This is a genomic window from Myroides sp. NP-2, assembly GCF_014145665.1.
Taxonomy (GTDB): domain Bacteria; phylum Bacteroidota; class Bacteroidia; order Flavobacteriales; family Flavobacteriaceae; genus Flavobacterium.
The window spans coordinates 57672-139035 of the sequence record NZ_JACHTD010000011.1 but is presented as its reverse complement, the minus strand read 5'-3'; the positions used below and the strand labels follow the sequence as shown (position 1 = coordinate 139035).

Sequence of the window (81364 nt, the reverse complement as noted above, 5' to 3'; positions counted from 1 at the left end):
TTGATACTATCATATAGTATTTTAAGGTATTTAATCGACTTAATAAAAACATAACTACCAATAAATCAAAATAATAGTATTTTATCACACTCTATTTATATATGGGTTATATTCCCTCTTTCTCCGCAAAGAAAACCGATAACGAGAGTTATCGGTTTTTTTATTTTTAGCCCATACCGAAAGTTTTACTTTCGAGCATGAGCTAAAAATAAAAAAAACACAAGACCGAGTGTAGCGAGGTATTGGTTTTCTTTGTGTCTATATACCCCCAAATGGGATCTATAATCCCTCACTTTAATGGAGAGTTTTACTCTCAGCACAACTTGCTGAAAATAAAAAAAGCACAATGCCGAATGCAATGAGGTATTGGTTTTCTTTGTGTTTATATACCCCTCTTGGGATCTATAATCCCTCTTTCTTTTTTCCAAAGCTCGCTTTGTGGGTACTTTTGGAAATAAAAAAAGCACAATGCCGAATGCAATGAGGTATTGGTTTTCTTTGTGTCTATATACCCCCTCTTGGGATCTATAATCCCTCTTTCTTTTTTCCAAAGCTCGCTTTGTGGGTACTTTTTGAAAATAAAAAAAGCACAATGCCGAATGCAATGAGGTATTGGTTTTCTTTGTGTTTATATACCCCTCTTGGGATCTATAATCCCTCTTTCTTTTTTCCAAAGCTCGCTTTGTGGGTACTTTTGGAAATAAAAAAAGCACAATGCCGAATGCAATGAGGTATTGGTTTTCTTTGTGTCTATATACCCCCTCTTGGGATCTATAATCCCTCTTTCTTTTTTCCAAAGCTCGCTTTGTGGGTACTTTTTGGAAATAAAAAAAACACAAGACCGAGTGTAGCGACGAGGTATTGGTTTTCTTTGTGTCTATATACCCCTAAATGGGATCTATAATCCCTCTTTCTTTTTTCCAAAGCTCGCTTTGTGGGTACTTTTTGGAAATAAAAAAAACACAAGACCGAGTGTAGCGAGGTATTGGTTTTCTTTGTGTCTATATACCCCCTCTTGGGATCTGTAATCCCTCTTTCTTTTTTTCCAAAGCTCGCTTTGTGGGTACTTTTTGGAAATAAAAAAAAGCACAAGACCGAGTGTAGCGAGGTATTGGTTTTCTTTGTGTCTATATACCCCTCTTGGGATATCTAATCCCTCACTTTAATGGAGAGTTTTTCATAGATTTATAATCAGAATGTCCTGTCCATTTCATTACTACTTGTACAGGTATTCCCAAAGATAAAGCAGTACATATAAAGGTTCTTCTTCCTACGTGAGTACTAAGATGCTCGTGTTTAGGTTTTACTTCATCAATTCGCTTATTTCCCTGATAATATGTTTCTCTAATAGGTTCATCTATTCCAGCTTCTTGACCAAGTGTCTTAACATAGTCATTCATCTTCTGATTAGAAATAACAGGCAACGCTTTATCATCTTCAAAAGGTACATCTTTATATTTATCTAAAATAGTTCGACTGTGTTTATTTAGTTCCACTCGTAGAAGATCGTTTGTTTTTTTGGTTACAAACTCAATGACAACATTGTTGATGTCTTGTTTGGTAAGATTATAAGCATCTGAATATCTAAGCCCTGTGTAACAACAAAAGAGAAGTACATCATAAACTCCCTTTAGATGATGGTGGCACAAATGATTTTAGTAATTTAGTATTAATCAAAAATGACCCTTATCATCAGGCATTAACAAATTATCAAAACAAAGTGACAAAAGGAATGAAAGCAGGTGACAGTAAATCTGTTACATGGTATACAATGGAAGGAAACATCTACCCATAAAAACTTGGACTATGAGAAGTATAATAGAAAAATCAAAAAGTATAATAAAGCTAAATCATGAGATTGGCTATAAGATAAATCAACCAATAACCATTGAATTATTAGGACGTTTAGAAAAATATATGGTTGAAAAATTTTCAATATCAGTACCTAACTCCTTAAAGGAAATATTACAAATATCGAATGGTTTAAACTATGATGGGGTATTCTTATATGGTTTATCAGAAAAAGCTAATTTAAATCTAATTGAGGTAAATTTAAATTGGCACACTAATGAAGATTTTGCAAAGTTTATCTTTTATGCGGATAGTGACCTTTACTTATTCGTACAAGAAATAGAGACAAAAGTATTTAGCTTTCGACCAAGAGATAACTTTGATGAAGTGTTATTAGAAACAACAGATGACGAGTTATTCTTTCAGATAATTTTAGAATGTGCTTTAGAAGGAGGAATAGAAGAGAAATATTGTGAGTAATAAAAGAAAGAGACTTAGTTTATAACTGAGTCTCTTTTTGCTTTAAACTGTTCAAATGTGTTCGTATTCTGAACAGTTAGTTGTTGATTACAAAGAATGGTTATTGATTTGTAATACAGTAAAGTAAGTATCATTATTAAGTAATTAGCAAATAAGTATGATGCTAAAATAGCTAATAGTGAAATAATATTGAAAGAAGTGACAGATCCTAGATTAGCAGCACACTCAGAATTAAGGGCTTATGATAAAGCATTAAAAGAAAGAAGACAATTAGGAATAACTGTTAATGAGAACTCAATAAAAGAAATGAATCTACACAATCGTGATTTAATGAGTAATGCGATTAAAAAAAATAATGGTGTTCCTCCTGTAAAAATTAGGTGTCCTCATTGTAGTTTTCTAACAGATGGTATAACTTGCATTGGACATACATAAAAACGATAGATGAAAAAAAGAATTGAAAATATTGATGAAATATTATATACAGAGGATGATTTAAATGGTTATCCTATTTATTATTTAGACCTAGAATTAACTAAACTCTTTACAGGGATAATATATAGCAAATTTAAGGGAAAAATAGAAAACGAAGCAGAATATATTGAGGGATTAAAAAATGGATTAGAATACATTTATAATGAAGATGAAGAGGTAATACAGATTAATGAATGTAGAGGTAATGTAATTTTTGGAGTAGTTAAAGAATATGAAAAAGAAAGCTTGAAATCAGTAAGTATAGTTTATAATAATAGTTTTTTAAAAATACTTAATGTTAATTTAGATGATTTTAATGTATTAAGACATTATGATAATCAGTATGGCAATGAATTACCTCACTATTTAAAATCTCTATTACAGTTATCAAATAAGCAATTAATAGAATATGAGTTTAAAAAAGATAATCCTTATTTAAGACCTCCTTATAATATTTGAAGTCGTTGTAAGATTAAAAAATCTAAATATGATATTAGCAGTAGATGTCTACTACTACGAGGCTGGAGCAAAGGTAGTAGGTGTTTTGTTTGAATCTTTTGATTCAAAAGCTCCTATAGATATTATAGAAAAGTTGTTACCTCCACAGAAAGAGTATGAGCCAGGAGCTTTCTATAAAAGAGAGCTACCATGTATTTTAGAATTGGTAAATATGCTTAATCGAGAGTACATTGAATTGATTATAGTAGATGGTTATGTTTATTTAGATGACCATAAAAAAAAGGGATTGGGTAGTTATGTATTTGAAGCTTTAGGCGCTTCTAAAGGAATTTCTCTTTCTTGTACATGTTTTAAATCTTCAATGGCAAGTTTAATCTTGTCATCAAAAAAATGTGATATATAAACCTTGTGATATAGCTTATATAAATCTAAGCTTTGTATTTGAGTTTTATACTCTTCAAACAATAAATTAAGCTTGTCTATAATTGAAATGATGTTGTATAAAGCTTCTTTTGAGAAGTTGTTGTTTCTAAGCTCAATGAGCAAAACTTCAAAATCGATTGAATCAAGTTCTTTATAAACGATAGCATAAGATTCTTGCTTATAACATTGCCAAATATCATTAGCGAATTTATCTGTTTTTAGCTCATTTAAAAGCCTATCTAATAATTTAGAGTACTGACTTAGCTTAATAGAAGTTGTATCGCTCATATCGTATCAAATTTAGTCATTGCGTTAGCTTTGATTGTATCGGCTACATCAATATACGGTTTCATAGATTTATAATCAGAATGTCCTGTCCATTTCATTACTACTTGTACAGGTATTCCCAAAGATAAAGCAGTACATATAAAGGTTCTTCTTCCAACGTGCGTACTAAGATGCTCATGTTTAGGTTTTACTTCATCAATTCGCTTATTTCCTTGATAATATGTTTCTCTAATAGGTTCATCAATACCAGCTTCTTGACCAAGTGTCTTAACATAGTCGTTCATCTTTTGATTAGAGATAACAGGTAGTGCTTTATCGTCTTCAAAAGGTACATCTTTATATTTATCTAAAATAGCTCGACTGTGTTTATTTAGTTCCACTCGTAGAAGATCGTTTGTTTTTTTGGTTACAAACTCAATGACATCATTGTTGATGTCTTGTTTGGTAAGATTATAAGCATCTGAATATCTAAGCCCTGTGTAACAACAAAAGAGAAGTACATCATAAACTCCCTTTAGATGATGGAGGAACTAACGATTTTAGTAATTTAGTATTAATCAAAAACGATCCATATCATCAGGCATTAACAAACTATCAAAAAAAAGTGACAAAAGGAATGTCGGCAGGTGAAAGTAAAACAGTCACTTGGTATACAATGGAAGGAAATATCTATCCTTAAAATAAAATAGTATGAAAAAAATTAATGAACTAATTAATGATCTTGTAAAGGTTAAAAATAAATATAATGAAGTTATTCAACCATCTGTATCTAATAAACAGCTAGGTGAATTAGATAAACTGTTTACCGAACAATTTAGTGTTAATTTATCCGAAATCTACAAGAATATTTTACAAATAACCAATGGGTTTAATGAAAATGGGGTATTCTTGTATGGCTCAGAAACAGCTCTAATAATTGGATATGATGATGTTTTTTTAAGCGGAATCATAGATTCCAACTTAAATTGGCACACTAATGAAGATTTTGCAAAGTTTATCTTTTATGCGGATAGTGACCTTTACTTATTCGTACAAGAAATAGAGACAAAAGTATTTAGCTTTCGACCAAGAGATAACTTTGATGAAGTGTTATTAGAAACAACAGACGATGAGTTATTCTTTCAGATAATTTTAGAATGTGCTTTAGAAGGAGGAATAGAAGAGAAATATTGTGAATAATAAAAAAAGAGATTCAGATTATAACTGAGTCTCTTTTTGCTTTAAACTGTTCAAATGTGTTCGTATTCTGAACAGTTAGTTGTTGATTACAAAGAATGGTTATTGGACTTGCTAACTTCATCTGGACAAAGAGTTAAGCATAAAAACTTATCTTTGACGTATGAAAAGAATTAGAAAGACTTGAGATGCAGCTTTTAAGAAGCAAGCCGTTGAACTAGCTAAGGAAAGAACAAACAAATAAGAATTAGCTCGTGAACTTGGAATTCGAGCCACCTTGTTATATAAATGGTGTAAAGAGGCTCAAGAGTTTGGAGATGCTAGTTTTCCAGGCAATGGTAAACAAAAGCTTACACCAGAACAAGAAAGAATAAAAGAGTTAGAAAAGAAGTTAGCAGCTGTTGAATTAGAACATGAAATATTACAAAGCAAAGGCTATTTCAGAAATGCCTGCTATGAAAAATACGCTAACATAGGATGAATTATTTATTGTAATAATACAGTGTATAAGTTTTTAGATAAACTAAATATAAAACACATAATAATCGAAACATATAGTCTTATAATCAATGATTGAAACATAAAATTAAAACTGGATGAATAACTCAAATTTTAACGATTCCTCTAATTGGAAATGGGGTATATTTTATTTCAATAAAAAAGACAAACGCCTACTAGTACCTAAGCGACTTGCTGTTTTAGGCATAACAATTAATTTTGCTAATCCTTGGTCTATTTTGCTTGTTTTGGTTTTGATTTTATTAATCATATCAATTGAAATGTATATATAGAATGACCTTATAAACAAACTTTCCTGCTCTTGTTGATGGAAATTCATTAAGTAGAAAAGGCTCTTGGTATGTAGTAATTGCTACTTCTTTCTTTGGTTTCTTCTCTTTGAACTTTGTTGTTTTTTCTTGGATTTGAGGTTCTCCTTTTTCTTCTACTGTAGGCTTAGCTTGTTCTACAGACTTAACTTCTATATCACCACTCATGATATTCATTAGATAGTCTTCATCGAGTAACTCATTTTGACTGTCTTTTTTTGATGGTTGTTTTACTTTTTCCATATTGTATTTTTTTAAAGGTTTACATTTTACATTATGGATAGTTGTAAGCTTTAGCTTGTTGGAAACATTATACTAATACGTTTTTACACCAAGATCATTTTAAAACAGCTTTAAAGCGCTAATTGAAAGACAATTGCAAAACTTACTTAACTATCTTACAGCAAAGAAAGTATATATACAATTTGAAAACTTTAAATGGAATTTTAAGGTTGCACTTGGCACTTTAGTGTCAAATAGTAAGTGATTTACTACTATGAAATCACTGTAGATTTTACTTTGTAAAATTGGTGGGTTTACTCATCGAAAGATCACAGCAACCTAAGTTTTGAGGCACTCGAAATTGAGTTCGAGCTTTCAAAACGACTTGCTCTTGCAGCCGGCTGAAAACTACTCCAAAGTCGTTAGTTTTTTGTTGAAATAGTAGATAGACTCAAAATATTGAGGGGTTTACGGATTTCCGTAATATAATTAGAGAAAGTTTTTATATGTTTGAATATCAAATTACATTTATAGAGAGAGTTTATAATAAATAAATAAATTATTCAACATTTTATTTGTAAGTTAATTATATAAGTTTTTTTAACTTTAAGCTAGATATTTAGTTCCTATTTAATATATTTGATAACTTTTTAAAATAACAAATGAGACAAAATACTTTGAGATACCAAATATCTTTATTTGGTAGTTTTGATGAAATCATTGCTAGTAATGAGAATATCAAGTTTTTTATTGATAACTTTTCTGACAGAGGCTTCATACCTAATCAATTTATAGAAGTTAGTGTTGAAATAAAATCAGAAAATAATAAATCAGAAACAACAAATAGAAACGAGGTATCTAGACTAAGGCTCAATGATAAAGATAAAAAATGGGATATTAGATTTGCCTCTGATAGAATAGATTTCTTTTTTGTAAACTCTAATATTGGTCAGATTGAAATGATAGACAAGAATATTTTTAAAGATGATGTCTATGAATTTATTAAAAGGATTAATAACAAGTTCAATATTAAAGCAAAGCGCTTAGGTTTTGTTACCCAATATTTATATGATCAACTAGATCTAAGTAATATTGCAAAATCTTTTCAAAATAATATATCGTTTTTTGAAACCAAACAAATTACAGATTGGAATATGAAAATGTCGTCTAGACAAAAATCTATTAATGATGAGATAATAAATTCTAGTATGGACTTAAAGCATTTAAATAGATTAATGAAAATAAATAATGATATTACTGAATTTAATGGGATATTGTTAAACATAGATATTAATACACTGTCTGATAACGAAATGTATAGGTTCAATGTTGAGAACATAAAAGAATTTATAGATGATTTTTTACAAATTGAAAATAATATATACACAGAAATTAATTCAAAATTTGTTTAGTTATGCGTAATACTTCTGATGAATCAAATGTTTTCTTTGATGAAGAATTAGATTTATTTAGTGGAATAGATGATGTTTCAATTTCTTCTATTAGTAATAACCAGATAAATTTATTTACTAATATAAACGATACAAACTACGTAGTTTCAGAAAATGAAATTAACGAAAGTCGAATGTTGTATTTAAAAGAAAATGTAACCCCTCTATTTATTTCATTATTAAAATACGAAGATTTTGAATTTGGTCATAAAAGTGAAAGCATAAAATTAATTCAAAATGAATTAAGAATTAATAGAATTGTAACTATAAATTGGCTAAATGATATATTTTTAAAAGCATTTACAGATGATGACAAAGTACTTATTGGTCTTTTAAGAGTTTTAGAATATTTTGATGAAGATACTTTTTATCCAACTTCTCAGGTCATTGCTTTAGCAGCATTGTCACATCAAAATGATGAAGTTAAAGAATTAGCTGTTCGAGCTTTTGAAAATTGGGGATCTATAAAAAGTTATGAAATCTTAAAGAAAGTACATTCAGACACATCTTGGTTAAAAGCATATATAAATGAAGTGTTAAAAGATATTGAATTAGAATTATGCCTATCTTAGTAAGACGTATAAATAGAGCAAAGTGGGGGCAAAATTGTAATGAAAATGATTTAGAAGATTCTTCAGCAGATGCAATTACAAATTGTTTAAAAACTAACAATAATGATTTGTCTGTATGGAGAATAGAAAGTATTGATCAATTAGAGAATGCTCTTTTAGCTTTAATTACAAGTAAACAACAAAGTAAATTAAGTACTCTACACTATGTCTTAATAGATGAAGAACTTTTAAAAGCTAATGATTTAAATTTATCTGAAACGCCTGGAGATACTGTTATTGAATCTCTAAAGGATAGTCATAGAGATATAAACAATTTAACATATAGTAGGTTAGGTAAAATGAAAAATATTATACTTAATTGTTTAAACGAAGATGATAAGTATAACTTTATAACTAAATCAAAATTAAAGGCTTTTTTGAAAAAAGCTATTGCTGATGGTAAAATACAAAGAGATATTTTAAACTCAGATTTAATTGAAAATGAAAGATTATAATCTTCCTAATCATAGTTTAAAACTTTCCAAATAAGGTGCTCACCCCAATCAAAAAAAGTGAATATCCCTATTTATAAAACATAAGGCATAAAAGAGGCTAACCCTCTTTCTCCCCAAAGAAAACCGATAACTTTCGTTATCGGTTTTTTTTATCTCCCCTACTTGGAAATTGAAATCCCTAAACTACTTTGGCAAAGAAAAACTTCCTAATGAGGTTTCCCCATAAGGTCTTACCCCCGCTACGACAAATAGGAAATAATATTTTATTATTAATTTTTAATATGTAAATTTAGGGTTAAATAATTGATTTTTTTATTGATTTGGATGCATTTAAATCCTAATTCATATCTTCTATGATATAATCGAAACGATCCTTAAAACTAGCTACACTATGCGTAAACAATTCGTTATTTTTTCGACCTTACTTTTGATTGCACTGCTTCTACTCGCTGTATTTTTAAATAAAAACTGGAGTATTTTCTTCGTCATTACACTCTTTTTTGTAGGTATGGGGTATCAAGACATGTATCAAAAGAAGCATACACTGAGACGGATATACCCTCTTTTTGGTCGACTTCGCTATGTAATGGAAGAGCTTCGTCCCAAAATGTATCAATACTTTATTGAATCAGACACGGACGGTAAGCCGATCAGCCGTATTGACCGCGCCACTATATATCAACGCGCAAAAAAAGAATTGGAAACGATTCCCTTTGGCACCCAATTAGACGTTTATGCTGAAGGATATGAATGGATGTGTCATTCGATCGCCCCCAAAGCATTTGATACCTTAGACCACAATCCTCGGGTACTCTTTGGCAACAAAGATTGTAAACAGCCCTATTCTGCTAGCATCCTCAATATTTCAGCCATGAGTTTTGGTTCCTTAAGTGCACAGGCGGTGGAAGCTATGAATGGCGGTGCAAAATTGGGGAATTTTGCCCATAATACAGGAGAAGGGGGAATAAGCCCCTATCACTTGAAAAATGGAGGGGATTTAATTTGGCAAATCGGTACGGGATACTTTGGTTGTAGAGATGAACATGGCGCTTTTGACCCTCAATTATTTGCGGAGAAAGCGAAATTGCCAAGCATTAAGATGATTGAATTGAAAATTTCACAAGGCGCCAAACCTGGGCATGGTGGAATACTTCCTGCCTCAAAAAACACCGTGGAAATCGCTCAAATCAGACACGTAAAACCACATACGATTGTTGCTTCTCCTCCATATCACTCTGCTTTTAATTCACCGTTGGAATTAGTCGAGTTTATTGGAAAATTAAGAGCGCTTTCGGAAGGTAAACCTATAGGATTTAAACTGTGTATCGGCCATAAAGCTGAATTTATATCCATTTGTAAGGCAATGGTTCACTTGGATACGTATCCCGATTTTATTACCGTAGATGGTGGTGAAGGCGGAACAGGTGCTGCTCCTCAGGAGTTTTCTAACTATATGGGTGCTCCTATGTTAGATGGGTTGGCCTTTGTGCACAATATATTAACTGGAATGGGAATTCGTCAACACATCAAACTAATCGCCTCTGGAAAAGTAACCTCTTCTTTTCATATTGCCCGAGCCATGGCTTTGGGTGCTGATACTTGTAATGCCGCTCGAGCGATGATGATTGCCGTGGGTTGTATTCAAGCGCTTCTGTGTAATACCAACCGATGCCCTACGGGTATCGCAACCCAAGATCCTAAGCTTACTATAGGCTTGGATATTGCAGACAAAAAAATACGAATGGCTAATTACCATAAAGGAACAATTGAGAGCTTTGTGGAACTATTAGGTGCCTCCGGATTAGATGATATGAAAAACATTACGCGCAGCCATATTTATAGACGGGTGGCATTGAACGATATGTTGACCTATGAAGAGATTTTTCCTTCTGTAGAGATTGGTGCTTTGCTGCTAGGAAAAATTCCCGATCGATACAAACAAGACTTTGATCGCGCCAATATGAATCAATGGGGGATTACTCATGCAAAGCAAGCGTAATTTATTAATAGAACTACTTGAATTGGGGAGTTATCTATACCTCCCCATTCGCAACTTTATCCACTTGGAGTAGGCAACAGAACTAGTATTCGTACATGGGATTGGAGCGTATCAACTCTATCCTCTACTCTTAACTTGTTGTCTACTGCATCATCCAATACACTTCATCGTCTATAGATGAAAGCAGGGGGCTACTTTTTACAGGGGCTACCCTTGTCAATCGACAGGATTATTGTTTATTTTTTTTAAAAAAAACAAGCTGTTTTATTCCTTTTTATTTATATTTGACCCAACAGTTTTAAGAAAAATACAACGTATCTCGATTTTTCTACAAAACCTTGTTGTATAGAGGCAAACCTTGTTTGATATCCCCTTTGGGGTGACTATTTAAAATCAACGGCACGCCCTTACAAAGTCTCCAAAACAAAAATAATACCGTCTCCCTTAGCAGTTTTCTATACCAGAGAAGTCAAACTCATTTGGCTTTGGTCATAAGCAATTGTAGTAGATGTCTCTCCTACTAAAATGTTGGTGTATATGCAGCCTGCGCCTTTTCCGTTGACTGTTTTATTGCAATCAGCGCGATCTTATTGATCCATATACAACCTGATCGTGGTTGTATTGTATATTTTAATTTTTGTCTCCCCAACATAAAGCTAAAAAATACAACCAAATGAAAAACAATATTCAATTTATTACCTTGCTCTTTGCAAGCTTCTTTTCTTTCCTATCGTTTAGTCCGCTTAGTTATGGACAAGAAAACTTAGTCCTCAATCCGAGTTTTGAGGATGTAATTTTAGACAGTTTATCCTGTACCTTATATTCCTCGAGTGAGCGTTTTAATGCGGCTATAAAGCATTGGAGAAACCCGACAAACTCTACATCAGACATCCACCACATGAGTTTAAATCACAACTGTTCCATGTATCCGCTTGAGTCTTTTAACCCTGCGCAATTCCTACCGAGAACTGGAGATGCAATGGTGGGACTCGTTTTATACACCGAGGAAATGCCTGATAGAGACCCTCCCCTAGAATACAAAGAGTACGTGCAGGGTGAACTAAAGGAACCTATGATTCAAGGGGCCACCTATCTCGTTCAGTTTTATGCCGCAGTGGGTAATAGATGTAAATACTTCTCAAACAATATAGGAATTGCCTTTTTAGAACAACCCTATTATCAAGCTACACAAAGCAAGGTCAACCTATCTCCAGACTTCAACTTTAACGAAGTCTTGAGGGTTAATGAAGAGGAAAAGTGGACGCTATTGGAATTTGAATATACAGCTCCAACTTCTGGTATCAAATATTTTATTCTGGGTAACTTTTTTGGCACAAAGGATACCACCTACGAAACTCGAGATATTTCAACGCTTCATACTGATGCTTACTACGTCTTCGACGATTTCTCCATCATAAACTTAACGCCCTCTTTTGATCCCCTAGGTCCTTATTGTAGCAATACCGATTTCACACTACCCGACACCTCCAAAGAAGGATACACTGGTACGTGGTCTCCCCAAGTCAACAATCAACAAACAACGACCTATACTTTTACACCTCAAGATCCTAGATTTAAACCAACAACAATGACAGTTGAAATTATCCCTCCTACCGTAGAACTTCAATTTGATATGGAAACCTCTGTTTGCAAAGGATCTGACTTTTCTTTACCATCCATGTCCACAGACGGAGTGGAAGGCACGTGGACACCTGCGATCAATACACAAGAAACAACGACCTATACGTTTCATCCAACGATAGAAAACCCTTGTTTAAAGCCTTATTCGGTAGAAATAAAGGTGCTTCCATTAGTGGATATTGCCTTAGACTACTACTGTAAGGATAACCAATTGGTCATAGAGGCGTTTTCATTTTCTGAAGACCAACAGCTGACATACACCTGGTACATCAACGACCAGCTCATAGATGATAGCGCTGCTACCCTTGGACTTTCCTCCTATGCTAATTTACTGCATCCGAAGACTACGCATATTGAAGTGGTTGCATTAGATGAAAATGGTTGTTATTCGACCGCCAGTATTGAATTCGAAGATATTCAAGACTTTTGTTTTATTCCCAAGGGGATTTCTCCTAACGGTGATGGGAAAAATGACTTTTTTGATATTCACACCTTTGGTGAGGTTGACATTCAGATTTATAATCGACATGGGCGAAAAGTATACGAGAATAACCACTATACCAATCAGTGGGCGGGACAGTCAAATAGTGGAACTATACTGCCTTCGGCAACGTATTTTTATCAATTTATCACCTCACATGGGGAACACTATAGCGGATGGGTGGAGTTGACGCACTAAGCGCGCGTTTCACTCCTTCTTTTCAGCGGAGTTAACAGCGTTTTGGTTATTCCTTTTAGCATACATATTACCACCAAAAATTGTGGCATTTGTATCTCTAGTTAGGAATAGTCATTTCCATCTATATAAGGAATATATTCATCCGAAAGACAAAGGGGAAAGGCAAGTGATACGCTTTCCATGTATTGCTTATCTCCTATCCCCTCTCTTTTTTTATGTTCAACTAGGAGGCTATCCTTATTTATTCCTAATTTTGTAGTTCTATACTTCTAAATTCACCCCTAATGAGTAGAAATACCCCAGCGAATCGCAAAATAGTCAAAGATAAAATTGCCAAAAAGAAGCAAAAAGAACAAGAGGCAGTAGCCAAACGCAAGGCGCTTCTCAAGGAAATTAAACAGCAATTTGACGCTAAGAAAGCCTAGTCTTTCATCTCTCCCTGTTCGCAAGCCTCACCAACCACTAAAGGTTTTGGTCCGAACAACAACGCCATTTCCATTAATTGCGCTGATACCTCCCCCTAAGGGTAACCAACAACATACAGCGGGAATATTTAGTTCCTTTTTTTGACTGTTTTCCTACATAACTCCTTGTAAACATGCACATACCTAACAGTTTGATGCGGAATTACATTCAATTTACCTCCCTTTATCCTTAACCTATTGATAACATTAGAGTAACCTTTACATTAAAATAAACGATGTTTTTTGTGCCAATGAAACAGCTATACATTCAGACACAAAAAAGTCTACTTATACTAACGACTTTCCTGCTATTTTCTTGTGGTGATCAAAACCATTCCATCAAGATGAAAGGGTCCGATACAGAGGTAAACCTCGCGGTAAACTTAGCAGAAAAATACACCGATGTAGATGCTAATTTTAGTATTGCTATATCAGGTGGAGGATCTGGAATTGGGATTACCTCCTTATTAAACGGTCAAGCGGATATTGCCAACTCATCTCGTCCTTTATCGGAAAAGGAGATTGAGCAATTCGAACAACACAACATCAAAGTGAGAACGGTAATCTTTGCTGAAGATGCAACGGCATTTGTGGTACACAAAGACCTTCCTATAGACACGATTGATTTGGAAACCCTTGCCAAAATAATGGAAGGAGAAATCACCAACTGGAATCAGCTTACTTCGGTTGACTTACCAATTAATATTTATGGGCGTCAGAGTAGTTCGGGAACACATTCCTTCATCAAGAAGAAACTCAAAATTGAATTTTCAAACGCGGCAAAAGAAATGACGGGAAATGCCCAAATATTAGAGGGGATAAAAACCGACAAATCAGGAATTGGCTACGTTGGTGCGGGTTATATCTCCCATGAAACAGCAACCAATCCCACGGTAAAAATCCTGAGTATCAAAGAAACCCCTACTTCTCAGGCGTATTCTCCTATAGATGCACACGCGATCAACAACAGCTTATACTATTTTCAACGTCCGCTTTATCAGTTTATCCTAGAAGATTCGTGGGAGAAAGTAAAACCGTTTATTGATTTTGAAAATAGTGAGACGGGCAAACAGCTAATTAAAGAGCACGGGTATTACATCATAGAACAACCATAAAATGAAATATAAAGTTAGAATTAGTTTAGATATTGCTTTTAAATATATCTTCAAAGCGACGGGTCTATTGGTCCTTTGTTTATTGGGTGGAATTTTAGCCTTGTTAATTTACAATTCATTTTCCTTTTTCATGGATGTGAAACCCCTTGATTTCATCACGGGTATGGAGTGGAATCCGACAGCTAAAACCCCATTATACGGGATGTTACCTTTAATTTTAAGTACAACACTTGTGACCTTTGGAGCCATGCTGATAGCCATTCCGTTGGGTATAGGCACAGCGGCTTTTATCTCTGAATATGCGGGCACGCGATTAAAAAACATCCTCAAACCCGCCATTGAAATGCTAGCGGCAGTTCCGTCTGTGGTGATTGGTTTTTTGGGAATTGTAGTGGTTAGCCCTGGTTTAGCTGATATGGCAGGTTTACCCAATGGTTTAAATGCACTGAATGGGGCTATTTTATTGGCTATTATGGCCTTGCCAACCATTATTACCATTGCAGAAGACGCCATACATGCCGTGCCAAAAACATACAAAGAAGCTAGCTATGGCGTAGGTGCTACCAAATGGCAAACCTTGCGCAAAGTTATCCTTCCCGCCGCTGCTCCTGGTATTATATCCGCTATTATGCTTGGTGTCGGCCGAGCCATCGGTGAAACCATGACCGTATTAATGGCCACAGGAAATGCAGCGCTAATTCCTAAAGGCTTCTTCGACTCTGTAAAAACCATGACGGCAACAATTGCCATTGAAATGGGAGAAGTTCCCTATCAAACCACACACTACTACGGATTATACGCACTAGCCACTGTGTTATTCTTTATGACCCTAATTGCCAACCTAGTAGGTGAATATTTTATCAACCGATTAAGAAAATACCATGCAGCTTAATAAATTGAAATTATCCTCCCTTGTTGAATGGGGTACGCTAGTAGGAACTACACTGATTGTGTGCTTTTTCCTTATCGTTATCATCCTAGAGATCGTAACTAAAGGAGCCGGAAGTCTGTCGTGGGAGTTTATTTCGAGCGTTCCTAGTGAAGGGATGACCAAAGGCGGAATTCTAACCCCCATTATTGGAACCGTATTAATTACGCTTATCACTGCCTTATTCAGTATTCCCTTTGGCGTATGTTGTGCGATTTACTTAAATGAATACGCAGAAAACAACTGGCTAACCCGTACAATTCGCGCGGCAATTCGAAATTTATCAGGTGTTCCCTCGATTATCTATGGATTATTCGGTTTGGCTTTATTCGTACAAACCCTTCAATTAGGGACATCTTTATTAGCCGCCGGTTTAACTCTAGGTTTACTCTCTTTGCCCTATATCATTACAACTACAGAAGAAGCATTAATGCAAATTCCCAATAGTACGAGAGAAGCCGCTTTAGCTGTTGGCGCAACAAAATTTGAAACCATCAAAGACGTTGTGATTCCTTCTGCTGTTCCGGGAATTCTGACAGGTGTTGTACTAACCTTATCCAGAGCTGCAGGAGAAACTGCTCCTATCCTATTTACAGGAGCTGCCTTTTACATCAGTGATACCAATGGATACATCAACCAAGAGTTTATGGCACTCCCCTATCACTTATACATGTTATCCACACAACATCAATCCATTGATGAAGTAAGACCCATCGCCTATGGAACGGCTTTAGTACTTATCATGGTGGTGTTTGTCTTAAACTTAAGCGCCTTTTATATCCGTTATAAATTCAGAAAAAATGAAAACTAAATTAGCTGCTGACAACCTAAATATTAGCTTTGGAAGCAAACAGGTTTTAAAAAATGTAAGTGTACAATTTGAAGAAAATAAAATTACAGCCTTAATCGGCCCCTCGGGTTGTGGAAAAAGTACGTTGTTGCGAAGCTTTAACCGCATGCACGACTTGGTTCCCTATGCCAAAATTCAAGGTTCTATCAAATTAGAAGATCAAGATATCTATGCCAAAAATATTCCCGTAACCGAAATTAGAAAGCGCATTGGTATGGTTTTTCAAAAGGCAAATCCCTTTCCAAAAAGCATTTACGATAATATTGCTTATGGGTTAAAAATAAACAACCTACCCCATGACAAAAGCGTCATTGAAAAAGCGTTAACGGAAGCCTTCTTGTGGGATGAGGTGAAAGATGACTTGAAAATGCCTGCACACCGCTTATCTGGAGGACAACAACAACGCCTTTGTATCGCTAGAGCGGTTGCCCTTCGTCCAGAAGTGATCCTCATGGATGAACCTTGTTCTGCTTTGGATCCTGTCAGTACCATTAAAATTGAGGAACTAATCCTGCATTTAAAAGAAAAATACACCATTGCCATTGTAACACACAATATGCAACAAGCCCAACGTATTGCTGATCACACCTACTTTATGTATTTGGGAGAAGTAAAAGAAAGTGGCTTGACACAGGATATCTTTGAAAACCCTAAACACGAAATGACTAAGAATTACATCAACGGCGTGTTTGGATAAGATTTAATTCAAAAATAAACATATAAAAAAAAGCTTCTCTTCGGGTTGTAAGAGAAGCTTTTTGTTCTTATTTCTTAATAAAGCGCTTAATTACTTTTTGATTGTTCTGGTTGAGTTCGAGCAAGTACATTCCCTTGCGCAAATGATTGACCTCAATTCGTTGATCTGTCAATGTCCCCGTTTGTATTTGTTGTCCAAAGAAATCAAAAATACGATAGGAAATAGGAAGATCTGAACTAGACGTAACATTCAACACATCAGTTGTTGGATTTGGATAAAGTATAAAAGATACTCGATCGCTATCCCCTGCTCCAACATCAGGTATAAAAATGGCTTTAATCTTAAAATTAGCATGTGGAGTTACGATCAGTTTTTGTTGCGTTGACCATCGATCACCTACCCAATGTAAAAACCTATAACCTGGTAAAGCAATGGCTTCTAATGTAATGGGAACTCCTTTAAAATACTGTCCTTTCCAACTTTCGTACTCTTCGCTAATACCGACAGTACTATTGTTGATTTCAATCGTATTTACTTTGACAAATCCTCTATTCTTATCGTTTGTTTGAGCCGTAAGTTGATAATTCCCACTCAAATTAAATTGGGTGCGTAATTGTTGATACTGAAACGCAGGACGCAATTGAGCGAATTCTTTCAATTGATTAAGGCGATTATCCCATTCATTCATGGACTGTAGTAAATGCCAACGCTCAATATAGCGCGGCATTTCTTCCCGTATATTTTCTTGCATCTCATCAATCAGATCAACCATATGTTGTGTTTTATAGGACGTATTCATTAAATCTGCAAATCGATTTAAAAAATAATGCTTGTAGGTCGTATTGGCTAAAAGTCCATTCAATATCTGATCGTCACTGGCAATCGCTGATGCCAGCGTATTGTGGTTATATGAATTAGCAATCCATTCATCAATACCATTGAACCCCGCATCTAAATCTTTCAACACCCAACGGAATCTTCCATCATGTCCATAGGGTGCTTGAGGCGTATAATTGACTCTTTTTCTGAAATACACATTGTTATTATGAGGCCAATCAAAATTAGCAGCAAATATCTCAGCGATCTGATAATCCGTAAAATTCACCTCATCAATATAGGTCAGTGCTTCCTTGTATTTCGTGCTATTACTTAAATCTTCTGTTTTAAAAAATGATACAACAGCCTTATATTTCACATCATCACCTACTTCTACAACAGCATCATTTTCTAAAAAATCAAGGTCACTCTCTTTGATGTTGTACACGCGTTCAAAATACTTTTCATCATAGCGCTCTCTAAGATTCATCAAGCCGTAGTATTCCCCATTTACGAAGGTAATGACAGGCTGGTACTTTTGTGTATTGACATGCAAATGCTCATTGAGTTTTTGAATAAAGGCATCGCGAAACATCGTTCGATAGGTATCATTGCCCGAATTTCTAACGATAATTCGCTTAAAAGAATCATAGGGGTAGTTTTGAAAGAAGGAATGCGCCATTTGTTTTTCTCCATAAGCATTCTTGGCATATAAACGATACGAGCGATTTTTAAAAAAACGCGATCCATTACCGTGGTTGCGTATTCCCACAGTTTGATTAATTTTTTCTATTCCACCTTCTAAATAAATAAAATTAACGGGCACTTCTGACTCAGATCCTTTGGCCCAATAATTCGCAGGCACTGTTGTTTCATAATCATCAACCGTAGGATGCGCTAAACGCCATTCATCAAATGTCTTTCCCGCTACCCATAATCCATTTTGATAGCCAAATAGCAAATCGTCATCCACATTGATATTGACCACAGGAAATGAATACTGCTTATCAACAAAATAAACCTTAGTAACCGTTTCAGAATAGTGATCTGCATCTAAATATGCCTTTGCCCGAACCACAAAACTCTTGTCTAGTCGTGTAGTTGGAAAATACTGATCATATTCATACGTAGTTGAAATATTGGCAATTCGATTAGAATCAATCGTTCGATCGTAAATCGAGATTGGCGATTGATAGACATAGGAATACAACGTATCCTGATGCAGTTCAAAAGGCAATTGACCGCCATACTGTGGATATCTTGTTTTATAATCATACACTTTACCTTGTATATTATCTATGGACGGTTCAGAGCCATCCAAGGTATAAACCATCGTGACATTGGGATTTTCATGATGGAGTTGCAAGGAAAATCCTTGGTCATAAAAGCCACTACCGTTTGAAAACGTAGGCGGTTTTACTTGTTGTCCATATAACACAGACACCAAGCAAAAAACAAAAAACAGATACAGTTTCTTCATTTTAAATAAGGGGTTTAAAAGTTAAACTAACTTATTAAAGTTATAAATTTAACTTAAAATAAACAATATATTCAATATACCTGATTTAAAACGAATGAAAGAAACCTTTACTTATCAAATAGTAAAATAATGCTATCTTTTTAAAACAGCGTACTTTAATCTCGAAAATAAAAGAAACACAATAGAAGTAAGGCGCTTAATTACAACGTGTTAAACTCAAATTAACCAACATAAAAGAGCTATTGTCATTCCACAATAGCTCTTTTATATTTTAGTGTTGATGTTAGATAAAAGCATCCGCTATCTTTTTTAAATCATCATCTGCTTTAAACTGATGATTTTGAATCTCATTCTTATAAAATTTTTCAATAAATAGTTAAATGATATACATTACTTTCTATCGATTCTCATTCTGGAGGAGTAGTTCTTGAACCAAGCAATTGCTCAATTTCAATTTTTGATGCTGATATTGATTGATCATTACAGTTGATGATGAATTGCGATGTAATTCAATCATGTGATCTACTTTATCGATTTCCTCAATAAGATCTAAGATACTATAGAATCTAACCTCATCCATATTGTCAAATTTAATACCTGACTTCTAAAAAACCTTTAGCTAATCTATTTCCCTGAATACGTCTTGTTTTTGTGAATCGATCAATCCAGTATGCTTCATCACTTAAATACCTAAATCGAGACTAATGTCCACATCTAAAAACGTCACTAAATCAAAATCTCCTGGATTTTCTTTTTTAGGGACATAAGACCCATCCATCCACTGATGCAATTCCTTTAATTTACAAACTTTTTTAAAGTCTTCATTATATTTAACAAACGAATGAAACAAAGCTCTTCTTTTTACGGTTGAGATATTTGAAACAAATTCCTGTTCAAATTCTTGTATTGTTGAAACAATAATATGGTCAGGCACCAATAATCCTGAAGGATTGAAAATTAACATAGGCGTACTGATTATATGATATAGTACAATTTAAAAAATATCCTGAGCGCTTTTTTCACAGCGTCCTCAAAATCATTTATTTCTTCATGCATTTCCTACTCAATATGTCAATCATTACATCATTTTTACCACTCTTGTGCTTCTTTCTTCTGTTTTTTTCGTTTATTCCAATAAAAACCACCACCAAGGAACAAAAACAGCAGAACAAAACTAGCGATAGTGATTCTACTACCTATTTGAATCACTTGAGGTTCAAACTTAAATTCAACTCTATGTTTTCCTGGGGGAATTGGCAATCCGCGCAACAAATAATTCACTTCATAATGGGGAACGAGTTGATTGTCAATATAAGCATTCCACCCCTTGTTGTAAAACACCTCTGAAAACACGGCAAATCCATCTTGATTATTTTGTGTGGTATACTCTAAGTAATTAGGTTGATAGTTCTCTAGTACAATCGTTGCCATAGCATCTACGGCAAAAGAAGATTTTGCTGCTAATTCTGGGAATTTAACCGCGTTGACTATAGCTTCTTTTTTCGCTTGCAAAGAAGCCAACGCTTTCATTTCTTCATTTGGGGAATGAACCATTTGCATTGACTCCACAAACCAAGCAGGTCCGTTCGCACTGGTATTTAAAAGGGGAATATCCTGATTATCTTGGGTTTGAAGTAAAAGGTATTTGACGTTCAACATATCCAATACGGACAGACTTTTTTCTAAGGTCATTGCTGTTTGGTTGATGTGGTCGATTAATGTATTGAGCTGAGGTTCTACCTGATAAATAAAAACTTCATCTGCTTTTTGTGGTCGAACCGCACTGTATCCTCCTACAGACTTGTGAAAATAATTGGTTTTGGCTTGTAAACGTCCTTGTGGATGATACACGCGATAATGGCTCTTATCTTGTAGGATATACTCATCTGCAGGACTTTTTTGAAAAGGCACCTCCATCATATAAGCCGCAACAAAATTATCGTTGTTGACGTACCTCTTATCAATCAGCACTAGATCTGCAACCATGAGTCCACCAACGAGTACTGTAGCCATAATGGTCGACACATACTTTTTATGCGCTAAAAACAACGCGCCAATTACGAGTCCTACAAATAGAGAAGAACGCAGTAAATCTGCAGTATACACCTCTTGTCTTTGCTTGATCAATACGCTCAAAAAGACACGTCCTTGGTCTGTTTGGGCATAAAATTGATCGCGATAAGACGTAAAACTGAAGGCATCTTTCCCCAACCAAAGTAAACCAACCATACCAAAAAAGAGAAGGCCTGTTTGCAACAGGTATTTCTTTTGATCATTTGCTTCCAATTTAAAAAACGTTTGCAGTCCCATAATCGCCAAAATTGGCATGCACAGCTCTACAATCACTTGTATGGAGGATACCGCTCTAAATTTATCGTATAAAGGGATGTAGTGGATAAAGAAGCTCGTTAATCCAGTCAAATTTTTACCCCAAGATAACAACAACGTTAAAACTATACCCGCCAAAAAAACATACTTTATCTTTCGACGATCCGCAAAGAGGCAAAAAACGGCCAAGAAAAATACAATAGCACCGAGGTAAGCAGGAGCTTCAACAATGGGTTGATCTCCCCAATATAACGGTACATTAGATGCAAATTTCTGAGCTTCTTCCGTAGAGGCTCCTTGGTTAATTACATATTGATATACAGGAGAATCGATTCCTACATCCTCAGACATTCCTCCGCCAAACAAACGCGGAAAAATAAGATTTAAACTTTCGGCAATCCCGTAGCTATATTCTGTAATATAGTCGTAATCCATTGCCGAAGTTGTTTGCTTTGCTGATCCATCAGGTTGCATGGTTAACTCACTTTTATGGCGAATACTAAAGGTTGAAAATTCCGCAGTTGCTAGTAAACTCGTTGCATTGACCCCCAGCGCTACTATTGCAGATCCCAAGAGAATTCCCCAAGACAAGAACAAGTGGTTGTACGTTTTTGCACGTATCGCTTTTATGGAGTAATAGACCCCAAAAAAAGCAAGCAAAAACAAGAGGTAATACGTCATTTGAAAGTGGTTGGCTTGTATTTCCAAAGCCACTGCTAATGTGGTTACTAACGCCCCTATGACATAGCGCTTTCGAAACACCAAGAGCACTCCAGCCACAACCAAAGGCATATAGGCAATCGCATGGGCTTTTGCATTGTGTCCTGCGCCAAAAATAATAATCAAATACGTAGAGAATCCAAAGGCCAAAGCACCAAAAAAGGCTTTTAATGGATGAATTCTCAACGTGATCAACAAAATGTAAAAAGAGAGAAAATACAAAAATAAATAATCTGCTGGTCGCGGTAAAAAGCGTATCGCCTGATCTAACTTTTTGATGTAATTATACGGATAATGAGCGCCCAACTGATAGGTTGGCATTCCCAAAAAAGCATGATCCGTCCAGTATAGCTCCTCACCTGTTTCAGCTTTAAAATCCGTTTGAGCTTTTGCCATTCCCATATATTGGACAATGTCCGATTGATACAATTTCTTTCCTTGTAGCACTGGAGAAAAATACAGTAGGGCAATCAGAATAAAACCGAGAAATGCCAAAATATGAGGGTAATACTGGTATACTTTTTTCATAATTTTATATAAAGTAAACGTCAAATATAAAACAATCAACACGATTCCCTTTCAAGCCCTTAGATTTATTATTTTCTACTCCTATCAAACTTTTCCCTATATTTATCCTAGTGTTTTTTCGGCCGTAACACGAAAGTACATAGATCCAAACAAATAGTTGAATCGAGGATGAAGACCAACGCAGCATTTAATCGAGAAGAAAAAAGAGTAAAAGCGAAGGAGATACAGGCTTCTACTGCCAAAAAACAGATGCAACCGATGAAAAAAACGAAAACAACCTTAGTTAACCCTTATAGGCTATGACAAAATACGACGACGCTTCTTGGCATTACGAAGGTGATTTCCCAGCGGATTTACCTCCAGAACATGGGGCTACCCATATGGGTATGCTCCTCACTTGGTGTATTCAAAACGACTTTCTAGCACAAGAATTAAGCGAAGAGTTAGCAGATGAAGTACAAGCAGTAAAGAACCGTTCCTTAACTGGGACATCTTTTTTATTGACTCATTGTGATGGAAAATTAATGGAAGAAGACCTTAACGAAAAAGGCAATGCTTTTATTCGCGATTATTACGATGACGAGACTGTGTTTGCTACAAAATTCCAAGATTATTTTAGCGATTATGCACAAGTATTCGATATTAGTATAAACGAGGAATACTTAGATCACAACCAACTGTATCGCGTAGAAAACACTTGGTCTAATTACGATTTGCTTTTTCCCATTATACAAGAGCGTTTCGCCCAATGGCAATCCCTATACTCACAAGAGTAATACTACTTTTACATTGTCGCCTACCCTAAATTGTGTCTTTCATAGGAATGGGTATAAATTTCGATCATATTGCCAAAGGGATCTTTGACATACACCATCTTATACGGTTTATTTCCTGGATCTAATTCAATAATACTACACATGCGTTGCCCGCCATGGGCTTCTATGCGTTCTACTAAATCCTCTATATTAGGATCTTGTACACAAAAGTGAAAAATGCCCGTGCGAAACGGTGTATTGACCGATTGTGAATCGGTATTGTTTGCAAACTCAAAAAGCTCACAACCAATGCCATCGGCAGAGCTCAAATGGGCGAATCGAAATTCTTTCCATCCTTCGCCATACAACAATTTTCCGATTTCTGTTAGCCTACTGTGTCCGTCTTCTTTCACTACAATAGGACCTGATACGTGATACCATCCCATGACTTCCAGATAAAAAACTAGTGCTTTTTCCAAATTAGGTACGGTAATCCCCACATGCGAAAAATTGACAGGATACTGTGGTTGTTTTATTCTTTCCATTATTCCATCGTATTAACAATTAAGCCCACATGGGTAAAATAATTCAATGCTCCAAACAGCAACCAAACCCAGCCCACGAGTACAAAAAGAAAATAACCGAATTTAACCATGCTCGTTTTGTATTTTCCCTGTATTAGATGTTCTAAAATAGTTGGGGTAAGAATAGCTGCTACCCCAATACCCGCATAAACTAGGGAAACGCAAACCGCTTCAAACATAGGATAATCAGCAAACATACCCGAGATTGGTTCTTCTTTTGGTGCTGCAAACAACTGGTAAATAACCCCTGCAAATGCAATTCCAATCATCCCCAATCCAATTCCAATCATCAAGTATTTAAAATGCCTGAAATTGGCGGCAATCAATTGTACACGGTGGTCACTTTCAATAATATCTTTTTCATTTTGCCACAGGTAAAAAGCAATAGGCAATAACATGGCACCCAGTACTAAGCACGGTTCGCCAAATATAATATTGTCAAAGGGGAAATACTTTGCCAGTGGCCAAGTAACGGTCATGTGTAAACCTGTGGTAAGTAAGATCAATGCCAAGGCGAATAAATTCATCGCCCAACCTTTGGGGTTTACGGTAGTATTGTGAAGTAAACTCTTTCCCATCGCAGCTAAAGACAGCAAAGCAGCACCTGTTGCAACTGCCATAACGGTATTATAGGTCGGCATTTGTTGCCAATCAATAAGTAATCCTTCCATAATAACTCTATTTTATTTTTATTAAATTTAATAAAAAACAATCATTATGTCATACAATTAATTGACTTTAACCTGCATTTTCCTAAAAAAAACCTATACTATTCTTTTTCCATTTGTTTATCTACAATTTTATCAAAACGACTATCCATACAGACGCTGATATCGGTTGTGATAAATTTCCCTTTGTAATACAAGCTAAAAATTGTAGCAGGGCAAGGGGCTTGTTGTGCTTGTTCTCTACTTTCTAATTTGATTATTTCCAAGGGAATATTTCGCTTTCGAGTGGTTTCAATTAATGAATGTCGAACATGAAATTCAGAAAAAGGGCATCGGTTGGAATAGTATACAGTTATTCCCGTTTTATTCCCCTCGGGGACGTGGTGAACACTTGCATTAAACTGAGGTAATTCCCCTTGATCATTCCAGGTCAACGCAAGTAAACTAAACCCATCTTTGGTTTGCTCTACCTCTTTAAATCCTTGTTTAAGCAACCATTTCGAATCACTCATAAAGTGAAACTTCTTTGTTCCAACAATAGTAACCAATCCCTGCCGATGGTCTTTTTTTGCATCGTCAATCGCCAGTTGGAGTAACTGTTTACCATAGCCCTTTCCCTTGTACTGACCCGAAACCCAAAAACAATTAATTAACAAATAGTTAGGCGCTACGATGGGCGCCCAGCCATATTCAGCAGGTCCATATTCAATAAACACTTTTGCTCTGGCGTCTATCCTGCGAAATACATAACCATTGTCCATCTCTCGTCTCAGCCAATCTTTTTTCAATTCATATCCTTCCGCACATTTCTTATCTGAAATTGCACAACAAATATGTTCATGCGCTAGATTTTCTTGATCTAAAAGGATGAAATTTTCCATAGTCCTAAATTTATGAGAGACGATACATAGGTGTAATAACTACCTAAAGTACGTCAATTTAAGTGTTTTATCCAAGTATTTAATCCCAGATTCAAAAAAAAGCGCAGTGATATTCACTGCGCTTTTACCATGATTTATATACTTAAATACTCTTTACTATCTTTTTCGCAAAGACTTTTCCTGTTTTTGCAAATCCTTCAGCAATTCGCAATTCATTGTTATAATTTGATCCAAACTGATTACCTGGCATATTTTCAAATGATTCTTGTGCTAGAACTACGGTTGGATTATCTCTGTGAACTAGTCGCAAGGTTGAAGTTACCTTAGCCCCTTGTTTCATGATTCCAGCATCCCATCCTGGGTATATCCACAGTACATCAACAAACAAAATGTAGATTGAGCTTGGTGCTTTGTCCTTAAACTTAACCTTTTTATCCGTGTACTTATTAGCTAATTGTATAAACTTAGGATTCCAAAGGTCTTCTTTGCTTCTATTCCATGATCTAACCCACACTGCTGATGATCCTTCATCTTTTTTTTCTAAATTTTGGCTGTGATTTACTACATACTGTTCTTCAGTCAAGTTGTCCTTCATCATGCGAAGATTCTCGTAATTAAACACAACCTCTACTTCTGTTTGCCCTTTTAGCAATTTAAAATCTTTGATTGTTTGAGCAAATGATGGTAAACTCCCTAGTAGGACAAGAACCAAAAGCGCTATTCCTTTCTTCATTTTATTAAAATTTCGCACAAATTTAAGATACTATTTCAGCATAGCAAATCTTTTTTACCTCAACTTTTTAATAAAAAAGTAAGAAGAAAATAAAAACAGCTCAACCTAGTCAAATACTGCTATCACCCAGAACAAAAGCTTTTATAGTTGAAACAAAACTACTACATCCTACCGTTAATTTGCGGATGAGAAATGGAGCAAAAAACAGCCATGAAAATAAAAAAGAGGACGGTCCAAGGTCCTCTTTTTGTCAACAAACAGTCAAACTATACAAAGTACCTGCATAGTCATTGGTAATTAAGTAATAATATGATCGATGTACTTCCGTTCAAACCTTTGATTTTTCCTGTAAACCGAAGGAGAGAGACCTACTATCTTTTTAAATTGTTTACTCATATGGCTCACCTCTTTGTAGTGAAGTTGTTGGGCGATTTGCTCAAGGGATAACTCTCCATATGAAATCAGCTCTTTTACTTTTTCGATACGATATAAGATATAATACTTTTCAATAGTGAGTTGGGTGTGCTTGGTGAATAACCTAGCCATACGCGCATACCCTAAGGTAGTTGCTGAACTTACATAATCCGATAGATTCATCGCTTGCGCATCCTTCGCCTCTACATATTCAATAATTTTTCGCTTGATTTGCTCCACCATAATACCAGAGGCATCGTCGAGCAACTCAAATCCTAACTCCAAGAATCGTACCTTTATTTGGTTTATTTCCACATCTAACAAAGGAGTAAACAACGTCACCTCACCTAGACGCACGTCTTTAACAGCTATCCCAAAATTATCCAACTCCTTTCGAATCAAATCAATACAACGAGGACAAACCATATTTTTTATATGCAAAATACACAACTGATTCATACCTAAAAAAATAGAGGGAAGTAGGTAGCTACTTCCCTACTTCTACATTAATTAATTGGTGCTTCGGCTACAAACTGTTGGTAATTTTCCTCATTTTTAAAATAAGCGACCTCACCATTGTTTCCTATAATTACAATATAAGCTTCGGCTTTATCCACCTGTTCTAAAGAAAAGGGATCTAAAGCAACGCGTACGCTTTCGTCTTCAGGAATGCGCGATTGACACATGGCACAACAGCCATAATACATTTTACCTTGGTGCATAACCTCCAATTGCTGCTTGCCCATATAGGCATCGTTTACCATACAAACCAATTCTTTGGGTACTGCATCTCCTTTTTTGTGCTGTTGTGTTGAAGCAGTAGCAGATGCCCCTGTAGCCATATGCTGTAGTTCTTGTTGCGTCTGCTCTAATGCTTCTTTAGCCTGTGTATCTGAAGTTGTCTTCTTTTCTCCACATGCGATGGCTAGTACACTTAAAGCAAGTACGCCCATTGTTTTCATCCCTTTTGTTCTCATTTTATTTTTTTATTTTTTGTTCATGCATTATTTCTTCTGTGGCCATTTTCAAGAGGGTTGATCCCACGGTTAATTCTCCAAAAACTTCCACCATCATCGGCATTACTCTTCCTTTTGCAACTGGGATATGATACGCCACTCCATCTTTTATCTCGATAACATAAACGCCTAAATTACTTTCTACTACGGCCGTTTTGGGCACGAAGAAACTCGGTTCATTGCGCTGTAATCGCAGGGTGGCATCAGCAATCATATTGGGTTTTAATTGCTGATTTTTATTGTTAATATCCGCCTGAAGCTGTTCGGTACGCAGCTTTAAATCTAAACTACCCGACTGACGGCTAATCACGCCAGAAAAAACGTGTTGAGGGATGGTTTTCACCTTAAAGGTCACCGTATCTCCTACTTGTACATAAGGCGTATGCGCTTCGGCAACAGCGATGTTTAACCTCAACCGATGAATATCTTCCACAACCAACAAAGGCAATTTATTCATCGGTCCAACATAAGCGCCTTTATCCACTTGTCTATCGGTAACTACTCCGTCAAAAGGGGCTCTAATCACCAGGTATTGGTCGATGTTCTTCATTTCTTGGTAAGCAGATAATGCGGCGTTCACCTGTGCTTTATCAGCTAACATCTTTGCGGTAACTTGTTCCAGGTAATCAGGTGCAATGGCGCCAACCGTTTCGTTTGCTTTTAGGGTGCGGTCATAGGTTGCTTTTGTTGCAACATACAGTGCTTCTTGTGCTTTCCACTTGGCCTGAGCACTTGCAACCTGAGCTTGTATTTCAGGGGCATCCAAAACTAACAACACTTGTCCTTTCTTAACTATATCGCCAATATCTACGCGTAAATCGGTGACATAACTATTGACTTTTGCTACCAATTCAGTGCGCTGATCCGCTCTCAGTTCAGCAGGTAGTTGAAGGGAAACAACCGGATTGGTCTTTTCAAGTACAAAAGTTTCCATCTTGTTCATCATTCCTGCCATTGCTGGTTTTTCAGGAGTAGTTTCGGCTGTTTTCTTATCTGTACATGCGGTTAGTACTGCTAAACTAACCAAGGCTATATATATTCTTTTCATTGTTTTATTTATTTTCAGTCGGTAAATAGTGAATGCTCGCTGTATCTTCTGGATCTAGAGAGGGGGATTGACTGCTTACTTTGTCCATAACCCAAGCAAAGACCATCGGTAAAACAAATAGTACAGAGACAGTTGAAGCAAGTAATCCTCCAATTACGGCTCTTCCTAGTGGTGCTACTTGTTCACTACCTTCTCCATGTCCTATAGCCATAGGAAGCATTCCCGCAATCATAGCTAGGGTAGTCATGGCAATTGGTCGGATGCGGAGCTTTGTGGCTTCAATAGCAGCAGCTGTAGCGGTCCACCCTGTTTTTCGCAAAGTTTCTGCGTTGTTGATTAAGAGCACCGCATTGGCAATCGACACCCCCACAGACATAATAATCCCCATATAGGATTGTAAGTTAACCGTTGATCCCGTGATCTTTAACAGCACTAACGCACCTAACATAACAAAGGGCACAGTTGTCAAAATAACAAACGACACTTTAAACGATTGGAAGTTAGCTGTTAACATCAAAAATATTACAACAATAGCCACAACTAGTCCGCCTGCTAAACTCTTCATCGTTTCATCGAGTACGGGTGCCATTCCCTTTAGTTCAACATTCACTCCTTTTGGCAATTCGCCCAAAGAGGCAATGGCTTTTTCTACATCGACTTTCGCTCGATTCAAATCCGTTTGATGCACATTGGCAACCACCGTTACATATCCCATAGTTCCTTCGTTATAGCTCTCTGCTAGTGCTTTAGATTCTACAATCGTAGCGACATCACTTAGCACAGGGCGATCTGCATTCTTACTCAGCGGAATACTCTCGAGCTCTTCTTTGCTCGTCAGTTGATTTTGTGGCATTTGAACCTGAACATCATAGGCAATGCCCATCATACCTCCTACCCACATATTGCGGTTTGTATAGCGAGAAGAAGCTGTAGTTGCCACTAAGGATTTTGCAATATCCATCGCATCTAATCCCAATTGTGCTGCGCGTACGCGGTCAATGTTAATTTCATAAGCCGGATAATTCATTGAAATTGGCATGCTTTGATCGCGCATATAGTCGATCTCGTTCAATTTTGCCAGTAATTTAGTTGCCGTCATCATGTTCATCTTGCGCATCATCCCTGAAATGCGAATTTCAATCGGCGTATTGGTCCCCTGACTCAAGATTTTCTCGGTTAATTCAATTGGTTCAAAGGTCACTTTCAACTCAGGTAATTTTTGTTGTATGCGCTGGCGTATTTGATCCTTTAGCTCATCGGTATTGCCGCTAAAATCGCGGAAAGCAACCTGCATAGAGGCTTCGTGAGGCCCTGCATTATACAAGTAAATCGGACTCACTGCAAAGGAGGATGGATGTTGCCCAACAAAAGCAGAAGAAATGGCGATTTTCTCTTTGCCAAAGAGATCCTCTAGCTCTGCGAGTACCTGTTTTATCTTTCTTTCGGTATGTTCAATACGCGTGCCCTCTGGTGCAGTAATACGCATTTGTACTTGGCTAGAATTTACCACAGGCAATACGTCTTTTCCAATATTTTGATACATAAATGCTACAGCTAGCATTGCCAAAGTAATGGATCCAACAACTAAAATTTTCTTGATCGGCATGATCTTTTCAATTCCTACAACCACGCGATTTTTAAACCTGTCAAACCCTTTTGCTTCAGTCGGCATAGCGTGTTTTTCAGGGTTGTATTTCATCAACCAGTTCGCCATAATCGGCACAAAGGTTTGAGAGAGCAAAAAAGAAACAGTCATTGCAAATCCAATCGCCATAGCCAACGGCATAAACAAAGCCCCTGGAATCCCCGTCATCATAAAAGCGGGTGCAAATACTGCTAAAATGCTAAAAAGAATCAATAATTTGGGGAATGCAATCTCTTTACACGCATCCCAAATGGCTTGCACCTTGCTCTTACCTAACGCAAAATGCTGGTGTATATTTTCAATGGTTACCGTACTCTCATCAACCAAAATACCTATAGCTAACGCCAGTCCAGACAACGTCATAATGTTAATGGTCTGACCGAATAACTTGAGGAATAGCACAGCCGAAATAATGGCTATGGGAATGGTTGTAATTACAATTAATGCTCCTCTTGGATCGCGCAAAAACAACAACACCATCAATCCCGTTAACAAAGCCCCTAATACTCCTTCCAACAACAAACTCTTTACTGCGTTAATCACATTGACTGATTGGTCAAATTCATAGGATATTTTTACATCATCAGGTAGGTTGTTCTGGATGTGAGGAATTGATTTTTTCAGCTGTTGCACCACATCATAAGTCGATGCTTTTCCCGATTTGGCAATGTTGATATAAACGGAACGCTTTCCATCTACAAGGGCGTAGCCTGTGGTGATATCTGCTCCGTCTTTTACCGTGGCAACATCGCGTAAATACACGTTGTCCACTTGTCCTTTAAACAAGGGAATATCGCCAAATTCCTCTACGGTTTTTAGGGTGTTATTCGTTGGAGTTAAGTAGTTTTTCTCTCCGACATACACATTTCCTGAAGGCATAGTAACGTTTTGTCTGCTAATCACTTCCACAATTTGCTCTGGACTCATTTGATGGGCACGGAGCTTGTTGGGATCAATGTTGATTTCGATTGTACGTGGTGAACCTCCAAAAGGCGGTGCCGTAGTCATACCTGGTATCTTAATCAAAAAGGGACGTGCCACAAAATTGGCAATATCTTGTAATTCGTTATTGGTCTTCGTCTCAGATCGGAACACCAATTGTCCAACAGGTTGAGAAGAAGCATCAAATCGAATAATAAACGGAGGTGGTGCACCAGGGGGTAAAAAGATTACCGAGCGATTCGACAAAGCCGAAATGGAAGCAATTGCCTCGCCCATATCTGTCCCTTCGTAAAACTCCACCTTCATCAAGGTTAGGCCTTGGGTATTTTTGGTATCAATACTCTTAATGCCATTGGCAAAAAGCATCATATTGACATACATTTTCGTAAAGTACCCTTCCATTTGTTGGGGGGTATAGCCATTGAATGAATGGGCGATATACACCACGGGTAAATTCATTTCAGGTAAAATATCGACCTGAATTTCTTTGGATGACTTCACACCAAAGAACAGTAATCCTATCACCAATACCATAATAGATATCGGCTTGCGCAAGGCAAATCGAATTAAATTCATACTCTATTATTTTTGGGGAATGGCGTTGATTAAAATTTGAATATCTCCTTGTGCAGCGGCTTGCATTAACAGGGCCTGCCAGATGTTGTTCTGAGCCACTTCAAAAGAAATTTCCGCTCGTTGCAAGGTGTATAGTGCTTGAGTAAAAGCAACTAAATCACTTAGTCCATTTTCATACAAGGCTTTTTGTTGATCAAAAGCTACAGTAGCGGCTTGCACTTCAATCGCGCTTTGATTCCAAATATCCGTTGCGTGTTGATACTGCGCTTTGGTCAGTTCTACTTGATTGGACAATTCGCGATCCATAGCTGCGTAATCTGCTTGCAAGCTAGTAGAGTGTTGTTCTTGTTCTTTTACTTTAGACCCAGATCTGAAAAAGTGAGAAATATTCCACGTCAATTGTAAACCAACCAAATAATTGGTGCGATCAACCCCTACTCCTTTGCTGTAATTACGGCTAAAAGCCGAGTTGTCCTGCACGTAGTTCCAATCAAAACCTGATCCGCGCCCCTGTATAACACCAAAGGCATTGAGTTGAGGTAAACGACTGCGTTGTACCACTTTTTCCATCGTCTCACTTTGTGTTATTTTTTGGGCTTGTACTTGCAAAAAAGGATGGTTTTCCCTTGGGTATTCACCATCAAAAAGCAGGGGTTTTGTCGTTACAAATACAGGATCTAACGCATAGGATTGCGTGGGTTGATCCAATACATCAGACAATTGTTTTTCCCATTCCAATACTTTGTCTTGGGCTTTGATATAGGTTGTTTGAGCAAAAGCTACCTCTGCTTGTGCTAAGCGTTCATCTACCTGAGCGATTAACCCACTTGATGCTTTGGCCTCTGTAAGCGCATAAAAAACTTGAGCGCGGTCTACATTTCGCTGTTGAACCTCAACAATGCGCTGGGCCGCTAAAGTATTTAGATAAATAGCAGTTGCTTTTACTTGTTGTTTAAATATCTCTTGAGCTACATCATGCTGTTGCACTGCTTGCTGCGCTTTTGCCATCGCTACACTTTGACGCGTTTTACCAAAGGAAAACACATTCCAATTGACATTGGCAAAATAGAGAGATCCAAAGGCAGCATTCCAATTTTGTTCTGCTAATGGCATGGAAGTAGCTGCTGATCCCAAGCCACCATACGCATACAACGGACCATTTTGTGCATTAATCGTACCATAGCTCTGTTGAGCGCCAAAAGTTAAATCTGGGAAATAATGTCCCTTCTGATTTTGGGTATTATACATCGAAGCTTGTAGTTTAGCTTCTTTACTTTTTATAAGGGGATAGCGTTGAGTAACCTGTTCTATAGCTTGTGCTAAAGTAAGCGTTTGAGCCGATACAGCACTGGCTGTACTCCATAGAACAACGAACGCTATTGCATTGAATTTCATTTCAAATCACGCGTTTAATTATACAATAACTTTGCATTATCCACCCATGAGGAGGATATATTCAACGTTGTGTACTAATCAAATTCGGTATACGCAATGTTTGATGTACAAAGGAATCTCCTTTGTCTGATCAAGATAATATAGGTAGGGAATTAAAATCTCTTTTGGTGCAGCGACAAACTCGTATACTGCACCAAAATAGCGGTGTAAGATAACGTCAACAAAAAATGAAACCTTTAAAACCTTAAAGCTAGATTGCTGTACTTCAGACTTTACTTTTACAACTTCAACTTTGTCTTGACAGCAATTCTTTTTCGGTTCATTTACCGTATTTCCTGTTTTGCTACAAAAAGAACAGCTATCTTCCGCAAGTTGAGCATAAGCCACACTCGTTTGCTGCACCAATCCTTTACAGAGGTGCTGGTATGTACTGAAGCCTGAGGCTAAAAACAAGTACAAAAAGCTAAAAAGTATGACTAATATTCTCTTCATATGTAGGGCGAAGGTATCAACTCTCCCTTAAAAGAATATTATATAACTTTTGGAATATATTGTATAATTTTACTCCAAACACCCAAGTCTACTAGTGATTGGAAGGAAAGGGTTCTCCTTCTTTTACTTCAGCTAAATTGCCTACTAAAACGCGGTTCCACGTTGCATTACCCTTGTGTACAAAGACTTTTCCTCCTTCTTTTTTCACCGGAACAACCGGAGTAGCTACGACGGTATTTGTCTCGTTTAGCGTCCAGATATAGGTGGTAGTATCCCGCATGAAAATAGCTTTTTCATCGAGTACTTTTACGGGAATATTGGGAATGCGCAACGTCAATTGACGGATTGCTTCTCTATTGGCTATGGAAGAGGCATTTAATGTCATGATTATTTTTCCTTCTTCACTGATGGACTTTTGAGTCAAAGTAGTCAAAACAGTATGGGGTAGCTCATAGGTAGATTGATCTTGAAACACTAGCGTCGCTTTAGTTTGCGCTAAGTGATCGCGCACCAATAAATAATCTTCACTTGTCGCTTCGATTTGAATCAATTGTGATTGTCCATTCAGGATGCTTAACAACGGTTGATTGTTTTCAATCTTGCGTCCTGCACCAACTAACACTTGTCTGACTACACCGGCTTCAGTTGCCTTAATAGCCGTTTCAACATAGGTTACATGGGAAGATGAAGTAAGTTTTGCTACCTGTCCTTCGCAATGGGCTAAGGCATTTTTTGCCTCCGTATAGTGTGCATATTGCACTTCGTACTTTTCTTTTGCCTCTGTGCCATCTTCTCCACGATCAATGGCCAAGAGGAGATCAAGTTGTTGTTTGACGTGAATTTTTGCATCTTTTACTTTTCGCATGGCTTTACCTAATCCGAGGGTGTCTCCTTGGGCAACGCGCAACATAGCAATTTCTTGCCCGACTTCAATTCGATCATTAACATCCACTTTTAACAAGATTAACTCGCCGCTTTGGTTTGATCGAAGCAAGCGTAATGGCGTTGGAGCTAAAGCCGTAGTATAGGTTTGATTTACTTCGATAGTTTTTTCTACAATTTCTTGTATACGAACTTCGTCCTCAGCTGGAGGCAACGGTTTGGTCGTTGTTTCTTCCTTTATGATCATGCCTTGACGCTCATTCATCCCGCGAAATCCAACCCATACCAAGAAACCAATACAACCAACGGTCATAATAATCTGTTGCGCTCTAACTTTTTTATTCTTCATAACCTCGTACTAATTCGTACAAATATAACGAACAATCACGCCATTTTAAAGTTCTTTTGTATAGGAATCAAATTTTATTTCCAATCGATTAGCCATGACCTATAAACAAAAAACTGACGCCCTTGAACCAAGAGCGTCAGCTATTATTAACTTCACACAACACCTATTTAATGTCCGCCTAAAGCGCGATACAAGTCGATTTTCGAAACCAAATAATCGCGTTTTAACGTTGCATAATTCAAATTCCCTTGCAACGCAAGTGCTTGTGCATTAACCACTTCCAAATAGGAGGCTTTATCCCATTCAAACATCAGTTGCGTGCTTTCTAAGGAGGTGTTTAAAAGCTCAACTCTTTGTTGTACCACGCGTTCGCGTTCTTGTGTTTTATCGATTTTCACCAAGGCATCATGAACATCTGCATAACCGACAATTACAGCATTTTTAAAGCTAATAGCTGCTTTTTCGCGTTCGATTACCGCAACGTCATAAGCCGCTTTTAATCTTTTCTTTTGGAAGATGGGTTGTACCAATCCGCCTACTACAGTTCCAAATAGGGATGCAGGGGTTTGAAACCACTGTGAGGTTTCCATTGCGTTCAATCCTCCTTGAGCCGAAATGGTCAAGCTAGGATAGAGTTCACCTTGTGCAGCACCTACTTTGGCATTGGCCTTTCTCAACTCTAATTCAGCTATTTGAATATCTGGACGCTGACTCAGAAATGTTGCAGGCACTCCAGCCTGTAATGCAGTGGAAAACTGCAATGCGCTAATCGTAGAGGTGCGTTGGATTTTTTGTGGAAAGTGATTCAACAAAATTCCCATTGCACTTTCTTGTAATGCGATTTCCTGTTCGATTTGAGGCAGTAGTTCTTGGGCTTCTAACCACTGTGCTTCTGCTTGTTGAACAGCTACAATGGACTCATTGCCTATTTCATACATTTTTTGGGTCAACGCAAATGTTTTCTCGCGCAAGATCAACCCTTCATCTGCGATGCGCAATTGCTCGTCTAACATTAACAAGTTGACGTATGCGGTAGCTACTTCAGCAACGAGTCGATTCTCAACCGCACGTTTTACTTCTTGTGTTTGTAAATACGCAGCTAAAGAGGCTTCTTTTTCTCGTCTAATTTTACCCCAAATATCCAACTCCCAAGATAAGTCTAAACGCGCGTTATAGTCTTCACTGCTACGCGGCGCTCCACTGAGTACGGTCTGACTATTTTTAGATAAATCGGTATGTGAGCCGGTTAACTCAAGGGTTAAACTAGGCAACAAACCCATCTTGGACTGCTTGTACAAAACGTTGGCCTGGTCGATATTCTTAATCGCCAATTGCAAATCTGTATTTTGTTCCAATGCAATTTGTATATACGATGCCAATTCACCATGTGCAAAAAAATCTTGCCATGACACTTCTGCTAGCGTATTTACAGTAGAATCTACCTGCATACCCGAATAAAACTGACTTGGGTTTTCTAAGGCTGGACGCTCGTAGTCTTTGCCAACTTTACAACTGGCAAAAGCCAAAGCAAGCGGTAGTATATATAAATATCTTTTCATTTCTAATATAGTTTAAACTTCTGCAGTAGGTTCTTCAGCCTGAGGAGCTCCTGAAATTTTTTCTTGTAGGTATTGGAAAAACACATACAACACTGGAATAACAAATACCCCTAATACAACTCCAAAGAACATTCCTCCTGCCGTACCAATACTAATAGAGTGGTTTCCTTGTGCTGATGAACCTTGAACGAACATTAGCGGAATTAACCCTGCCACAAAGGCAAAGGACGTCATCAAGATAGGACGCAAGCGCAAGCGCGAAGCTTCTAAAGCGGCGTCGACTATAGACAATCCTGCAGTTCTGCGCTGTACTGCAAATTCTACAATTAAAATAGCATTCTTCGCCAAGAGTCCGACCAGCATGATGAGCCCCACCTGAACGTAAATATTATTGGCGATTCCAACGGCACCAATGGCTACAAACACACCAATAATCCCTACTGGCAGAGAGAACAACACCACTAAGGGCAAGATGTAACTTTCGTATTGTGCAGCCAAAATGAAGTAAACAAACAAGATGGACAAACCGAAAATAAATATCATTTGATTCCCCGATTGTTTTTCCTCTTTACTTAATCCCAACCATTCAATTCCGTAGCCTGTAGGTAATTTTTCTGCGGCAATTTGCTCAACTTTGGCCATGGCATCTCCCGTACTCACTCCTGGGCTTATGATTCCGTTTACGGTAATAGCGTTGAATAAGTTATGGCGACTAATCGCTTGTGGGCCATACACCTTTTCCAATTTAGCAAGCGAACTGATCGGAATCATCTCTCCTGTTTGGGTGTGAACGTAAAGGGTTTTAAATGAATCTTCATTGGCTCTAAATGGCGCATCTCCTTGTACAAACACCTTGAATTGTTTTCCAAATCGATTGAAGTCATTCACCTGTGCACTTCCGTAAAACAATTGAACAGCAGCCATCATATCACTCACTTCTACCCCGTGCATTTTTGCTTTTACGGGATCAACGATAATCTTGTACATCGGGAAGTCAGATTTAAACATTGTAAAGGCTTGTACCACTTCATCTGAAGCACTTAAATCTGCATTGAATTGAGTGACCACCTCGGCAAACTCATTAATTGTTCCCCCTTTTCGGTCTTGAACGACCATTTCCAATCCGTCAAAATCACCAAATCCTGGTACAGTTGGGTTGGCAAATACGAAGAAATCTCCCTCTTTAATGGTGGACAATTGACCGTTGATATCGGTTAAAATATCGTTGATATCTGATACTTCACCGCGTTCTGTTCGATCTTTAAAGGCAATGAATCCCATTCCGTAAGCTGGGCTGGCAGCATTTCCTAAAATATTAAATCCAGAAATCGTTGTTACGGATTTGATTGCTGGATGGTTGCGCATAATCTCATCCCCTTCTTTTAACACCTTCGTTGTACGGTCAATTGACGAACCCGGAGGCAAAGACAAAGCAAACATGGCAAAGCCTTGATCTTCATTTGGAATAAATCCTTTCGGCGTGCTATTCATCAGTAAAATCATAACAACAAAAGACCCTAAAATAAGAGAAGCTCCTATAATTTTGCGCTTCAACAAAAATCGAATTCCCCCAACATAGCGGTTGGTCAACGCGTTAAATCCGCTGTTAAAGCTAGAGAAAAAGCGCGCCAAAAATCCTTTTTTACTCGTTTCTCCGTGTTCATCAGTATAGTGATTTTTTAATAACAAGGCACATAAAGCTGGACTCAAAGTCAAGGCGTTTACGGCAGAAATTAAGATCGCAATAGCTAAGGTAAAGGCAAACTGTTGGTAAAATACCCCCACAGGTCCCGTCATGAATCCGACAGGTAAAAATACGGCAGACATCACTAAGGTAATGGAGATAATCGCCCCAGTAATTTCGCTCATTGCTTTACTCGTTGCTTCTTTGGCATTTAAACCATCAATCATCATGGTAGCGTGAACCGCTTCCACTACGACAATGGCGTCATCCACCACAATTCCAATAGCGAGAACTAAAGCAAAGAGTGTCAACATATTAATAGAGAATCCCAGCATATTGAGGAAAAAGAAGGTTCCAATTAGAGAAACCGGTACCGCAATGGCGGGGATTAACGTAGATCTAAAATCCTGCAAGAACAAATAAACGATCAAGAACACCAATAAAAACGCTTCAATAAGCGTTGTTTTCACTTGGTTAATGGACTCGTCGAGTTGGGTTTTACTCGCAAAGGTTACGTTGTAATTCAACCCTTTAGGCAATTGAGGTTTCAACTCCTCTAAAACTCCGTAAATTTGGGTTTGAATTTCATTGGCATTGGATCCATTAGTCTGGAAAACAGCCATAGAAACAGCTTCTTTTCCATTGACTTTATTTTCTTCGTCATAAGCAACAGCGCCAAACTCAATACGTGCAATGTCTTTCAGATACAAAATATTTCCATTGCTATCTGCTTGAACGACGATTTGTTCAAATTGTTCAGGTGTATTGTATTTTCCAGGATACGTTAAGGTGTACTGAACAGCACCACCAGCATTTTGTCCTAAATTTCCTGCAGCAACTTCCAAACTTTGACTTTGGATTGCGCGTTCCACATCCGAAGGAGTTAAACCGCGATTGGCTAATTTGTGTGGATCTAGCCACACGCGCATAGCGTAATCTTTTTCTCCAAAAAGCTGTACGTTTCCAACCCCTTTGATGCGCTTTAATGCACGTACTACATTAATTCTCGCGTAGTTTTGAACAAAGGTTTCATCGTATAACGCAGCATCGTCACTGATTAAATCAATAACCATAATCATTCCGCGTTGTTCTTTTTGTGTGGTAATACCGGCGCGAATTACTTCTTCAGGTAGAATTCCCTGAACTTGAGCCACTCTATTTTGTACGTTTACAGCGGCTTGATCGGGATCTGTTCCCAATTCAAAAAAGATGGTAATTGTAGCCGTACCGTCATTACTCGCCGTTGATTCGATGTGCGTCATGCGCTCCACCCCATTGATCACTTCCTCTAAAGGAGTCACCACCGATTTTAATACGGTTTCGGCATTTCCTCCAGGGTAAGAAGCGTGAACCGCAACACTAGGCGGTGCAATATCGGGAAACTGTTGGATTGGTAATTCTTTTAGTCCTACAAAACCAAGAATAACCAATATGACAGATATCACGGTAGCCAATACAGGCCTGTGAATTATTTTTTTTAGCATGGATGTAGCTTATTAAATTGAATCGTTTGTTGTTGTTTTAGTTTTATAGGACGCTTTCTTCTCTTTTGTCCTTCTGCTCCTTTTCAGCAGCGCTAATTTGTGCGTTTGGCGTAGCTTGTATAGGTGCTATCACATCTCCATCAGCAATTTTATCCAATCCCGTGGTAACGATGGTCTCGCCGTTTTCAATGCCACTCTGGACGAAATACGTATGTAAGTTTTTACCTACGATTTTCAATTGGCGTTGTTCCACCTGATTGTCTTTTCCAAGAACATAAGCAAACACCTTATCTTGTAAATCCAAGGTAGCGGCAATTGGTACTTGCAGTACACCTTCTTTCTTAGCGATCAAGCTTACAATACCCGTTCCACCATTTCTCAACAATTTATCAGGATTATCAAAAACCGCACGTACACTCAAGGCATTTGTAGCTTTGTCAAACTCCCCGTTAATCATATCTACTTTTCCTTTTAGCGGATAGATATCACCATTGCTCAACTGTAGTTCGAGGTCCATGGGTAAAACATCTGCTTGCCCGTTATTTCCTTTTACCAGGTCAAAATAGTCTGCCTCGGTAAGGGAAAAATAGGCGTAAATTTGAGAGATATCCGACATAGTCGTTAGGGGTTCAGGTTCACCTGCGGTTACTAAATTCCCTACTAGCTTAGGAATTCGACCTAAAAATCCATCAACTGGTGCAGTTACGGTACAATAGCTCAAGTTCAACTGTGCTTCTGCAACTGCTGCTTTGGCTTGTGCCACCATTGCTTTTGCGCTATCTAAGGCTGCATTTGCCGTTTGCAATTGGATTGGAGATACAAACTTATTATCCACCAGCGATTTTACCTTATCCAACTCTAGTTGTGCATCTACTAATGCCGATGAAGCTGCTTTTAATGTCGCTTCTGCATGTTGCAACTTAATTTGGTAAGGTTGACGATCAATCAGGAAAAGTGCCTGTCCTTTTTTGACATAGCTTCCTTCTTTCACCAATATTTTGTCGATATATCCTGTGGCTTGTGCTCTAACTTCTACGTTAACCTTCCCCTGTAAAGCAGCGGTATACTGACGGGTAATTTCAGCATCACCAAGCGCTATACGTTCGGTTTTTACTTCCACATGCCCTCCCATCTGTGCGGCATCATTGGTGTTTTGTTTACATCCTACTGCAAGAAGTAAGAGTAAAACTGCTCCTCCAACATAAGCAAATACGCTTAGGTTTCTATAAACTCTACTCATAAAATTTTATATTACGCAACAAAAATGAAAAAAAGGAAATTTCAAACTAGTATTATTGTTTTGAAGCGTAAAAAAAGGGGGCTGAAGCGTAAAATAAAACACCTAATCTGGGAATTAAACAGAAAAAGCTACCGAAGTAGCTTAAGAGTTCAACCAATTTTTAAACAAAGGAGCTTTGTCTCTACTGATAATTATTTCCCGCTGTGGATCGCGAATCAAGGTTACCTTTAATTTTCCGTTGTAGTAGTTTTGTATGTTGTGAATACTGTCTATCTCTAAAATGTGCTGTCTATTCGCTCTAAAAAAAGAGGCAGGATTCAACTCTTCTTCTACTTCTTCCATCGTTTGACTGAGAATCATTTCACTTTTGTCTTTCAGGACCAAATGGGTGATTTTCAACTCCGAATAGAGATAATCGATTTCCTCTACTTTGACAGTTCGAAATCCATCTTTATACGGAATTAGAAAACGCGAGCGGTAAACAATTTCCTTTTTATTTAAACTGCCTAAAATATTTTGAATGGAATCAGTTAATCCTATAGTAGTGGTTAAACCTTTAAACTTGGTCAAGGCTTGTTGTAAATCCTCTTCCTGTACAGGTTTCATGATATAATCAATGCTGTTTACTTTAAATGCTTTCAAGGCATACTCATCGTAAGACGTTGTAAATATAACGGGGATTGTGATGTGTATTTGTTCGAATATTTCAAAACACAAGCCGTCCTCTAGGCGAATATCCATGAAAATCAAATCCGGTGATGCATGAGTTTGCAACCAACGAACACAAGACTGCACGCTTTCCACTACAGCTTGTATCTCCATATCGGGTTCTATCTGATGCAAGAGACGGGTTAGCCTATTTGCATTTCTTTCCTCATCTTCGACAATCAATACCTTCATACTCCGTGTTTATTTAATTTGTAATACTTTTTTCTCTCACTGCTAACAAAGGTAATTTCACTAGAAACTCCGCTTCATTGCGCACGATTTGAACCTCTAACTTACTCAATAAGCGATAGCGATCAACGACATTTTTTAATCCTACTTTGGATGAAGGTAGCTCGACCACCAACTTTTGTAGGTTATTGCGCACAACAACATACTGATTGACGACCTCGATATGAATAATTAAGGGGTGTTCTTTGGATGCACTATTGTGTTTTACTGCATTTTCCACCAATAACTGCAAGGCAATTGGTGCTACAGCATAGGTATTTTGACTTGCCTCGTCTATGCTAATTACAAGATCCACTTTGCGTCCCATGCGCTCCTTAATCAGATAAAAATAAGACTCGACAAAGCTTATTTCTTCTTTTAAGCTGATGGTGTTTTTTCTGACGTTGGAAAGCATATAGCGATAAACCAATGCCAAATGGTCGATAAACTTCACCGCAATTTGCTGATCTTCAATGACCAATTCCGACAAAGTACTAAAATTATTAAATAGAAAATGAGGATCCAATTGCATTTTCAGGGTTTCTAATTCTGCCTGACTCGCAATGCGTTCCAACTGTTCTGCTTTAAGTTTTAATTCTGCTGCATCCATCATTGAGTTCTTCCAATTTTTGATTAAAAAATATCCGGTGTGAATGACACTAATAAAAATACCTGTATTAATACTGATTAACAAGGATTGCCAAACATCTATTTTTGCTTCTAAGTCAAAGACTTCTCCAGACTCAAAAGGGATCAAAACCAAATATGCAATATTGAGTATACAATAAACAGTAAAGATGCAAAAAATTAAGAGCAACAGCTGTACGATCACCCGCCAAGCTGCGTATTTAGTCCAAGGCAAAACCTTATTTAAGGCATGACTCAATTGCAAACTAATTTCGCCAATAAGCGTACAATACACCAAAATCATAATACCTGATTGCCAAAGTCCATCATCATCAATGGTAGTATACCATTCAGGGTCATAGGGATTCAGCAAAAAATGCGAAAAAAGGTATAATACAAAAACAGCTGGAATTACAACTAGCCGATAATGTTTTGTAAAAAGCGATTGGTCTGCTTTATTTTTTGTCAACTTTCTTTCCATTATTTTATCAAAAGTAAACAGCTTTTTGCTGAACTGTTAAGATTCCTTACCCAATAGGAGTAATTATATGATGAATCGTACAAATGTACTACCGTATCTTGAAACCCACAACTTGGGGTTAACACCAATACAAAAATGCGTAAAAAAAGCCAGCTTTAGAAGCTAGCTTTTTTTGTATGTGGTTAAAAACCATAATTTTTGCGTCCTATTTCTCGTACTACTAGTGTTTTAGCAACACTATCGTGCAAGGTCTGTTTTTTTGCACTTCCGAAGTATAAAAAGTATCCAATAAAGAAGATAAATCCAGAGACAAGGGACATAAAAAATCGCCCTGTTGCTTGACCGAAATCAATTGGATTTCCCTCTTCACTAATACACTTAATATTCATCGCTCGTTGGCCTACGGTTGCTTGATCACTGCTCGAGTGCAGTAGTGCATAGTACAGCCATGGTCCCACAAGAGGAAGAATACTCAAAAGCAAACAGATCAACCGATCAAGTATAAAAGCAACCAGCCGATCTCCAAATGCTGCGTATCTATAATATAGTTCTCCCTGAGGGGTAAATAAGGTTATATGCATATTATCAGCATGATAAACCACATTTCCCACGCGTTGTTCTTGCGTATTTAATTGATATCCACCTTGTGGATTGGGGAAATTATATTGAAATACCGCTTGTAAGTCTTCAATTTGCCTAGCTTCTACCCAGTTTTCAAGGCCTTCAAACCACACTAAAGTAGAGGGTGAAATCCTCATTTCGATTAGCTCTTCTTTTGAATAGGGCCCCTGCTTTTGGCTGTCTATTACAATAAAATACATCTTTTCCATGTCCATGTTTTTACTGTAAAAATACGAAAGCATTCGGTATCTCCCTATTTTTTTTACCGCTCTAAGGTGTAAAAGTAACTAACTCAATCGCCGTTATATCATCATGTCCAATGACATCTACATATAATGAATTATTTTTTAGCTCTTTAATTTTAAATGTAAACGATTGCCCAAATTCTTCACTATCTACAACTATTACATCATTATCCAATAGCCAAGTCCCGCGATCTTCTTTCAAACTGTACTTGTCGACAGCTTTGAAATTCTTTCCTTTTAAGGAAATATGCACAGCGGAAACTTGGTAAGCGAAACGCGCAGCTCCTTTACATGATTCCGTGAATTCAAAGTGTGCAGCGATCCAATCTTTTTCTAAATGATTCTCTTTTACGGATTTAATCGATCGCTGTTCGATCTCATTTCCGCCTTCATCATTACTACAACTTACCACTGACATACCAAGACTAACTGATACTACAACAGCCAAGGTCCATTTTAAAACTTTTTTCATAACATAGTCTATTAAGGGGTTAAACAATAGTTACTTTTAATTTTATGTTCTAAACTACTTTTCTTTGATGTATCTAATTTACTAAAAAATACTTAACAAATAATTATTTTACTAATTTTTGCAATATAAATCATATTTTAACCAAAATAGGTAAAAATTCAAAAAATCCACAGTTAAAACAATAAACTAAATTTTAAAAAGACGTCTTTATTACTTATTAACTTGTCACAAAAGTATTTTAATATCTACTAGGCAAAAATGACAAATATCATCAGTATTTACGATACTTTACCGATATTTAGAGTAGAAAAACTTACCTAAACACAGCAGACTTAAAATCAAACCCTTACCGTCCGATTATCTAAAATCGTTCTAAAAATTAACTATACATTAACAAATTGTATCTTTTTTTACTGCTTTTAAAGTTGGAGCACAATAGCTTAAAGATTTAGTTACACAACGGACTTAGTGATAAAATAACGCCAAGTAAATTGGTTTATCCTTTATTTATTTTTAATAAAATTTCACAAATGACGAATCCATAAAAAAAATACAATGCGAAAAATGCATTGTATTTTTTTTTGAAAAACATAGGGTATACCATTTACTACTATTTTTTTTCATTTAAAATCATGGGACTAAGCCCTAATTTTTGAAATAAGCGTTGATCTTGATCCAAAGCAGGGTTTGGTGTAACGAGTAAAGTTTGGTCTTCCCCGGAGAAGATTGAGTTTGCGCCGGCAAAAAAGCACCAACCTTGCTCCGCTTCGCTCATTTCTAAACGGCCTGCGCTTAATCGGACCATGGTTTTAGGCATTAGAATACGAGCCGTAGCAATCATGCGCACCATTTCCCAACTATCTGTTTTGGGCAAATCTTCTAAAGGTGTTCCTTTGACGCGAGCCAATGCGTTAATAGGGACAGATTCGGGGTGTTTTTCCATTGTACTCAAAGTCAAAAGCATAGCAATCCGATCCTGATCAGTTTCTCCTAAACCGATGATTCCACCCGAACAAACGGTAATTCCCGCTTTTCGCACCGATTCAATGGTGTTCAATCGCTGGTCATAGGTTCGCGTTGAAATGATATCTTTATAATGGGATTCAGACGTATCTAAATTGTGGTTATACGCATAAAGTCCAGCTTCTTGTAGGCGTTTTGCCTGATTTTCAGTCAACATACCCAACGTACAGCAAACCTCCATATTGAGTGCATTTACGCCTTTTACCATCTCAATCACTTGATCGAAGTCGCGGTTATCGCGTACCTCACGCCAAGCTGCAGCCATACAAAATCGAGAAGAACCATTGGCTTTTGCCTTTTTTGCGTGCTCTAAAACAGTTTCTACTGACAATAATCGCTGTACTTTTATGTCCGTATGATAACGCGCTGCTTGCCCACAATAGGAACAATCTTCTGGGCATCCTCCTGTTTTTATCGACAACAATGTACTTACTTGTACTTCACTGGGGTTGTGAAATTGTCGGTGGATACTTGCTGCTTGATAGACCAATTCCATGAGAGGTAAATCGTATATCGCTTGAATCTCCTCTTTGGTCCAATTGTTGCGAACAATCGCTTTTGGCGGTGTCGATGTTGTAGTCATAATCTAGTTTAATTTTGAGTAAAGCGCCAAAAATATTGAGCAGAACATCAGAAGTAGGCATCCGGTATAAAAAAACAACCTAGACCGGTTGACAAAGACCATAAAAAAAAGAAGCCCTAAAAAGGACTTCTTTTTTTAATCTAACCACACTCTTTTTATTTTCAGACGAGGGTCTGAAAACCAACACAAAGTTATCGGTATACGAGGTATACCACAACACGATATTTTATACGTTAAAAACAGAATCTTTTAATCACTTACACACAATTCTTCTGTTTTTATCTAACTTGTATTTTAGCTATCTTGTTTTTTTGCGTTCCATTTGTTTAAATCTATCTTAACGCAACACAACGCTAAGATTATATTCTTTACATTTGAACAAAGCAAAATTCCATATTAATTTCAACCTTTACTAGGACATTTGTCCCTTTAATGATAAATATATGTTAAGAATAAACGTTGATTTTTTATCCTATATCGAATCCATCGCCCACAAAGACATCATTGCCGATAAAATTCAATTGGTACAGTATAACCCCAAAGATATCTTATTGACTCAAGGGGAGCAAATCACCAAGATCATTGTAATCCGCGAGGGAATAACCAAATGTTATATAACAGAAGAAAACGGCAAGGAGTATATTCCTGAATTTTTGAGTCGTGGAGAAATTATGGGTGAAATCGAATATCTTGGCAAAATGCCGTGTTTGTGTTCAGTCGAAGCCATTTCTTATGTCAATGCCTATGTAATACCGTTGTCTATTTTTGACCATTTGCTCAAAACCGACCTCACCTTCAACAACGTACTGTTATCGGTTGAGGCCTTGCGCGTTTATCACACTAGCGAACGGGCTTCATTTCAACAATTGTATACGGTTGAACACGCTTTAGAAAAATTATTGGCTCTACAGGAGAAAAACCAAGTGGATATCTCTAAGGAGGATATGGCCTCGTATTTGGGTATTACCACGCGAACCTTAAATCGCGCCTTAAAAAAGATACAAGAGGAAGAATAAGTCAATTCTTCCCCTATTTTACCGGATTAAAAATTAAATCCAACAGATAGTTGAATATAATTGGCGCGTTCAAAATAATTCTTATACTCCTTAGGGGTATGCACATTATATTTGTTCCAGTGATAGTGTAACCCTACAACGCCTCGAAAATTTTTCGATACGTTGTATTGATATTCTGTTCCTACCAACATTCCTGTTCCTGACATGGATTTGATATCGATATATTCTCCTTTAGAAGTAAAAGAGAGGTCATAGATTCCAAACTCGGGTTTAAACGTACTGCTAGGTGTAATATCTAATTGATAAAAAAGGGTTGCTCCTCCTTTGATTTGTTGGGAAGAAGTAACTAATCCGATCATCTGAGTATCCACTACTTTGAGCTTAGTGAATCCAGCAAATAAAGCTACCCCCACATTCTTATAGCGAACAATTCCCAACTTTACGTCTGCTCCCATGTTGTGGACCCTGTGGGCATCAGCCATCATATTATCACCGAAGTAAAAAGAATTGGTGAAGTAAAAACTCGTATTGCGCAGCCATATGACTTTGTCTTTAGAATCTTGTGCTTGTGTTTGAATTGAACTAAGCCCCATACACATAACTAATCCAACTAGCTGTATTGCTTTCTTTATTTCCATCTTATTCCTTTTTAGCGATATCAGTAGTACCTAAATCAATAACCCTAGTTGCTCTGACAAATTTACCATTCAAGATGAATTTACTGTATTTATCAAGCTTTATCACATATTTATAATAGCCTCCAGGGAAGCTGACTTTAAAAGCTCCATGCTCATCTGTATAAGTTTCATTCACTACGGTATAGCGATAAGTAGGATCGTTGAGATTATTGTCCAAAGGCTTTTCACTTGTATCGACATTTGAATTAATGTCATAAGCATCAATTACCACTAATTCATGCTGCAGTGGTTTCCCATCCTTGACAAAAGTTCCTTGTACGACATAACGTTCATCACCTTCATACTGGCGTTCTATACACGAAAACAATCCGAATACGCAAAAGAGAAATACAATGGTTCTTTTCATAATTACATTAACTTAATATTAAGCTAATATATTAATTATAGAACGTAAAAAAAGCAAATTATCAAAAATTATTTACCTATAAAACATAAAAACCTAGTTAAGACATAAATTTACTCCCTTCCGATGGTGCGAATTTGCAATCCGCGCCTTTAGCTATTCCGATAGCGCAGATTACTTTTTTTACAATCGTTTTTTGCTATTCACAAGCTACATGAATACGATACAAACCAACATCAGTCGAAATTAACCTGAAATATCTCCTTCCGTGTTTTTCTACTATTTGGAAAACAAAAGCACAAATGGGTTTGTTTTTCCAGCAAAAAAAAGCACACACAACTGTTATTCAGTCGTTTCTTTGGTTTTATTTTACTCTTGTTCGGGTCTTCTTCGACAATCCTTTGTATTTACGGGGGTTTATCGTCGATTTACCGAAGCTGACTCGAACATGACTCGAACAAGACCCGAACAAAACCCTATCCGATGACGCGGATTTGCAATCCGCGCCTTCATCTATCTATCCCCCTGTTGTTAGTTTATGAAATAAGAACTATGAATATCTGTTGTTTGTATTTTGTTGAGATTGTTCTATAGATTGAAACAACTATTTTCACTGCACAATTAAAAATCCGCACGATCAGGACACCCCATGAAAAAACCCCGCCTTTTTTAGACGGGGTTTTGTTTTATAGGCTTTTTAGACAGCCTCTTTTATTGTTCTAGTTTACAATCTATTGCATGAATTTACTCACATCAACTTGCAATCCTTTGGCAATTCGCATACCTAAGTCCGCATCCGCTCTAAACCAGTGACATAACTGACGCATGATAATTTCCTCTCGTTTAGGTCCGTCGATTCCCGACATAGCGCTTACGATATTCGCCACTGTATTTGCTTTGGCTTCGTCCGTCATAATACGATATAGGTTTCCTGGTTGTGTAAAGTGATCATCCTCCCCAACACCATTTCTATCATAGTGGTCAGCTACTACTTGTTGCCCTAGATCTAAAGCCGGTTCTTTATAGCTTTCGTCTATCAGCATCGAATCAAAACTATTTGGGTAATAGTTCGGTTCACTTCCCCCATTGCCATCTATGCGCATGCTTCCATCTCTGTGGTAGTTGTTTGTAGCAAATGGGCAACGGTTAACTGGAATTTGCTGGTAGTTTGCTCCCAAGCGATAGCGTTGTGCATCAGGATAAGACAAGATACGTCCTTGTAGCATACGGTCAGGAGAAAATCCGATACCATCGACAATATGTGTTGGTGCAAAAGCAGCTTGTTCTACGTCTTGGAAGTAGTTATGTGGGTTTTTATTTAGTTCGAGCACTCCAACATCAATCAATGGATAGTCTTTATGTGGCCAAACTTTTGTTACGTCAAATGGATTTACTTTTGCCACGCGACTTTCTGCTTCGGTCATTACTTGAATTTTAAGGTTCCATTTTGGAAATTCTCCTTTTTCAATGTGTTCAAAAAGATCGCGTTGTGCGTAATCCATATCCGTTGCACGCATAGCATCGGCTTCAGGCCCTGTTAAGTTTTTAATACCTTGAGCAGTTTTGAAGTGAAACTTCACATATACGCGTTCATTGTCCTTGTTGATCATTGAGAAGGTATGGCTACCATATCCATTCATGTGTCTATAACCAAATGGGGTACCGCGATCTGACATCAAAATCAACACTTGGTGTAAACTCTCAGGATTCAAGGACCAGAAGTCCCACATCATCGTTGCCGATTTTAAGTTTGTCTGTGGATGACGTTTTTGGGTGTGAATAAAATCACTAAACTTTTTCGCATCTTTAATAAAGAAAACAGGCGTATTGTTTCCAACGAGATCCCAATTTCCATCTTCTGTGTAGAATTTCACAGCGAACCCACGTGGATCGCGTTCAGAATCAGCTGATCCTTTCTCCCCACCTACCGTAGAGAAACGCAAGAATACATCTGTTTTTTTCCCTACTTCACTAAATAATTTTGCTTTGGTGTATTGAGTAATATCATTCGTTACAGTAAAGGTACCAAAAGCACCCGAGCCTTTGGCGTGTACCACGCGCTCTGGAATGCGTTCTCGGTTAAAGTGTGCCATCTTTTCATGCAAGATGTAATCTTGCAATAATACTGGTCCACGCTCACCGGCTGTCATCGAATTTTCATGTTCTACATAAGGTCTCCCTGCTGCTGTTGTTAGTTTTTTGTTTTCCATAGTGCTATACTTTATTTCGTTATTTTCTAATTCAAAGATACTAATTATCAACCCTTTGCCAGAAGTATTCTCATACCAATAGGTTATAATTGAATAAATAAAATCTATGGATGTAAAAATAACAATAAATAAAATCAATTATGTAGATACGCTTTAAGCGGAGAAATCGAATCAAAGAACGGATGCAATAGGCTCAAAACACGGATAAACATTGCACAGATTGGCGGTTTACTCAAATAAAAAAAGCACCTTTAACTAGTAAAGGTGCTTATAGTATCATTCAAGTAGGTGATTTAGTTGTTTGGGAAAATTTTCAACACTTTAGAGCAATTTTCTCTAACTTCATCAACTAATTCGGGGTGTTCGTTTAATTTAAGTCCATAAGAAGGAATCATTTCTTTGAACTTTGCTTGCCAAGCTGGCGAATTAAATTCAGTTGGGAAACAGTTTGCAAGTAATTTTAGCATAATAGCTGTTGCGGTCGATGCTCCAGGAGAAGCTCCTAATAGAGCGGCAATTGAGCCATCTGCAGCGTTTACTACTTCTGTTCCGAACTGTAGAATACCTTTACCGTCTTTATCTCTTTTAATTACTTGTACGCGTTGTCCAGCGTGTTCCACTTTCCAATCCTCGTCTTTTGCATTAGGAAAATACTCTTTTAGGGATTCATATCGCGATTTATCGGATTGTAGCACTTGCCCAATTAAGTATTTAGTTAAGTCTAGGTTGCGTATTCCCGCACCTAACATAGGACCGATATTGTTTAGTTCTAATGACTTAAACAAGTCCATATTCGATCCGCGTTTCAAGAATTTCGTAGAGAATCCCGCATAAGGTCCGAATAACAAAGAGTGTTTTCCGTCGATAAAACGTGTATCCAAGTGTGGCACAGACATAGGAGGTGCACCTACCGATGCTTTTCCATATACTTTTGCCATGTGTTTTTTCACGATTTCAGGGTTATTACACACCAGCCATTCTCCACCAACTGGAAATCCTCCATACCCTTTACTTTCAGGGATATCTGCCTTTTGCAACAACAAGATTGCTCCTCCACCTGCACCGACAAACACAAATTTTGCTTTGACTTTTTTGTGTTCCCCTGTTTTTTCATCTTTTGAAGAAACGCTCCATTTATCACCTTTGCGCTTAATATCCGTCACTTGATGATTAAAGTGTACGTTTACGCCGTCTTCTTGGGTGAGGTGATCAAAGATTTCTCGAGTCAATTCACCGAAGTTCACATCCGTACCTATAGGCATATAGGTTGCGGCATAAACGTCGTCTAACTTTCTTTCTTCCATTAGAAGTGGTGCCCAAGCTTTGATTTGGTTCACGTCTTTTGAGAACTCCATCCCGTGGAACAAAGGGTATTTTTGAAGCTCATTGTATCGTTTTTCCAAGAAATTCACATTATCTTTCCCCCATACAAAACTCATATGTGGTACAGAATTGATAAATTTTCTAGGATCTTTTAAAACATTTTTATTTACCAAGTATGACCAGAACTGCCTAGAAAGTTCGAATTGCTCAACAATGCTAATAGCTTTAGTTGCGTCAATACTACCATCGGGTTTTTCTGGTGTATAGTTTAATTCACAAAATGCAGAGTGTCCTGTACCTGCATTATTCATTGCGTCTGAGCTCTCAGCCGCAGCGCGATCTAAACGCTCTAAGATTTCTATTTTTAGGTTCGGATTCAATTCTTTTAGTAAGATTCCAAGAGTAGCACTCATGATTCCGGCTCCTACCAAAACAACATCAACCTCAGATTTTTGTATACTTGACATTATATCGAATATTTATTTATGTGCAAAATTAATTTTTATCTACAGGAAAAACAGTTTTTTACGACTAAAATTTTAAAAAAGAACGAATTAAAACGCATTACGTCCCATATAATCTTGTAGAATTATAGTGGCAGCGATTTCGTCTATCAAAGCTTTATTCTGCCTTTGTTTTTTCTTCAAGCCACTATCTATCATGGTTTGGAAAGCCATTTTAGACGTAAAACGCTCGTCAATCCGCTCAACAGCCATGGTAGGAAATGTATTTTTAAAAGCAGTGATAAATGCATTTAAAACGGGTGTTATTTCCGATGGCTCATTGTTTAAGCGTTTGGGTTCACCAATGATTACTTTTTCTACATTTTCTTTCTGAAAATAATCTTTTAAAAAAGACATTAATTCACTTGTATTCACAGTTGTTAAGCCCGAAGCGATAATTTGAAACTCATCGGTTACTGCGATACCTGTTCTTTTTTGACCAAAATCAATAGCTAATAAACGTCCCATTTTAGTATGTAAATGTCCCGTATGATGATTGAATCGTTAATTTTTTATCTGCTGCATCTTCTACACGCCCTACGATTTGTGCTCTTACATTAAATGTTTTTGCGATAGCGATAATATCTTCTGCAATAGCAGGGTTTACGTACAATTCCATGCGATGTCCACAGTTGAATACCTGATACATTTCTCTCCAATCGGTTTTTGATTGTTCTTGTATCAATTGAAACAAAGGAGGAACGTCAAATAAATTGTCTTTGATAATATGAAGATTATCTACGAAGTGTAAGATTTTCGTTTGTGCACCACCACTACAGTGAATCATTCCATGAACATCATTTGCCTTGTATTTATCCAAAATGGCTTTGATGATAGGCGCATATGTTCTGGTTGGTGAAAGCACTAATTTTCCAGCGTCTATAGGTGCATTTGCAACTGTATCTGTTAAGTGAACCTTTCCTGAATAGACTAGCTCTTCTGGTACAGATGCATCATAGCTCTCAGGATATTTTGCAGCTAAAGAATGATCAAACACATCATGACGAGCCGAAGTAAGTCCGTTACTTCCCATACCGCCATTGTAGTCTTTTTCGTAAGTTGCTTGTCCGAAGGACTCTAATCCTACGATCACATCTCCTGCTTTAATATTGGCATTATCAATAACGTCACTGCGTTTCATACGTGCAGTAACTGTTGAATCTACGATGATTGTGCGCACTAAGTCGCCCACATCAGCTGTTTCTCCTCCTGTGGAGTGAATCGTAACACCAAAAGATTTTAGTTCTTCGATAAGTTCTTCTGTTCCGTTGATGATAGCCGAAATCACTTCGCCAGGAACCAAGTTTTTATTTCGTCCAATTGTGCTAGACAACAAAATATTATCTGTTGCACCCACACACAATAAATCGTCAATATTCATGATTAAGGCATCTTGAGCAATCCCTTTCCAAACAGAAATATCTCCTGTTTCTTTCCAATACATATAAGCTAATGACGATTTTGTTCCTGCTCCATCTGCATGCATAATCAAACAATATTCTTCATCACCTGTTAGATGATCGGGAATAATTTTACAGAATGCTTTAGGAAACAATCCCTTATCTATGTTCTTAATTGCATTGTGAACATCTTCTTTCTCAGCAGAAACTCCGCGAAGCGCGTATCTATTACTTGAACTCATAAATAGTGTGTTGTTTGTGCAAATTTAATGCGAATGTTATTGTAAAACAAAGCTTTTTACATTAACATTTTTTTACCTCTTTTTTGTTTATTTTTTGACTAATTGAAAAACAAAAAAATCTACTAATTCAACTTAGTAGATTTTTTTTCTTAAATTTCTTGAAGAAGTTCAATCAAACGATCGATATCTTCTTTTGTATTTTCATGGCTAAAAGACAATCTTAAGCTTGGTTTCTTCAAATCTTCTTCGTCCAGGAATTGCGCTAACACGTGTGATGGCTTTTGGCTACCAGATTGGCAAGCACTTCCTCTTGACACAGCAATTCCTTTCATATCTAATTGAAACAACATCATGGCTGCCTTTTCTTGCGTCATAGGCAACAATACATTTAAGATATTGTAAAAACCATCTTTGTTTCCGTTGAACTTAACATCAGGATAAACTTCTAACAAACGCTGTTGGCAGTACGCTTTTATACCAGCGATATAAGCGCTTTCTTCTTCTAACAAGTCATAGGCCATTTCCAATGCTTTGGCCATTCCTACTACTTGGTGTACTCCTTCGGTTCCTGCGCGTAATCCTTTTTCTTGTTCTCCCCCAAAAATTACGGGTTTCAAAACATTTTTCTTGCGGATAAAAGCAAATCCAATGCCTTTAGGTCCGTGGAATTTATGTGCACTTGCCACAATAAAATCGATCGGTAAGGCGCTTAAATCCAAGCGTTTCTTTCCTATTGATTGAACCGTATCACAGTGAAAAAGTGCTTGATGCGTTTCGCACAAATGCGCTACCTTCTCTAAATCTAATTCCGTGCCTACTTCGTTGTTTACGTGCATTAAACTGACCAAGGTCTTTTTGTCCTCTTGCAATAGGCGCTCTAGTGTTGCATAGTCAATTTCACTTGTAGGATTAACGGGTAAAAATACCACCTCAATCCCATACGTTTGCTCTAAATGCTTTACTGTATTTAAAACAGCGTGGTGTTCTAATTTGGTTGTGATAATGCGCTCTACGCCTAAATCGCGTACGGCAGAAAGCAAAATCCAGTTGTTTCCTTCCGTACCACATGAAGTAAAAATAATCTCTGAAGAATTGACATTAAATTGTTTGGCAATTGTTTTTCTTGCCCCTTCAATTAATGCTTTCGCATGCCGTCCGATTGAATAGGTCGATGAGGGATTACCAAAATCATTTCTCAATACTTTCACCATTTCGTCAATTACTTCTGGTCGAACAGAAGTCGTTGCGGCATTATCCAGATAAATTTGTTTCATTACTTAATTAATTATAGCAAGCTTGGTTACATCCCATTTGGAACGTAATTATGTTTTATAAGTCGTTTTTTTATTCGTCGTACAAATGTAATAAAAACAAAAAAGATATTGCTAAAATCACTTCTATATTATCACATTATATCTTTTTCCCTAGTCGTACTGGAGGAAACTACAAACAATACCTGCTGTGGTGTTGGGTAGTCAATAGATGCAACAGCGAGTTTAAAAATCTTGACTTGCATCAATTTTTAGGTTAAAAATTAAGAGGAATTTTGTCAAAAACAATCAAAATGGATACTACTACACTTCTTTCAAACCTATTAACACTCACGCATCAAATCAAAAAAGAGGCAGAAGAACTTCAACTACTCCCGGACCTTTCTTTGCAGATGAGACCGCGTTCAGCGAGTTGGAGTATTGTAGAATGTATTGAGCACCTCAATTACTATGGTTATTTCTACCTTCCAGAAATTACCATCAAAATGAGCACAGCCCCCTCTTATCCTCCCTCTTCTATTTTCAAAAGTGGTTATTTTGGCAATTACTTAGCTAAAAGAATGTTGCCCAAAGCCAAACTCAATAAGATCAAAGCTGCAAAAGCGATGAATCCCAGCAATAACAAGTTAGATCGCAATGTTTTAACGGTTTTCATTCAGCAGCAAAACAGCCTTATTGCTCTTTTAGAACAAGCGAAGACAGTGAATCTAAATCGAATCAAAACCTCAACTTCCATTCACCAATGGATCAAACTTCGTTTAGGAGATACCTTAAAACTTGTTGTTTTTCACAACTTGCGGCATATGGTACAAATACAAAACATCTTGGTCCATCAGAAACTTGAAAAACAAAACTATTTATCGTAAACAAGCCTCAAAAATAAGCCGTCAATCGGATGCCTACGGTCATATAGTTAAACGGGCTCCGATCTGTAAAGGCTTGGGGATCTCCAGGGTCTAAGAAGTCTGGATGAATGCTGTAGTTGTATTTCAATTGGCTATGATTAAAATCGGCATAGAAAGTTGCCCCCAAACTAGAGGCAAAAGTATAGGTCAAGGCCGTACCTGCTGTAAACTGAATGGCATTCTTTGGCTTATACGAAGCCATGATAAGCGCTTGACTTTCTTCTAGCGATTGATTCGGGCTGTCGTATTTTAATTTCAGGTGTCCCTGTGCTGCAATACTATACCCCACTAATCCTTTAAACATCAAGTTCCAACGATCTGAAAAATGAACCGCATAGTAAGGCCCTACACCAATATTCAAAAAGCCTAAAGATTCCGTTATAATATCAGCATTGTTGGCATATTCGGGTGTATCGGGATTTACAGGAATAGAAACTCTACTTTTATTAAAAGGGAAACCTGCAACTGCAAATTGCCCTCCTACTCCCCAATTCTTTGTAAAGAAATAAGCCCCTTCCAATCCAGCTTCCCAGCCCAAACGCGCTAAGGTTTCGTCCTCTTCATCTTCAACAATACTTTCTAGAGCTGCAACAGATCCCATTTTTATGGCTAAAAAGGACGGATTTTCATTGCTTTCAAGTTGAGAGAGTAGGCTCAAGTTATCTCCTTTATTCCCATATATTTTATCGACAAAGAAATAGGCTAACTGAGAGGATAAAATCCCAATCCCTGCACCAGCAAATACGTCAGACACCCAATGCCTGTTGTTTAATCCTCTACCTACGGCTGTCATAGTAGCCACTCCGTATCCTCCAATGGAATAAGCAGGATTGACTAATCCGTATTCGCGATCTAAAAACGCAGCATTAGTAAATGCATTGGCCGTATGCCCTGAAGGAAAAGAGTTACGCGATGAACCGTCTGGGCGTTCTACTTTGGCCGTATATTTAATTCCATTCACTAAAATTGCCATAATCGCTACACTCGTTGCGTAGGTAATGGCGGAACGCTTGAATTCGTTACGCCCTTTTACACCGGAGGCTTTTAATCCAAAAGTAACTGCAGCTGGAGCGTATTGCATATAATCATCAAAGTGATACTTGAAGGTCGGAATAAAACGATTTCGCTGTTCTCTGATAGCTTCTCTACTATTCCAGGTCGCTGCAGTAGCACCAAAAAAAAGCGTGGGAACAAACCCAATTTTTACCACCTCTTTATCCCAAAAACTCGTTTTTGGCTTCGCATATTTTTCAGTATCCAAAGAATCACTTAAACCAGAAGGAAACAAATACGGTGGCATATCCTGACCATAACCACCTGTAAAACTCAATACCATTACTATTCCTATAAGCTGTTTTATATTCATCTCTCACACGCTAAACTGAACTATTATTTTAAGTATCGAAAATAATAGTTCAGTTTCAACCTATATCAATATTTCATACAAAGTTTAATTCCTTTGTATCAAAATCGTTTTGTGTTTCTAGATAACCTCTATTTTTAAGTGTAGTATAAGAGTAAAGAGGTTGTTTGTACACCATGCCTCTTTTTCTTTAAAAAAATACTTTCTTTACGATATCGAACGCATGAATATCAATGATATCAGCCAATTTACCTTGAAAAAAAATTCTTTTTTTTATGTGTTTTTTTAGTCAATCTCGTCAATCGCAATGCCTTGTTTATGCAAAACTCTCTTGGCAATTATTCCAAAGAGCAATAAATATCCAAAACAAACCGCATTGACGATATAAGACTCGTGAATGCCAATCATATCGCAATTTTGCCTTGAAAAAAATTCTTTTTTTATGTGTTTTTTTAGTCAATCTCGTCAATCGCAATACCTTGTTTATGCAAAACTCTCTTGGCAATTATTCCAAAGAGCAATAAATATCCAAAACAAACCGCATTGACGATATAAGACTCGTGAATACCTAACATATCGGCAATTTTGCCTTGAAAAAAATTCTTTTTTTATATGTTTTTTTAGTCAATCTCGTCAATCGCAATGCCTTGTTTATGCAAAACTCTCTTGGCAATTATTCCAAAGAGCAATAAATATCCAAAACAAACCGCATTGACGATATAAGATTCGTGAATGCCTATCATATCGGCAATTTTGCCTTGAAAAAAAATCTTTTTTTTATGTGTTTTTTTAGTCAATCTCGTCAATCGCAATACCTTGTTTATGCAAAACTCTCTTGGCAATTATTCCAAAGAGCAATAAATATCCAAAACAAACCGCATTGACGATATAAGATTCGTGTATACCTATCATATCGGCAATTTTGCCTTGAAAAAAATTCTTTTTTATATGTTTTTTTAGTCAATCTCGTCAATCGCAATGCCTTGTTTATACAAAACTCTCTTGGCAATTATTCCAAAGAGCAATAAATATCCAAAACAAACCGCATTAACGATATAAGACTCGTGAATGCCTATCATATCGGCAATTTTGCCTTGAAAAAAATTCTTTTTTTTATGTATTTTTTTAGTCAATCTCGTCAATCGCAATGCCTTGTTTATGCAAAACTCTCTTGGCAATTATTCCAAAGAGCAATAAATATCCAAAACAAACCGCATTGACGATATAAGACTCGTGAATACCGATGATATCGGCAATTTTGCCTTGAAAAAAATTCTTTTTTTTATGTGTTTTTTTAGTCAATCTCGTCAATCGCAATACCTTGTTTATGCAAAACTCTCTTGGCAATTATTCCAAAGAGCAATAAATATCCAAAACAAACCGCATTGACGATATAGGATTCGTGAATGCCTATCATATCGGCAATTTTGCCTTGAATTGGTGGCAGGATACCCCCTCCTAAAATCATCATAATCAAAAACGAAGAACCTTGAGCCGTATATTTCCCCAACCCCATAATAGCGATATTAAAGATTGCAGGCCACAGTACGCTACAAGCCAATCCACCAGCTAGAAAGGCATATATAGCAAGCATACCCGTAGAAAAAAGTCCAACTACCATTGCCAATAAACCAAACAAGCTAAACAGAACCATGGTACGGGCAGACTTATTTTTACTCCAAAAAGAGAAGGTAACTTGAATCAACACGCACAAGCTATAGTAGTATAGGTGTTCAATTTCATTTCCTGCAAAGAAGTTAGCCAATAAAATAACCAAATAGGCTGCGAAAGGCACGAGGATAAGGGCAAGTATTTCCTTCGTTCTACTGAGTTGGAAGACGCTCACTGCTCCGGCCCATCTTCCAATCATTAAGCTTCCCCAATACATTGAGACATATGGAGCAATTTCTGCCGATTGCAAAGCGCCAAATTCCTCCAATTTCAACAGTTCCCCTAAGTTGCTTCCGATTCCTACCTCCACCCCTACATAAGCGAAGATAGCCAACATGCCTAACAAAAGTTGAGGATATTGCATGGCGCCCCAGCCTTTTTTGTTTTTTTGACTGTTGAAATAAGCGAAGCAAATACTCCCAACAATTACAACTAAAGCCCCAGCCAACAAGTAAATACGCTTATTTTCTATAGGGGTAAGTGTTTCTTTTATTTCTGTTTTAATTTTTGCCAATTCAATAGCAGTATTAGCCTTATCAAGCGAAGTACTTTCGCTTTTGAGGCTTAACGTTAGTTCTTCTTGTTGTTTTTGAAGCGTAGTAACGCGCAAATAAGCATCGCTTTTATACGTTCCAAATACAGGTATGAAAACCGCTACTAGCAAGATGGTCATCCCAACTAATAAGCCAATGGCTTTTTTGGCGGGTTTTATTTCAGCTCGACTCCTTCCTGGGGGAATTTTTTTTGAAAAGAAAAAAAGCAAAGCCGCTAGTAGAAACAATCCCCCTACCGCACCGTATAAGACTGTCATCGAATCCAAGCTTAGATGTTGAATTTGATCATCTGTCAATGTTTTAGCGCTCCCATACAGGGCATAGGCCATCAACAGGGGACCTATCGTCGTTCCTAAAGAATTGATTCCCCCGCCTAAGCTGACGCGGCTCGTTCCCGTTTTGGGATCACCCAGTGAAATAGCAAAGGGATTGGCAGCGATCTGCTGAAGAGAGAATCCTAGGGCTACAATAAACAAACCAACCAATAAAGCGGCATAAACACTGATTTGAACTGCCCAAATCATAGCTACTGCTCCAACAGTTGAAAACAATAATCCATAGACAATAGACCGTTTATATCCCCAATTACTTACGATATCACGTTTTTTCCACGCACTGAGTATAAACAGCAACAAGGCACCAAAATAATATGCGGTATAAAAGGAAAAATCGATCAATTGGGACTGAAACTGATCTAAATTAAAAAACGCTTTACAAAAAGGAATAAAAATGCTATTCCCCGCGGCAAAGAATCCCCAAAAAAAGAATACAGTTACTAAGGTATATAGTGCAGGGTAATTTGTTTTAGTAGGCAATGAATTCATAGCGAGCAGCTTATATTTTAAGTTATCTTTAACGTAACCAAAGATAATTAAATAACCTATATCTGCTCTTAAATGTCCCTACTTAAGATAAAAAAAGTATTTTTGTACTCTCGATAACGATATATTTACTTTATGAAAAAGGTTTATACGCTAGCTACTGCTATTTGCTTATTCGGATTAAGTTCTTGCGACGATGGCAAGCTTACCTACAATGATATTGATTTCTCTACTGTAACAACGGTAAACCGCTGTTCAGACCAAGGAGATGGGGCAAAAGTTTTCTACAAATTAAAGGAAACGGATGCTTTTATTTTAATTGCAGACATGGATAATTTCATGCGTGATGAGAGTATTTCAGTGGTTGACGTGGAGATCGATGGAACAAACACGAGTTTAGCCTATAGAAAATACAACGGCAGAGTGGAGAATACCTCTATTTGTACATTTCCATCGCCAAGTGTTCCAACAGTTGTAGAAGAGATTCAAGCTTCACCAGGAGCAACATTGCGCACACAGCGCATGGTTTCTATTCGAAACAACGACCTTACTGAATTGATTGGCGATCATTCTGTGGGGCTAACCTACCAATACAATTTCACCATTTTGAACGTTAACTTCCAAGATGGAGAAACGAGTATTAAATACGATCGCATGCCTTTCGGTACCAACAACTATCGATCGAACACCCTTGCATTTAAGTTTTTAAACAACGACAATACGCTAAAAACAATTAACGCATGTCAAACGCAGTGGATTACGCTTTCCGATAAAGAAGCGATGATACTTCAATTGGCTGCTTCAGATTTCCCAACAGAAGAAGGTGAAAAAGTTATTCCATTATCCGATACACGTCCATTGGTTTACAGACAATATGCACGTGCGGGAATTAACTTCACAGAAGTTTGTGAAAACGAAGGAGATATACCAGGAAATACTCCAGCGAACAACAATCGCTTAGTAGAAAATTGGAGTGCTACTGTGGGAGAAATTGTCATCAATACGCGATGGACAAGACCTGCAGGAGATGAAGAGCCTAAACTAAGACACGAAATCACGTTAAAAAATGTGGTTTTCATGAAAGCTTTATATGATAACTTAACGTTCCACAAAACAATCTTACCATTTGGAACATTCGTACAAGAATAAAATAGGATTACCCTAAATAAAAAAATCCCCATATTAGCTGGGGATTTTTTTATTTATCGATTTGGATTTTGTTTGATGTAAATTTGCATAGCTCCAACGCCGTATTTTTGGTAGTTTGCATCTTCTGCAACAACCTCTGCGTATCGGCTAAACAAAAATTCGAGTTCTGCTTTTAAGACACCTTCTCCCACGCCGTGAATGAAAACAATACGCGGAATACGGTTGCGAATAGCAAATTCTAGCTGTCCTCTTGCCGCATCCAGTTGTAAGGTCAACATATCGTGCTTTTCCATGCGTTTATAGTCTTTAGTTAGCTTTTCGATATGCAAATCAACTTCGAGAATAAACTCCTCTTTACGCGATTTCTTTTCCTTTACAAAAGAGCGTTTTTTGGGCTCTACTTTGCTTTCTAAGGCTTCTTGAATAGATCCTTTTGAACTTGCTGCTCTAAAATCTACCTCGTCCTCTTTGACTATTTTCAATAACTCTGACGGCTTATAATTCAAAACAAAACCATCTTTCGTTTCAATGGTTACTTGATCACCGATTAGATTGATGACAATGCCCTCTTCGTTTTCATCCAATACTTGTACGTAATCTCCTTTACTCAACATCTTACTTGAAATTATTTTTTTGTTTCATCTGTTATCGAATACATTTCTTCCGCTTGCTCCTCTTCTATTGCTTGACGATCCGTTCGAATGACCAAGGATTCTTTAGGTTTATTACTCGGTGTTTTTTGCATCAAACGCGCCATAGCTATAAAGAATAAAGCTACTCCGATTATTTGTACCCACAGTTTAGGTTGTTCCGATGCTTGTTCCATCAAAGCCCAGATCATAAAGGCTACTACGGCAAGTGGTAGTACTATTTTTTGTATTTTCATGTGTTTATCTTTCTTAAGGGGCTAAGCGCTCCAACGTCCAATCCAGCTGATCTTCCGTAAGGGTATATCGAATACGATCGTGTAATCGATTTGGTCTTCCTTGCCAAAATTCAATACTAACCGGTGCAACGCAAAAGCCTCCCCAGTTTTTAGGTCGTTTTACTTCGCCTTCCACAGCGTTATTCTCCAGTGTTTTCAATGCTTGTACGAGTTCGTCATAGGAAGAAACAACTTCGCTTTGATTGGATACAATAGCGCCTAAGCGACTCCCCAGCGGTCGACTGTCGAAGTAGTTATCCGATTGTTGTTCTGACACTTTTTTTGCAATACCCTTGATGATCACTTGACGTTCCATCGACGGCCAAAAAAATGACAAACACACCTGTGGGTTAGCTAAAATTGCCTTGCCTTTTTCCGAATTATAATTCGTAAAAAACACGAATCCATTTTCGTCATAAGATTTCAACAAGACCACTCTCGCTTTTGGAAATCCATCCAATCCTATGGAGGAAACTGTCATTGCATTGACTTCCTCTACTCCACCGAAGTCTTCTACTTCACAAAACCAATGACGGAATTGCATCATGGGATTTTGGTCCACTTCAGTTTCGATCAATACTTGTTTTTCGTATGATTTTCTATAGTTACTTAAATCACTCATGCTCTAGATTTAGGAATTAAAGATCAAAGATAACACCATCATCGGCATTTAAAATCGTTCCGTCAAAAACTTCTTCAGCTTCTGTTTTAAAAGCGGTAATATCGGTGTAACGCGTAGAATAGTGTCCTAATATAAGCACCTTAGCCTGAGCGAGTTTTGCAATGGTAGCCGCTTGTTTGGCCGTACAGTGTTTGGTTCGCTCCGTATAATGCGATTCGGACTCGAGAAATGTACTTTCGTGATACAAGGCATCGACTCCTTTTATTATTGGCACAATGGCTTCTGAATAATAGGTATCCGAACAAAAAGCGTAGCTTTCCGTTGGCTCGGGATCATAGGTAATATCCTTATTTTGGATAACCGTACCATCGTCTAAGGTAATATTGCCGCCTTGTTTAATTTTTTGATAGTAACAACGATCAATTTCCAGGTCTTCAATAGCCCCTATTCTCAGTTTTCGATCTCCAGGTTTTGATTCAAACAAATACCCATTGGTGTAAACGCGATGATCCAAGGGAATGGTGCGTACTACTACGCGTTCATCTTCAAAAACGACTACACTTTCTTTGCTTTCTAACTCGTGAAAATACAATCCATATCCTGTATAGGAATTGCTCAATCGCAATTGCAACAAGATAATTTCTTTGATCCCTTTGGGACCGTAAACGTGTAAATCACTTTGTCTATTTAACAAGGAAAAGGTGGAGATCAATCCGATCAACCCAAAGAAGTGGTCACCGTGTAAATGGGAAATAAAGACGTGGTTAATTCGCTGAAACTTAATCTTGTTCTTGCGCAATTGAATTTGGGTTCCCTCTCCCGCATCGATTAAAAACATATGACCATTCAGTTCTAACACCTGAGAGGTGGGATTGGTCATGGTTCTTGGTGTTGCGGCATAACAACCTAATATAGTAAGTTTCAATAGATCAGAATTTAATAGTTTGTGGATGTAAGGTACGAAAAAGCCCCTATCATGCAAAAGAAAAAGGCTTAATTACTTAAGCCTTTTCTGTTCTTTATAATTCTAAATCGCGTTGTATTTCGTCCATTTCGATCAAATCGAAGGCCTCTTGTTTGGTAGGCACTACAATTAGATCTCCATCAAAATCGTTAAAGTTCACGGCTTCTGTTACGATGACAAATGATTTATTTGCCTCTTCCATATGCTCAATGGCCAATTCTTCAATAGCTTCCAATTTGTCTTCGGTTACCTCTTCTTGTGAACCTGACAAGTCGATCACTAGGTTATAATCCATAAACAAAGCTTGGTACTGCGCTGTTATTTTTTGCAATACGCCTGCAATGGTATCCGTTCCGATTTGGATTACTTTGGTATGTCCTTTTTCTGTAACTTTCATTGTATACTAATTTTGATGGCACTAAAATAGCTATTTAATCTTTGATGCCAAAAGATAAATAACCGCCATGCGGATGGCAACTCCATTTTCTACCTGATCTAAAATCACAGATTGCTGTGAGTCCGCTACATCAGAAGTAATCTCAACTCCTCTATTAATAGGACCCGGGTGCATGACGACAATTTCTTTGTCCAAGGAGTCTAAGATCTCTTTGGTCAATCCAAATTGTTGGGCGTATTCACGGGTATTGGGGAAATAACTGAAGTCTAAGCGCTCGTTTTGCACGCGCAACATATTTGCTACATCACACCACTCTAGTGCTTTTCTCAGGTTTGACTCTACCTTTACCCCCAGACTTTCAATGTGTTTTGGGATTAAGGTTTTGGGACCACAAACGCGCACTTCTGCTCCTTGCATTTGCAAAGCAAAAATATTAGACAAAGCTACACGTGAGTGTAAGATATCCCCAACAATCACAACCTTTTTACCCGCTACATCACCCAATCGCTCGCGAATAGAGTAACTGTCAAGTAGGGCTTGCGTAGGATGTTCATGTGCGCCATCTCCCGCATTAACGATACTCGCTTTCACATTTTTAGACAAAAAATAAGCGGCTCCAGGATGGCTATGACGCATAACTACCATGTCCACTTTCATGGCTAAAATATTATTAACCGTATCAATTAATGTCTCTCCCTTTTTAACAGAAGACTGGGCTGAAGAAAAACTGATCACATCGGCAGAAAGGCGCTTCTGTGCTAATTCAAAAGACAATTTAGTTCGCGTACTATTTTCAAAAAAGATATTTGCAATAGTAATATCTCGTAGTGAAGGTACTTTTTTGATGGGTCTGTTGATTACTTCTTTAAAGTGATCCGCCGTTTCAAAAATTAAATCAATATCGTCTTTATTTATATATTTTATTCCTAATAGGTGATTTACACTTAATTCTTTCATTACTTCAAGTAGGTTTTCCGTTTAATTATGATCAAATTCTTCCAGATAGATGCAGTCGCTTGATCCGTCTTCTGACCAGTGTACGCGTACCGCTTCACGATCAAAAGCATCTACTTGTCTTCCTCTATAATCGGGTTGGATCGGCAAATGACGACTAAAGCGTCTATCGATCAACACCAATAATTCTATTTCTGCAGGTCGTCCAAACGACTGAATAGCCGTTAGGGCAGCACGAATGCTGCGCCCTGTATATAAAACGTCATCTATAAAAACGACTTTCTTATCTTCAACAAGAAAATCTATTTCAGTTCGATTGGCTTCAAGTGGCTTTTGATTTCTCCTAAAATCATCACGGAAAAAAGTAATATCTAAATATCCCAATGGAATATCTACGATACCATACTCTTTCTCTAAAATGGCTTGAATTCGCTTTGCAAGGTATTTACCACGAGGCTGAATACCAATTAGTAAGGTGTCAGAAAAATCAAGGTGATTTTCTACCAACTGACAGGCCAAACGATGAAGAATAATATCAATCTCTTTTGAAGTAAGTAATACTTTTGGATTCATATAAAAAAGAGTTGTGTTTGGAGGGTAAAATTACAATTAATTATGCTACCCTCACAATTTATCCCCAATAATTTAAAAAGATAAAACCACCCTTTTTTGGGTTTTAAGCGATGCTTTGTTTCCGCTTTACATATTAGGATGAAGTTAACCATACAAAAAACGCAATATCAAAAGTTAATTTACTATCTTTAAATGCCTATAAAAAAAACTGCTTGAATCATGAATAAACACTACATCATCCTCTTCTTTTTGTCCATATTTAGCAGTATGACTATGGCTCAAATCCCTCAGGACTCGATATTGAACACCACCTGGATCTTAACAAAAACCACAAATACGCTTCCTATACAAAGACAAACTACCCTACAAATCAATACGTTAAAATACGAGATTAAAGGTTTTGCCGGTTGTAACAACTATATTTTACCGCTGAGGCGTATTAAAGAACGCAAACACTATACGCAAATACTCACGGATAAGATCATCACTAATGATAGGGAATGCACGCAGCATGTCAATGCTTTCGAAAAAGAATTCTTGGCTGGTATGAGTGATCAAAAAATTCGCATTACCACAGATCAAGGGGTATTGACTATGGTCAATGAAAAAAAGCAAACGTTTGTCTTTTCGATGAAACCGCAAAATCCAATACTCAACTATATTGAGCGCTTTGCATGGAAGCTGATTCAATTTAAGGGAAACAGCGATAAGGTTTACCATCCCTATCTCACCTTTGACTTTAAGGAAAATACCGTTTCTGGTTATACAGGTTGTAGCTATTTCACAGGAAAGATTGCTATTTCAAACGCATTCAATAAGATACAGTTCATGGACTTGGAGGTAAAGAAAAAAGAATGTGCATCAACCAATCGCAAACAAATGGAAAAGGAGTTTATTGACCTTATAGATGGAGAGACTTTTTCTTTTGACGTAGCCGAACAAACCCTGAATTTATACCAAGACGACAAATTACTATTGATGTTTGGCTTCATTCCCAAACAGTTCGTCTCAGAACAGGAATAAGTGATTTTAGCAGGGGAAAAGAGTCGCATCACAAATATTTATCGTAAATTTAGGCCGTAAAAAAAACACTTAATAGTTTTATGAAAGCTTTAATTTTTAATGGTTCTTTGGATGAAGAATCTTTTAGAACGTCACGACGTATTGCACAATACTATGCGGACGAATTCATAAAGGCTAATCTAGAGGTAGAACAAGTACACTTATCTGATTATCAGATCCCTATATTCCAAGCAAAACACATGGAAACCCCTCCTCAAGATGTACATCGATTTATCGAGGCCTTCCGCTCTGCGGATGTGATGATTTGGTTAACCCCTTTATATCACGGAGGAATGACAGGTGTCATGAAAAATGCCTTGGATTGGTTAGAGTTAACTGCCCGAGATATGCCAGCGTATTTAACCAATAAAGTAGTTGGTTTTACGTGTTGGTCAGCAGGAAATCAAGCCATGCAGGGAATTCAAGCCCTAGACAATGTTGCTAAAGCATTAAGAGCCTGGTCATTACCTTATAGCATTCCCATTAGCAATATGGATTTGTATATAAATAATGAATTATCTGACGTATATCGAAAAAAAATGAGTATGTTAGCGGAACTTTTGATCGAAAGCAAAAATCGATAAAAAAGAACAAGGTTGGGGATGTAGCTCAGTTGGCTAGAGTGCTTGACTGGCAGTCAAGAGGTCGTGGGTTCGAGCCCCATCTTCTCCACTTTTATATAAAAAGCTACCTAATAGGTGGCTTTTTTTGTTTTTAACAACTACTATTCAGTTAAATACCTATTCACCTCACTCCTCTTTCTTCTTGTTTAAGGCATACATTTAGGTGTACCATTTTTTTGTCAGGTGTATCAATATTATATGTTAAAAAGATTTAATTATCTTTATTCAAGTATTAAAATCAAATTATGAAATACATACAACCTAAATTAAACGAAAAATCATTCACTTGCCCACATTGTGGAGTTTTAGCCAAACAAGAATGGCATGCTAGAAGTATGGACTTTTACCATAATGGACTTTCACAATATGATATTTTGGGATCTGCAAAATGTCAACATTGCAACGAGTATTCGATTTGGATAAAAGATAAAATGTTCTATCCAGAAAATGGAAATGCCCCTTTTCCAAATACTGAAATGCCTGAAAGTGTAAAAACTTTATATCTTGAAGCTGCTTCTATTCAAAATAAATCTCCTAGAGGAGCAGCAGCTCTTCTTAGGCTTGCTATACAAATTCTATGCAAAGAATTAGGAGAACAAGGTGACAATATAAATAATGATATAAAAAGCTTGGTAAAAAAGGGACTTCCTGAAATAGTTCAACAATCACTTGATGTTGTAAGAGTAACTGGAAATGATGCTGTACACCCAGGTCAAATTGACACAGATAGCCAAGAGATTGTAAATCAATTATTTGAATTAATAAATGTTATTATAGAGTATATGATTGCCCTTCCTAAAAAAGTTAGTGGTATTTATCTAAATTTACCATCTAGTAAAATTGATGGTATAAAAAAACGTGATACATATTAAATCACTATTCTTCTACTATATTAAAATTAAGGTATACCCCAGCAGGTATACCTTTTTTTACACCCTAAAACCAAGACACCATGCTAAACATATTATTTTTATTACAAAAAAACAGAACCAATCAAAAAGGAACTTGTCCTATTAGATGTAGGATAACCTATTTAAAAGCTAGAAAAGAGTTTTCTATTGGGCTATTTATAAAACCAGAACATTGGCAAAATACAAGCAAACCAACTACTACATTTAGCAAATTTAAGTTACAGTATAACTGTATATTATGTTAATTATTAAGATTTTATTTTTAGTACATATAAAAATCATCTATTTTTATAATAACCAATTTTAAAATATTTATTATGAAAAAATTAATGCTAATGGGAGCAGTTTTGCTTTCAGTTGGATCTTTCGCTCAATCAGGAGTTCAAACTGCAGAAACAAAATCATTTTTTGCCGAATATGAAAAAGAAGGATATATACAAGTTGACGAGTCAACTGCCTATAATAGAGCATACGACTGCTGGATAGGATTATTATTCGAATGCAATGAAAATGGAGAACCTGAAGGTGATTTCCTAATTCCATTAATTACTGCTTATTCACAAGCAGGACTTAAAGCTAAACAAAGAGAATATTGTGAAACAGGAACTGTAAAAGTCTTGAGAGATTGCGAACCATCAAGATAAGCTCATTTTAAGACGTTGTCTAATAAACGTAACAAGATAAAACCTCATCTAATTTTAGGTGAGGTTTTTTTGTTGTGCATCGGTATACGACCATTATTAGGAAGGTTTTAAGAGGTTTTGACCTTTTGATCTGCCTAAGCTAGGCCGCTTTGTAGGCTTGCCCGTTCGGAAATTTTACAAGTCTTCCAAACAAGTAAAGTAGATGAAGGAATAAGAAATTCAGTTTTACTTTGACAACAAACCCTTCCTATTTTTATCTATTATGTTACTCTCCTTTTTTTCTTGGGATAGGAAATACCAAAAAAAACTTAAAGTGAATCTAATTTTGTATACTACATACTACACTTATCTAAAGGTTGCAAAATAGGTTGCATGTTTTTAGTGGAGGTTGCAACTATTTATCTCTAACGAAGTTTTTCTTACATGCAAATAGCATTTTACCATACAGTACACTACTAAAATTAGTACCTAGCACCATTTTATAGGACATCGATGAACTTTCCCCTTCAATCCCTTAAGATAAAATAACGTTAAAAAATCTTAATCACTTCGTATTATCACTAACAATAAACCAATATAAATAACATAGTGTAACAAATACAAGAAACAAACCACTTATAGTACAACCATTAAATAATAAATTATGAAAAAAGTACTTTACTTCTTAGCAGGAATCATTTTTACTATAGCTGTGGCTGGGGGAATCATATACTATTGGTTTTCTACTAATGTAACAGTAGCAGGTGAAACTTCTGAATCTTCACTTATTTCCGAAGAAACAGTTGAAGAAGCACTCGCAACTAAAATAATTGACCGCATTTCTATTGCTCAATATGATGCTATAACACAAGCTACCACTACCAAAACAATGGTGAATTTTTGGGCAAGCTGGTGTGAATCTTGTTTAAAAGAGATTCCAACATTAAAAGAATATGCAGCTAGCCGAAACATTAATCTCATTTTTGTAAACTTTGACAAAGTAACAATAGCTCAAAATAAAGTAGTCTTAGACAAAATGAAAAAACTAAATATAGATAAAACCTATCAACTTATGGGGGATGATAAATTAATAGATCCTTTCAATCATAGAATGCTTGGTAGCTTTCTTAAAGACCGAAATATTAAAATGGACACACTGGGTTTACCTATCAATTTAATCTACGAAAATGGAGTAAATACGCATTTTTTTGGTCCAACACAGATGGAAAATCTTCTATTTCAAGGGTTAGATAACTATGTAAAAGAACATTAATACCTAAAAACTACCCCATCAGGTAGTTTTTTTATACCCTAAACCCAACAAACGATGGAACTACATAAATTAAATATACTGTTTATTATTTCTAGAAGTTGAACCAATAAGCAAGGCTTAGTTATCTATTGAAAACAAATTGAAGTATTTTATTGTATTACACAACATTTTGTTTTAAACAAGAATACTACATCACCACATAAACACTAAAAAAGCCTTATAATATTCAAAATAAATAATAAAACATAGCACATTACCACTCCCTTATTAAGTAATCATTCTTGTAAATGTTAATAAATTGTTTATTTTTGCCAAAAAATTTAACAATGAAACCAACCTTACTTACACTATTCTTATTGCTTCCTTTTTTTCTTTTTGCCAAATCCTATAAAGGAACTATTTATTACAAGGGAGATAACAGAGCTGTTAATCTTGAAATTGAAATGCCTTTTAAAGTAAATGCTAAACAACTAAAGGTTAAAATCAATGGCAAAAAAGAGAAAATTGATGCTTCTACCTTAGCGTATATGGATATCTATATCAATAATGGACAAAAAAAAATAGTCTTTAAACGTGGAAAGATATCGCATTTCAAAAAAAATGGGGAAATTAGAAAAAGACAAAATGTCGACGTATGGTCAATGATCACGGATGTTCGTGAAAACATTATTATCTCAGCCCCAGGATTAATGTACGACGTTAAAAAGCAGAAAGGAGAAGAATACATCCTAATTATTTTCGATCCTACAACACAAGGGTATTACTTAAGCAAGCCCGATTCTGATATACTTGTTAATACTGATCCTTACTTTGACGAGTCTTTTGAGTCTAAAATAGGTGGAGCAAAAGAACTTTTGTTCCCAGAATGTGAAGACATTATGGAGCGTTTTGCTGAAGCTCAAAAGAAAAAAAAGAAATCTGAACGCCTCCATGTTCTTCTTGAAACCTATGAATCATGCCTAACAAAGTAATCATCAGATGAAAACAAAAATACACCTTACTCTCGTTTTGTTTTTTCTTTTTTTCTACTCCTCTTATGCGCAATATTATGGCAATGGTTTTTTCTGCTATACCTGTGATTTTGGTATTGAAATCGGAGGAACTGCTTCTAATATCAATGGATTAGATACAAGTGAAAAAGCAGGAATTTACATAGGTATTTACAACTCTTATGAATTTAACGACACTTGGGCTATCCGTTATGGATTGGGTTATGCAAATCTAGGAGCAAGAAGTAAGGAATACAAAACCAATGTTGTTTTACACACCATGCTCATAGAACCAATCAGTGTGCACTATAGTTTCAAAAATAAATTTAAGACTTTTACAGGAGTCAATATTGGCAGTACTATTGTATCTAAAAATCCATACAATGAAGAAGAGCCAGGAATGACTCTCTTTGGAAAGGGAATCAAGTTTATGGACATGAGCGTTTTTGCCGGTGCAGGATACAAATTAACGGAAAACATAGACCTTAATCTCAAATATGATCTAGGTTTAACCAATATCAATGACATTGAAGGTTCAAAGGATAAATGGAAAAAAAATTGGCTTACCTTGAGTGTTGCCTATACGTTTAGATAAAGCATTCTTCACCTAAATTAATATGCTTAGGCAGTTCTAACTTAATGGACTGCCTTTTATTTTCCCTTTTCTGTCAAATGGTTGTCTACAATTAAATCTATATATTTGAATTTATTCGAAAGTATTCAATACGATGTACACAAAATGGTCTATTTTTTTGATTCTACTATTTTTCTCTCCTTCTATTTGGGCGCAGCCCTTCAATACTGCTAAGGCAGATGAATACATAGAACGCATCAATTCTTTTCAAAGGGGAATTGGTTCTGTGGCTATCTACAAAAATAACAAAGTCATCTACGCTCGTGATTTTGGACATCAATTGGTGGGTGAAGATCAACAAGCTCCTCATTTATATCACATTGGTTCGATTACCAAAATGTTTACTGCTGTTCTGATTTACCAATTGGTTGATGAAGGTAAACTCAAACTTGACGATCGCGTTGCCTCTTACTTTCCAGAGCTCAACATCCCGAACTTATTTATGATTAAAATTAGTGATTTACTCAGTCACACCAGTGGATTAGACGACTACACTTGCTATGAAGACGACTTTTACTGGCTTAGAGAAAGCCAAAGTGAGCAGGCAATTCAGGAGAATATCACACAACAAGGAACCCCACATTTTGGGCTAAAAAAGAAAAACTTTTTCTTTTCCAATACGGGCTATTACCTCCTGGCTCGAATCGTCGAACATAAGCGCCAAATGAGCTATGACGAAGCCGTAAAAAAGTACATCATAAAAAAAATACACTTAGAAAACACCTATACGGCCAGTGATGTTTTACCTTATCCCGTTCAATCCTATCAATTATTTGATCAATGGGAAGCGATGGATGAAATTAGCTTTGAAAACACCAACGGGGTCAACGACCTCATTTCTTCTGTTGATGATTTGGCTCAGTTTAATCAAGCGTTGTTTTCGAACAAATTAATCTCTAAAAGTAGCTTGGCGAGTATGAAACCCGTTCCATACAAAGAAAAATACGGACGTGGGATGATGTATTACCTCTACAACAAGAAAAATTTTGTCGGCCATACGGGTGGCACCTTTGGTTCTTTTTCTTTGCTCTATTATAGCGAAGAAGAAAAATTAACCCTTGTTTATGCCATTAATGGCGCGGCATTCTCGCATTATCAACTCTTTGACGCCCTACTTGCTATTTTGTATGCAAAAAAATATACCCTTCCACAATTTGACACTATTCCTGTTACAGATGAACAGCTGCAGCACTATGTAGGCTCGTACCACAATCCCCAATTAGACCTTACCATCGAATTTGTCATTAAAAAAAATAAACTCTTTTTAAAACCATCGGGCTGTAATCGATATGCCTTATTGGATGCTGTGGGAGAAAATACCTTCCGCTCTCCTGAAGGAACGGTGACCTATAGTTTTATCCCACAGAACAACCAAGTAACAGTACAACAGTTAAAAGCCAATTTTATCCTGAATAAAGTTGACCCAAAAAAATAGAAATCCGCTGCTTTTAGGGTTGTAGAATGATAAATTCTGAACGCCTGTTTTGCTGATCTTCAATTTCCGTACAGCTAGAACAATCAACTTTGGGTTCGCTGCTCCCTACCCCTTTTGTCTCTATGCGATCCCTTGTAATTCCGTGGTCAAACAAGTACTGAGCGGTAGCATTTGCTCTGTCTAGAGACAGTTTTTTGTTGTATTTTTCTCTTCCTACTTTATCTGTATGAGCAACAATTAAAATGCGCAGCGTTTTATGTTCCTCCATCAAAGCAAGGAGTCGATCCAATTCGCGTTCCCCTGCGGTGGTAATGGTTGCTTGATCAAATTCAAAAGGAATATCGTTGAGTATCACTTTATTGTCTTGAATGACGGGTTTCTCTTGTTTTCTCAAGGCAATAGTCTGAAAAGTCTCTTGAACTTTAGGATCAATTGCCTCCTCTTCTTTGTAGAAATAGCCTTCTTTAACTACTTGGACGCGATAGGTTTTATGGCAGGGCAAAACCGTGGTATATTGTCCTGTTTCGTCAGTTTGTAGACGAGCTAAAACTTGGCGCGAATGATCCACGAACACCACTTCGGCTTGATTCAATGGTTCTTGTGTTTCCCCATCCATCACCACGCCTGTTACAGTTGCTTCACATTTGGGTAGCACGCGGTAAATATCCTGTCTTCCGACGCGATTGGTGGATAGAAAACCATAGTCGAGCTCGCTGTTGTAAACGAAATTAAAATCGTCTTTTGGCGTATTAATGCCCTCCCCCATATTCATAGGTTGAGCAGAGGGGTCATTGAGATCCAAAACATAAATATCCATACCGCCATAGCCTCCCCATCGATCGGAAGTAAAATACAAGCGTCCATCAGCACTGACAAAAGGGTATCGTTCGTTAAATGCCGTGTTGATTCGTTCACCTAAGTTTTCTGGTGTTCCAAAAGCCTTTCCCCCTTCGAGAATAGCCACGCGCCACAAGTCTAATTCACCCGAAGAACCTGCCTGATCCGATGCGTAATACAAATAATCTCCCTGTGGAGTAACAAAAGGATCAGTATAGGTATAAGCAGCTTCTACAAAAGGTAATACCTTTATTTTTTTCCACTTTTTCCCTTTTCGTTCTGCCCAAAATAGACTCATTCTCCCTTGTCGTTTCTTGACTTCTTTATTTTTTCGAAACTTGCGATTGCGGTAACTTTCAGAGGTAAAATAGATCAATCCCCCATTGGGATGCATGACGGCTTGTCCATCCATAAAACGTCGGTTGATCGGCCCTCGGAGTAGACTATGTTCTCGCAAGGGTTCATCTTTGGATTTGCGCATCGTTTGATATAGGGCGGTATTGGGTTTTTGCGTACCCTTTTCGCGCGCCTCAAACAGTTTGCGTACCCAGGTTTGACTGTATTTTGTTCGATTTGAAACGAAGAGTAGCGTGTCGGCCGTCGACCACGACAAGCTGTGATCCTCATAAAAAGAATCGTTAATCCCCGATTCCTCTACATAGTAAGCTGAGGGAGTATGCTCCAAATCTACATAGGCCTTGGCGTGTTGTAAAAAATAGCGCCCGCGCCCGTCTTCTACTGCATCAGTTGCGAATTTCCTCATCGCTGTTTCTGCAGCCTCATATCGCCCATTTAAATTGAGGTTATACGCCAAGCGATACTGCCATTCTACAGGCAATGTCGGGTCTTGTTCTAAGGATTTTGCATAAAACTGTGCCGCTTGAACGGCAAGTCCCAATTTGTCATAACACACAGCCAATTGCTGGTTGATGTACTTCGGAGTATGTCGCCCCCTCAACAAACGCATATATTCGTCTTTCGCTTTGACATAGGCTGTCTTTGCGAAATACTTATCCGCTTTTTTTAAACTGGGCTTGCGTTTTCCTTGTGCCGTTACCGTTAGGACAAGAAAAAATAATACTGCAATTCTTCTCATTTTTCTATTCGTTCGCTTTTCTAGCAAACTAACGTCTCAACAGTCGCCTACATTGTCAACACACTGTCGTTTTAATAGCTAATTAACACCGTACTTCCCCCTATTTAAACAATATTCAACTACAGCCCTCTTTTGTTATGATTCTTCTAATTTTAATAGTTTTTCATTTCCATCCTCAAAAAAGCGTAACTCTAATTTTTATTTTAACGTTTTTTTCGCATTACAAACCCTAACAATCAACTATTTATAAACATATTTTAAAAAATAAAAAGAATTCTTTGGTTGAATTTTTAAAAACGTTAAATCCTTAGTAATTGTAAAATCAATTCGTAATTTTAATACATCAAAAAAACTATGGATTTACGTCCAAGTAAATCCTTCCAGCAAATTATCGAATGAGAAATTATGTTTTGGCATTAGCTTTATTAGCAGTAAGCCCATCAATTGTAAACGCGAACGAATACGTAAAACAAACATCAACCATGAAAGAAACTTCAAAAAACCAACAAACAATTTATCAGTTTAAGGTAAAAGATTTGTATGGCAGTGATTTTGACTTTGCATCCTTAAAAGGAAAAAAAATAATGATTGTCAATACGGCATCAGAATGTGGGCTAACGCCTCAGTACGAACAATTACAGAAATTATACGAAGAGTTTGGCGGGGATGATTTTGTGATCATCGGTTTTCCTGCAAATAATTTCGGCAATCAAGAACCGGGAACCAATGCTGAAATTGCTACTTTTTGTAAAGCTAACTTCGGTGTTACCTTTCCTATGATGGAAAAAATATCTGTAAAAGGAGATGACATGGCTCCTATTTATCAATTCTTAACGCAAAAGAGTCTGAATGGTTATGCCGATAGTACGGTAGAATGGAATTTCCAGAAATACTTAATCGATGAAGAGGGTCATGTAGTCAAAGTAATCAATCCAAGAATACTTCCAAACGACACTGAAATCAAGGAGTGGATTAAAAAGAAATAAGGTAGAATACGGACGCCATAGTAATTTTATTCGTAATTTTATCTTTTTGAAATTACTATGGTTTATCCTTCAATACAGTTAGCCCAAAGCATTATTGCGCTTTGTAAAGCAAAAAATCTAACTAGGGTTGTTATATCACCAGGATCACGTAATGCACCTTTGACGATTGGTTTTACCAACGATCCTTTTTTTACCTGTTATAGCCTTGCTGATGAACGATGTGCGGCCTTTTTTGGAATGGGACTTGCACAGCAAACGAACAGCCCGGCTATTCTTGTTTGTACTTCAGGTTCGGCTCTTTTAAATTATTACCCCGCCGTTGCTGAGGCTTTTTACAGCCAAACACCATTGATTGTACTATCTGCAGATCGTCCTCTGCACAAAATTGACATTGGAGATGGACAGACCATCCGACAACAAAATGTATATCACAATCACATCCTATACAGTGCTAATTTAACAGAAGAAGCTAGTACAGCCAATGACCAAATGATTCAAGAAGCGATTCACATGGCTCTGACTCAAAGAGGTCCTGTACACATAAATGCGCCTTTTGAAGAACCCCTATATCAAACGACAACCGAATTAACAGTTCATCCTACGCTAGTAAAACCAAGTGTTCCTTCTTTAGCACCGGTGGATTATACAAAGTATACCCAAGCCTGGGAAAAAGCACCTAAAAAGTTAATTCTTGTGGGGAGTTGTGCTCCCGATACAATTAGTAGCGAAGTCATCACTCGACTCGCTGCAGATGGTTCTGTACTATTTTTAGCAGAAACACTGAGCAACATCAACGATCCCAGCGTAATTAACGCCATTGACCGCTTTGTTATTCCGATGAGTGAGGCTGATTTACACAGCCTTCAACCAACGATTTTACTAACATTTGGCGGTATGGTAGTGAGTAAAAAAATCAAGCAATTCTTGCGACAATATCGCCCAGAACAGCATTGGCATATTGATACCCTGCGCCACTATGATACCTACGATTGTCTAAGCGATCGCATTTACACAGATCCTCAATCGTTTTTAGACCAGCTAACGGCTCGTGTACAACCTGTTGACTCCCCGTATAACAACTGGGCAAAAGAACTGATGCGCAAACGTGATACCAAACACCATCAACTACTTGAAGAATCTATTTTTTCCGATTTTACAGCCATTGATTTCTTGGTTCGTCATTTACCTGCCAACAGTCAATTGCAGGTAAGCAACAGTGCCGTGATTCGCTATGTACAGCTCATTGCGCTTGATCCGACTATTGAAGTATTTTGCAACCGCGGTACAAGCGGTATTGATGGTTGTACTTCTACAGCAATTGGTGCTGCCATTGCTTCCGGAAAACCAACCGTGCTCCTAACAGGTGATATTAGCTTCTTTTACGATAGCAATGCCCTGTGGAATAACTACATTCCCAAAAACTTTAAAATCATCCTAATCAACAACGGTGGGGGCGGTATCTTCAGAACCCTTCCTGGGCACCAAGAAAACGAAGTATTCAACACCTATTTCGAAACCAACCACCAACATAAAGCAACACATTTAGCCGACATGTATGGCTTTGACTATGTTCAAGCAGCTGATATGGAAACGCTGAAAAAAGCCGCAACTGCCTTTTTTAAACACTCCGATCGCCCTGCAATATTAGAGGTGCAAACCCCTACTTTTTTAAATGACGAAGTATTTAAAAATTATTATCGCAATTTGTGATCTTTTCTATCACTATCTCTTTTATTTTTAGTAACTTGTAGCAACAAATAAATAAAATTATGAGTAAAAGAGCTGAATTAATTGAAAAGTACGCTGCCGATTTAAAGGATAAGTGTGGCGTTAAACCCAACATGGAACTATTAGAAAAAGTAACCATTGGTTGTGGACCATCGATTTACAATCAAGATTCATCCACAGTAGCGAGTTCATCTGCTTCAGAAATGGCAACGGTTCGCAATAATTTCTTAATTAAAAAATTAGGATTAAAAGACGACGCTAAATTAGATGAAGGCTTAAACAAAGTAATCGAGCAGTATGGCGCTTCCAATAAGCACAAATACAGAGTAGTTTTATATTATCTATTGACGGTTCACTTCAAAAAAGAATCGGTATATTTAAAATAAAAAAACAGACGAAAATAGAAAAAGAGCAAGTATTCCTTGCTCTTTTTTGTTTCTGTACCTTATCAACAACGCAAACGCATCAGTTAAAGCAGTAAACTCCTCGGGATGATCGACTTTTTCTTTAGGTCCAACCTTCCTCTTCAAAGAGCAAACTAGCCGTCGTTGCTGTGGTTCAATTTTATACTTCTTTTCTCTTTAACCTTTCTTCCTACTATAGATGTGCACCGGCTGCTTCTAACAAGTTAATTATGTCGGTGAATTTTCTTGACTTTGCGTGATACAGTGGCGTTTTACCGTCGTGATCGGGAATATTTACATCCACTCCCCCTTTAATCAATGCTTCAACAATAGCGGTGTGTACGTCACCGCCATCACTCAGTACAATTGCCTCCATTAACGCTGTCCATCCTAAGCGATTCACGTGATCAATAGGGAAGTATGGCGTTTGAACTAACAATTGCACAACCGCTAAATGGCCTTTTTCTGCTGCGGGAATTAATGCTGTTCCGTGGTATCGGTTGAAAACTGTGAAATCCGCACCATGAGCCAACGCTTTTTTTACTAAAGCTAAATTGCCTTCTGCTCCAGCGTATAAAAAGGGACTATTGAGCCTTTCGTCTTGGGTATTGACATTTGCTCCTTGCTCTATCAAGTAAAACGCAATAGCATTGTATTGCTTATATGTAGCTACCATCAAAGGGGTTTCTCCTTTGCTGTTCTTCACTTCGAGGTTAATCGGTGAAGCTGCTACAATTTCTTGCACTCGTTTTAAATTATTAGACGAAACCGCTTGAAATAAATCGCTTTCCATAACTGTAGTGGTATTTTTTAAATCGTTATTGTTATTATTCGAACAACTCGCTGCCAAACTCGTAGACAATCCTACGGAAAAAATAAACAGCAAAATATAAGTTACCTTTCTGATCATAAAGCATATAGATTAAAATTACTAGCTACAAATATAGGCTATCACCAAAAACAGCCGTTGTGTTTTTACTATTCTTTCTTGTACATATTATAACTATCTCTAAATTGCCCAGGTGTTTTCTTCCTCCATTTTTTAAAGTAATGGTTAAAATAACCCGTATCGTGAAAGCCCAGTTCAAAAGCGATCTCTTTGATGGACAAGTCAGTCGTAATCAACAAGCGTTCTGCTTCTAGTATAATGCGTTGCTGTATAACGTGACTTGCGGTTATTCCCACTACTTTTTTCGACCGTATATTGAGGTAATTGGGCGTTATATGTAGTTTATCTGCGTAAAACGACACTTGATTTTGCTCCTTAAAATGGGTTTCTAACAAGGACTTAAATTCCTGTATCTTTCGATCGGTCCCTCCTGTTTCAACCCCGTGTACTTTGTTGTAATAGCGCTGTATTTTTTTTAGCACTAAAAAGAATTGCAACACGCTAATTTCTTGTCCAAGAGTATCTCCTTGGGGCAATAATTGATGTAATTTAACCAACGCTTGATGGATATCTTCGTATTCATCAGGCGATAAAGACAATACAGGCGGTACGTCAATTTGAAAAAAAGGCAGTGCACTCAACTGCGTAAGCAGGTGCAAGGCGCTAGGAGAGAACATCAATTGATACCCCTTAGTGCCAGGCTCCAATTTCCAATAGTGCACTTGTTGTGGACGTAAAAAATGAATCTGATGGGAATGAACGCCTAATCGGGTGAAGTCAATTTCATGAATACCATCGCCTTGTTCTACAAAGAGAATAAGATAAAAATCGTGTTTGTGTGGTGCTTGAAGATCATTTCTTCCCTTGTCTGCGTGCTCAAAGAGCGTAATATCCCAAGGTTCCTCTCCTATTATCTTAGCGCGACTCCACGTTTCTATGTTCTTTGTACTTTTCATCTGACCTCCTTTTTGCTTCTCCTTTTTTGTTTCAACAAGATAATCAAAAAAAAACTCGCTTCGAAATTGAAGCGAGTTTTGTGTAGGTTACACTACAGTAACCGGGTTTATTTTTCCTTTTTTAAAGCCACAGCTTTGTCGTACAGCTCTTCATACATCGGTAGGATTTCACTAATCTGAAAGCGCTTTGCCGTTGTGCGAGCTCCCTCTTTAAAGCGGCAAAGGGTATCTTCGTCTTCTAAGATGGCTAAAGCATTTTTAACCATGTCATCTACATCTTTGACATCGCTTAGATAACCAGAAACTCCGTGCTCATTTACTTCAGGCAAACCACCTGTATTACTTGAGATCACTGGAACTCCCACAGCCATTGCCTCTAATGCTGCTAATCCGAAACTCTCCGTCTCTGAAGGCAGTAAAAACAAATCAGAATATCCTAAAATTTGATTGACTTCATTGCTATTTCCAAAGAAGATAATCTTATCGTATATTCCCAATTCCATGGCTAAACGCTCTGCTTTTTCCTTTTCAGGTCCGTCTCCTACTAGCATTAATTTGGCTGGTACTGCTTGTTGAATGCCATAGAAAATTTTAACTACATCACCAATGCGCTTTACCTTTCTAAAATTGCTAATATGCGTAATAATGAATTCTCCTTTTTCTGCCATAGCACTGCGTTTACACGGTGTTTCGGCACAATCTACTTCTTTTACTTCAATAAAATTTGGGATAACGCAGATTTCCTTCTTACTTTGAAACAGCTCATAAGTCGATTGT

86 protein-coding genes, 1 tRNA gene and 3 pseudogenes (1 of these 90 running past the window's edge) are annotated in these 81364 nt (G+C 37.2%); 37 read left to right on the top strand and 53 right to left on the bottom strand.

Translation table 11 applies throughout. The annotated features are described in order from the left end of the window. Positions 1-1157: 1157 nt before the first annotated feature. A pseudogene (locus H4K35_RS11885) lies at positions 1158-1637 on the bottom strand (site-specific integrase); the annotation flags it as partial. Between H4K35_RS11885 and H4K35_RS15940 the strand changes: the two are divergent. The 5 genes from H4K35_RS15940 (at position 1592) to H4K35_RS15935 (ending at position 3607) form a co-directional block, all read left to right on the top strand. Then, positions 1592-1795: an HNH endonuclease signature motif containing protein gene (locus H4K35_RS15940; RefSeq protein WP_182628189.1), complete on the top strand. Its 204-nt coding sequence runs from the start codon at positions 1592-1594 to the stop codon at positions 1793-1795. The pseudogene H4K35_RS11885 and the gene H4K35_RS15940 sit on opposite strands and share 46 nt — an antisense overlap. 11 nt (positions 1796-1806) lie before the next feature. Continuing rightward, positions 1807-2271: a YrhA family protein gene (locus H4K35_RS11875; protein WP_182628183.1), complete on the top strand. Its 465-nt coding sequence runs from the start codon at positions 1807-1809 to the stop codon at positions 2269-2271. A gap of 198 nt (positions 2272-2469) precedes the next feature. Next, complete coding sequence (locus H4K35_RS11870; RefSeq protein ID WP_182628182.1) at positions 2470-2706, top strand: hypothetical protein; 237 nt, start codon at positions 2470-2472, stop codon at positions 2704-2706. Positions 2707-2715: 9 nt separating this feature from the next. Continuing rightward, the gene (locus H4K35_RS11865; RefSeq protein ID WP_182628181.1) at positions 2716-3204 is read left to right on the top strand and encodes a hypothetical protein; all 489 of its coding nucleotides are present in this window, start codon (positions 2716-2718) and stop codon (positions 3202-3204) included. 28 nt (positions 3205-3232) lie between these two features. After that, the gene (locus H4K35_RS15935) at positions 3233-3607 is read left to right on the top strand and encodes a hypothetical protein (RefSeq protein ID WP_368668698.1); all 375 of its coding nucleotides are present in this window, start codon (positions 3233-3235) and stop codon (positions 3605-3607) included. On the opposite strand, the gene H4K35_RS11860 is transcribed toward H4K35_RS15935, so the two are convergent. Together H4K35_RS11860 and H4K35_RS11855 are read right to left on the bottom strand one after the other, a co-directional pair. Continuing rightward, entirely contained in the window at positions 3499-3915 is a 417-nt protein-coding gene (locus tag H4K35_RS11860) for a hypothetical protein (protein WP_255492454.1), read from the bottom strand. The two genes, H4K35_RS15935 and H4K35_RS11860, sit on opposite strands and share 109 nt — an antisense overlap. Next, a pseudogene (locus tag H4K35_RS11855) lies at positions 3912-4436 on the bottom strand (site-specific integrase); the annotation flags it as partial. The pseudogene H4K35_RS11855 and the gene H4K35_RS11860, both read right to left, overlap by 4 nt. Between H4K35_RS11855 and H4K35_RS15930 the strand changes: the two are divergent. The 4 genes and pseudogenes from H4K35_RS15930 (at position 4391) to H4K35_RS15670 (ending at position 5882) form a co-directional block, all read left to right on the top strand. Then, the gene (locus H4K35_RS15930) at positions 4391-4594 is read left to right on the top strand and encodes an HNH endonuclease signature motif containing protein (protein WP_182628188.1); all 204 of its coding nucleotides are present in this window, start codon (positions 4391-4393) and stop codon (positions 4592-4594) included. The pseudogene H4K35_RS11855 and the gene H4K35_RS15930 sit on opposite strands and share 46 nt — an antisense overlap. 11 nt (positions 4595-4605) lie before the next feature. Continuing rightward, positions 4606-5094 (top strand): YrhA family protein, encoded by a 489-nt coding sequence (locus tag H4K35_RS11845; RefSeq protein WP_182628180.1) that lies wholly within the window; start codon positions 4606-4608, stop codon positions 5092-5094. Between the two features lie 253 nt (positions 5095-5347). Further along, positions 5348-5572, top strand: a pseudogene (locus tag H4K35_RS11840) (transposase); the annotation flags it as partial. 115 nt (positions 5573-5687) lie between these two features. Next, positions 5688-5882: a DUF5808 domain-containing protein gene (locus tag H4K35_RS15670; RefSeq protein ID WP_220497690.1), complete on the top strand. Its 195-nt coding sequence runs from the start codon at positions 5688-5690 to the stop codon at positions 5880-5882. Here H4K35_RS15670 and H4K35_RS11835 read toward each other — a convergent pair. Continuing rightward, positions 5862-6161: a hypothetical protein gene (locus tag H4K35_RS11835; RefSeq protein WP_255492453.1), complete on the bottom strand. Its 300-nt coding sequence runs from the start codon at positions 6159-6161 to the stop codon at positions 5862-5864. The genes H4K35_RS15670 and H4K35_RS11835 overlap by 21 nt on opposite strands. Positions 6162-6802: 641 nt before the next feature. Here H4K35_RS11835 and H4K35_RS11830 point away from each other — a divergent pair. The 10 genes from H4K35_RS11830 (at position 6803) to pstB (ending at position 17030) form a co-directional block, all read left to right on the top strand. Then, positions 6803-7552, top strand: a complete 750-nt coding sequence (locus H4K35_RS11830; RefSeq protein WP_182628178.1) for a hypothetical protein — start codon at positions 6803-6805, stop codon at positions 7550-7552. A 2-nt stretch (positions 7553-7554) separates the two neighbouring features. Further along, positions 7555-8163 carry a hypothetical protein gene (locus H4K35_RS11825; protein WP_182628177.1) on the top strand — a complete coding sequence of 203 codons (609 nt, stop codon included), beginning with the start codon at positions 7555-7557 and terminating at the stop codon, positions 8161-8163. Next, on the top strand, positions 8151-8657 hold the full coding sequence (locus H4K35_RS11820; RefSeq protein ID WP_182628176.1) for a hypothetical protein: 507 nt from the start codon (positions 8151-8153) through the stop codon (positions 8655-8657). Before H4K35_RS11825 ends, H4K35_RS11820 begins: the two co-directional genes overlap by 13 nt. A 391-nt stretch (positions 8658-9048) precedes the next feature. Continuing rightward, positions 9049-10656, top strand: a complete 1608-nt coding sequence (locus H4K35_RS11815) for an FMN-binding glutamate synthase family protein (protein WP_182628175.1) — start codon at positions 9049-9051, stop codon at positions 10654-10656. A 673-nt stretch (positions 10657-11329) separates the two neighbouring features. Beyond that, complete coding sequence (locus tag H4K35_RS11810) at positions 11330-12976, top strand: gliding motility-associated C-terminal domain-containing protein (RefSeq protein WP_182628174.1); 1647 nt, start codon at positions 11330-11332, stop codon at positions 12974-12976. 284 nt (positions 12977-13260) lie between these two features. Then, positions 13261-13401, top strand: coding sequence for a hypothetical protein (locus tag H4K35_RS11805; RefSeq protein ID WP_182628173.1), 141 nt, complete (start codon positions 13261-13263; stop codon positions 13399-13401). A gap of 383 nt (positions 13402-13784) precedes the next feature. After that, positions 13785-14555 (top strand): substrate-binding domain-containing protein, encoded by a 771-nt coding sequence (locus H4K35_RS11800; RefSeq protein WP_255492452.1) that lies wholly within the window; start codon positions 13785-13787, stop codon positions 14553-14555. A gap of 1 nt (position 14556) precedes the next feature. Further along, positions 14557-15447 (top strand): phosphate ABC transporter permease subunit PstC, encoded by an 891-nt coding sequence (gene pstC, locus H4K35_RS11795; protein ID WP_182628171.1) that lies wholly within the window; start codon positions 14557-14559, stop codon positions 15445-15447. Then, complete coding sequence (gene pstA / locus H4K35_RS11790) at positions 15437-16294, top strand: phosphate ABC transporter permease PstA (protein ID WP_182628170.1); 858 nt, start codon at positions 15437-15439, stop codon at positions 16292-16294. Before pstC ends, pstA begins: the two co-directional genes overlap by 11 nt. After that, on the top strand, positions 16284-17030 hold the full coding sequence (pstB, locus tag H4K35_RS11785) for a phosphate ABC transporter ATP-binding protein PstB (protein WP_182628169.1): 747 nt from the start codon (positions 16284-16286) through the stop codon (positions 17028-17030). The genes pstA and pstB overlap by 11 nt, the downstream gene beginning before the upstream one ends. A gap of 67 nt (positions 17031-17097) precedes the next feature. Here the strand turns inward: pstB and H4K35_RS11780 are convergent, their stop codons facing one another. The 4 genes from H4K35_RS11780 to H4K35_RS11765 all read right to left on the bottom strand — a co-directional run bounded on the left by H4K35_RS11780 (position 17098) and on the right by H4K35_RS11765 (position 22902). Continuing rightward, positions 17098-19326: a CotH kinase family protein gene (locus tag H4K35_RS11780; RefSeq protein WP_182628168.1), complete on the bottom strand. Its 2229-nt coding sequence runs from the start codon at positions 19324-19326 to the stop codon at positions 17098-17100. A 397-nt stretch (positions 19327-19723) separates the two neighbouring features. Next, on the bottom strand, positions 19724-19906 hold the full coding sequence (locus H4K35_RS11775) for a hypothetical protein (protein ID WP_182628167.1): 183 nt from the start codon (positions 19904-19906) through the stop codon (positions 19724-19726). 102 nt (positions 19907-20008) lie between these two features. Beyond that, on the bottom strand, positions 20009-20290 hold the full coding sequence (locus H4K35_RS11770; protein WP_182628166.1) for a hypothetical protein: 282 nt from the start codon (positions 20288-20290) through the stop codon (positions 20009-20011). Between the two features lie 125 nt (positions 20291-20415). Further along, positions 20416-22902 (bottom strand): YfhO family protein, encoded by a 2487-nt coding sequence (locus H4K35_RS11765; RefSeq protein ID WP_182628165.1) that lies wholly within the window; start codon positions 22900-22902, stop codon positions 20416-20418. Positions 22903-23070: 168 nt separating this feature from the next. Here H4K35_RS11765 and H4K35_RS15845 point away from each other — a divergent pair, with 168 nt between their 5' ends. Continuing rightward, entirely contained in the window at positions 23071-23205 is a 135-nt protein-coding gene (locus H4K35_RS15845) for a hypothetical protein (protein ID WP_255492451.1), read from the top strand. Then, positions 23202-23678, top strand: a complete 477-nt coding sequence (locus tag H4K35_RS11760; RefSeq protein ID WP_182628164.1) for a hypothetical protein — start codon at positions 23202-23204, stop codon at positions 23676-23678. Before H4K35_RS15845 ends, H4K35_RS11760 begins: the two co-directional genes overlap by 4 nt. A 20-nt stretch (positions 23679-23698) precedes the next feature. Here the strand turns inward: H4K35_RS11760 and H4K35_RS11755 are convergent, their stop codons facing one another. From H4K35_RS11755 to bioB, 19 genes are all read right to left on the bottom strand, one after another. Continuing rightward, entirely contained in the window at positions 23699-24202 is a 504-nt protein-coding gene (locus H4K35_RS11755) for a VOC family protein (protein ID WP_182628163.1), read from the bottom strand. Further along, entirely contained in the window at positions 24202-24912 is a 711-nt protein-coding gene (locus H4K35_RS11750) for a DUF981 family protein (protein ID WP_182628162.1), read from the bottom strand. The genes H4K35_RS11755 and H4K35_RS11750 overlap by 1 nt, the downstream gene beginning before the upstream one ends. A 98-nt stretch (positions 24913-25010) precedes the next feature. Then, positions 25011-25790, bottom strand: coding sequence for an N-acetyltransferase (locus H4K35_RS11745; protein ID WP_182628161.1), 780 nt, complete (start codon positions 25788-25790; stop codon positions 25011-25013). A 142-nt stretch (positions 25791-25932) separates the two neighbouring features. Next, positions 25933-26523 carry a hypothetical protein gene (locus H4K35_RS11740; RefSeq protein ID WP_182628160.1) on the bottom strand — a complete coding sequence of 197 codons (591 nt, stop codon included), beginning with the start codon at positions 26521-26523 and terminating at the stop codon, positions 25933-25935. Positions 26524-26820: 297 nt separating this feature from the next. Further along, a complete protein-coding gene (locus H4K35_RS11735) occupies positions 26821-27363 on the bottom strand; it encodes an AraC family transcriptional regulator (protein WP_255492450.1) in 543 nt (180 codons plus the stop codon). A gap of 80 nt (positions 27364-27443) precedes the next feature. After that, positions 27444-27914, bottom strand: coding sequence for a hypothetical protein (locus tag H4K35_RS11730; protein WP_182628158.1), 471 nt, complete (start codon positions 27912-27914; stop codon positions 27444-27446). Position 27915: 1 nt separating this feature from the next. Further along, complete coding sequence (locus H4K35_RS11725; protein WP_182628157.1) at positions 27916-29001, bottom strand: efflux RND transporter periplasmic adaptor subunit; 1086 nt, start codon at positions 28999-29001, stop codon at positions 27916-27918. Between the two features lie 4 nt (positions 29002-29005). Continuing rightward, complete coding sequence (locus H4K35_RS11720; RefSeq protein ID WP_182628156.1) at positions 29006-32164, bottom strand: efflux RND transporter permease subunit; 3159 nt, start codon at positions 32162-32164, stop codon at positions 29006-29008. Positions 32165-32170: 6 nt separating this feature from the next. Continuing rightward, positions 32171-33559, bottom strand: coding sequence for a TolC family protein (locus H4K35_RS11715; protein WP_182628155.1), 1389 nt, complete (start codon positions 33557-33559; stop codon positions 32171-32173). A gap of 78 nt (positions 33560-33637) precedes the next feature. Further along, positions 33638-34051, bottom strand: coding sequence for a hypothetical protein (locus tag H4K35_RS11710; RefSeq protein ID WP_182628154.1), 414 nt, complete (start codon positions 34049-34051; stop codon positions 33638-33640). Positions 34052-34142: 91 nt separating this feature from the next. Further along, a complete protein-coding gene (locus H4K35_RS11705; RefSeq protein WP_182628153.1) occupies positions 34143-35282 on the bottom strand; it encodes an efflux RND transporter periplasmic adaptor subunit in 1140 nt (379 codons plus the stop codon). Positions 35283-35449: 167 nt separating this feature from the next. Beyond that, positions 35450-36841, bottom strand: a complete 1392-nt coding sequence (locus H4K35_RS11700; RefSeq protein WP_182628152.1) for an efflux transporter outer membrane subunit — start codon at positions 36839-36841, stop codon at positions 35450-35452. Positions 36842-36853: 12 nt separating this feature from the next. After that, the gene (locus tag H4K35_RS11695; protein WP_182628151.1) at positions 36854-40009 is read right to left on the bottom strand and encodes an efflux RND transporter permease subunit; all 3156 of its coding nucleotides are present in this window, start codon (positions 40007-40009) and stop codon (positions 36854-36856) included. 43 nt (positions 40010-40052) lie between these two features. Further along, on the bottom strand, positions 40053-41249 hold the full coding sequence (locus H4K35_RS11690) for an efflux RND transporter periplasmic adaptor subunit (RefSeq protein WP_182628150.1): 1197 nt from the start codon (positions 41247-41249) through the stop codon (positions 40053-40055). Positions 41250-41390: 141 nt separating this feature from the next. Beyond that, positions 41391-42149 (bottom strand): LytTR family DNA-binding domain-containing protein, encoded by a 759-nt coding sequence (locus H4K35_RS11685; RefSeq protein ID WP_182628149.1) that lies wholly within the window; start codon positions 42147-42149, stop codon positions 41391-41393. A gap of 13 nt (positions 42150-42162) precedes the next feature. Further along, positions 42163-43293: a sensor histidine kinase gene (locus tag H4K35_RS11680; RefSeq protein ID WP_182628148.1), complete on the bottom strand. Its 1131-nt coding sequence runs from the start codon at positions 43291-43293 to the stop codon at positions 42163-42165. 182 nt (positions 43294-43475) lie between these two features. Then, positions 43476-44123 (bottom strand): RDD family protein, encoded by a 648-nt coding sequence (locus tag H4K35_RS11675; RefSeq protein ID WP_182628147.1) that lies wholly within the window; start codon positions 44121-44123, stop codon positions 43476-43478. Between the two features lie 61 nt (positions 44124-44184). After that, positions 44185-44631, bottom strand: a complete 447-nt coding sequence (locus tag H4K35_RS11670; protein WP_182628146.1) for a hypothetical protein — start codon at positions 44629-44631, stop codon at positions 44185-44187. 610 nt (positions 44632-45241) lie between these two features. Further along, a complete protein-coding gene (bioB, locus tag H4K35_RS11665; RefSeq protein ID WP_182628145.1) occupies positions 45242-46237 on the bottom strand; it encodes a biotin synthase BioB in 996 nt (331 codons plus the stop codon). Between the two features lie 443 nt (positions 46238-46680). Here bioB and H4K35_RS11660 point away from each other — a divergent pair, with 443 nt between their 5' ends. Next, positions 46681-47253 carry a Crp/Fnr family transcriptional regulator gene (locus tag H4K35_RS11660; protein WP_182628144.1) on the top strand — a complete coding sequence of 191 codons (573 nt, stop codon included), beginning with the start codon at positions 46681-46683 and terminating at the stop codon, positions 47251-47253. Between the two features lie 26 nt (positions 47254-47279). Here H4K35_RS11660 and H4K35_RS11655 read toward each other — a convergent pair whose 3' ends face one another. From H4K35_RS11655 to H4K35_RS11625, 7 genes are all read right to left on the bottom strand, one after another. Continuing rightward, positions 47280-47891 (bottom strand): hypothetical protein, encoded by a 612-nt coding sequence (locus tag H4K35_RS11655; RefSeq protein WP_182628143.1) that lies wholly within the window; start codon positions 47889-47891, stop codon positions 47280-47282. Between the two features lies 1 nt (position 47892). Then, a complete protein-coding gene (locus H4K35_RS11650) occupies positions 47893-48297 on the bottom strand; it encodes a hypothetical protein (RefSeq protein ID WP_182628142.1) in 405 nt (134 codons plus the stop codon). A gap of 728 nt (positions 48298-49025) precedes the next feature. Next, complete coding sequence (locus tag H4K35_RS11645) at positions 49026-50504, bottom strand: catalase (RefSeq protein ID WP_182628141.1); 1479 nt, start codon at positions 50502-50504, stop codon at positions 49026-49028. A gap of 293 nt (positions 50505-50797) precedes the next feature. Then, a complete protein-coding gene (locus tag H4K35_RS11640) occupies positions 50798-52294 on the bottom strand; it encodes a malate:quinone oxidoreductase (protein ID WP_182628140.1) in 1497 nt (498 codons plus the stop codon). Positions 52295-52381: 87 nt separating this feature from the next. Beyond that, a complete protein-coding gene (ruvX, locus tag H4K35_RS11635; RefSeq protein ID WP_182628139.1) occupies positions 52382-52798 on the bottom strand; it encodes a Holliday junction resolvase RuvX in 417 nt (138 codons plus the stop codon). Position 52799: 1 nt separating this feature from the next. Next, positions 52800-53972: an AIR synthase related protein gene (locus H4K35_RS11630; protein ID WP_182628138.1), complete on the bottom strand. Its 1173-nt coding sequence runs from the start codon at positions 53970-53972 to the stop codon at positions 52800-52802. Positions 53973-54121: 149 nt separating this feature from the next. After that, positions 54122-55246 (bottom strand): cysteine desulfurase family protein, encoded by a 1125-nt coding sequence (locus H4K35_RS11625; protein ID WP_182628137.1) that lies wholly within the window; start codon positions 55244-55246, stop codon positions 54122-54124. Between the two features lie 290 nt (positions 55247-55536). Between H4K35_RS11625 and H4K35_RS11620 the strand changes: the two genes are divergently transcribed. Further along, positions 55537-56109, top strand: a complete 573-nt coding sequence (locus H4K35_RS11620; RefSeq protein ID WP_182628136.1) for a DinB family protein — start codon at positions 55537-55539, stop codon at positions 56107-56109. Between the two features lie 7 nt (positions 56110-56116). On the opposite strand, the gene H4K35_RS11615 is transcribed toward H4K35_RS11620, so the two are convergent. The 8 genes from H4K35_RS11615 to H4K35_RS11605 form a co-directional block, all read right to left on the bottom strand. Continuing rightward, complete coding sequence (locus H4K35_RS11615; protein ID WP_255492449.1) at positions 56117-57514, bottom strand: phosphatase PAP2 family protein; 1398 nt, start codon at positions 57512-57514, stop codon at positions 56117-56119. 282 nt (positions 57515-57796) lie between these two features. Then, entirely contained in the window at positions 57797-57919 is a 123-nt protein-coding gene (locus H4K35_RS15840) for a hypothetical protein (protein WP_255492447.1), read from the bottom strand. Between the two features lie 44 nt (positions 57920-57963). Next, entirely contained in the window at positions 57964-58086 is a 123-nt protein-coding gene (locus H4K35_RS15835) for a hypothetical protein (RefSeq protein ID WP_255492448.1), read from the bottom strand. A gap of 45 nt (positions 58087-58131) precedes the next feature. Continuing rightward, positions 58132-58254 carry a hypothetical protein gene (locus tag H4K35_RS15830; RefSeq protein ID WP_255492447.1) on the bottom strand — a complete coding sequence of 41 codons (123 nt, stop codon included), beginning with the start codon at positions 58252-58254 and terminating at the stop codon, positions 58132-58134. A gap of 46 nt (positions 58255-58300) precedes the next feature. Continuing rightward, the gene (locus H4K35_RS15825; RefSeq protein WP_255492447.1) at positions 58301-58423 is read right to left on the bottom strand and encodes a hypothetical protein; all 123 of its coding nucleotides are present in this window, start codon (positions 58421-58423) and stop codon (positions 58301-58303) included. Positions 58424-58467: 44 nt separating this feature from the next. Further along, entirely contained in the window at positions 58468-58590 is a 123-nt protein-coding gene (locus tag H4K35_RS15820) for a hypothetical protein (RefSeq protein WP_255492446.1), read from the bottom strand. Positions 58591-58636: 46 nt separating this feature from the next. After that, the gene (locus tag H4K35_RS11610) at positions 58637-58822 is read right to left on the bottom strand and encodes a hypothetical protein (RefSeq protein ID WP_182628135.1); all 186 of its coding nucleotides are present in this window, start codon (positions 58820-58822) and stop codon (positions 58637-58639) included. Further along, on the bottom strand, positions 58806-60560 hold the full coding sequence (locus H4K35_RS11605) for an MFS transporter (RefSeq protein ID WP_182628134.1): 1755 nt from the start codon (positions 60558-60560) through the stop codon (positions 58806-58808). The genes H4K35_RS11610 and H4K35_RS11605 overlap by 17 nt, the downstream gene beginning before the upstream one ends. Before the next feature lie 132 nt (positions 60561-60692). On the opposite strand from H4K35_RS11605, the gene H4K35_RS11600 reads away from it, so the two are divergent. Further along, entirely contained in the window at positions 60693-61706 is a 1014-nt protein-coding gene (locus H4K35_RS11600; protein ID WP_182628133.1) for a hypothetical protein, read from the top strand. A gap of 53 nt (positions 61707-61759) precedes the next feature. Here the strand turns inward: H4K35_RS11600 and H4K35_RS11595 are convergent, their stop codons facing one another. From H4K35_RS11595 to pyrR, 7 genes are all read right to left on the bottom strand, one after another. After that, positions 61760-62320 (bottom strand): Smr/MutS family protein, encoded by a 561-nt coding sequence (locus H4K35_RS11595; RefSeq protein ID WP_182628132.1) that lies wholly within the window; start codon positions 62318-62320, stop codon positions 61760-61762. Positions 62321-62331: 11 nt separating this feature from the next. After that, the gene (locus H4K35_RS11590; protein ID WP_182628131.1) at positions 62332-62592 is read right to left on the bottom strand and encodes a hypothetical protein; all 261 of its coding nucleotides are present in this window, start codon (positions 62590-62592) and stop codon (positions 62332-62334) included. A gap of 13 nt (positions 62593-62605) precedes the next feature. Beyond that, complete coding sequence (gene pdxH / locus H4K35_RS11585; protein ID WP_182628130.1) at positions 62606-63253, bottom strand: pyridoxamine 5'-phosphate oxidase; 648 nt, start codon at positions 63251-63253, stop codon at positions 62606-62608. Between the two features lie 16 nt (positions 63254-63269). Further along, positions 63270-64178 carry a ribonuclease Z gene (locus H4K35_RS11580; protein ID WP_182628129.1) on the bottom strand — a complete coding sequence of 303 codons (909 nt, stop codon included), beginning with the start codon at positions 64176-64178 and terminating at the stop codon, positions 63270-63272. Between the two features lie 94 nt (positions 64179-64272). Beyond that, a complete protein-coding gene (locus H4K35_RS11575; protein ID WP_182628128.1) occupies positions 64273-64614 on the bottom strand; it encodes a ribonuclease Z in 342 nt (113 codons plus the stop codon). A 30-nt stretch (positions 64615-64644) separates the two neighbouring features. Continuing rightward, positions 64645-65571, bottom strand: coding sequence for an aspartate carbamoyltransferase catalytic subunit (locus H4K35_RS11570; protein WP_182628126.1), 927 nt, complete (start codon positions 65569-65571; stop codon positions 64645-64647). Positions 65572-65592: 21 nt separating this feature from the next. Beyond that, positions 65593-66141 (bottom strand): bifunctional pyr operon transcriptional regulator/uracil phosphoribosyltransferase PyrR, encoded by a 549-nt coding sequence (pyrR, locus tag H4K35_RS11565; RefSeq protein ID WP_182628124.1) that lies wholly within the window; start codon positions 66139-66141, stop codon positions 65593-65595. Between the two features lie 219 nt (positions 66142-66360). On the opposite strand from pyrR, the gene H4K35_RS11560 reads away from it, so the two are divergent. The 10 genes from H4K35_RS11560 to H4K35_RS11515 all read left to right on the top strand — a co-directional run bounded on the left by H4K35_RS11560 (position 66361) and on the right by H4K35_RS11515 (position 73691). After that, a complete protein-coding gene (locus H4K35_RS11560; RefSeq protein WP_182628122.1) occupies positions 66361-67164 on the top strand; it encodes an META domain-containing protein in 804 nt (267 codons plus the stop codon). 80 nt (positions 67165-67244) lie between these two features. Continuing rightward, positions 67245-67787 (top strand): NADPH-dependent FMN reductase, encoded by a 543-nt coding sequence (locus H4K35_RS11555; RefSeq protein ID WP_182628119.1) that lies wholly within the window; start codon positions 67245-67247, stop codon positions 67785-67787. A gap of 14 nt (positions 67788-67801) precedes the next feature. Continuing rightward, a tRNA-Ala gene (locus H4K35_RS11550) sits at positions 67802-67875 on the top strand. 196 nt (positions 67876-68071) lie between these two features. Next, positions 68072-68698 (top strand): DUF4145 domain-containing protein, encoded by a 627-nt coding sequence (locus tag H4K35_RS11545; RefSeq protein WP_182628116.1) that lies wholly within the window; start codon positions 68072-68074, stop codon positions 68696-68698. 80 nt (positions 68699-68778) lie between these two features. After that, a complete protein-coding gene (locus H4K35_RS11540) occupies positions 68779-68982 on the top strand; it encodes an Arm DNA-binding domain-containing protein (RefSeq protein WP_182628114.1) in 204 nt (67 codons plus the stop codon). A 72-nt stretch (positions 68983-69054) separates the two neighbouring features. Continuing rightward, positions 69055-69381: a hypothetical protein gene (locus H4K35_RS11535; RefSeq protein ID WP_182628112.1), complete on the top strand. Its 327-nt coding sequence runs from the start codon at positions 69055-69057 to the stop codon at positions 69379-69381. 643 nt (positions 69382-70024) lie between these two features. Further along, positions 70025-70633: a TlpA disulfide reductase family protein gene (locus H4K35_RS11530; RefSeq protein ID WP_182628110.1), complete on the top strand. Its 609-nt coding sequence runs from the start codon at positions 70025-70027 to the stop codon at positions 70631-70633. A 326-nt stretch (positions 70634-70959) separates the two neighbouring features. After that, a complete protein-coding gene (locus tag H4K35_RS11525) occupies positions 70960-71604 on the top strand; it encodes a hypothetical protein (protein ID WP_182628108.1) in 645 nt (214 codons plus the stop codon). A 7-nt stretch (positions 71605-71611) separates the two neighbouring features. After that, positions 71612-72217, top strand: a complete 606-nt coding sequence (locus H4K35_RS11520; RefSeq protein WP_182628106.1) for an outer membrane beta-barrel protein — start codon at positions 71612-71614, stop codon at positions 72215-72217. A 157-nt stretch (positions 72218-72374) separates the two neighbouring features. After that, positions 72375-73691, top strand: a complete 1317-nt coding sequence (locus H4K35_RS11515; RefSeq protein WP_255492445.1) for a serine hydrolase — start codon at positions 72375-72377, stop codon at positions 73689-73691. A gap of 13 nt (positions 73692-73704) precedes the next feature. On the opposite strand, the gene H4K35_RS11510 is transcribed toward H4K35_RS11515, so the two are convergent. Then, the gene (locus H4K35_RS11510) at positions 73705-75624 is read right to left on the bottom strand and encodes an OmpA family protein (RefSeq protein ID WP_182628102.1); all 1920 of its coding nucleotides are present in this window, start codon (positions 75622-75624) and stop codon (positions 73705-73707) included. 395 nt (positions 75625-76019) lie between these two features. Between H4K35_RS11510 and H4K35_RS11505 the strand changes: the two genes are divergently transcribed. The 3 genes from H4K35_RS11505 to H4K35_RS11495 are packed head-to-tail and all read left to right on the top strand — an operon-like array spanning position 76020 to position 78724. Then, positions 76020-76610, top strand: a complete 591-nt coding sequence (locus H4K35_RS11505; protein WP_182628100.1) for a glutathione peroxidase — start codon at positions 76020-76022, stop codon at positions 76608-76610. A 57-nt stretch (positions 76611-76667) separates the two neighbouring features. Next, positions 76668-78320 carry a 2-succinyl-5-enolpyruvyl-6-hydroxy-3-cyclohexene-1-carboxylic-acid synthase gene (gene menD, locus H4K35_RS11500; RefSeq protein WP_182628097.1) on the top strand — a complete coding sequence of 551 codons (1653 nt, stop codon included), beginning with the start codon at positions 76668-76670 and terminating at the stop codon, positions 78318-78320. A gap of 59 nt (positions 78321-78379) precedes the next feature. Further along, entirely contained in the window at positions 78380-78724 is a 345-nt protein-coding gene (locus H4K35_RS11495; protein WP_182628095.1) for a DUF2853 family protein, read from the top strand. A gap of 211 nt (positions 78725-78935) precedes the next feature. On the opposite strand, the gene H4K35_RS11490 is transcribed toward H4K35_RS11495, so the two are convergent. From H4K35_RS11490 to bshA, 3 genes are all read right to left on the bottom strand, one after another. Continuing rightward, positions 78936-79652 (bottom strand): ankyrin repeat domain-containing protein, encoded by a 717-nt coding sequence (locus tag H4K35_RS11490; protein WP_182628093.1) that lies wholly within the window; start codon positions 79650-79652, stop codon positions 78936-78938. 68 nt (positions 79653-79720) lie between these two features. Beyond that, positions 79721-80587, bottom strand: a complete 867-nt coding sequence (locus tag H4K35_RS11485; protein WP_182628091.1) for a helix-turn-helix domain-containing protein — start codon at positions 80585-80587, stop codon at positions 79721-79723. Positions 80588-80694: 107 nt separating this feature from the next. After that, positions 80695-81364 carry the 3' portion of an N-acetyl-alpha-D-glucosaminyl L-malate synthase BshA gene (bshA, locus tag H4K35_RS11480; protein WP_182628090.1) on the bottom strand. It continues 467 nt past the right edge of the window, so only the last 670 of its 1137 coding nucleotides appear in the window; its start codon lies off the right edge, out of view; it ends in the stop codon at positions 80695-80697.

Excerpts from the sequence above, each read along its gene's own strand:
- H4K35_RS11775 (WP_182628167.1), bottom strand. The coding sequence starts at position 19,906 with ATGGATGAGGTTAGATTCTATAGTATCTTAGATCTTATTGAGGAAATC.
- H4K35_RS11875 (WP_182628183.1), top strand. The coding sequence starts at position 1,807 with ATGAGAAGTATAATAGAAAAATCAAAAAGTATAATAAAGCTAAATCAT.
- H4K35_RS11710 (WP_182628154.1), bottom strand. The coding sequence starts at position 34,051 with ATGAAGAGAATATTAGTCATACTTTTTAGCTTTTTGTACTTGTTTTTA.
- H4K35_RS11640 (WP_182628140.1), bottom strand. The coding sequence starts at position 52,294 with ATGTCAAGTATACAAAAATCTGAGGTTGATGTTGTTTTGGTAGGAGCC.
- H4K35_RS11530 (WP_182628110.1), top strand. The coding sequence starts at position 70,025 with ATGAAAAAAGTACTTTACTTCTTAGCAGGAATCATTTTTACTATAGCT.
- H4K35_RS11745 (WP_182628161.1), bottom strand. The coding sequence starts at position 25,790 with ATGGAAAATTTCATCCTTTTAGATCAAGAAAATCTAGCGCATGAACAT.
- H4K35_RS11780 (WP_182628168.1), bottom strand. The coding sequence starts at position 19,326 with ATGAAGAAACTGTATCTGTTTTTTGTTTTTTGCTTGGTGTCTGTGTTA.
- H4K35_RS11705 (WP_182628153.1), bottom strand. The coding sequence starts at position 35,282 with ATGAAGAATAAAAAAGTTAGAGCGCAACAGATTATTATGACCGTTGGT.
- pstB (WP_182628169.1), top strand. The coding sequence starts at position 16,284 with ATGAAAACTAAATTAGCTGCTGACAACCTAAATATTAGCTTTGGAAGC.
- H4K35_RS11720 (WP_182628156.1), bottom strand. The coding sequence starts at position 32,164 with ATGAATTTAATTCGATTTGCCTTGCGCAAGCCGATATCTATTATGGTA.
- H4K35_RS11750 (WP_182628162.1), bottom strand. The coding sequence starts at position 24,912 with ATGGAAGGATTACTTATTGATTGGCAACAAATGCCGACCTATAATACC.
- H4K35_RS11670 (WP_182628146.1), bottom strand. The coding sequence starts at position 44,631 with ATGAAAAAAGTTTTAAAATGGACCTTGGCTGTTGTAGTATCAGTTAGT.
- menD (WP_182628097.1), top strand. The coding sequence starts at position 76,668 with ATGGTTTATCCTTCAATACAGTTAGCCCAAAGCATTATTGCGCTTTGT.
- H4K35_RS15825 (WP_255492447.1), bottom strand. The coding sequence starts at position 58,423 with ATGATAGGTATACACGAATCTTATATCGTCAATGCGGTTTGTTTTGGA.
- pyrR (WP_182628124.1), bottom strand. The coding sequence starts at position 66,141 with ATGAATCCAAAAGTATTACTTACTTCAAAAGAGATTGATATTATTCTT.
- H4K35_RS11505 (WP_182628100.1), top strand. The coding sequence starts at position 76,020 with ATGAGAAATTATGTTTTGGCATTAGCTTTATTAGCAGTAAGCCCATCA.
- H4K35_RS11770 (WP_182628166.1), bottom strand. The coding sequence starts at position 20,290 with ATGTTAATTTTCAATCCTTCAGGATTATTGGTGCCTGACCATATTATT.
- H4K35_RS11650 (WP_182628142.1), bottom strand. The coding sequence starts at position 48,297 with ATGAAAAGAACCATTGTATTTCTCTTTTGCGTATTCGGATTGTTTTCG.
- H4K35_RS15670 (WP_220497690.1), top strand. The coding sequence starts at position 5,688 with ATGAATAACTCAAATTTTAACGATTCCTCTAATTGGAAATGGGGTATA.
- H4K35_RS11625 (WP_182628137.1), bottom strand. The coding sequence starts at position 55,246 with ATGAAACAAATTTATCTGGATAATGCCGCAACGACTTCTGTTCGACCA.
- H4K35_RS11815 (WP_182628175.1), top strand. The coding sequence starts at position 9,049 with ATGCGTAAACAATTCGTTATTTTTTCGACCTTACTTTTGATTGCACTG.
- H4K35_RS11740 (WP_182628160.1), bottom strand. The coding sequence starts at position 26,523 with ATGAAGAAAGGAATAGCGCTTTTGGTTCTTGTCCTACTAGGGAGTTTA.
- H4K35_RS15835 (WP_255492448.1), bottom strand. The coding sequence starts at position 58,086 with ATGTTAGGTATTCACGAGTCTTATATCGTCAATGCGGTTTGTTTTGGA.
- H4K35_RS11860 (WP_255492454.1), bottom strand. The coding sequence starts at position 3,915 with ATGAGCGATACAACTTCTATTAAGCTAAGTCAGTACTCTAAATTATTA.
- H4K35_RS11540 (WP_182628114.1), top strand. The coding sequence starts at position 68,779 with ATGCTAAACATATTATTTTTATTACAAAAAAACAGAACCAATCAAAAA.
- H4K35_RS11645 (WP_182628141.1), bottom strand. The coding sequence starts at position 50,504 with ATGGAAAACAAAAAACTAACAACAGCAGCAGGGAGACCTTATGTAGAA.
- H4K35_RS15830 (WP_255492447.1), bottom strand. The coding sequence starts at position 58,254 with ATGATAGGCATTCACGAATCTTATATCGTCAATGCGGTTTGTTTTGGA.
- pstA (WP_182628170.1), top strand. The coding sequence starts at position 15,437 with ATGCAGCTTAATAAATTGAAATTATCCTCCCTTGTTGAATGGGGTACG.
- H4K35_RS11830 (WP_182628178.1), top strand. The coding sequence starts at position 6,803 with ATGAGACAAAATACTTTGAGATACCAAATATCTTTATTTGGTAGTTTT.
- H4K35_RS11615 (WP_255492449.1), bottom strand. The coding sequence starts at position 57,514 with ATGAATATAAAACAGCTTATAGGAATAGTAATGGTATTGAGTTTTACA.
- H4K35_RS11810 (WP_182628174.1), top strand. The coding sequence starts at position 11,330 with ATGAAAAACAATATTCAATTTATTACCTTGCTCTTTGCAAGCTTCTTT.
- H4K35_RS11805 (WP_182628173.1), top strand. The coding sequence starts at position 13,261 with ATGAGTAGAAATACCCCAGCGAATCGCAAAATAGTCAAAGATAAAATT.
- H4K35_RS11595 (WP_182628132.1), bottom strand. The coding sequence starts at position 62,320 with ATGTTGAGTAAAGGAGATTACGTACAAGTATTGGATGAAAACGAAGAG.
- H4K35_RS11490 (WP_182628093.1), bottom strand. The coding sequence starts at position 79,652 with ATGATCAGAAAGGTAACTTATATTTTGCTGTTTATTTTTTCCGTAGGA.
- H4K35_RS11535 (WP_182628112.1), top strand. The coding sequence starts at position 69,055 with ATGAAAAAATTAATGCTAATGGGAGCAGTTTTGCTTTCAGTTGGATCT.
- H4K35_RS11570 (WP_182628126.1), bottom strand. The coding sequence starts at position 65,571 with ATGAAAGAATTAAGTGTAAATCACCTATTAGGAATAAAATATATAAAT.
- H4K35_RS15845 (WP_255492451.1), top strand. The coding sequence starts at position 23,071 with ATGAAGACCAACGCAGCATTTAATCGAGAAGAAAAAAGAGTAAAAGCG.
- H4K35_RS11690 (WP_182628150.1), bottom strand. The coding sequence starts at position 41,249 with ATGAGTAGAGTTTATAGAAACCTAAGCGTATTTGCTTATGTTGGAGGA.
- H4K35_RS11560 (WP_182628122.1), top strand. The coding sequence starts at position 66,361 with ATGAATAAACACTACATCATCCTCTTCTTTTTGTCCATATTTAGCAGT.
- H4K35_RS11695 (WP_182628151.1), bottom strand. The coding sequence starts at position 40,009 with ATGCTAAAAAAAATAATTCACAGGCCTGTATTGGCTACCGTGATATCT.
- H4K35_RS11545 (WP_182628116.1), top strand. The coding sequence starts at position 68,072 with ATGAAATACATACAACCTAAATTAAACGAAAAATCATTCACTTGCCCA.
- H4K35_RS11680 (WP_182628148.1), bottom strand. The coding sequence starts at position 43,293 with ATGGAAAGAAAGTTGACAAAAAATAAAGCAGACCAATCGCTTTTTACA.
- H4K35_RS11605 (WP_182628134.1), bottom strand. The coding sequence starts at position 60,560 with ATGAATTCATTGCCTACTAAAACAAATTACCCTGCACTATATACCTTA.
- H4K35_RS11675 (WP_182628147.1), bottom strand. The coding sequence starts at position 44,123 with ATGGAAAAGATGTATTTTATTGTAATAGACAGCCAAAAGCAGGGGCCC.
- H4K35_RS11600 (WP_182628133.1), top strand. The coding sequence starts at position 60,693 with ATGAAAAAGGTTTATACGCTAGCTACTGCTATTTGCTTATTCGGATTA.
- H4K35_RS11730 (WP_182628158.1), bottom strand. The coding sequence starts at position 27,914 with ATGAGAACAAAAGGGATGAAAACAATGGGCGTACTTGCTTTAAGTGTA.
- H4K35_RS11495 (WP_182628095.1), top strand. The coding sequence starts at position 78,380 with ATGAGTAAAAGAGCTGAATTAATTGAAAAGTACGCTGCCGATTTAAAG.
- H4K35_RS11825 (WP_182628177.1), top strand. The coding sequence starts at position 7,555 with ATGCGTAATACTTCTGATGAATCAAATGTTTTCTTTGATGAAGAATTA.
- H4K35_RS11700 (WP_182628152.1), bottom strand. The coding sequence starts at position 36,841 with ATGAAAAGATATTTATATATACTACCGCTTGCTTTGGCTTTTGCCAGT.
- H4K35_RS11760 (WP_182628164.1), top strand. The coding sequence starts at position 23,202 with ATGACAAAATACGACGACGCTTCTTGGCATTACGAAGGTGATTTCCCA.
- H4K35_RS11865 (WP_182628181.1), top strand. The coding sequence starts at position 2,716 with ATGAAAAAAAGAATTGAAAATATTGATGAAATATTATATACAGAGGAT.
- H4K35_RS11620 (WP_182628136.1), top strand. The coding sequence starts at position 55,537 with ATGGATACTACTACACTTCTTTCAAACCTATTAACACTCACGCATCAA.
- H4K35_RS11660 (WP_182628144.1), top strand. The coding sequence starts at position 46,681 with ATGTTAAGAATAAACGTTGATTTTTTATCCTATATCGAATCCATCGCC.
- H4K35_RS11845 (WP_182628180.1), top strand. The coding sequence starts at position 4,606 with ATGAAAAAAATTAATGAACTAATTAATGATCTTGTAAAGGTTAAAAAT.
- H4K35_RS11685 (WP_182628149.1), bottom strand. The coding sequence starts at position 42,149 with ATGAAGGTATTGATTGTCGAAGATGAGGAAAGAAATGCAAATAGGCTA.
- H4K35_RS11835 (WP_255492453.1), bottom strand. The coding sequence starts at position 6,161 with ATGGAAAAAGTAAAACAACCATCAAAAAAAGACAGTCAAAATGAGTTA.
- H4K35_RS11725 (WP_182628157.1), bottom strand. The coding sequence starts at position 29,001 with ATGAAAAGAATATATATAGCCTTGGTTAGTTTAGCAGTACTAACCGCA.
- H4K35_RS11820 (WP_182628176.1), top strand. The coding sequence starts at position 8,151 with ATGCCTATCTTAGTAAGACGTATAAATAGAGCAAAGTGGGGGCAAAAT.
- ruvX (WP_182628139.1), bottom strand. The coding sequence starts at position 52,798 with ATGGGACGTTTATTAGCTATTGATTTTGGTCAAAAAAGAACAGGTATC.
- H4K35_RS11655 (WP_182628143.1), bottom strand. The coding sequence starts at position 47,891 with ATGGAAATAAAGAAAGCAATACAGCTAGTTGGATTAGTTATGTGTATG.
- H4K35_RS11555 (WP_182628119.1), top strand. The coding sequence starts at position 67,245 with ATGAAAGCTTTAATTTTTAATGGTTCTTTGGATGAAGAATCTTTTAGA.
- H4K35_RS11630 (WP_182628138.1), bottom strand. The coding sequence starts at position 53,972 with ATGAGTTCAAGTAATAGATACGCGCTTCGCGGAGTTTCTGCTGAGAAA.
- H4K35_RS11590 (WP_182628131.1), bottom strand. The coding sequence starts at position 62,592 with ATGAAAATACAAAAAATAGTACTACCACTTGCCGTAGTAGCCTTTATG.
- H4K35_RS11715 (WP_182628155.1), bottom strand. The coding sequence starts at position 33,559 with ATGAAATTCAATGCAATAGCGTTCGTTGTTCTATGGAGTACAGCCAGT.
- H4K35_RS11575 (WP_182628128.1), bottom strand. The coding sequence starts at position 64,614 with ATGAAAGTTACAGAAAAAGGACATACCAAAGTAATCCAAATCGGAACG.
- H4K35_RS11755 (WP_182628163.1), bottom strand. The coding sequence starts at position 24,202 with ATGGAAAGAATAAAACAACCACAGTATCCTGTCAATTTTTCGCATGTG.
- H4K35_RS11485 (WP_182628091.1), bottom strand. The coding sequence starts at position 80,587 with ATGAAAAGTACAAAGAACATAGAAACGTGGAGTCGCGCTAAGATAATA.
- H4K35_RS11800 (WP_255492452.1), top strand. The coding sequence starts at position 13,785 with ATGAAAGGGTCCGATACAGAGGTAAACCTCGCGGTAAACTTAGCAGAA.
- H4K35_RS11525 (WP_182628108.1), top strand. The coding sequence starts at position 70,960 with ATGAAACCAACCTTACTTACACTATTCTTATTGCTTCCTTTTTTTCTT.
- pstC (WP_182628171.1), top strand. The coding sequence starts at position 14,557 with ATGAAATATAAAGTTAGAATTAGTTTAGATATTGCTTTTAAATATATC.
- pdxH (WP_182628130.1), bottom strand. The coding sequence starts at position 63,253 with ATGAGTGATTTAAGTAACTATAGAAAATCATACGAAAAACAAGTATTG.
- H4K35_RS15840 (WP_255492447.1), bottom strand. The coding sequence starts at position 57,919 with ATGATTGGCATTCACGAGTCTTATATCGTCAATGCGGTTTGTTTTGGA.
- H4K35_RS11520 (WP_182628106.1), top strand. The coding sequence starts at position 71,612 with ATGAAAACAAAAATACACCTTACTCTCGTTTTGTTTTTTCTTTTTTTC.
- bioB (WP_182628145.1), bottom strand. The coding sequence starts at position 46,237 with ATGACTACAACATCGACACCGCCAAAAGCGATTGTTCGCAACAATTGG.
- H4K35_RS11735 (WP_255492450.1), bottom strand. The coding sequence starts at position 27,363 with ATGGTTTGTCCTCGTTGTATTGATTTGATTCGAAAGGAGTTGGATAAT.
- H4K35_RS15935 (WP_368668698.1), top strand. The coding sequence starts at position 3,233 with ATGATATTAGCAGTAGATGTCTACTACTACGAGGCTGGAGCAAAGGTA.
- H4K35_RS11765 (WP_182628165.1), bottom strand. The coding sequence starts at position 22,902 with ATGAAAAAAGTATACCAGTATTACCCTCATATTTTGGCATTTCTCGGT.
- H4K35_RS15820 (WP_255492446.1), bottom strand. The coding sequence starts at position 58,590 with ATGATAGGCATTCACGAGTCTTATATCGTTAATGCGGTTTGTTTTGGA.
- H4K35_RS11510 (WP_182628102.1), bottom strand. The coding sequence starts at position 75,624 with ATGAGAAGAATTGCAGTATTATTTTTTCTTGTCCTAACGGTAACGGCA.